The organism is Kitasatospora sp. NPDC022856 (genome assembly GCF_055561235.1).
In genome coordinates this window covers 55,747-171,089 of the sequence record NZ_JBVHHE010000011.1, presented here as the reverse complement: position 1 = coordinate 171,089, position 115,343 = coordinate 55,747, and the positions used below count along the sequence as shown (strand labels likewise).

95 protein-coding genes (1 of these 95 running past the window's edge) are annotated in these 115,343 nt (G+C 74.9%); 37 read left to right on the top strand and 58 right to left on the bottom strand.

Annotation, left to right across the window (positions count from 1 at the left end):
* Positions 1-3,145, top strand: partial view of a cobaltochelatase subunit CobN gene (cobN, locus tag ACZ34W_RS16275; protein WP_465604514.1) — the 3' portion only. It extends 470 nt beyond the left edge of the window; 3,145 of the gene's 3,615 nt are visible here — the last part of the coding sequence; its start codon lies beyond the left edge, outside the window; it ends in the stop codon at positions 3,143-3,145.
* 136 nt (positions 3,146-3,281) lie between these two features.
* The gene (gene lnt, locus ACZ34W_RS16270; RefSeq protein ID WP_465604511.1) at positions 3,282-4,844 is read left to right on the top strand and encodes an apolipoprotein N-acyltransferase; all 1,563 of its coding nucleotides are present in this window, start codon (positions 3,282-3,284) and stop codon (positions 4,842-4,844) included.
* Between the two features lie 123 nt (positions 4,845-4,967).
* Here the strand turns inward: lnt and ACZ34W_RS16265 are convergent, their stop codons facing one another.
* Together ACZ34W_RS16265 and ACZ34W_RS16260 are read right to left on the bottom strand one after the other, a co-directional pair.
* Positions 4,968-5,735 carry a VOC family protein gene (locus ACZ34W_RS16265; RefSeq protein WP_465604508.1) on the bottom strand — a complete coding sequence of 256 codons (768 nt, stop codon included), beginning with the start codon at positions 5,733-5,735 and terminating at the stop codon, positions 4,968-4,970.
* The gene (locus ACZ34W_RS16260) at positions 5,732-6,655 is read right to left on the bottom strand and encodes an NADP-dependent oxidoreductase (RefSeq protein ID WP_465604505.1); all 924 of its coding nucleotides are present in this window, start codon (positions 6,653-6,655) and stop codon (positions 5,732-5,734) included. The genes ACZ34W_RS16265 and ACZ34W_RS16260 overlap by 4 nt, the downstream gene beginning before the upstream one ends.
* Before the next feature lie 251 nt (positions 6,656-6,906).
* Between ACZ34W_RS16260 and ACZ34W_RS16255 the strand changes: the two genes are divergently transcribed.
* A complete protein-coding gene (locus tag ACZ34W_RS16255; RefSeq protein WP_465604502.1) occupies positions 6,907-8,151 on the top strand; it encodes an amidohydrolase in 1,245 nt (414 codons plus the stop codon).
* Positions 8,152-8,181: 30 nt separating this feature from the next.
* On the opposite strand, the gene ACZ34W_RS16250 is transcribed toward ACZ34W_RS16255, so the two are convergent.
* From ACZ34W_RS16250 to ACZ34W_RS16235, 4 genes are all read right to left on the bottom strand, one after another.
* On the bottom strand, positions 8,182-8,685 hold the full coding sequence (locus ACZ34W_RS16250) for a DinB family protein (protein ID WP_352292511.1): 504 nt from the start codon (positions 8,683-8,685) through the stop codon (positions 8,182-8,184).
* An 80-nt stretch (positions 8,686-8,765) separates the two neighbouring features.
* Positions 8,766-9,635, bottom strand: a complete 870-nt coding sequence (locus tag ACZ34W_RS16245; protein ID WP_465604708.1) for an AraC family transcriptional regulator — start codon at positions 9,633-9,635, stop codon at positions 8,766-8,768.
* Between the two features lie 331 nt (positions 9,636-9,966).
* The gene (locus ACZ34W_RS16240; protein ID WP_465604498.1) at positions 9,967-10,371 is read right to left on the bottom strand and encodes a hypothetical protein; all 405 of its coding nucleotides are present in this window, start codon (positions 10,369-10,371) and stop codon (positions 9,967-9,969) included.
* Between the two features lie 10 nt (positions 10,372-10,381).
* Complete coding sequence (locus ACZ34W_RS16235; RefSeq protein WP_465604495.1) at positions 10,382-13,951, bottom strand: CdiA C-terminal domain-containing protein; 3,570 nt, start codon at positions 13,949-13,951, stop codon at positions 10,382-10,384.
* Between the two features lie 454 nt (positions 13,952-14,405).
* Between ACZ34W_RS16235 and ACZ34W_RS16230 the strand changes: the two genes are divergently transcribed.
* The 5 genes from ACZ34W_RS16230 to ACZ34W_RS16210 all read left to right on the top strand — a co-directional run bounded on the left by ACZ34W_RS16230 (position 14,406) and on the right by ACZ34W_RS16210 (position 20,703).
* On the top strand, positions 14,406-14,912 hold the full coding sequence (locus tag ACZ34W_RS16230) for a hypothetical protein (protein WP_465604492.1): 507 nt from the start codon (positions 14,406-14,408) through the stop codon (positions 14,910-14,912).
* 262 nt (positions 14,913-15,174) lie between these two features.
* Complete coding sequence (locus tag ACZ34W_RS16225) at positions 15,175-16,734, top strand: trypsin-like serine protease (protein WP_465604489.1); 1,560 nt, start codon at positions 15,175-15,177, stop codon at positions 16,732-16,734.
* 98 nt (positions 16,735-16,832) lie between these two features.
* Positions 16,833-18,500: a trypsin-like serine protease gene (locus ACZ34W_RS16220; protein ID WP_465604486.1), complete on the top strand. Its 1,668-nt coding sequence runs from the start codon at positions 16,833-16,835 to the stop codon at positions 18,498-18,500.
* A 208-nt stretch (positions 18,501-18,708) separates the two neighbouring features.
* Positions 18,709-19,374 (top strand): GTP cyclohydrolase II, encoded by a 666-nt coding sequence (locus tag ACZ34W_RS16215; RefSeq protein ID WP_396488316.1) that lies wholly within the window; start codon positions 18,709-18,711, stop codon positions 19,372-19,374.
* Positions 19,375-19,485: 111 nt separating this feature from the next.
* Positions 19,486-20,703, top strand: a complete 1,218-nt coding sequence (locus ACZ34W_RS16210; protein WP_465604482.1) for an FAD-dependent oxidoreductase — start codon at positions 19,486-19,488, stop codon at positions 20,701-20,703.
* 57 nt (positions 20,704-20,760) lie between these two features.
* On the opposite strand, the gene ACZ34W_RS16205 is transcribed toward ACZ34W_RS16210, so the two are convergent.
* The 11 genes from ACZ34W_RS16205 to ACZ34W_RS16155 form a co-directional block, all read right to left on the bottom strand.
* On the bottom strand, positions 20,761-22,035 hold the full coding sequence (locus tag ACZ34W_RS16205) for a carboxylate--amine ligase (protein WP_465604478.1): 1,275 nt from the start codon (positions 22,033-22,035) through the stop codon (positions 20,761-20,763).
* A 14-nt stretch (positions 22,036-22,049) separates the two neighbouring features.
* Positions 22,050-23,330 carry a glycoside hydrolase family 16 protein gene (locus ACZ34W_RS16200; protein WP_465604475.1) on the bottom strand — a complete coding sequence of 427 codons (1,281 nt, stop codon included), beginning with the start codon at positions 23,328-23,330 and terminating at the stop codon, positions 22,050-22,052.
* Complete coding sequence (locus tag ACZ34W_RS16195; protein WP_465604473.1) at positions 23,330-25,435, bottom strand: glycosyltransferase; 2,106 nt, start codon at positions 25,433-25,435, stop codon at positions 23,330-23,332. Before ACZ34W_RS16195 ends, ACZ34W_RS16200 begins: the two co-directional genes overlap by 1 nt.
* Positions 25,428-26,240 carry a polysaccharide deacetylase family protein gene (locus tag ACZ34W_RS16190; RefSeq protein WP_329490678.1) on the bottom strand — a complete coding sequence of 271 codons (813 nt, stop codon included), beginning with the start codon at positions 26,238-26,240 and terminating at the stop codon, positions 25,428-25,430. The genes ACZ34W_RS16195 and ACZ34W_RS16190 overlap by 8 nt, the downstream gene beginning before the upstream one ends.
* Positions 26,237-27,268: a glycosyltransferase family 2 protein gene (locus ACZ34W_RS16185; RefSeq protein ID WP_465604469.1), complete on the bottom strand. Its 1,032-nt coding sequence runs from the start codon at positions 27,266-27,268 to the stop codon at positions 26,237-26,239. The genes ACZ34W_RS16190 and ACZ34W_RS16185 overlap by 4 nt, the downstream gene beginning before the upstream one ends.
* Positions 27,268-28,638 carry a lipopolysaccharide biosynthesis protein gene (locus ACZ34W_RS16180; protein WP_329490676.1) on the bottom strand — a complete coding sequence of 457 codons (1,371 nt, stop codon included), beginning with the start codon at positions 28,636-28,638 and terminating at the stop codon, positions 27,268-27,270. The genes ACZ34W_RS16185 and ACZ34W_RS16180 overlap by 1 nt, the downstream gene beginning before the upstream one ends.
* Positions 28,638-29,918, bottom strand: a complete 1,281-nt coding sequence (locus tag ACZ34W_RS16175) for a glycosyltransferase family 2 protein (protein ID WP_465604465.1) — start codon at positions 29,916-29,918, stop codon at positions 28,638-28,640. The genes ACZ34W_RS16180 and ACZ34W_RS16175 overlap by 1 nt, the downstream gene beginning before the upstream one ends.
* Entirely contained in the window at positions 29,915-31,237 is a 1,323-nt protein-coding gene (locus tag ACZ34W_RS16170; RefSeq protein ID WP_465604462.1) for a glycosyltransferase family 2 protein, read from the bottom strand. Before ACZ34W_RS16170 ends, ACZ34W_RS16175 begins: the two co-directional genes overlap by 4 nt.
* A complete protein-coding gene (locus ACZ34W_RS16165; RefSeq protein WP_465604459.1) occupies positions 31,234-32,106 on the bottom strand; it encodes a glycosyltransferase family 2 protein in 873 nt (290 codons plus the stop codon). The genes ACZ34W_RS16170 and ACZ34W_RS16165 overlap by 4 nt, the downstream gene beginning before the upstream one ends.
* 387 nt (positions 32,107-32,493) lie before the next feature.
* Positions 32,494-34,605 carry a putative bifunctional diguanylate cyclase/phosphodiesterase gene (locus tag ACZ34W_RS16160; protein ID WP_329490672.1) on the bottom strand — a complete coding sequence of 704 codons (2,112 nt, stop codon included), beginning with the start codon at positions 34,603-34,605 and terminating at the stop codon, positions 32,494-32,496.
* Positions 34,602-35,408, bottom strand: a complete 807-nt coding sequence (locus ACZ34W_RS16155; RefSeq protein WP_465604455.1) for an SAM-dependent methyltransferase — start codon at positions 35,406-35,408, stop codon at positions 34,602-34,604. Before ACZ34W_RS16155 ends, ACZ34W_RS16160 begins: the two co-directional genes overlap by 4 nt.
* Before the next feature lie 163 nt (positions 35,409-35,571).
* On the opposite strand from ACZ34W_RS16155, the gene ACZ34W_RS16150 reads away from it, so the two are divergent.
* A complete protein-coding gene (locus ACZ34W_RS16150) occupies positions 35,572-37,353 on the top strand; it encodes a glycoside hydrolase family 15 protein (RefSeq protein WP_329490670.1) in 1,782 nt (593 codons plus the stop codon).
* 82 nt (positions 37,354-37,435) lie between these two features.
* Positions 37,436-37,927, top strand: a complete 492-nt coding sequence (locus ACZ34W_RS16145; RefSeq protein ID WP_329490669.1) for an SRPBCC family protein — start codon at positions 37,436-37,438, stop codon at positions 37,925-37,927.
* A gap of 3 nt (positions 37,928-37,930) precedes the next feature.
* Here ACZ34W_RS16145 and ACZ34W_RS16140 read toward each other — a convergent pair whose 3' ends face one another.
* Positions 37,931-38,545, bottom strand: coding sequence for an antibiotic biosynthesis monooxygenase (locus ACZ34W_RS16140; RefSeq protein WP_465604450.1), 615 nt, complete (start codon positions 38,543-38,545; stop codon positions 37,931-37,933).
* A gap of 210 nt (positions 38,546-38,755) precedes the next feature.
* Here ACZ34W_RS16140 and ACZ34W_RS16135 point away from each other — a divergent pair, with 210 nt between their 5' ends.
* The 7 genes from ACZ34W_RS16135 (at position 38,756) to ACZ34W_RS16105 (ending at position 47,719) form a co-directional block, all read left to right on the top strand.
* Positions 38,756-39,964 carry an aminotransferase class I/II-fold pyridoxal phosphate-dependent enzyme gene (locus ACZ34W_RS16135; RefSeq protein WP_465604447.1) on the top strand — a complete coding sequence of 403 codons (1,209 nt, stop codon included), beginning with the start codon at positions 38,756-38,758 and terminating at the stop codon, positions 39,962-39,964.
* 219 nt (positions 39,965-40,183) lie between these two features.
* Complete coding sequence (gene egtA / locus ACZ34W_RS16130) at positions 40,184-41,437, top strand: ergothioneine biosynthesis glutamate--cysteine ligase EgtA (RefSeq protein ID WP_396488174.1); 1,254 nt, start codon at positions 40,184-40,186, stop codon at positions 41,435-41,437.
* Positions 41,434-42,852 (top strand): ergothioneine biosynthesis protein EgtB, encoded by a 1,419-nt coding sequence (gene egtB, locus ACZ34W_RS16125; protein WP_465604444.1) that lies wholly within the window; start codon positions 41,434-41,436, stop codon positions 42,850-42,852. The genes egtA and egtB overlap by 4 nt, the downstream gene beginning before the upstream one ends.
* A complete protein-coding gene (gene egtC, locus ACZ34W_RS16120) occupies positions 42,852-43,589 on the top strand; it encodes an ergothioneine biosynthesis protein EgtC (RefSeq protein ID WP_465604441.1) in 738 nt (245 codons plus the stop codon). The genes egtB and egtC overlap by 1 nt, the downstream gene beginning before the upstream one ends.
* 52 nt (positions 43,590-43,641) lie before the next feature.
* Positions 43,642-44,625: an L-histidine N(alpha)-methyltransferase gene (gene egtD / locus ACZ34W_RS16115; RefSeq protein WP_329490663.1), complete on the top strand. Its 984-nt coding sequence runs from the start codon at positions 43,642-43,644 to the stop codon at positions 44,623-44,625.
* Between the two features lie 118 nt (positions 44,626-44,743).
* The gene (locus ACZ34W_RS16110) at positions 44,744-46,174 is read left to right on the top strand and encodes a sugar porter family MFS transporter (protein WP_329490662.1); all 1,431 of its coding nucleotides are present in this window, start codon (positions 44,744-44,746) and stop codon (positions 46,172-46,174) included.
* A gap of 120 nt (positions 46,175-46,294) precedes the next feature.
* Positions 46,295-47,719, top strand: a complete 1,425-nt coding sequence (locus tag ACZ34W_RS16105; protein ID WP_465604437.1) for a nitric oxide synthase oxygenase — start codon at positions 46,295-46,297, stop codon at positions 47,717-47,719.
* Here the strand turns inward: ACZ34W_RS16105 and ACZ34W_RS16100 are convergent.
* Positions 47,662-48,369 carry a TetR/AcrR family transcriptional regulator gene (locus ACZ34W_RS16100; RefSeq protein WP_465604434.1) on the bottom strand — a complete coding sequence of 236 codons (708 nt, stop codon included), beginning with the start codon at positions 48,367-48,369 and terminating at the stop codon, positions 47,662-47,664. The two genes, ACZ34W_RS16105 and ACZ34W_RS16100, sit on opposite strands and share 58 nt — an antisense overlap.
* A 133-nt stretch (positions 48,370-48,502) precedes the next feature.
* Here ACZ34W_RS16100 and ACZ34W_RS16095 point away from each other — a divergent pair, with 133 nt between their 5' ends.
* The 4 genes from ACZ34W_RS16095 to ACZ34W_RS16080 all read left to right on the top strand — a co-directional run bounded on the left by ACZ34W_RS16095 (position 48,503) and on the right by ACZ34W_RS16080 (position 53,319).
* Positions 48,503-49,651: an acyl-CoA dehydrogenase family protein gene (locus ACZ34W_RS16095; protein WP_359809935.1), complete on the top strand. Its 1,149-nt coding sequence runs from the start codon at positions 48,503-48,505 to the stop codon at positions 49,649-49,651.
* 44 nt (positions 49,652-49,695) lie between these two features.
* The gene (locus ACZ34W_RS16090) at positions 49,696-50,883 is read left to right on the top strand and encodes a thiolase family protein (protein WP_329490659.1); all 1,188 of its coding nucleotides are present in this window, start codon (positions 49,696-49,698) and stop codon (positions 50,881-50,883) included.
* Positions 50,884-51,002: 119 nt separating this feature from the next.
* Positions 51,003-51,761 (top strand): 3-oxoacyl-ACP reductase FabG, encoded by a 759-nt coding sequence (fabG, locus tag ACZ34W_RS16085; protein WP_329490658.1) that lies wholly within the window; start codon positions 51,003-51,005, stop codon positions 51,759-51,761.
* A gap of 196 nt (positions 51,762-51,957) precedes the next feature.
* The gene (locus ACZ34W_RS16080; RefSeq protein WP_465604428.1) at positions 51,958-53,319 is read left to right on the top strand and encodes a S53 family peptidase; all 1,362 of its coding nucleotides are present in this window, start codon (positions 51,958-51,960) and stop codon (positions 53,317-53,319) included.
* A gap of 113 nt (positions 53,320-53,432) precedes the next feature.
* Here the strand turns inward: ACZ34W_RS16080 and ACZ34W_RS16075 are convergent, their stop codons facing one another.
* From ACZ34W_RS16075 to ACZ34W_RS16005, 15 genes are all read right to left on the bottom strand, one after another.
* Positions 53,433-55,676 (bottom strand): hypothetical protein, encoded by a 2,244-nt coding sequence (locus ACZ34W_RS16075; RefSeq protein ID WP_465604425.1) that lies wholly within the window; start codon positions 55,674-55,676, stop codon positions 53,433-53,435.
* Positions 55,677-56,110: 434 nt separating this feature from the next.
* A complete protein-coding gene (locus ACZ34W_RS16070; RefSeq protein WP_465604422.1) occupies positions 56,111-56,545 on the bottom strand; it encodes a VOC family protein in 435 nt (144 codons plus the stop codon).
* A gap of 171 nt (positions 56,546-56,716) precedes the next feature.
* Positions 56,717-60,541: a BTAD domain-containing putative transcriptional regulator gene (locus ACZ34W_RS16065; protein ID WP_465604419.1), complete on the bottom strand. Its 3,825-nt coding sequence runs from the start codon at positions 60,539-60,541 to the stop codon at positions 56,717-56,719.
* Entirely contained in the window at positions 60,541-60,924 is a 384-nt protein-coding gene (locus ACZ34W_RS16060) for a hypothetical protein (RefSeq protein ID WP_465604416.1), read from the bottom strand. The genes ACZ34W_RS16065 and ACZ34W_RS16060 overlap by 1 nt, the downstream gene beginning before the upstream one ends.
* A 280-nt stretch (positions 60,925-61,204) precedes the next feature.
* Positions 61,205-61,651, bottom strand: coding sequence for a TadE/TadG family type IV pilus assembly protein (locus ACZ34W_RS16055; protein ID WP_396487720.1), 447 nt, complete (start codon positions 61,649-61,651; stop codon positions 61,205-61,207).
* 56 nt (positions 61,652-61,707) lie between these two features.
* Positions 61,708-62,121 (bottom strand): TadE/TadG family type IV pilus assembly protein, encoded by a 414-nt coding sequence (locus tag ACZ34W_RS16050; RefSeq protein WP_329490651.1) that lies wholly within the window; start codon positions 62,119-62,121, stop codon positions 61,708-61,710.
* On the bottom strand, positions 62,118-62,402 hold the full coding sequence (locus ACZ34W_RS16045) for a hypothetical protein (protein ID WP_329490650.1): 285 nt from the start codon (positions 62,400-62,402) through the stop codon (positions 62,118-62,120). Before ACZ34W_RS16045 ends, ACZ34W_RS16050 begins: the two co-directional genes overlap by 4 nt.
* Positions 62,403-62,459: 57 nt before the next feature.
* A complete protein-coding gene (locus ACZ34W_RS16040; RefSeq protein WP_329490649.1) occupies positions 62,460-63,338 on the bottom strand; it encodes a hypothetical protein in 879 nt (292 codons plus the stop codon).
* Positions 63,335-64,324: a type II secretion system F family protein gene (locus ACZ34W_RS16035; protein WP_465604409.1), complete on the bottom strand. Its 990-nt coding sequence runs from the start codon at positions 64,322-64,324 to the stop codon at positions 63,335-63,337. Before ACZ34W_RS16035 ends, ACZ34W_RS16040 begins: the two co-directional genes overlap by 4 nt.
* Positions 64,321-65,931, bottom strand: a complete 1,611-nt coding sequence (locus tag ACZ34W_RS16030) for a CpaF family protein (protein WP_396487723.1) — start codon at positions 65,929-65,931, stop codon at positions 64,321-64,323. The genes ACZ34W_RS16035 and ACZ34W_RS16030 overlap by 4 nt, the downstream gene beginning before the upstream one ends.
* Complete coding sequence (locus ACZ34W_RS16025) at positions 65,921-67,249, bottom strand: CpaE-like family protein (RefSeq protein WP_465604406.1); 1,329 nt, start codon at positions 67,247-67,249, stop codon at positions 65,921-65,923. The genes ACZ34W_RS16030 and ACZ34W_RS16025 overlap by 11 nt, the downstream gene beginning before the upstream one ends.
* A 1-nt stretch (position 67,250) precedes the next feature.
* Positions 67,251-67,979 (bottom strand): SAF domain-containing protein, encoded by a 729-nt coding sequence (locus ACZ34W_RS16020; protein ID WP_465604403.1) that lies wholly within the window; start codon positions 67,977-67,979, stop codon positions 67,251-67,253.
* Between the two features lie 146 nt (positions 67,980-68,125).
* Entirely contained in the window at positions 68,126-68,989 is an 864-nt protein-coding gene (locus ACZ34W_RS16015) for a hypothetical protein (RefSeq protein ID WP_329490644.1), read from the bottom strand.
* A 71-nt stretch (positions 68,990-69,060) separates the two neighbouring features.
* Positions 69,061-69,540 carry a hypothetical protein gene (locus tag ACZ34W_RS16010; RefSeq protein WP_329490643.1) on the bottom strand — a complete coding sequence of 160 codons (480 nt, stop codon included), beginning with the start codon at positions 69,538-69,540 and terminating at the stop codon, positions 69,061-69,063.
* A 282-nt stretch (positions 69,541-69,822) separates the two neighbouring features.
* Entirely contained in the window at positions 69,823-70,674 is an 852-nt protein-coding gene (locus ACZ34W_RS16005) for a hypothetical protein (protein WP_329490642.1), read from the bottom strand.
* A gap of 259 nt (positions 70,675-70,933) precedes the next feature.
* Between ACZ34W_RS16005 and ACZ34W_RS16000 the strand changes: the two genes are divergently transcribed.
* The 3 genes from ACZ34W_RS16000 to ACZ34W_RS15990 all read left to right on the top strand — a co-directional run bounded on the left by ACZ34W_RS16000 (position 70,934) and on the right by ACZ34W_RS15990 (position 73,458).
* A complete protein-coding gene (locus ACZ34W_RS16000) occupies positions 70,934-71,365 on the top strand; it encodes a pyridoxamine 5'-phosphate oxidase family protein (RefSeq protein WP_329490641.1) in 432 nt (143 codons plus the stop codon).
* Positions 71,366-71,524: 159 nt separating this feature from the next.
* Positions 71,525-71,977, top strand: a complete 453-nt coding sequence (locus tag ACZ34W_RS15995; protein WP_329490640.1) for a MaoC family dehydratase — start codon at positions 71,525-71,527, stop codon at positions 71,975-71,977.
* A 287-nt stretch (positions 71,978-72,264) separates the two neighbouring features.
* On the top strand, positions 72,265-73,458 hold the full coding sequence (locus ACZ34W_RS15990; RefSeq protein ID WP_359809959.1) for an MBL fold metallo-hydrolase: 1,194 nt from the start codon (positions 72,265-72,267) through the stop codon (positions 73,456-73,458).
* Between the two features lie 51 nt (positions 73,459-73,509).
* On the opposite strand, the gene ACZ34W_RS15985 is transcribed toward ACZ34W_RS15990, so the two are convergent.
* The 3 genes from ACZ34W_RS15985 to ACZ34W_RS15975 all read right to left on the bottom strand — a co-directional run bounded on the left by ACZ34W_RS15985 (position 73,510) and on the right by ACZ34W_RS15975 (position 78,668).
* Positions 73,510-74,457 carry a DUF389 domain-containing protein gene (locus ACZ34W_RS15985; RefSeq protein WP_359809908.1) on the bottom strand — a complete coding sequence of 316 codons (948 nt, stop codon included), beginning with the start codon at positions 74,455-74,457 and terminating at the stop codon, positions 73,510-73,512.
* 129 nt (positions 74,458-74,586) lie between these two features.
* On the bottom strand, positions 74,587-77,286 hold the full coding sequence (locus tag ACZ34W_RS15980; protein WP_465604396.1) for a DUF7824 domain-containing protein: 2,700 nt from the start codon (positions 77,284-77,286) through the stop codon (positions 74,587-74,589).
* Positions 77,283-78,668, bottom strand: a complete 1,386-nt coding sequence (locus ACZ34W_RS15975; protein WP_465604393.1) for an SWIM zinc finger family protein — start codon at positions 78,666-78,668, stop codon at positions 77,283-77,285. Before ACZ34W_RS15975 ends, ACZ34W_RS15980 begins: the two co-directional genes overlap by 4 nt.
* Before the next feature lie 147 nt (positions 78,669-78,815).
* Here ACZ34W_RS15975 and ACZ34W_RS15970 point away from each other — a divergent pair, with 147 nt between their 5' ends.
* The gene (locus tag ACZ34W_RS15970; protein WP_359839249.1) at positions 78,816-79,727 is read left to right on the top strand and encodes an acyl-CoA thioesterase; all 912 of its coding nucleotides are present in this window, start codon (positions 78,816-78,818) and stop codon (positions 79,725-79,727) included.
* 108 nt (positions 79,728-79,835) lie between these two features.
* Entirely contained in the window at positions 79,836-80,486 is a 651-nt protein-coding gene (locus tag ACZ34W_RS15965; protein ID WP_359804333.1) for a TetR/AcrR family transcriptional regulator, read from the top strand.
* A gap of 6 nt (positions 80,487-80,492) precedes the next feature.
* Here the strand turns inward: ACZ34W_RS15965 and ACZ34W_RS15960 are convergent, their stop codons facing one another.
* Positions 80,493-81,878 carry a sulfite oxidase gene (locus ACZ34W_RS15960; protein WP_465604388.1) on the bottom strand — a complete coding sequence of 462 codons (1,386 nt, stop codon included), beginning with the start codon at positions 81,876-81,878 and terminating at the stop codon, positions 80,493-80,495.
* 391 nt (positions 81,879-82,269) lie between these two features.
* Here ACZ34W_RS15960 and ACZ34W_RS15955 point away from each other — a divergent pair, with 391 nt between their 5' ends.
* The 4 genes from ACZ34W_RS15955 (at position 82,270) to ACZ34W_RS15940 (ending at position 85,608) form a co-directional block, all read left to right on the top strand.
* The gene (locus tag ACZ34W_RS15955) at positions 82,270-83,061 is read left to right on the top strand and encodes an alpha/beta fold hydrolase (protein WP_465604385.1); all 792 of its coding nucleotides are present in this window, start codon (positions 82,270-82,272) and stop codon (positions 83,059-83,061) included.
* A gap of 60 nt (positions 83,062-83,121) precedes the next feature.
* A complete protein-coding gene (locus ACZ34W_RS15950) occupies positions 83,122-83,508 on the top strand; it encodes a MerR family transcriptional regulator (RefSeq protein WP_329490632.1) in 387 nt (128 codons plus the stop codon).
* A 162-nt stretch (positions 83,509-83,670) separates the two neighbouring features.
* On the top strand, positions 83,671-85,308 hold the full coding sequence (locus tag ACZ34W_RS15945) for a BCCT family transporter (RefSeq protein ID WP_465604382.1): 1,638 nt from the start codon (positions 83,671-83,673) through the stop codon (positions 85,306-85,308).
* 120 nt (positions 85,309-85,428) lie between these two features.
* Positions 85,429-85,608 (top strand): hypothetical protein, encoded by a 180-nt coding sequence (locus ACZ34W_RS15940; RefSeq protein ID WP_329490630.1) that lies wholly within the window; start codon positions 85,429-85,431, stop codon positions 85,606-85,608.
* 121 nt (positions 85,609-85,729) lie between these two features.
* Here the strand turns inward: ACZ34W_RS15940 and ACZ34W_RS15935 are convergent, their stop codons facing one another.
* Positions 85,730-87,421: a DUF2398 family protein gene (locus ACZ34W_RS15935; RefSeq protein WP_465604380.1), complete on the bottom strand. Its 1,692-nt coding sequence runs from the start codon at positions 87,419-87,421 to the stop codon at positions 85,730-85,732.
* A 225-nt stretch (positions 87,422-87,646) separates the two neighbouring features.
* On the opposite strand from ACZ34W_RS15935, the gene ACZ34W_RS15930 reads away from it, so the two are divergent.
* On the top strand, positions 87,647-88,411 hold the full coding sequence (locus ACZ34W_RS15930) for a lysoplasmalogenase (RefSeq protein ID WP_465604378.1): 765 nt from the start codon (positions 87,647-87,649) through the stop codon (positions 88,409-88,411).
* 79 nt (positions 88,412-88,490) lie between these two features.
* Here ACZ34W_RS15930 and ACZ34W_RS15925 read toward each other — a convergent pair whose 3' ends face one another.
* The 7 genes from ACZ34W_RS15925 to ACZ34W_RS15895 form a co-directional block, all read right to left on the bottom strand.
* Positions 88,491-89,105, bottom strand: a complete 615-nt coding sequence (locus tag ACZ34W_RS15925; protein WP_359804326.1) for a hypothetical protein — start codon at positions 89,103-89,105, stop codon at positions 88,491-88,493.
* A gap of 170 nt (positions 89,106-89,275) precedes the next feature.
* Complete coding sequence (locus ACZ34W_RS15920) at positions 89,276-90,079, bottom strand: exodeoxyribonuclease III (protein WP_329490626.1); 804 nt, start codon at positions 90,077-90,079, stop codon at positions 89,276-89,278.
* Between the two features lie 131 nt (positions 90,080-90,210).
* A complete protein-coding gene (gene ggt, locus ACZ34W_RS15915) occupies positions 90,211-91,998 on the bottom strand; it encodes a gamma-glutamyltransferase (RefSeq protein ID WP_465604376.1) in 1,788 nt (595 codons plus the stop codon).
* 94 nt (positions 91,999-92,092) lie between these two features.
* Positions 92,093-93,154: an ROK family glucokinase gene (locus ACZ34W_RS15910; protein ID WP_329492339.1), complete on the bottom strand. Its 1,062-nt coding sequence runs from the start codon at positions 93,152-93,154 to the stop codon at positions 92,093-92,095.
* A 41-nt stretch (positions 93,155-93,195) separates the two neighbouring features.
* On the bottom strand, positions 93,196-94,029 hold the full coding sequence (locus tag ACZ34W_RS15905) for an ATP-binding cassette domain-containing protein (RefSeq protein ID WP_329490624.1): 834 nt from the start codon (positions 94,027-94,029) through the stop codon (positions 93,196-93,198).
* On the bottom strand, positions 94,026-95,057 hold the full coding sequence (locus tag ACZ34W_RS15900) for an ABC transporter permease (protein WP_359804323.1): 1,032 nt from the start codon (positions 95,055-95,057) through the stop codon (positions 94,026-94,028). Before ACZ34W_RS15900 ends, ACZ34W_RS15905 begins: the two co-directional genes overlap by 4 nt.
* Positions 95,054-96,073: a substrate-binding domain-containing protein gene (locus tag ACZ34W_RS15895; RefSeq protein WP_329490622.1), complete on the bottom strand. Its 1,020-nt coding sequence runs from the start codon at positions 96,071-96,073 to the stop codon at positions 95,054-95,056. Before ACZ34W_RS15895 ends, ACZ34W_RS15900 begins: the two co-directional genes overlap by 4 nt.
* A 357-nt stretch (positions 96,074-96,430) precedes the next feature.
* On the opposite strand from ACZ34W_RS15895, the gene ACZ34W_RS15890 reads away from it, so the two are divergent.
* A complete protein-coding gene (locus tag ACZ34W_RS15890; protein ID WP_329490621.1) occupies positions 96,431-97,522 on the top strand; it encodes an alpha/beta hydrolase in 1,092 nt (363 codons plus the stop codon).
* Positions 97,523-97,586: 64 nt separating this feature from the next.
* On the opposite strand, the gene ACZ34W_RS15885 is transcribed toward ACZ34W_RS15890, so the two are convergent.
* Positions 97,587-99,179, bottom strand: a complete 1,593-nt coding sequence (locus tag ACZ34W_RS15885; RefSeq protein WP_329490619.1) for a PucR family transcriptional regulator — start codon at positions 99,177-99,179, stop codon at positions 97,587-97,589.
* Between the two features lie 424 nt (positions 99,180-99,603).
* On the opposite strand from ACZ34W_RS15885, the gene ACZ34W_RS15880 reads away from it, so the two are divergent.
* The 5 genes from ACZ34W_RS15880 to ACZ34W_RS15860 all read left to right on the top strand — a co-directional run bounded on the left by ACZ34W_RS15880 (position 99,604) and on the right by ACZ34W_RS15860 (position 106,414).
* Positions 99,604-100,491: an FAD binding domain-containing protein gene (locus tag ACZ34W_RS15880; protein WP_329490618.1), complete on the top strand. Its 888-nt coding sequence runs from the start codon at positions 99,604-99,606 to the stop codon at positions 100,489-100,491.
* The gene (locus ACZ34W_RS15875) at positions 100,488-100,973 is read left to right on the top strand and encodes a (2Fe-2S)-binding protein (protein WP_329490617.1); all 486 of its coding nucleotides are present in this window, start codon (positions 100,488-100,490) and stop codon (positions 100,971-100,973) included. The genes ACZ34W_RS15880 and ACZ34W_RS15875 overlap by 4 nt, the downstream gene beginning before the upstream one ends.
* A complete protein-coding gene (gene pucD, locus ACZ34W_RS15870; protein ID WP_465604371.1) occupies positions 100,970-103,342 on the top strand; it encodes a xanthine dehydrogenase subunit D in 2,373 nt (790 codons plus the stop codon). Before ACZ34W_RS15875 ends, pucD begins: the two co-directional genes overlap by 4 nt.
* Before the next feature lie 319 nt (positions 103,343-103,661).
* The gene (locus ACZ34W_RS15865) at positions 103,662-105,146 is read left to right on the top strand and encodes an NCS2 family permease (protein ID WP_329490615.1); all 1,485 of its coding nucleotides are present in this window, start codon (positions 103,662-103,664) and stop codon (positions 105,144-105,146) included.
* A gap of 83 nt (positions 105,147-105,229) precedes the next feature.
* Entirely contained in the window at positions 105,230-106,414 is a 1,185-nt protein-coding gene (locus ACZ34W_RS15860; protein ID WP_465604369.1) for an XdhC family protein, read from the top strand.
* Positions 106,415-106,438: 24 nt separating this feature from the next.
* On the opposite strand, the gene ACZ34W_RS15855 is transcribed toward ACZ34W_RS15860, so the two are convergent.
* The 11 genes from ACZ34W_RS15855 to ACZ34W_RS15805 all read right to left on the bottom strand — a co-directional run bounded on the left by ACZ34W_RS15855 (position 106,439) and on the right by ACZ34W_RS15805 (position 115,214).
* Entirely contained in the window at positions 106,439-106,732 is a 294-nt protein-coding gene (locus ACZ34W_RS15855) for an antibiotic biosynthesis monooxygenase family protein (protein ID WP_329490613.1), read from the bottom strand.
* 109 nt (positions 106,733-106,841) lie between these two features.
* Positions 106,842-107,462: a LysE family translocator gene (locus tag ACZ34W_RS15850; RefSeq protein ID WP_329490612.1), complete on the bottom strand. Its 621-nt coding sequence runs from the start codon at positions 107,460-107,462 to the stop codon at positions 106,842-106,844.
* A gap of 48 nt (positions 107,463-107,510) precedes the next feature.
* Positions 107,511-107,714 (bottom strand): cold-shock protein, encoded by a 204-nt coding sequence (locus ACZ34W_RS15845; protein ID WP_329490611.1) that lies wholly within the window; start codon positions 107,712-107,714, stop codon positions 107,511-107,513.
* A 98-nt stretch (positions 107,715-107,812) separates the two neighbouring features.
* Positions 107,813-108,727, bottom strand: a complete 915-nt coding sequence (locus ACZ34W_RS15840) for an SDR family oxidoreductase (protein ID WP_465604366.1) — start codon at positions 108,725-108,727, stop codon at positions 107,813-107,815.
* 177 nt (positions 108,728-108,904) lie between these two features.
* Complete coding sequence (locus tag ACZ34W_RS15835) at positions 108,905-109,321, bottom strand: PIN domain-containing protein (protein WP_465604364.1); 417 nt, start codon at positions 109,319-109,321, stop codon at positions 108,905-108,907.
* The gene (locus ACZ34W_RS15830) at positions 109,314-109,511 is read right to left on the bottom strand and encodes a type II toxin-antitoxin system VapB family antitoxin (protein ID WP_465604362.1); all 198 of its coding nucleotides are present in this window, start codon (positions 109,509-109,511) and stop codon (positions 109,314-109,316) included. The genes ACZ34W_RS15835 and ACZ34W_RS15830 overlap by 8 nt, the downstream gene beginning before the upstream one ends.
* Before the next feature lie 78 nt (positions 109,512-109,589).
* Complete coding sequence (locus tag ACZ34W_RS15825) at positions 109,590-111,311, bottom strand: SDR family oxidoreductase (protein ID WP_465604360.1); 1,722 nt, start codon at positions 111,309-111,311, stop codon at positions 109,590-109,592.
* Positions 111,308-112,192 carry a M24 family metallopeptidase gene (locus ACZ34W_RS15820; RefSeq protein ID WP_465604358.1) on the bottom strand — a complete coding sequence of 295 codons (885 nt, stop codon included), beginning with the start codon at positions 112,190-112,192 and terminating at the stop codon, positions 111,308-111,310. Before ACZ34W_RS15820 ends, ACZ34W_RS15825 begins: the two co-directional genes overlap by 4 nt.
* A gap of 14 nt (positions 112,193-112,206) precedes the next feature.
* A complete protein-coding gene (locus ACZ34W_RS15815) occupies positions 112,207-113,295 on the bottom strand; it encodes a PDR/VanB family oxidoreductase (RefSeq protein ID WP_359804312.1) in 1,089 nt (362 codons plus the stop codon).
* Between the two features lie 19 nt (positions 113,296-113,314).
* A complete protein-coding gene (locus tag ACZ34W_RS15810) occupies positions 113,315-114,229 on the bottom strand; it encodes a metal-dependent hydrolase (protein WP_329490604.1) in 915 nt (304 codons plus the stop codon).
* Positions 114,230-114,434: 205 nt separating this feature from the next.
* Positions 114,435-115,214, bottom strand: a complete 780-nt coding sequence (locus ACZ34W_RS15805) for an IclR family transcriptional regulator (RefSeq protein ID WP_465604355.1) — start codon at positions 115,212-115,214, stop codon at positions 114,435-114,437.
* Between the last annotated feature and the right edge of the window lie 129 nt (positions 115,215-115,343).

The following is a 115,343-nucleotide window of genomic DNA, read 5'->3' as shown; positions in this document are numbered from 1 at the left end:
CTACCGCGCCCACCACATGAGCGGGAACACCGCCTTCGTCGACACCCTCTGCCGGGCGATCGAGGACCAGGGCGCGCGCGCCAGGGCGTACTACTGCGCCTCGCTGCGCGGCGCCGAGCCGGAGCTGCTGGCCGCGCTGGGCGAGGCCGACGCGCTGGTCACCACCGTGCTGGCCGCCGGCGGCACCCGCCCGGCCGACGCGCAGGCCGGCGGCGACGAGGAGGCCTGGGACGCCGGCGCGCTGGCCGCGCTGGACCGCCCGATCCTCCAGGCGCTCTGCCTCACCTGGTCGCGCGCGCAGTGGGAGGCCAGCGACGACGGCCTCTCCCCGCTGGACACCGCCACCCAGATCGCCGTCCCGGAGTTCGACGGCCGGCTGATCAGCGTCCCGTTCTCCTTCAAGGAGCTGGACGAGGACGGCCTCACCGTCTACGCGGCCGACCCCGAGCGCGCCGCCCGGGTCGCCGGCACCGCCGTCCGGCACGCCCGGCTGCGGCACATCCCGGCCGCCGAGCGGCGGCTGGCGCTGGTGCTGTCCGCGTACCCGACCAAGCACGCCCGGGTCGGCAACGCCGTCGGCCTGGACACCCCGGCCAGCGCGATGCGCCTGCTGGCGCGGCTGCGCGCGGAGGGCATGGACCTCGGCTCGGACCTGCCGGGGCTGGACACCGTCCCCGAGAACATGCACGAGGGCGACGCGCTGATCCACGCGCTGATCGCGGCCGGCGGCTACGACCAGGACTGGCTCACCGAGGACCAGCTGGCCCGCAACCCGGTCCGCATCCCGGCCGCCGACTACCGCCGCTGGTACGCGACCCTCCCCGAGGCCCTGCGCACCCGCGTCGAGGAGCACTGGGGCCCGGCCCCCGGCGAGCTCTACGTCGACCGCTCGCAGAACCCGGACGGCGACATCGTGCTGGCCGCGGTCCGCTCCGGCAACCTGCTGGTGCTGATCCAGCCGCCGCGCGGCTTCGGCGAGAACCCGGTCGCGATCTACCACGACCCCGACCTCCCGCCCTCGCACCACTACCTGGCCGCGTACCGCTGGATCGCGGCCGCGCGGCAGGACGGCGGGTTCGGCGCCGACGCCGTGATCCACCTCGGCAAGCACGGCAACCTGGAGTGGCTGCCCGGCAAGACCGCCGCGCTCTCCGCCGAGTGCGGACCGGACGCCGTCCTCGGCGACCTCCCGCTGATCTACCCGTTCCTGGTCAACGACCCGGGCGAGGGCACCCAGGCCAAGCGCCGCGCCCACGCCACCCTGGTCGACCACCTCGTCCCGCCGATGGCCCGCGCCGACTCCTACGGCGACATCGCGCGGCTGGAGCAGCTGCTCGACGAGCACTCCAACATCGCCGCGATGGACCCGGCCAAGCTGCCCGCGATCCGGGCCCAGATCTGGACGCTGATCCAGGCCGCCAAGCTCGACCACGACCTCGGCCTGGACGAGCGCCCCGAGGACGACGGCTTCGACGACTTCCTGCTGCACGTCGACGGCTGGCTCTGCGAGATCAAGGACGCCCAGATCCGGGACGGCCTGCACGTCCTCGGCCAGGCGCCGACCGGCACCGACCGGGTCAACATCGTGCTCGCCATCCTGCGCGCCCGGCAGATCTGGGGCGGCGTCAGCGCCCTGCCCGGCCTGCGCGAGGCGCTCGGCCTGGACGAGGCCGCGCTGACGCTGGGCGCCACCGACGCGGCCGAGGCCCAGGCGCGCGCGCTGGTCGAGGCGATGGAGGCCGAGGACTGGGCGCCGGAGGCCGTCGAGAAGGTCGCCGCCGGACTGCCGGCCGCCGTCGCCGACGTGCTCGCCTTCGCCGCCACCCAGGTGGTGCCGCGCCTGGCGGCCACCACCGACGAGCTCGACGCCGTGCTGCACGCGCTCGGTGGCGGCTTCGTCCCGGCCGGGCCCTCGGGCTCGCCGCTGCGCGGCCTGGTCAACGTGCTGCCGACCGGCCGCAACTTCTACTCGGTCGACCCGAAGGCCGTGCCCAGCAAGCTCGCCTGGGAGACCGGCCAGGCGCTGGCGGCCTCCCTCGTCGAGCGCTACCGCGCCGACAACGACGGCGCCTGCCCGCCCTCGGTCGGGCTCTCGCTCTGGGGCACCAGCGCGATGCGCACCGCCGGCGACGACATCGCCGAGGCCTTCGCGCTGCTGGGCGTGCGCCCGGTCTGGGACGACGCCTCGCGCCGGGTCACCGGCCTGGAGGCGATCTCCCTGGAGGAGCTGGGCCGCCCGCGGATCGACGTCACCCTGCGCATCTCCGGCTTCTTCCGGGACGCCTTCCCGCACGTGGTCGCCCTGCTGGACGACGCGGTGCGCCTGGCCGCCGCCCAGGAGGAGGACGCCGCGGACAATTACGTCCGCGCCCACGTCCAGGCCGACCTCGCCGTGCACGGCGACGAGCGCAAGGCCACCGTCCGCGTCTTCGGCTCCCGCCCGGGCACCTACGGCGCAGGTCTGCTCCAGCTGATCGACAGCCGCGACTGGCGCACCGACGCCGACCTCGCCGAGGTGTACACGGTCTGGGGCGGCTACGCGTACGGTCGCGGCCTGGACGGGCGGCCGGCCCGCGAGGAGATGGAGACGGCGTACAAGCGGATCACCGTCGCCGCGAAGAACACCGACACCCGCGAGCACGACATCGCCGACTCGGACGACTACTTCCAGTACCACGGCGGCATGGTGGCCACCGTGCGGGCGCTCACCGGCAAGGCCCCGACCGCCTACATCGGCGACTCGACCCGCCCGGAGACCGTCCGCACCCGCACCCTGACCGAGGAGGCGGCCCGGGTGTTCCGCGCCCGGGTCGTCAACCCGCGGTGGATGGAGGCGATGCGCCGCCACGGCTACAAGGGCGCCTTCGAGATGGCGGCCACCGTCGACTACCTCTTCGGCTACGACGCCACCACCGGCGTGGTCGCCGACTGGATGTACGAGAAGCTGACCCAGGAGTACGTCCTCGACCCGGTGAACCGCGAGTTCCTGGCCGACGCCAACCCCTGGGCGCTGCACGGCATCAGCGAGCGCCTGCTGGAGGCGGCCGAGCGCGGTCTCTGGGAGCAGCCCGACCCGGAGCTGATCGAGCAGCTCCAGGCCGCCTTCCTGGAGACCGAGGGCGACCTGGAGGGCGACGAGGGCTGACGGGCGCCGACGAGGCCTGACGGGCGCTCGGAAGTCCCGGGCCGGTTTCTCCCGGGGCCTGTCCTGCCAGGGGCCTTCACCCATTCGGGTGACAGGACCCTGGCAGTGATCGCCGCTGAAGCGGACAATACGGGGCATGTCCCGCCGCCTCACGCTGCCCCGGCCCGCCCTCCGGGCGCCCACCCCTCCGGACCGTGCCGTCCGGGCCCACCGCTACCGCGTGCGGGGGGCCGCCCTGACCGCCGGGGCGCTGCCGGTGTTCGCCTTCCCGGCCCCCGGGCTGGCCGCGCTCGCCTGGGTCGCCCTGGTGCCCGGCCTGCTGCTGATGCAGCGGGCGCCGAGCGCCCGGGAGGCCGCCGTCCGGGGCTGGTGGTTCGGCGCGGGGTTCATCCTCACCGGGATGTACTGGCTGATCCCCTCCATCGGCCCGGCGCTGCCGCTGCTCGCGGTGGTCTTCGGCGTGCTCCAGGCCGGGGTCGGCCTCGCCGTCCACCGGCTGCTGCACCCGCCGCTGACCGCCCGGCGCGCGCTGACCGCCCTGGCCGTCGTCCCCGCGGTCTGGCTGACCACCGAGTACGCCCGCTCGTGGCACGCCCTCGGCGGCCCGTGGGCGCTGCTCGGCGCCACCCAGTGGCGGCACCCGGCCGTCCTGGCGCTGGCCTCGGCCGGCGGGATCTGGCTGGTCAGCGCGGCCGTGGTGGCCGTGAACACCGGTGTGCTGATCGTGCTGACCGCCACCGGGTGGCGGCCGCGCGCCCTGGCGGCGCTGGCCACCGTGCTGGTGCTGGCGGCCGGACCGCTGCTGTTCGCGCTGCGCGCCGCGCCCGCCGGCGCCGGAGCGGTCACCGTGGCCCTGGTCCAGCCCGGCATCGTCGAGGACCCGCAGGCCCGGTTCGAGGCGAGTGCCGCCGCCACCGCCGCCCTGGGCGGGCGGCCGGTCGACCTGATCGTCTGGGGCGAGAGCAGCACCACCGCCGACCTGGAGCGCGACCCGGCCGCCGCGGCCCGGCTGAGCCGGCTCTCCGCCGTTACCGGCGCCGAGATCCTGGCCGGGGAGGACGCCCGCAAGGCCGACGGGCGGATCTCCAAGGACGCGGTGCTGGTCTCCCCCGCCGGGACGGTCGACCGCTACCGCAAGATCCGGCTGGTGCCGTTCGGCGAGTACATCCCGCTGCGCCCGCTGCTGGGCTGGATCGCCGGCGTCAGCCGGGCGGCGGGCGAGAACCGGGCCCCGGGGAACGCGTTCCACGTCCTCCCCGCCACCGACCGCACGGGGGCGCCGCTACCGGTCGGGGCGCTGATCTGCTTCGAGTCGGCCTTCCCCGACATGTCCCGGACGGCCGCCCGGGACGGCGCCCGGGTGCTGGTCTACCAGTCCTCGACCTCGACCTTCCAGGACACCTGGGCGCCCGAGCAGCACGTCTCGCTGGCCGCCATCCGCGCCGCCGAGACCGGCCGGCCGGCCGTCCAGGCCTCGCTCACCGGGGTCTCGGCCGCGTTCGACGCGCAGGGCCGCGAGCTGGCCCGGTTCGGGACGGACCGCACCGGCGCGCTGACGGTGCGGCTGCCGCTCACCGCGCCGTCGACACTGACCTGGTACGACCGGATCGGTGACGTGGTGCCGGCCGCCGCCCTGCTGGTGACGGCGGGGGCGGTGCTGGCCGCCGGGCGCGGCCGGGTGCGCCGGGCGGCGCGGTAGCGGGGGCGGCGCTGACGCTGGGCGGCGCGGGGCGGTAGCGGGGCGGGGCGGTAGCGGGCGCGGCGCGGGGCGGGGCCTCGTTCCACGCCCGGCCGGCGCGGAAGGCCGACCGGGTGGGCGGGTTCAGCCCTCCGCGCCCGCCAGGTGCACCGCGAAGGCCGCGCCCTGCGGGTCGCGCAGCACGGCGACCCGGGGCCCGTCCGGCATCGAGGTGGGCGGCAGCAGGACGTCGGCGCCCAGGTTCCCGGCCCGGAAGGCGGTGACGTCCACGTCCGCGACCGCGAAGTAGGGCAGCCAGTGCGGCGGCACCTGCGGCGGGAACCGGTCGTCCATCGTCAGCATGCCGCCGAAGTCGGCGTCGGCCAGGCCCCACTGGGGGTAGACCTCGGACGGGCGGACCGTCCAGCCGAACACCGCCGGGTAGAACGACCGGGCGCCGTCCGGGTCCCGGGTGAGCAGTTCCACCCAGCCGAGCGCGCCCGGGTCGTTGAGCACCTCCAGGCCCGCCAGCGCGTGGCCCTGCCAGAGCCCGAACACCGCGCCGGACGGGTCGGCGGCGATCGCGAACCGGCCGAGACCGAGCGCCTCCGTCGGTCCGATGACGACGCTCCCGCCGGCCCCGGTGATCCGGGCGGCGGACGCGTCCGCGTCGTCGACCGCGAAGGAGACCGTCCAGGCCGTCGGCTGCCCCTCCCCGTAGAGCGGGGCGACGGCGGCGGCGATCCTGCCGTCCAGCTTCATGAAGGTGTAGTCGCCGGCCTCCGGCGGTGCGTCGAGGTCGGCGGCCCGCCAGCCGAACAGCTCGCCGTAGAACCGCTGGGCGCCCTCCGGGTCGGAGCTGCCGTGCTCCACCCAGCAGGGCCCGCCGACCGTCACCGTCCGCTGCTTCATCCCGCCTGCTCCCAGCCGATGTCGAGGATGAGTTTGCCGCGCGCGTGCCCGGACTCCACCAGCGCCAGTGCCTCGGCCGCGTGGGCCATCGGCTGCCGGCCGGTGAGGTGCACGTCGAGCTCGCCGGTCGCCGCCAGCGCGGCGAGGGCGGCGAGGCTCGCCGAGGTGGTGGCGCGGGTGACGAAACGCCCCCCGAGCTCCGCGACGGTGCCCGGATCGACGGTGGAGACCAGCTTCGAGCGGTCGGCCAGCGTCTCGGCCGCGGCCCGCAGGTCGGCCCCGCCGACCAGGTCGAGGATGCCGTCCACACCGTCCGGGGCGGCCGCCGCGATCCGCTCCGCCACGCCGTCGCCGTACCGCACCTGCACCGCGCCCAGCGACTCCACGTAGCCGCGGTTGGCGTCGCTCGCCGTGCCGACGACCCGGATGCCCCGGCTGCGGGCGATCTGCGCGGCCACGCTGCCCACGCCGCCCGCGACGCCGAGGATCAGCAGCGTCTGCCCGGCTCCCACGCCGACGTCCCGGAGCCCGTCGTCGGCCGTCGCGGCCGCCACCGGGAGGGTCGCCGCCTCGGCGAACCCGAGCGCGGCGGGCTTGACCGCGCTCATCGCCGCGAGCAGCAGGGTCTGCTCCGCGAAGGCGCCCGCCGCCGCGATCCCGAACACCTCGTCCCCGGGGGTGAACCCCGTGACGTCCGGGCCGATCCGCTCGACCACGCCCGCCGCCTCCTGGCCCAGCACGGCGGGCAGCTCGCGGTCCCGCCCGAGGAGTCCCCGGCGGATCTTCCAGTCCACCGGGTTCACCCCGGCCGCCCGGACGCTGACCGCCAGCTGGCCCGGGCCGGGCTCCAGCACCGGCCGGTCCAGGAACTCCTGAGTCTCCGGCCCGCCGTAGTCGACGAACCCGAACGCCTTGACCATCCTCGATCCACTCCTCCGCTGGCTCCCTCCCCCGCCCCAGCATGCGGCCCGCCCCGGCCCCGGTCCGCCGCTGCTGCGCCGAACGGGCGTGCGGGGCGTCGGCGGGAGCCCGTGTGCACGCCGATCGAGCGGTGCCGGGACCGGCCGCCGGGCGGCGCACCACCGTCACCATGCCGAGCGGGAGTTGACGCGTGGCACCGTCGTCGGGTTGGTTGGGGTCGCCGACCGACCCCGCCGAACCGGGAGGGCCCATGACCACCCCCACCAGCGCCCCCACCAGCGCCGACACCACCGCCACCGTCTTCCGCGACGTCCGGCCGCACGGCTCGGCCGCGCCCGTCGAGCTGATCGCCGTCGGCGGACTGCTGGTCGACCGGGTCCCCGAGGGCGCGCGGGTCGAGGTCGTGGAGGGCCGCGGACGGATCGCGCTGCCGACCCTGGTGGACGCGCACATCCACCCCGACAAGACCGCCTGGGGCGAACCCTGGTACAGCCGGCGCCCGGCGCGCGGCCTGCCGGAGTACGTCCGGGGCGACGTCGAGCTGTACGAGCACCAGCGCACCCCGCTCGCCGAGCGGGCCGAGCGGCTCCTCGCGCACGCGGTGACCCGGGGCACCCGGGCGGTGCGGGCCCATGTGGACGTGGCACCCGCGTACGGCCTGGCGGGCGTGGAGGGGCTGGTGGCCGCCCGGGAGCGACTGGGCGCGGCGCTGGACGTCCAGGTGGTGGCCTTCCCGCAGCACGGGGTGCGCCGGACGCCGGGCGCGGGGGCGCTGCTCGCGGAGGCGGCGGCGAGCGGGCTGATCGACGCGGTCGGCGGCATCGACCCGGCCGGGTTCGACGGAGCCGGGGGCGAGGGCTTCGCGGGCGAGGGGCCGTCGCAGCTCGACCAGGTCTTCGGCCTCGCCGAGCGGTACGGCCTCCCCCTCGACATCCATCTGCACGACACCGGCGAGCGCGGCCTCGCCCCGCTGCACGACATCGCCGCCCGGACGAAGGCCGCCGGGCTGCAGGGCAGGGTGGTGGTCAGCCACGCCTTCTGCGTGCCGGAGCTGTCCGGCGGCCCGCTCGACGCCCTGGCCGAGCTGCTGGCCGGGGCCGGCATCGGGCTCACCACCGTCGCGCCGTCCGCCCACCAGGTGCTGCCCTTCCGGAAGTTGGCGGCGCACGGCGTGCGGGTCGGGCTCGGCTCGGACGGCGTGCGGGACTCCTGGAGCCCGTTCGGCAACGCCGACATGCTGCACCGGGCCCACCTGCTCGGCTGGACCACCGACGCACGGACCGACGCGGAGCTCACCGAGTGCTTCGCCCTCGCGGCCGGCGGCGGCGCCGACCTGCTGGGCCTGCCCGCCGCCGACCTCGCCCCGGGTTCGCCGGCCGACTTCATGCTGCTGACGGGCGAGTGCCTGCCCCAGGTGGTGGTCGACCTGCCCGAGCGCGAACTGGTCGTCCGGGCCGGGCGGGTGGTGGCCCGGGACGGCCGCTTCCTGGGCTGACCCGGGGCCGGCGCTCCCGCTCCCGGGCCGTCAGCCCCGGTTGTGGTCCCCCGTCCGCCCGTCGATCAGCTCGCGCAGGATGTCCATGTGGCCCGCGTGCCGAGCGGTCTCGGTCGCCATGTGGATCAGCACCCAGCGCAGCGACACCTGGTCGCCGAACCAGGCCCGGCCCAGGTCGTCGAGCTCGAACTCCTCGATGACCTGGTCGGCACTGGCCCGGGCGCGGGCGTAGAAGGTCAGCAGATCGGCGGTGGACTCGTCCGGGCGCACCCGCAGGTCGGACTGCTCGTCCTCGGCGAGGTCGAACGGCAGCGGGCCGGTGTCCCGGCCGAACGTCCGGCAGAACCAGCCGAGTTCGACCCCGCCGAGGTGCTTGACCAGCCCCAGCAGCGTCGTCCCGGACGCCGTCATCGGCCGGCGCAGCTGCTCGTCGTCCAGCCCCTCCAGCTTCCACAGCACCGCGTCGCGGTGCCGGTCGAGCGCAACGAACAGACTCTCCTTCTCGGCCCCCTGGAAGGGCACACGCTTCGTCATGCGCGGACCCTAACAGGCGGCCGGGCCGACGGGACCGTCAACGTCCCATCGGCCCGGCCCAGTTCACCATGCGGCAGGGTTCACCGGGCGACCCGCTCCACGCCGGTCCACAGCTGAGCCTCGGCGACGCCGTCGGCCAGGAAGCGGGTGCGCAGGATCTCCGGCCCCGGCCGGGTCTCGTAGGGGTTGGACGGGAACCACTGGGTGTAGACGTCCCGCCACATCTCCTGGAGCGCCTGCGGGAACGCCCCGGTGACGGAGAAGACGGCCCAGGTCCCGGCCGGCACCTCCCGCACGTCCAGATCCTCCGGCACGACGACGTCCGCCCCCGCCACCACCGCGTGGTAGTAGTCGAGTTCGACGCCCTCCTCCCGGCTGTCCGAGAAGAACTCGGTGACCGAGACGACGCCGTCCGGCTCCTGGTCCGAGAGGGCCGTGATCCGGTCGACGACCTCCGGTGCGATCCCCCGGATGAACGCCGCGATGGCCGGATTCACCCCCTCGTGGACGAGCGGGACCCGGGCCCGCCGACCGACCACCCGGAACCCGGGCTTCTCCACGATGCGGTATTCCATACTGCTGCTCCCTTCGACGACGAGTCGGAAGGACATCCGGGGCTGGGACCGCAGCACCACGCCGCCGCGCCGGGCCTCACCCGGTCCGACGCCGTGCATCGCCCGGAACGCCCGGGCGAACGCCTCCCCCGAGGTGTAGCCGTACCGGACCGCCACGTCGAGCAGCGTCCGCTCACCGGCCAGCACCTCGGCCCCGGCCACGGTCAGCCGCCGCCGCCGCACGTACTCCGACAACGGCATCCCGGCCAGCGCGGAGAACATCCGCCGGAAGTGGTACTCCGACGTCCGCGCGATCCGCGCCAGCTCACCCACGTCGATCACCCCGTCCAGGTGCTCCTCGACGTACTCCATGGCCCGGTTGACCTGCTCCAGCACCCCGACCCCGTCCTTCCCTCTCACTGCCCACCACCGTAGGAACCCCCCACCCTCCCCCACCCGACAACCTGTGCCCGCTCCGGTCGGGTCCGGGAGCGGGCCGGCGGAGCCGAAGCAGGGTTCCACGCCGGTGACCAGGCTGCCGTAGCGCTCGACCGTGGAGCGGCTCGCGCCGGACCACGCCCGGCGCTCGGGCTCCGCAATCCGCTCGACGTGCGGGTACCGACCGGCTCGGTTCGGGCCCGGGACCCGCGGATCAAAACCTCCAGGGCAAGCAGAAGGGGCGGCGGGCATCTACCTGGATGCCCGCCGCCCCTTCCCGGACCGCGCCCTAGGGGCGGTTCACCGCCGGAGGCCAGACCTGTGATCCGGTGTTGCCGGGCGCCGCCGACTCGATGTACGACTGGAGCTCGTACACGAGGACGACCCAGTATCGCCTGGTGTCCGCGAGGTACCGCACGATCCTGCGCGCGACGGTCGACTGGCCCTCCAGATCCCCGTCGAGGTTCCGAACCACCATGACGGCCCGGTACCGCTCGAAGGGAACGCCCTGGTCTTCCTCGAACTCGTGCGAAAGTTCGAGTTCGACACGGGTCACGCGACCGACCGTCGTGACGTGGTCCATGTGCTCACTGTCAACGCGGTGCAGCTCGCTTCCGCAGGCAGCTCCGAGATCGGCGACGAGGTCGGCCGCCGGATCCAAGGGCTCGACGAAGATGTAGTGCCGGGAACTCACAAAGCGACTCCTAGGGCCAGGTGATGTCGAAACCATCGCCGACGACGCGGATGAAGTTCATCCTCCCGGGGCGGTTCCGCTTCAGGAAGTCCTCCATACCGGCACGGGCTCCGGCCTCGTCCAGGCCTGAGCCCCGAGCATCGATGACGGCGTCCATGGCCTGTCCCTTGGCCGAGTTGAGCTGGTTCTTGACGGTGTTGGGTCCAGCGCCGGGCTGCAGGCTCTTGAATTCCGTGGGAACTCCGTCGACGAGGGCGTCGTACATCCGCTCGCCCTCCTTGGTCGACTCCGGGATCGCCTTCACATGGCGGCCCTCGCCCGCGAGCTGATCGGCGATTCGGCGCTCTTTCGCGTCGAAGGTCTTCAGCGACTCGTCGATGGGACGGGAAGCCCCACGGCCAGCGCTCCCGCTCTCCTGGGCCTCCCGCAGGGCGGTCTTGATCCCGTTGCTGAACCGGTCAAGCCCGTCAGCGGCCGTGTAGGCACCCCCGACGATAATCGTGGTACCCATGACGATGGCCGGGGCACCGGCCACACAGCCGACCCCAGTCAAGCAGACGACACCACCGGCGAAGTCCTCGGTCGCACCGGCGCCGACCATTGCCCCGCCGAGAACGGTCTCCCCCGCCCCGATCCAGATGTCCTTGTTGAAGAACGGCTGAGCCATGTTCCAGGCCTTGTCCACGCCTCCGGAGAGCCAGGACGGGATCCAGCTGTCGTCCTTCTCGCCCTGCGGCTGGTTCTGCTGGTTCTGGGCCGCCGCCGTACGAAGGTGGTCCTGTTCCCGCAGCCAGTCGGCCATGTCCTGCCGCTGCAGTTCGGCGGTCCGGGCGAAAGCATCCCGGTAAGCCTGGTCCGCCACATCGCGATCCTTCTGAGCCGCGATCGCGGAGTCCCAGGCGTTCTTGGCGGCGGTGCGGGCCGCACCGGCCGACTCACCGGCCCAGTTCGCCGAGTACTGCGCGCTGGCGGCCGAGTTGATCGCCCGGCTGACTGCCGAAGCAGCGTCCGACTGGGCCTTGCGTGCGGTCTTCGCGGACTGCGCGGCACTCGTCGCGGACGCCTCGGCGGCCTTGACCGACTGGTTCGCCTGGTTGGAGTACGTCTGGGCCTCGGTGGCCGAAGCCTGGGCCTGTCGGTTGTACTCCGCCGCCTGCTCGGACGCGCCGCGCGCCGTGGCTGCCGCCTGTCCCGCCTCTGCGGCGTTCTGGCGGGCCGTGGCGGCGACGGCCGACGCCTCCGCGATCACCTGGCTTATCTGTGCGGCATGCGCCGCTGCCAGTTGGTCTTCACGGCCAGCCTGGAACTGACCGAACTGAATGAAGGAGTCAAGCGAGGCGGCCGGCCCCATGAGCGCGACCCGTGCCGCGGCCGCGACCTCCGGGGTACCGCTGTCGATGAGCTGGGCGGCACGGACACGCTCGTCCTGGTAGCGCGCCTCGTACTGCCCGGTGGCGACGAACTCTCGGTACTTGTCGGTGGACCCCGAGGCCAGCGCGGCCCTGCCGGCCTCCTGAACGACCGGGCCGCCCACGGAAATGATCTTCGCGATGAACACGCGCAGTTCCTGAACGGCGGCCTGGTACTGGCCACTCGTCAGGAAGTCCGTTACCTTGGCGGGGTCGTTCCCGTCCAGTGCCGTCCGCGCCGCGGCTGCGATCGCGTCGGAGCGGGTCGTGGCGGCGAGCCGCACGACGGCCTGGCGCTCGTCACTCTGACTGGCCGCCGTCCAGCCGGTGCGAGCGTACTCGACGACCTTGGTGTTGTCGCCGGCCAGAGCGATCCCCGCCGCAGTACGGGCCCAGGAGGCACCCGACTTGAGGGTCAGGACCGCGACCTGCCGGCCCTGGAGGGCGATCACCGCCTGGTCGGCCGCCGGATTGGCGGCTTCGACCGCCAGGGTCCGGGCCCGGGTCTCGACGTCCTTGACCTTCTGGGCAGTGGCGGCCAGCACGACCTTCTGCTGGTCCTCCTGCCACTTCAGGTCTTTCGCCTTCTCGACGGCGGCGTTGGTCCGGGCGGTCAGCCCCTCGGCCTCGATCTGCTGGGTGAGGTCGTGGGTGGACTTCGCCTTGGCCACGGCGGCGGTTGCCTCAACGGCGGACTGCTCTGCCCCGCTGGCGTAGTTGGTCGCCTGCTCCGCCGCATTCGCGGCCTCACCAGCGTGAGCGGCTGCGTTCTCCGCCGCTTGAGCGGCCGCGCGTGCGTGCGTGGCGGACGACCGGGCCGCGTCCCGGGCCTCATTGGCTGCGGTGACTGCCTTGGCCGCGAGGGCCTGGGCCGCGGTGGCGGCCCGGGTGGCCTCCTGGGCGTGGCGCCTGGTGGCGGCAGCCGCCTGGGATGCCGTCGAGGACTGCACACCAGCTTGCGCGGCGTAGCCGCCTGCCTGGTCAGCAGCGTCCGCGGCGGCGCCGGCATTCTGGCCGGCACTCAGCGCGTCCTTGGCCGCGGAGCCTGCGGCCACAGCGGCGTTACCAGCCTGCTCGGCGGCGTCGGCAGCGTCGTCCGCACCGTCGGCGGCGGTGCGCGCGTCCGTCGCCGCCTGACGGGCTGCCGCCGTCTTGCCGGCGTCGGTGGCCGCACCGGTTGCCGCCGCCTGTGCCCGCGTCGCCGCACGGGCGGCGCCCGCCGCCGCCGAAGCGGCCTGGGAGGCCGCGCTCGCCGCTACCCTGGCGGAGTTGTTCGCAGCACGAGCCGCGCCGATGGCCTGCTGGGCCGCGCTGGATGCCTGCTCGGCGGCCGAGGCGGCACGCTCGGCCCAAGAGGCCGCGTGTTGGGCGTCGTTCTTGGCGGCCTGGGTCTGGGCGGCGGCCTCCGCGGCCGCGTCCTTCGCCGATTCCGCAGCCTTGACCGCCCGAGCCGAGGCCTCCTTGGCTGCCTGGGTCTGGGCGGCGGCCTGAACACCAGCGGCCTTGGCTTGATCTGCCAGCTGCGCGACCGTCAGGGTCTCCTGATCGCGGTTGCGCGCGACGTGCTGGCCGACCTCCAGGAACTCGTGGATGTCGTCCGCCGTGCCGTTGAGTGCGATCCGACCCGCCGCGATGACCGAGGGCCCGCCGACGCTGAGGATCTGGGCCAGCTGGACCCGCTCGTCCTGGTCGCGCTGGTCGTACTGCCCTGCTTCCAGGAACAGCTTGATCGTCTCGGGACCGCCGTTCAGCGCCGCACGACCGGCGTCCTGGACCTCAGGACCACCGGTGCTGATGATCTGCGCGACCCGTACCCGCTGATCCTGGTAGAGCGGGGCTTTCCAACCATCCGTCAGGAACGCCTTCACCTGGTCCGGCGTCCCCCTGAGGGCCTGCCTGGCGGCATCCTGAAGCCCTGTACCCCCGATACCGGCGAGTTGGGCAACGGAGACCCGGTCATCCTGGAACTGTTCGCTCGGTGCCAGCGCCAGGAACTTCTGTACGTCAGCGTCACCACCTGTCAGGGCAACCTCGGCGGCAGCACGCAGGCCCGGACCACCGTTCATCCACAGCTGGACCACCCGACCCCGGTCGGTCTGCGGGAACGCGCCCGCGCCCGCCGCGGGCGGTGCGGCACCGTCCGCGAGCGCCTGTGGCGGCGAAACGATCATCCCCGCCAGGAGGGTAGTTGGGAGCAGGGACAGGGCCAGCGCGCGTATCGCACCGGACCCCCGACCCGCGCCACCCTTCGCACGAATTCCTCGCGTCAAGGTAACACCCGTCTTGTCGAAACGCGGCCCGTGCCGCGTGAGCCGAATCTCGACCCTGGGGAGGATCTTTAACACGCCTTCATGACCGTTAGCCAATCAGTTCGTGTCCACTGATCGACGGCACGGGAGGAGAGTGCGACATCCAGGGCAATTGCGATCATTCGCTGAGTATCGACGCGAACCAGGATGCGTTTGCGGGACCTCGCCAGCCGTGAGCGAACATGGGTGGTACCGACTTGACGGAACGACTGTTGGACCCACTATTTTGCGAACTTGACGCATGGGCCCGATGGGGCGTCATCCATGCGCGACAGCGGTTCGACTGCCGTCATCCGGCGGCGCGAAAGGAAGAATTGTGTCCGTCCGTCTCCGCCGAATCCTCTTGGCTTCGGCCTCCGGCGTCCTCCTGGCCGCCGTCGCCGCACCCGCCCTGGCGTCGGGTGCCGCACCCTCCCCCGCCCCGGCCGCAGCCGCCTCTGCCGACCCGGATCTGCCGCCGCCCGCGGTGGAGGACTTCACCTACCCCGGCGCCGCGGAGATTCTGCAGGAACGGAACATCAAGCTCATCAGGGGTAACGGCTACCTGCTGCTCGCCGACTGCAATCCCGCCGTTCAGCAGATCAAGGTCTATACCACCAACGGAGACGCCTGCTTCCAGGCCACCGGCCCCGGCGGGTTCTTGACGATGGAGATCCCGCGGGTATTCGCCCTGGAGGCCGGTGATCACCCCATCAGCGCCAACCTCACGGCCGCCGGCGCCACACAGAACGTGACGGTCGCCCAGGGCGGGTACAAGAGCGTCGGCGAGGGCACCATCGGCGGTTCTCGCTCCACACTGGTGGAACTGCGTATTACCGGCTGACCCGAGCGGCCTGCGCGATGCCGCAGAGTCCTGCGAAACCGGCCCAGTGACGTCTCGCAATGACATGCCACCACTGGTCCCGGCAACGCGACCCAATCATCGGGAACGGCGTCTGACGCCTCTCCGTACGATTCACCATCATGTCCGACTCCGCGATTACCCCGACATCCTCTCCTTCCAACTTGAGGCGACCCCAACCATGTCTCGCAAAGCCCCTTCTTCGTCGTCGTGGGCAATCGGCATAGCTGCTACCGCAGTTGCCGTGAGCACCTTCTCCGCCGCGCCCGCCGGGGCCGTCGTCGGTGACCCGGCGGCGGACGGCGCGTACGCCTACACCGCCAAGCTCGCCATCGGCGACAACGTCCGCGCCTGCACCGGCGCGCTCGTCGACCGCAACTGGATCATCACCGCCGCGTCCTGCTTCGCCGACGACCCCGCCCAGCCCCAGACCCTGACCGCCGGCGCACCGAAGTGGAAGACCACCGCCACCGTCGGCCGCACCGACCTCACCACCACCACCGGCGCCACCACCGAGATCGTCGAGCTCGTCCCCCGCCAGGACCGCGACCTCGTGATGGCCCGCCTCGCCACACCCGTCGACGGCATCACCCCGCTCACCCTCGCCACCACCGCGCCCACCGCCGGCGAGAACCTGCGCGTACCCGCCTACGGCCGCACCAAGACCGAATGGGTGCCCCTCAAGCTCCACAGCGGCGTCTTCACCGTCGGCGCCGTCACCGCGAACGCCGTCAGCACCACCGGCACCGCCGGCGCCTCGATCTGCCAGGGCGACACCGGCGCCCCCGCCGTCCGCGAGGTCAACGGCAGGACCGAACTCGCCGCCATCGCCTCCCGCTCCTGGCAGGGCGGCTGCTTCGGCAGCACCGAAACCCGCACCGGCGCCACCAACACCCGCGTCGACGACCTCACCGCCTGGGTGAAGGAGCTGCGGTTCCGCACCGCGGACGTGCAGGCGGGTACGCATGTGCAGATCGTCGGCTCCGACGATGCCCTGTCGGACTCGGTCGCGGACTACAACGCCGGCCGCTGGACCCGCACCTGGACCCCGATGGGCGACAGCCGGCTCCTCAAGGTCGACAGCGTCGCCATCGGTGACGTCGTCCACGTCTTCGCGGTCGCCGGCGACGGTCACGTCTACGGCCGTGACGGCCGGGTTGGCGGCACCTGGGGCAACTGGAACGAGGTCCCCGGCGGCGCCTCGGGCGTCAAGGACATCTCCGTCAGTGCCCGTGGCAACCTCGCCGACCTGATGATCATCGGCGGCGACGGCTCGCTGTACGCGACCACCGGGAACTACGACACCGGTGCCTGGAACCCGTACTGGGACAAGATCGGTGACAACCACCTGAAGGCCGTCACCAGCGCGTACTACAACAACTCCACCCACGTCTTCGTCATCAACGAGGACGACAAGGTGTACACCCGCGCCGCGGACTACGGCGTCGGCTGGAGCGACTGGGCCGAGCTGCCCGGCAGCCTGCCGAACGTGAAGTCGATCAGCGCCAGCACCCACGGCGCCACGATCGACCTGGCGATCGCCGGTGCCAACGCCTTCTACACCACCAGCGGTCACTACGACACCGGCTACTGGGACCCGCAGTGGGCCAAGATCAGTGACAACCGCCTGAAGGCCGTCACCAGCAGCACCTCCAACAACGTCGTCCACGTCTACGCCGTGAACGAGGACGACAAGGTGTACGGCATCGACGCCGACTACAACGCCGGCCGCTGGACCAGCTGGGGCGAGGTTCCCGGCGGCGCGGGCGGCGTCAAGGCCATCACCGCCACCAGCACCAACTGACCTCGCGTCACCTCGCATGACCCGGTGGGGTGAGTGATCGGACCGATCACTCACCCCACCGCTCCTACCTGCTCCATTCCGATCCCAGGGGGGCCTCCATGCCCAGCACCACCTCCGCCCGTACCCGCCATACGGGGGCGCTCGCCGCCGCGACCGCCGTCGTCGGCGCGCTGGCCACCTTCTCCGCCGCGCCTGCCGGCGCCGTCGTCGGTGACCCGGCGTCGGACGGCGCGTACGCCTACACCGCCAAGCTCGCCATCGGCGACAACGTCCGCGCCTGCACCGGCGCGCTCGTCGACCGCAACTGGATCATCACCGCCGCGTCCTGCTTCGCCGACGACCCCGCCCAGCCCCAGACCCTGACCACCGGCGCACCGAAGTGGAAGACCACCGCCACCGTCGGCCGCACCGACCTCACCACCACCACCGGCGCCGCCACCGAGATCGTCGAGCTCGTCCCCCGCCAGGACCGCGACCTCGTGATGGCCCGCCTCGCCACACCCGTCGACGGCATCACCCCGCTCACCCTCGCCACCACCGCGCCCACCGCCGGCGAGAACCTGCGCGTACCCGCCTACGGCCGCACCAAGACCGAGTGGGTGCCCCTCAAGCTCCACAGCGGCGTCTTCAACGTCGGCGCCGTCACCGCGAACGCCGTCAGCACCACCGGCACCGCCGGCGCCTCGATCTGCCAGGGCGACACCGGCGCCCCCGCCGTCCGCGAGGTCAACGGCAGGACCGAACTCGCCGCCATCGCCTCCCGCTCCTGGCAGGGCGGCTGCTTCGGCAGCACCGAAACCCGCACCGGCGCCACCAACACCCGCGTCGACGACCTCACCGCCTGGGTCCAGCAGGTGCGCGGCACCTCGGTCGGCTGGAAGACCCAGGCCCTGGTCAAGGGCGGCACCGGCCTCTTCCAGGCCGCCCGCCTCTACGACGGCTCCTGGACCCCGTTCGAGGACGTCCAGGCCAAGGCCGGGGACATCGGCGGCGTGCGCGCCGTCGCCACCGCCGGCATCAACGGCGACACCCACGTCGTCGCCCTCGGCGGCGACGGCCACCTGCACCACACCATCCGCCACCTCGACGGCACCTGGGCCGGTTTCGGCGACCTCAACACCAACGTCGGCGACCTCGGCAACATCACCCAGGTCGCCATCGCCTCCACCGGCGCCAACCTGGAGGTCGTCGTCCTCGCCGACGGCCAGCTCTTCCACAGCGTCCGCACCAGCGGCGGGTACTGGACCGGCTTCGGCAAGGTCTTCGAGGCCGCCGGGCCCCTGAGCAGCGTCACCACCCTCGCCACGGCCGGAGTCGGCGGGGACCTCCAGGTCGCCGCCGTCGCGGGCGGGCAGGTCTACCACACCATCCGCTCCGGCTCCACCGGCAGCTGGAGCGCCTGGGGCGCGGTCGCCGGCGCCGCCGGCGCCACCGCCCCGGTCACCTCGCTCGCGATGGCCCGCCAGGGCGACGACATGAACCTCGTCGTCGTCACCGACACCGGCGCCCAGCTCCACACCATCCGCTACGCCAACGCCTCCTGGCAGCCCTTCGGCTCCGTCAGCAGCGTCATCGGGCAGGTCACGGCCACCTCGGTCAGCGCCGCCCCGGTCGACACCGGCGCCCAGTTCGCCATCACCACCGGCGACAACCGCGTCCTGACCACCACCCGCCTCGCGGACGGCAACTGGACCGCCCCCCAGGCCCTGAACCTCCAGGGCGTGAACGGCGACCACACCGGCACCGCCATCACCGGCACCCTGTAGCACGCCACGACGGAGGGGGCGGGCGGCCGCACGGGCCGCCCGCCCCCTCCGTCGTGACCGGTGGGAACAGGCGAGCCCCACGGGGTGTTGCGAGCCTGCGCCGTCCCACTCCACCCCGGTGCGGGCGGCTCGGAACACAGTTGTTCAAATTGGAACTACCGAGTACCGTCGGGGTCCGACCATCACCCCGGTAACGGAGGCCCCGCCCATGCCGCAGCCTGCCCCGACGCAGCCTGGCACCGCTCCGACGCAGCCCGGCACCGCCACGGTGCGCTCCCGGGTGCGCATCCCGCTCACCTTCCCGGACGGGTACCGCGCGGACGCCGAGGTGTTCACCTTCCACGGCCTGGCCGACGGCGCGGAGCACCTGGCACTCGCCTTCGGCAGCACCCCGGAGGGCGGGACGCCGCTGGTGCGGCTGCACTCGGAGTGCCTGACCGGCGACGTCTTCGGCTCGGACCGCTGCGACTGCGGGCCCCAGCTGCGCGAGTCGGTGGAGCGGATCGCCGAGGCCGGCGGCTACCTGCTGTACCTGCGGCAGGAGGGCCGGGGCATCGGGCTGTACAACAAGCTGGACGCCTACGCCCTCCAGGACGCCGGGCTCGACACCTATGACGCCAACACCGCGCTGGGCCTGCCCGAGGACGGGCGCGACTACACCGCCGCCGCCCAGATGCTGGCGGCGCTCGGCACCACCGGCATCGACCTGCTGAGCAACAACCCGGACAAGGCGGACCAGCTCGCCGGCCTCGGCATCACGGTCGAGCGCCGGGTACCGACCGGGGTGCACCTGTCGGCCAGCAACGTCCGCTACCTCCGCGCCAAGGTGGAGCGGACCGGCCACTCGATCGAGCTGTCCCGGCTGGTCGGCTGAGCCGGCGCAGGTCCGCACGCCCGGGCGGGCCCGGTTCGTCCACGCACCTGATGCCTCCGACCGGCCGGAGGGGCATTCTGGAGGGACGTCCGAGTACTCCGGGAGGCGTCCGTGCCGACGCATCGCCGACTGCCGATCGCCGTCGTGGGGGCCGGGCCGTACGGGCTCGCGACGGCCGCCCACCTGGCGGCGCGGGGCAGCGACCTGCGGGTGTTCGGGGAGCCGATGGCGGGGTGGCGCGACCACATGCCCGCCGGGATGTTCCTGAAGTCCACCCCGCGTGCCTCGAACATCTCCGCGCCCGCCCCCGGGCACCGGCTGGCCGACCACCGGACGGCCCTGGGCGTGGCGCCGGTCGGCGACCGCTATCCCGTGCCGATCGCGGAGTTCATCGCCTACGGCGAATGGTTCCAGCAGCGGTGCGTGCCCGGGGTCGAGCGCTGCTCGGTACTCGGCATCGGCTACGACCACGGTGTCCTCCGGCTGCGGCTGGACACCGGTGAGGAGCTCCGGAGCCGGGCCGTGGTACTCGCCACCGGGCTGCGGGCCTTCGCCCACGTCCCCGGCGAACTGGCCGCGCTGCGGGAGGCGGGCCTCGCCTCGCACACCTCGGACCACGCGGACCTGGGCCGCTTCGCGGGGCGCCGGGTCGCGGTGGTGGGCGCCGGGCAGTCGGCGCTGGAGAGCGCCGCCCTGCTGGCCGAGGCCGGGGCGCGGCCCACGCTGGTGGCCCGGACGGCCCGGCTGCGGTTCGGGACCGCGCCCGGGGCGGACCTGCCGGGTGAGCGGCCGGCGGCCGTGCGCGCCCGGTACCCGGGCACCGAACTCGGGCCCGGCTGGAACCTCCTCGGCTACTGCCGCGCCCCCTGGGCCTTCCGTCATCTCCCCGACGACGTCCGGGCCGGCCGGGTGCGGACGGTGCTCGGCCCGGCCGGTGCCTGGTGGCTGCGCGAACGGGTCGAGGACGCGGGCGTGCCGGTGCTCACCGGGTGTTCGGTGGAGTCCGCGCGGGAGCGGGCGGGCGCCGTCCGGCTGCGGCTGCGCGGCCTCACCGGCGCCCTGGAGGTCGACCACGTGCTGGCGGCCACCGGCTACCGGGTGGACGTCGAACGCCTGGACCTGCTCGACCCGGGCCTGCGGCGGGCGGTGCGGCGCACGGCGGACGGGGCGCCCCGGCTGACCGGCGGCTTCGAATCCTCGGTGCCGGGGCTGTACTTCACCGGGCTGGCCGCGGCGAACTCCTTCGGCCCGCTGCTGCGCTTCGTCTGCGGTACGGACTTCGCGGCCCGCCGGATCACGGCCGCCGTCACCGGCGGCGCACCGGACTGACCGGCCGTCAACGCCCGCCCCCGCGCGCCCACTCGCCGCCGCCCTCACGGCGCCCCGTCACGCCCCCCGCGCTCCCCCGCCCCGGGCCGCGGCCACCAGGCGGCGGGCGGCGTACCGCGCGGCCCGGCCGCCGAACCGGGCGGCGACGGCCACGGCCGGCAGCGGATCGTCCGCGCAGAGCCAGGCCCGCTCGGTGCCCCGGCGCGGCCACGGGTCGGCGGGCGGGCGGTGCTCGTGCCACGCGGCGGACCCGAGGGAGAGCAGGTCGAGCTGGCCGACCCCGTAGCCGCGCCGCAGCTGCGGCCCGGGCGGCACCGGCCGCCCGGTGAGCGACAGGTGCAGCGCCCGCACCACGTCGACGCCCGCGGTGGTCTCGAAGAGCCGGAACTGCGCGCCCGTCCGCGGGTTGAAGTCCACCAGCTTGTACCGGCCGTCCCGCAGGTCGAGCCGCCAGTCGAGGTCGGCGATCCCGCAGTAGCCGAGCCGCCGGCAGAGCCGGACGGCCAGCTCGGCCAGCTCGGGGTTGGCGACGGCCCCGGCCCGGGTGGTGACGCCCGCCCCGGGGGGCCAGGACCGCAGTTTGACACCCGTGAAGACGGCCAGTGGCTCGCCGCCGGGGCCACAGGTCAGATGGGTGATCCAGTCCCGCGCCTGCTCGGCGGGCAGGTACTCCTGGACGAGCACCGCGAGCGGCGGCCCGTCGCAGGAGGCCCCGGGCGGGCAGTGGGACAGCAGCTCCGCCTCGCTCCGGACGACGGTCGTGTGGCCGACCACCGGGCGCTCCAGCCGGGTGAAGGAGGCGAGGTTCTTCAGCACCAGCGGATACCCGAACTCGGCCGCGGCGGCCAGCAGTCCGGCCCGGTCGACGGGCGTCCGGGCGGCCGGGGTGGGGGTGCCGGTACCGCGGCAGAGGTCGTGCAGGCCGCCCTTGTCGGCGAGCCGCCGGGGCAGACCGGGCGGCACCGGCGGCAGCAGCAGGTCCTCGGCCAGCTCGCTCGCGTGCTCGGCGAGCAGCACGGCGGCCTCGTCGTCGGTGGCCACCGCCACGGCCCGCCGCCCGCTTCGCCGCCGCACCTCGCGGGCCACCCCCCGCAGGGCGGCCGCCAGTTCGGCGGGCGGCTCCCGGCCGGTGCTCGGCCTGACCAGCGCTCCGGTCAGGTAGCGGGAGAGCGCGGTGGGCGTCAGCCGGTCCTCGACCATCGCGTAGACCGGGACGCCGAGCCGGCCGAGCGAGCGCACCGCGCCGACGGCGCTGTGCGACAGCGGGTAGTGACCGACCTTCACCAGCAGTGCGGGGACGGCGCGGTCGACGCCCAGCGGGCCTCCTGCCATGACGCTCCCACCTCTCAGTGCTGCCACACCTGGACCCACCGCGCCTGCAGGGCCGCCGAGTCCGTCCCGGCGGGTGGCGACTCCAGGTACCCGACGGCGAGGTTGATCACGATCTCCATCGCCACGGTCGGGATCCGCGAGGGGTCGGTGACCTGGAACCAGGCCTTGCCGTCGACGTACCAGGTCACCGCGGCGGGCTCCCAGTCGACGCCGAAGACGTGGTAGCCGGCGGAGAAGTCGGCGGGGCCCCAGTTCTGGCCTACGTGCTGGTCGGAGCCGTCCGCGCCGCGCCAGTGCAGGTTCATGTGGACGTACTGGTCGGTGTTGGGGAACTCGGCGATGTCCACCTCCGGCGGGGTGCCCCTGGTCGCGGCCGGGATCAGCCAGAAGGCGGGGAAGAAACCGTGCGGGTTGGCCGGGACCTTGATCGAGGCCGCGAAGTAGCCGTAGGTGAAGGTGTGGCGCGGTTCGGCGTTCCAGGAGTCGCGGCCGGTGCTGACCATGCCGGAGACCCACGGGTACGTCCGGCCGTCGCTGCCCTTCACCGTCCGGGGCTGCGCGGTCAGGGTGAGGCGGCCGCCGCCGGCCTTGACCTGGCCCGGCTGGTACCACTGGTCCTCGCCGTTGCCGGCGTTGGTGCAGCCACCGTCGTTCCAGTCGTAGCAGGTGGTCCAGTTCGCCGTGTCGAGCGAGGAGCCGGTGAACTCGTCGTCGAACACCAGCCGCCAGGTGCCGGGCGCCGGGGGCCGGTTCGCGGCGGCGCCCGCCGGCAGCCCGGTGCCCGACCCCGTCGACCCGGAGCCGCCGGCCGTCCCGGGGGTGCCGGAACAGGCGGCGGCCGACACCAGCAGGGCGGCCGCCGCTAACCCGCCGGCCGGCCGGCGGGCCCGGCCCGGTCGCCACCGTCCGTGCCTCGGCCGCGCCCCGGCCGGCCGGCCCCGCCGGGTGCGGTGCGGCACCAGGGCGAGCACCGTGGTGACGGCCGCCAGGGCGGCGAGCGCGGCGCCCACCGAGAAGACGTGGTAGCCCAGCAGCGCGACGGCGGTCAGCGCGGCCGTCGCGGTGCTCAGCGCCACCGCGAGCGAGGCGGCGGCGAGCCGGTCGGGCCCGCCGGCCGTCCGGGCGACGGTGGGCCGGGCCAGCAGGACCGCCGCCCCCGGGCCGATCACCAGGAAGCCGCCGGTCAGCGCGACGCGCAGCGGACTGCCCGCCGCCAGCACGGTGGACGCCAGCGCGGCCCAGCCGAGCAGGGCGAACGCCAGCCGGGCGGCGGTGCGGGGAGGCGGCCTCATCATCACTGCCCACTCTCCGCGAACGGGCTCTCGACGGCGACCTGGGCGGAGTGCCGGTAGACGGTGGCGTCACCGTCGGTGAACACCACCCGCAGCGTCGGGGAGGCGGAGGCCGCCGCGCGGACCCGGTCGACGGTGTCGGCGGGCAGGATGCCGGTCAGCGTGCACTCGGCGGTCTGGGCCTTGGTCAGCACGAGGTACGAGGGGCCGGTGACGGCGGGGTCGGCGAGTGCGGCCTCGACGGCCGAGGCCGGGTCGGCGACCAGCTGCCGGCGGTCGTCGGGCGTGCCCACCGAGAGCGCCGTCCGGCTGAGCTCGTCGTAGCGCTCCTCGGAGCCGGGCAGGTCTGCGGTGACCGAGACGATCCGCGACCCCGGCGGCGCGGTGTGCGCGACGTAGCGCAGTGCGGCGACCTCGCCGGGGCTGAAGGTGTTCATGGCCTCCTTGCTGTAGTAGCCGAAGACCAGGCCGCCCAGCAGGGCGAGCAGTGCCACCAGGGTCAGCCCCCGGCGCACGGCGGGCAGCGCCCGGCGCGGGCGTCGGGCCCGGTCGCCGGCGGGGGTGCCCGCCGGGGCGGCAGGGCCGGCCGGAGCACGGGAGGACGGGATCAGCACGGTCGCGGCGAGCAGAGCGGCCGCGGGCAGCGCGAACAGGTAGGCGCGGAAGATCATCTCGCCGCCGTAGCTGTTGGCGAGCAGCAGCGGGACAGGCGCGATCAGGAGCAACGGCAGGGTGGTGCGGCGCACCCAGCGGTGGTGCACCACCGCCGTCACCGCGAGCAGCAGGACGGCGGCGGTCAGGCCCCGGTCGACCCAGGAGGCGAACACCTGTCCGGGGGCGGGCTGGGCGAGCCGCTGGAGGCCGGGCAGCGCGTTGTTGTCGGGCGAGGCCAGCGCGGCGACCAGGTTGCCGATGTTCTTGGCCAGGTAGGGCCGCGCGACCGTGGCGTCCCAGGCGAGGGTGATGCCGACGGCACCGACCAGGGCGGGCAGCACCACCCGGCGGTTGCGCCGCGGGAGGGCGAGCATCAGCAGGGCGCTGATCAGCATCAGCGGGGTGAGCTGGTGCGAGCAGGCGATGGCGGCCGTCAGGACGAGCACCAGGGCGAACGGCAGCGGGCGCCACCCGCCCCGGGGCGGGATGTCGGTCACCCAGGTCATCGCCCGGGCGCCGGTGCCCGGCCCGCTCCGCGCGCCGGCCGGGCCTCCCTCACCCGCCGTGGATCCCCCACCCGCCGTGGATCCCTCACCCGCCGTGGATCCCCCACCCGCCGTGGCGTCCCGGCCGGCGGACGCTCCCCCGCCGGGCGGTCCCTGCGCGACGCGGGTGGCCGCCAGCCGGCGCAGCACCAGCGCGAGCACCGCGAGGAACAGCAGGTAGGAGAAGGCCTGCGGGGAGAAGTAGTCCTGGCCGATCCAGGAGGTGCTGTAGTAGATCCAGATGCCGCCCCAGACCAGCCGCCGGTCCCGGGTGACGGTACGGAAGATCAGCAGCAGCGGGCCGAGCAGCAGGACGTTGGTGAGCACCGGGAACCAGGCCGCGTACCCGAGCGCGGAGTGCAGGCCGGTGGCGCGCAGCAGCAGCACGTTGAGCTGGAAGAAGCCGGGCCACTGGTTGTAGATGTCCAGCTCGCCGGCGTTCGGCACGGAGCCGTCGTGGCGCAGCATGGCGTCCACGACCATCACGTGCTTCCAGGCCCACGCGTACCGCAGTTCCGGGTAGAGCAGGGTGGGCGTGGCGTGGAGGAAGGCGATCAGGGCGAGGACGTACCCGGCCGCCCAGCGCTGGCGGATCCGCCGGTCGCGCAGGACGGCCACGAAGCCGGCCACCAGCAGGGCCAGGCCGGTCCAGTACAGGGCCGGCAGCACCTGGATCAGGCCGAGGTCGCCCATGCCGCCGAGCCGCACCCGGGGCAGCGCGAGCAGCCACAGGGCGAGCGCCGCCGGCAGGGCCAGGCGGGCGAAGACGCCGAGCGGCCCGGCCTCCCGGCAGCCGGCGCGCAGCGCGCGCAGCGGCCCCGCGCGCAGGCGCCCGAACGGGCGCGCGCCGTCGGGCTCCGGGGGCGGGCCGCCGGTGGGGAGCTGGGCGGGGGCCAGTTGGTCAACCATTGGACGGCCTTCCGACCGGACTGCCGACCGCGGTGCGCAGACGGCGGTAGTTGCGCCAGAGCCGCGTGTAGAGGCTCTCCGGGACGGGTCCGACCCGGGCTCCGCGCCCGGCGATCCAGCCGTCGAAGACGTGGTCGGGAGTGTCGCTGCGGACCATCAGCCGGCAGATCCGCAGCACGGAGTCGGAAGCGGAGCTGAACTTGTTCTCCACCGCTGTCGCCGACGTCCAGCCCGCCTCGCGGACCTTGCGCCGCACGGCCGGGCTGGAGTACCCGTGCGGGTAGGCGAACGCGACGACCTCGTGGCCGAGGGCGTCCTCCAGGCGCCGCTTGCACTCGACGATCTCGTCGGTGCAGCGCCGCCCGTACACGGTGTCCAGCTGGGCGTGGGTGACGGAGTGGCCGCCGATCTCGACGCCCATCGCGTCCAGGGTGCTGATCTGCCGCCAGTTCAGCATGTCGGCCGGCGGGAAGAGGCTGCCGGTGGGCGGGCCGCCCGGCGGGTGGACGGCGCCGACGGTGACGTAGAGGGTGGCCGGCAGGCCGCGCTCGGCGAGCAGCGGGGCCACCGTCCAGTAGAAGTCGGCGAACCCGTCGTCGAAGGTGAGGACGGCGGCGCGGGGCGGCAGCGGCGGGCCGCCGAGGATCGCCGAGACCAGCCGGCGCAGCGGCACCACGGGCCGCCCGCTGTCGACGATCCGGTCGATCTGGCGGCGGAAGGCCGCGGGGGTCACGGTGTACGGAGCGATCCACGGCGGCGGGTCGTCCGAGACCGAGTGGTACAGGAACACCGGGACCTCCTTCATGGCCGGCTCCTGGTGGACACGGCCGCGACGCCGGGCCGGGCGGCGGGGGCCGCACCGGTCTCCCCGGCGTCCGCGGTGGCCGCGGTGTCCGCCCGGCCGAGCCGGCCGACGGTGTACCCGGCCGCCGCCAGGCAGGCGCCGGCGCCGAGCGCCCCGGCGGCCCGCAGCCGTCGCCGGCCCAGCGCGCGGAGGATCGCGGCGGGCAGCGTGCGGCGCACGTAGCGGCGCTCGGTGGACAGCGCCGACCGGCTGCCCGCGTAACGGGCGACGACGGCCTTGGAGCGGCCCTCCGCGTAGCAGCGGGAGCTGAAGTAGCGCCAGGTGGTGCGGGCCGGCGGGACGTGCTGGCGGACGACGGCGGTGGGCTCGTAGCGCAGCTCGGTGCCGGGGTGCCGGGCGGTGAGCCGCAGGCAGAGCTCGGTCTCCTCGCAGCCGAACGGGCTGGTGCCGATCCGGCCGAGGTCGCCGCGGAAGCCGCCGGCGGCGACCACCGCGGCCCGGCGGAAGGACATGTTGGCGCCGATGAAGTTGCGCACCGTGCCCGTGCTCCCGGCGGCCCCCGGGTAGGAGCAGCCGACCACCCAGTCGTACTCGGGCGGGAACCAGCCGGGGCGGCCGGTCTCCCACCAGGAGTCGACCCGGCCGCCGACGCCGAGCACCCGCGGGTCGCGGAAGCCGGCCAGCAGCCGTTCGGTCCAGTCGGGTTCGGCCACCGCGTCGTCGTCCAGGAAGGCGACCAACTCGCCGCGGGCGAGCGTGACCCCGGTGTTGCGGGCGCCGGAGACGCCCGGGCGTTCGGGGCTCTCGACCAGCCGCAGGCCGGGGCGGGCGGCCAGCCGGGCCGTCAGGGCGGGGCAGTGGTCGACCACCACGACGGTCTCGTCGGGCTGCCGGCGCTGGGCGCGGATCGAGTCGAGGGCGGCGCACAGGTCGTCCCAGCGGTCGAGGGTGTAACTGCAGACGACCACGGACAGGGTGGGGCCGGGGCCCGGTGCGGTGACCGGTCCGGCGTTCGGCACGGTGTTCATCACGATCTCCGATCGGACGACGGCAGCCAGCGCGGGAGGGCGACCAGCAGCGGGAGGGCGAGGACCGTCGCGGCGAGCAGCCACGCCAGCCCGACCCCGGTGAGGCCGAACACGGGCAGCAGTCCGGCGACGAGCGCGATCACGAGGACGGCGTAGACGAGTTGGAGCCCGATCATCCAGCCCAGGGCGCGGCGCACCCGGGCGACGTCGGTGGCCAGGCTCAGCACGACGGTGGGCAGGGCGGAGAGGGCCATCAGCCGCAGCACGGTGGTGCCGTGCTCGGCGTAGCCGGGCCCGAACAGGCGCAGCATCCAGGGGGCGAAGGCCACGATCACGGCCACCGCCGCGAGGACGAGCAGTCCGGTGTGCCACATCATCCGGCGGGCGTGTTCGGCGAGCCGTTCGGGTGCCCGGGCGGCCTCGACCACCAGCGAGCTGCCCATGCTGTAGGCGGCCATGTAGAGGCTGTCGGCGATCACCCAGGCGAGCGAGTAGTAGGCGTTCTGCTCCGCGCCGAGCACGGCCAGCACCATGAGCGGTACGACGCTGCAGGCGGCGATGCCGGAGATGTTGCCCAGGTAGTCCGCGACGGCGTAGCCGGCCACCCGCGGCGGGGCGGACGCGGTGGCACCGGCCGCCCGCTGGTGGGCCGGGATCGCCCGGCGGAAGAGCACGACGTTGGTGAGCAGGACGGTGATGAGCAGCGCCGCCGCCCAGGAGACCAGGATCCCGGTGCCGACCGCGAGGACCGCGCAGACGGCCAGCGCGCCCGCCTTCGCCAGGGCGAACAGCGCGTTCTCGCCGAGCACCCAGCCGGTGCGCCGCAGTCCGGTCAGCGCGCCGTCCTGGAGGACGAAGAGCGAGTAGCCGGCCGTGACCACCACGAAGGCGACCGCCACCACCGGCTGCCGCAGGTAGCCGAGGCTCGGGGAGATCCACGGGATCAGCAGCAGGAAGAGCACCGCGGCGAACGCGCTGGCGGCGATGCTCGCGGCGTAGCAGCGGGCCACCAGCCGCCGGGTGTGCTGCCCGGCGCCGGGGAGGAAGCGCACCAGGACGCTGCTGAGGTTGAACCGGCCGACCGCGGAGAGCAGCCCGGCGGCGGAGACGGCGGCGTAGCTGAGGCCGACCGTCTCGGCGCTGTACCAGCGGGTGGCGAACAGCCAGAAGATCGCGCCGAGCGCGGCCGCCACCATCGAACTCGCCAGCAGGATGTGGCCGTTGCGCAGCAGCGGCTCCCCGGCCAGCCGGGCCCGGCCGGCCCGGGCGCGGGCTCGCAGCAGGTCGCGGTAGGAGCACTGGCAGGGCAGCGGGCGCGGGCAGGAGCAGGGCCGGGCGGGCGCGGGCGAACGCGTGCTGAGCGACTGCATCACGACCAGTCCTCCGCCCGGAACCGGCGGTCCTGCCGCCGGCTGACCAGATAGCTGAACGGTCCGCGCAGCAGGCCGCGCAGTTCGAGCCGGCCGAGCCGGGCCAGTCCCGGATCGCCGTCGCGCCCGCCCCGGCGGGGGCCGGCCGGGGCGGGCGCGACGGCCCGGCGCAGGGCGTACCGGGTGCCGGCCGGGAGGCGGCGCAGCAGCTCGGCCAGCAGGCCGGGGCGCTGCGAGACGGCGGCGGTCAGATAGGCGCCGAGGCCGGTGCCGAAGCCCTGGATCTGGGCCTCCAGCTCGGCCATGGTGCGCCGGTGCCGGTGCCAGACGACGGCGTCCGGCCGGTACGCGAGGGTGTGACCGGCGACCAGGACGCGCAGGAAGGCGAGCAGGTCCTCGCCGCCGCGGGTCGGCGTACCGGCGCCGGTCGCCGGGTCGAAGCCGCCGAGGTCGCGGATCACGGTGGTGCGGAAGGCCATGTTGGCGCCGGTGCCGAAGCGGCCGGCGGCGAAGGGGAAGAGCGGGTCGCGGCCGGCCGTGCGCGTCGACCAGTCCCGGGGGGCGAAGCCCTTGCCGAAGCCGCAGTACCGCTCGAAGACGGCCTGGGCCTCGGTGTCGAGTTCGGCGGGCACCACGAGACCGGTGACGCAGGAGACCCGGGGGTCGGCCCGGAAGGCCCCGGCGAGGGCGCTCACCCAGCCGGGGTCGGCCAGCGCGTCGTCGTCGGTGAAGGCCACGTACTCGCCCCGGGCGGCGGACAGGCCGCGGTTGCGGGCCCGGGCCAGGCCCGGCACCGGCTCGCGCAGGTACCGCAGCCGGTCCGGCCCGAGCGTGCGGATCAGCCGTTCGGTGGCGTCGTCCTCGGGGGCGTTGTCGACCACCAGGAACTCGGTGGCCGGGTAGTCGGTGCGCAGCAGCGCGCTCAGGCTGTCGCCGAGCAGGGTGGGCCGCCCGCGGGTGCAGACGATGACGCTGACCAGGGGTGCGCGGGCGCCGGGGGGCGGCGGGGCGGGGGCCGCCGGCCCGGTGTCCAGGTGGCGTTCGGCCGCCTCGACGAGCCGGCGGCGCAGCCGCCCGGCGTCCGGGCCCGCGCTACCGTCGGGACCCGGCCGGTCGGCGTCGACGGCGACCAGGCCGAGCGGTCGGCCGGCCCGGCGGACCAGGGCCACCACGGGCCCCTGCGGGCGGACCGGGGCCGTGAAGCCGGGCCGCCACGGCCCACCGGGCCGGTCGAGATCGAGTTCCACCACCTGGGCGGGCGCCCGCAGGACGGTGGTCATGACGCACCTCCGGTGCGCAGGCTCCGCTGGCGCCACACGCTGATCAGATAGCCGAACGGCCCGACCAGCAGCCCGCGGAACTCGCGGCGCCCCAGCCGCAGCAGCGCGGCCTCGCCCTCGGCCGGGCCGCAGCGGGCCCGGTGCCGGCGCACCCGCTGCCAGCGGCGCAGACCGGAGGGGACGCGCCGGACGAGCGTGGTGAGCAGCCCGGGCCGGTGGGCGACGGCGGCGGTCAGGTAGGCGCCGAAGCCGACGCCGAAGTTGAAGACCTGCCGGGTCAGCGCGTCGCCGGTGCGCGGGTGGCGGTGCCAGACGATGGCGTCCGGCTGGTAGGCGACGGTGTGGCCGGCGTCGAGCATCTGGAAGAAGGCCAGCAGTTCCTCGCCGCCGCGGGCGGGCGTACCGGCGCCGGTCGCCGGGTCGAAGCCGCCGAGGTCGCGCAGCAGGGCGGTCCGGAAGGCCATGTTCGCCCCGGAGCCGAACCGGCCGACCGAGAACCGCATCAGCGGGTCGTCCGGGCGGTCGCGCAGCGACCAGTCGCGGGCCGCGAAGCCGCGGGAGTAGCCGCCGTACTGTTCGAGGGCGGCCTGGGCCGGGGTGTCGAGTTCGGCGGGCAGCACGAGGCCGGTGACGCAGCCGATCCGGTCGTCCGCGCCGAACGCCCCGGCCAGCGCGCCGACCCAGCCGGTGTCGATGATCAGGTCGTCGTCGGCGAACGCCACCACCTCGCCGTGCACCGCGGCCAGGCCGCGGTTGCGGGCCCGGGCCAGGCCCGGCACCGGCTCGCGCAGGTACCGGACGCGGTCCCGGTACCGCGTGGCGACGAGGCGTTCGGTGGCGTCGCTCCGCGGGGCGTTGTCGACCACCAGGACCTCCACGTGCGGATAGCCGGTCCGCAGGAGCGAGTCGAGGCAGCTCCGCAGCTGCTCGGTCCGGTCGCGCGTGCAGACCACCACGCTGACCGTGACCGGGCCCGCGGGCACCCGGGCGCGGCCGACCCGACCGGGACGCGCCGCGGGTGTCGCGGTGGACAGGGCGGGAACCGGGAGTTCCCGGTGGGCGACGTCGACCAGCGCCCGGCGCAGCGCGGCACTGTCGCCCGCTGTTCCGGTGGCCGTGACCAAGCCGAGCGGGTGTCCGTGCAGCCGCACCAACGCCAACACGCGGCCGACCGGGTCGACGGTGCCGAGACCACCGGGCGAGCGCAGCTCGCTCGGATCGTCCAGGTCAAGGTCGACGACGCGGACGGGGGTGTAGAGCGAGTCGCGGGCGGCGGAGCGCGGGCAGGCAGCTGCGGTGCGCCGGTCGGAGCCATTCATCGTTGCTCCCCCGCGGAGGCTGCCGCCGAGGACCGGGCGCCGGGACGCTCGGTGATCAGGGTCCTCAGCACCCGGCGGCCGTCGGAGACGGCGTGCAGGTGGGATCGACCGCTGCGGCGGGGGAGTTCCAGGCTCGGCACCTCGGCCATCCGCAGTCCGGAGCGCAGCGCGTGCGCGATCATCTCGGCCTCGATCTCGAAGCCGGAGGAGCGCAGGTCGAGCGCGTCCAGGAAGGAGCGGCGGAAGGCGCAGTAGCCGTAGCACAAGTCGGTGAGGCTCGCGTCGTAGAGGCGGTTGACCACGGCGAGCAGCGCGCGGTTCCCGAAGGAGCGGACCTTGGTGAGGTCCAGCGAGCCGCCGCCGGCGATGCACCGGGAGCCCTTGACGAAGTCGAAGCCGTGGTCGAGGAAGTGGAGGAAGTGCGGGATCTCGCCGGGCCACATCGAGCCGTCGGCGTCCATCATGACGATGTACTCGCCACTGGCGGCGGCGAAGCCGGTGCGCAGCGCGTTGCCCTTGCCGGGCCCGCTCTGCTGGACGCTGCGGACGGTCGGCAGGCAGTGCCGGGCCATCGGGACGGTGGCGTCGTCGGAGGAGCCGTCCACCAGGATGACCTCGTCCACGCAGCGCGGGATCTGCTCGAACACCCAGGGGATGTTGCGGGCCTCGTTCTGGGCGGGGACGACCAGGGTGACGCTGTGCCGACTGGCGACGCCGTCCCCGGCCCGGCGCATCGGCCGCCGGGCCGTGGCCCGGTCCTCGGCGCGGCGCATCGGCCGTCGGGGGGCGGCCCGGTCCTCGGCCCGGCGCTGCGGCCGGCCGTCGTGGTCCGGGGACGGAACGACGTGGGGGGGCAGGGTGCTGCTCATCGGGGGCGGCCTCTCGGAGGGAGGAGGCGGCGGGCGGCGCCGGGCACGGCGCGGCCCCTGTGACGGGGCGGGCCCGGTGCGCGACACGGGGTGCGCGGGGCGGGGCCCCGGAGGGAAGTCCCCGGGGGGACTGCCGAAACGGTGGGGAGCGGCTGAGGGCGGCCCGGTCGGGGGGTGCGCCGCCGGCTCCCGGGCGCCGAAGCGCCGGTCTGTCGAACTGGCCGAATGTGCTTCCCGCACCGGAGTGCGGGATGTGCCAGGGCCTCATCGTGCCCAGGTGACCGCCGTCACGTCAAGTAGTTTGTCCGGATTTTGCCTGATTCGTCGGGCCGAGGTGCTCGCCTGGTTCGTCCGGCGGTGCCGGCGGCACCCGCCCGGGCCGGCCGGTCAGCCGACCGGCCGGCCGCCCGGCTCCTCGGCGATCCGGCGGGCGATCTCGGCCGGTCGCACCGGCCGCCCGAAGTGCCAGCCCTGCGCCCAGTCGCAGCCGATGCCGCGCAGCCGCTCGGCGTCCCGGAGGGTCTCCACGCCTTCGGCCGTGACCGTCAGGCCCAGCGCGTGCGACATCGACACCAGGCCGCTGACGATCCGCCAGCCGGTGGCCGCGTCCTTGGCCGGGTCGTGCAGGTCGCCGACGAAGGAGCCGGCGATCTTCAGCCCGGAGACCGGCAGGTCACGCAGGTAGGCGAGGTTGGACCAGCCGGTGCCGAAGTCGTCCACGGCGAGCGAGACGCCCTGGTCGACCAGCCCGTGCAGGGTGCGCAGCGCCTCGTCCTCCGGGCCGACCACGGTGGACTCGGTGATCTCCAGCTGGAGCCGGGCCGGGTCCAGCCCGGTGGAGTCGAGGATCCGGCCGAGATCGGTCACCAGTGCGGCGCTACGGGCCTGACGGACCGCCAGGTTGACGTTCAGCTGGGGCGCGTCGTCGCCGAACCGCTTGATCCAGTCGGCCGCCTGGCCGCAGGCCTGCTCCAGCACCCAGCGGCCGAGCGGCATGATCAGGCCGGTCTCCTCGGCGGTGGTGACGAACTCGTCCGGGCCCAGCACGCCCAGCTGCGGGTGGCGCCAGCGCACCAGCGCCTCGACGGCGGCGAGCCGGCCGTCGGCCAGCGCGTACAGGGGCTGGTAGTCGATGAAGAACTCGCCGCGGTCGAGGGCGGCCGGCATCCGGACCGAGACCGCGTAGCGGCTGACCGCGCGGGCGTTCTCCTTGGGGTCGAAGAGCGTCCAGCGGCCGCGGCCGGCCTCCTTCGCCCGGTACAGCGTCAGATCGGCGGCGCGGACCGCGGCGCCCGGCGTGGTGGTCGAGATGCGCCGCTCCAGCACGCCCACGCTGGCCCCGACGGCGAGCTTGTGATCGCCGATCAGGACCGGCCCGGCGAGCGCCTTCAGCACCGTCTTGGCGGCGGCGACGGCCTCCTGCTCGCCGCGGCAGTTCTCCAGCAGGACGACGAACTCGTCGCCGCCGAGGCGGGCCACCAGGTGGCCGAGCGGGGTGAGGGCGGCCTTCAGCCGGGCGGCGACGGCGGCCAGCAGCTGGTCACCGGTGTCGTGGCCGAGGCTGTCGTTGACCACTTTGAAGCCGTCGAGGTCGACGTAGCAGAGGCCGAACCGGGCGCCCGGGTCCGGCTCCTCGAAGAGCTTCTCCAGCCGCTCGAAGAAGGCGGCCCGGTTGGGCAGTCCGGTCAGCGGGTCGTGGGTGGCCTGGTGGCGCAGCCGCTCCTGGAGCCGGTAGCGGTCGGTGATGTCCTCCAGCATGGCCACCTGGTACTGCGGCCGGCCGTCGTCGTCCCGGATCAGCGAGACCGTGAGGTGGGTCCAGACCACCTCGCCGTCGTGCCGGTAGTACGGCTTGTCGACCTGGAAGTAGTCCCGCTTGCCGCTGATCAGCTCCTCGTACGCCTCCCAGACGCCGGGGGTGTCCTCGGGGTGCACGAGGTCGCCGACCCGGCGGCCCCGCATGTCCTCCGGCGCGGCCCCGAACAGCTCCTGGAGCGCCTTGTTCACCGCGAGGATGTTGCCCTCGGTGTCGCCGATGCCGATGCCGATCGCCGCGCTCTCGAACAGCGCGCGGAACCGCGCCTCGGAGGCGCGCAGCGCCCGCTCGGCCTCCCGCCGGGCGCTGTCGGCGGCGGTCCGGATGGCCTCCTGCTCGCGCAGGGTCCGCTCGCGCAGGGCGGCCGCCCAGCCGGCCGCGAAGGCCCCGCAGAGCGCGGGCCCGCGGTCGTCGGCCGCGGGGTGCTCCTGGAGCAGTTCGAGGGCCCGGGCCAGCACCACCGGGTCGGTGAAGTGGGCGTCGACGAGTTCGGCGCCCGCCCGGGCGGCCAGCCCAGGGTCGAACGGCTCGCCCAGCTGGGCGCGGTGGAGCAGCGCGGCGGTCCGGGAGACCAGCCTGCCGAGCAGGCCGGGGTGGACCGCCGTGCCGTGGTCGCCGGAGAGCAGCCGCGCCCAGTCCTCGTGGAACCGATCGGCGCTGCCGGGTGCCGGCGCTTCGTTCACCGGCGGAACCCCACGCCCGCCATCCCGGTCATCCGCTCGGGGTGCCGGCCGACCGCCTCCGGCTGCTCGGGGCGCCACTCGGGGAGGTAGACCACACCGGGCTCGACCAGCTCGAACCCCGCGAACATCGCGGTGATCTGCTCGCGGGTGCGCATGGTCAGCGGGGTGGGCGTCATCCGGTACAGCTTCTGGTGGTCCTCGGCCTGGTCGGGCCGGCCCTCCAGGGAGGCGTGCGAGAGGATCAGCGCGCTGCCCGGCGGGAGCGCCTCGCGCAGCACCTCCAGCAGCTTCCACGGATCCTCGGAGTCGCTGACGAAGTGCATGACGGCGACCAGCAGCACGGCCACCGGCTCACCCGGCGCGAGCAGCGCGGTCACCTCGGGGCGGCCCAGCAGGTCGTCGACGTCCCGGACGTCGGCCTGGACGACGGAGCAGCCCTCGTCCTCCGCCAGCAGCAGCCGACTGTGCGCGACGGCGACCGGGTCGCGGTCGATGTACACCACCTCGGCCTCGGGGCGGATCGCCCGGGCGATCTCGTGCACGGTGCCGAAGGTCGGGATGCCGGAGCCGATGTCCAGGAACCGGGTGATGCCCTGCTCGGCGGCGAACTGCACGCCGCGGCGCAGGAAGGCCCGGTTGGAGCGCATGATCTGCGGCAGCTCCGGCCAGAGCGCGATCGCCTGGCGGGCCATCTCCCGGTCCACCTCGAAGTTGTGCGAACCGCCGAGGTAGTAGTCGTAGACCCGGGCGGCGTTCGGTTTGTCCAGGTCCGTACCTTCCGGTACCCAGTTCGGTCGCCGCATCCTCGGGACTCCTTCATTCCGGTTCCGGTGAACCAGTCGCCCCGTGGGACTGCTGGTTCTGATGAGACTACAAGCACACAAGATCCTCCTCTGCACGCCGAACGCGTGCAAGCGGAATCGCCCCGTCCTGCCGAGGACGCGCCCCGGCCGGAGAATGGACCCGATGGCCGGACGGATCGAGGACTACGCCCTGATCGGCGACCTGCAGACCGCCGCGCTGGTCGGGCGGGACGGGTCGGTCGACTGGCTCTGCCTGCCCCGGTTCGACTCCCCCAGCTGCTTCGCCGGGCTGCTCGGCGACCGGCAGCACGGCGCCTGGCGGCTCGCCCCGGCCGGCGGCGCGCGGTGCTCCGCGCGCCGCTACCGGGGCGACAGCCTCGTCCTGGAGAGCGACTGGCACACCGCCGACGGCACCGTCCGGGTGACCGACTTCATGCCCCAGCGCGGCCGGGGCGGCCAGCGCTCCCCGCAGCTGATCCGGATCGTGGAGGGCGTCGAGGGCAGCGTCCCGGTCCGCGGCGAGCTGCGGCTGCGGTTCAACTACGGCCGGATCGAGCCGTGGGTGCGCCGCACCGGCCGGCACCGGGTCGCCGTCGCCGGGCCCGACTCCGCCTGGCTGCGGGTGCCGCCCGAGGTCCACACCTACGGAGTGGACGGCGTCACCGTCTCCGACTTCACCGTCACCGCCGGCAGCCGGGTGCCCTTCGTCCTCACCTGGCAGCCCTCCCACCTGCCCACCTCCCCGCGCACCGACCCGGAGGAGGCCCTGCTCGCCACGCTGCGCGACTGGCAGCACTGGGCGGCCGGCTGCCGCTACCGGGGCGAGTGGCGGGAGGCCGTGCTGCGCTCGCTGCTCACCCTCAAGGCACTCGCCTACGCGCCCACCGGCGGGATCGTCGCCGCGCCCACCGCCGCACTGCCCGAGCGGATCGGCGGCACCCGCAACTGGGACTACCGCTTCTGCTGGCTGCGCGACTCCTCGATGACGCTCTCGGCGCTGCTCCGCGGCGGCTTCCGCGACGAGGCCGCCGCCTGGCGCCGCTGGCTGCTGCGCGCCATCGCCGGCGACCCGGGCGACCTGCAGACCGTCTACGGCGTCGCCGGGGAGCGCGTCCTCGGCGAGATCTCCGCCGACTGGCTGCCCGGCTACGAGGGCTCCCGGCCGGTCCGGTTCGGCAACGCCGCCGTCGACCAGCTCCAACTCGACGTCTACGGCGAGGTGGTGGACACCCTGCACCTGGCGCTGCTGGCCGGCCTGCCGATGGAGCGGCACGTCTGGACGCTGTTACGGACCCTGATGGCCTACCTGGAGCAGCACTGGCGCGAACCCGACGAGGGCCTCTGGGAGGTGCGCGGCGAGCGGCGCCACTTCGTCCACTCCAAGGTGATGTCCTGGGTCGCCGCCGACCGCGCGGTGCGGATGGCCGAGGCCACCGGGCTGCCCGCGCCCGTGGCCCGCTGGCGGGCGATGCGCGACGCCGTGCACGCCGACGTCTGCGAGCACGGCTACGACCGGCGGCGCGGCGTCTTCGTCCAGCACTACGGCGGGCAGGGCTTGGACGCGGCCACGCTGTTCGTCGTCAAGTGCGGCTTCCTGCCGCCGGACGACCCGCGCGTGGTCCGCACCGTGGACGCCGTCCGGGACGGCCTGGACCACGGCGGCCTCGTCCTGCGCTACCGGACGCACCGGCACACCGACGGCCTGCCCGGCGGCGAGGGCGCCTTCCTGGCCTGCTCGTTCTGGCTCGCCGACGCGCTCGTCGCCACCGGGCGGCGGGCCGAGGCCCGCGACCTGTTCGCCCGGGTGGTCGGGCTCGCCAACGACCTCGGCCTGCTCTCCGAGCAGTGGGACCCGCGCGCCCGCCGCCAACTCGGCAACACCCCGCAGGCGTTCACCCACGTCGCCCTGGTCAACACCGCCTTCGAACTGTCCGAGCCCGCCTAGGGCTCCCCCGGCCCCGGGGTCGGTGGAGCCGGTCAGCGGAGGTCCGCCCCCGGGGCCTGGCCGGAGGCCCTAGAGTTCGGCCGTGGACCTCAACCACTACCGGTTCCGCGACGTGTGGCGGCTGGCCGCGCCGCCGGCCGCGGTGTACGCCGCGCTGGAGGACGTCCCGGGCTACCCGCTCTGGTGGCCCGAGATCCGCGCGGTGCGGCGGTTCGGCCCGGACGACGGCGAGGCGGTGGTGCGGGCGCTGCTGCCGTACCGGCTGGTGATCGGGCTGACCGTGGTGCGGCGCGACCCGGTGGCCGGCGTCCTGGAGGTCGCGATGCGGGGCGACCTGGTCGGCTGGTCCCGCTGGACGGTCGGGGCGGACGGCACCGGCGCCCGCGCCCTGTTCGAGGAGGACGCCCGGCCCGGGCACCCGCTGCTCCGGCGCCTCGCCGTGCCGCTGCACCCGGTGTTCCGCGCCAACCACGCCGTCATGATGCGCCGCGGCCGCCGCGGCCTGGCCGCCCACCTGGCCCGCCGGGACCCGGGCGACCGGCCGGGCGGCACACCGGCCGACCGCCCGGCGTGACATCTAGACCCGGTCGGTGCGACCGAACAGCCAGCCGCGCAGCAGCCGGGTGACCACCGGCAGGGCCGCGTACGTCATCAGCGCGCTGATCAGCGGCGCGGTGACCAGGGCGCGAACCGCCACCGGCAGGCCGGCCAGGTGCGGGGTGAGCAGCAGCCCGGAGGTGACGGTGAGCGGCGCGATCGCCGCCGTGGAGGCGACCGCCATCCGCCAGCGCACCGGCGGGCGGCCCTTCGCCGCCGACCGGGTGGTGGCGAACCAGCCCTCCATCCCGAGGATCTCGTGCCGGTGCACCTCGTGGTGGTGCCCGTCCGCCGCGGCGAAGCAGGCCGCCCGGGCCGGCGAGGCCTGCCAGGAGCGGAACGCCCCGCCGTCACGGAAGTGCAGCAGCAGGTGCCAGGGGTCGTCCGGCCCGGCCGGGCGCAGCAGTCCCGTGCCGAGGTTGCCCTCGTGCCCGGCGGCCGCGGCGAGGATCCCCTTCGCCCACCGCTCGAACGCCTCCTCGTGACCGGGCTCGACCCGCCGGGCCACGAACAGCGAGACCTCGTCGTCCGGCCCGCCCCGGTCCGCCGCGGGCGCCGCCCGGCCCGCCCGTCCTCGCAGTCCCACCAGTCCCATCGGTCCCGCCCTTTCCGGGTGTCCCCGTGCGTCCCCGGTCGCAGCCGTCCCGCAGCGTACGGCCCCGCCGGGCGGCCGCGCCCCTGCCGACCGCTCCTCGGGACGCGGGTCGGTGCCGGCGGCGGCCCGCCCGCGCCCTGGTGACCCGGCCCGCCCGGGCGGTTAGCGTGGCCCGGGACCGACCCCACCGCCGCCCGGGAGGCGCCCGCCATGACGACCCCGTCGGACGACCCCGGCCACGCCCCGGGCCACGCCCCCGACCGGCTCTTCGGGCGGGCCTTCGACCGGACCGGCACCGGGAGCGGCAAGTGGGCCCGGACGGCCGGCGCGGCCGGCGTGATCGCGATGGGGCTGGCCGACATGGACCTGCCCGGCCCGCCGGCCGTCGCGGCGGCGCTGGGCCGGCGCGCGCGGCACCCGGCGTACGGGTACACGGTGTGCGACCCGGCCGGCCGGGAGCTGGTGGCCCGCTGGTACCGGGACCGGCACGGGGTGGAGATCGACCCGGCGTGGGTACTGCTGCTGCCGTTCGGACCGCGCACCGCCGTCCGGCTGCTGCTGGAGGCGGTGCGACCGACCGGGCCGGTGCTGTTCCCGGCGCCGGAGTGGGGCGGCTTCGCCCAGGTCTGCCGGGCCGCCGGAGTGGCCCATCGGGAGCTGCCGCTGGCCCGGGACGCCGCCGGCTACCGGCTGCCGCTGGACGCCTTCGCCGGGCACCGGGCCGGGGCGGTGCTGCTGAGCAGCCCGCACAACCCGTCCGGCCGGGTCTGGACCGCCGAGGAGGTCCGCGCCCTGGCCGAGGCGGCGGCCCGGGGCGGCGGGGTGCTGCTCTCGGACGAGGTGCACGGCGACCTCACCCACCCGGGCCACCGCCACCCGGTGGCCGTCGCGGTCGCGGGCCCCTACCGGGATCGGACCGTCACCCTCAACTCGGTCGGCAAGACCTTCAACACCTCCGGCATCCCCAGCTGCTTCGCGCTCGTGCCGGACGCGGCGCTGCGCGAGCGGCTCACCGGGGTGATGGCCGGGTACGGCCTGTGGGAGGGCGGGCTGCTGGAGCAGGTGGTGCAGGAGGCGGCGCTGCGCGACGGCGGCCCGTGGCTGGACGCGCTGCTGGACCACCTGGCCGCCGCCCGGGACCGGCTGACCGGCGTGCTCGGAGAGGCCGTCCGCTCCGCGCCGGAGGCCTCCTACCTGCTCTGGCTGGACGCCGCCGCGCTCGGCCTGCCGCCCGTTGGCGCCCGGGCGGCGCTGCTGGAGCGGTGCGGCCTGGAGGCCTCCGACGGCGGCGACTTCGGCCCCGGCGGCGAGGGCTCGCTGCGGCTGAACTACGCCCTGCCGGAGCCCGCGCTGGCGGCTGCCGTGGGTCGGCTGGAACGGCTCCGAAATCCCGGCATCACCCGATTGCACCGCCTCTGACCTGCGACGACATCTCTTCACGAGATGTTTGCGGAGCGCCCCGGCATGGTCCGTAGCAGACTGGGCAGGGTAGACCGGGCCGCAATCGTGATCCCGAGGATGGTGAGTCCGGTGATACCCGTTCGCCCGACCAGCCCGACCAGCCCGACCGACCGCCAGGGCACCGATCCGCCCACCGGGAGCGTCACCCCGCTCACCGAGTCGACGGCGCGCCGCCACATGGCCGGCGTCTGCTTCAAGATCGGGCCGCCCCGGCTGGTCGGCGTGGAGGTCGAGTGGTTCGTCCACGACGACCGATGTCCGACCGGCCCCGTGCTACCGGAGCGGCTGCACGCCGCACTGGAGTCACTGCCACTGGGCGGCGCCGACGGGACGGTCCTGCCGTCCGGTGCCCGCCTCACCCTCGAACCCGGTGGACAGGTCGAGCTCAGCTCCCCGCCCGCCGACGGCATCGTCGCCTGCGTCGACGACACCCGCCGTGATCTCGCCACCCTGCGGGCCGCCTTCGCGGCCCAGGGTCTGCGGCTCACCGGCACCGGTACCGACCCCCTGGCCCGTCCCCGCACGATGGTGCTGGACCACCCCCGCTATCTCGCGATGGAACGGTTCTTCGACTCCGCCGGACCCTGGGGCCGGATCATGATGACCGGCACCGCCTCCGTGCAGGTCTGCCTGGACGCGGGGGCCGCCGACGGCCCGCACGCGCTCGACCGGCGCTGGCGCCTGACCCACCAGCTCGGTCCGGTCCTGGTCGCCGCCTTCGCCAACTCCCCCCTGCTGGACGGGAAGCCCACCGGGCACCGGTCCACCCGGCAGATCGTCTGGTCCCGGATGGATCCCACCCGCACGCTCGCCCCGGCGCCCGACCACGGCGATCCGCGCGAGGCCTGGACCAGGTACGTGCTGGACGCCGAGGTGCTCTGCATCCGCCGCCCCGAGGGCCTGCCGTGGACGGCGCCGGCCGGCCTGACCTTCCTCGACTGGCTGCGCGGCGGCGGCGAACGCCCGCCGACCCTCGCCGACCTGGACTACCACCGCACCACGCTGTTCCCGCCGGTCCGCCCGCACGGCCACCTGGAGCTGCGGATGATCGACGCCCAGCCGGGCGACGGCTGGATCGTCCCCGCGGCCCTGGTGACCGCGCTGCTGGACGACCCGAAGGCCGCCGACGCGGCGCTGGCCGCGCTGGAGCCGCTGGAGAGCGCCACCGGGCCGCTCCCGCCGCGCAGCGACGCGTGGCGCCGGGCCGCCACCCTGGCGGTCGCCGATCCCGCGCTGCGCCGCGCCACCCTCGCCTGCTTCGCCGCCGCCGACGCCGCGCTGGGCCGCCTGCCCGGCGCCGAGCGACTGCGCACCGCCGTCGCCGAGTTCGCCGAGCGCTACCCCGCGCGCGGCCGCTGCCCGGCCGACGACCAGCTGGACGCCCTGCGCTCCGGCACCCGACGCACTCCCCCGGAGGAGGCCGCACCATGATCGACGACGCCCGCCCGACCGGCTCCCGCACCGCCGGGGCGACCGGCCCCGGGTCTCCGCCCGCGGCCTCCCCCACCCCGCCGGCCGGCCCGTCCCCCGAGGGCCTGCCCCCGGCGGCCCTGCGCGAGGCGATCGCCACCGAGCTGCTGGCCGCCCGGACCCGCACCGCCGCGCTGACCGACTGCGTCGAGGACCACGACCTCACCGCCCAGCACTCCCCGCTGATGTCCCCGCTGGTCTGGGACCTCGCGCACATCGGCAACCAGGAGGAGCTCTGGCTGCTGCGCAACATCGGCGGCCGGGAGCCGATGCGCCCCGAGATCGACCCGCTCTACGACGCCTTCGAGCACCCGCGCGCCGAACGCCCCAGCCTGCCGCTGCTGCCGCCGGCCGAGGCGCGCGCCTACGCGCACGAAGTCCGCGGCCGGGTGTTCGACCTGCTGGAGGCCAGCCCGCTGGAGGGCGCTCCGCTGCTCGACGCCGGCTTCGCCTTCGGCATGATCGCCCAGCACGAGCAGCAGCACGACGAGACCATGCTGGTCACCCACCAGCTGCGCCGCGGCGAGCCCGCGCTGGCCGCTCCCCCGCCGCCGCCCGCACCGGCGGACGCGGCGGCGCTGCCCGCCGACGTGCTCGTCCCCGCGGGCCCGTTCACCATGGGGACGGACACCGAGCCGTGGGCGCTGGACAACGAGCGCCCGGCGCACCGGATCGACCTGCCGGCCTTCCGGCTGGACACCACGCCGGTCACCAACGGCGCCTATCTGCGGTTCATCGCCGACGGCGGCTACGACGACCCGCGCTGGTGGACGGCCGAGGGCTGGGAGCACCGGCAGCGGGCCGGGCTGACCGCCCCGCTGTTCTGGCACCGCGAGGGCGCCCAGTGGCTGCGCCGCCGTTTCGGCACGGTCGAGCCCGTCCCCGAGGACGAGCCGGTGCTGCACGTCAGCTGGTACGAGGCGGACGCCTACGCCCGCTGGGCGGGGCGGCGGCTGCCGACCGAGGCGGAGTGGGAGAAGGCCGCCCGGCACGACCCGGCCACCGACCGCTCCCGCCGCTACCCGTGGGGCGACGGCCCGCCCGCCCCGGAGCACGCCAACCTCGGCCAGCGCCATCTGCGCCCGGCCCCGGCCGGCAGCTACCCGGCCGGCGAGTCCCCCTACGGCGTACGGCAGTTGATGGGCGACGTGTGGGAGTGGACGGCCAGTGACCTCCACCCCTACCCCGGCTTCCGGGCCTGGCCCTACCGGGAGTACTCGGAGGTCTTCTTCGGACCCGAGTACAAGGTGCTGCGCGGCGGCTGCTTCGCGGTCGCGCCGGTGGCCTGCCGCGGCACGTTCCGCAACTGGGACTACCCGGTCCGGCGGCAGATCTTCGCCGGGTTCCGCACCGCGGCCGACGTGGCGGCCGGCTGATGTGCCGCCACCTCGCCTACCTCGGCGCACCGGTGACGCCCGGGGAGCTGCTGGTGGAGCCGCCGTTCGGGCTCTACCGGCAGTCCTGGGCCCCCCGGGCGCAGCAGTACGGCACGGTCAACGCCGACGGCTTCGGCCTCGGCTGGTACGCGGACGGCGACCCGACCCCGGCCCGCTACCGGCGGGCGGGGCCGATCTGGGCGGACGCCTCCTTCGCCGACCTCGCCCGGGTGATCCGCACCCGGGCGCTGGTGGCGGCCGTCCGCTCGGCCACCGAGGGCTGCGCGGCGGGCGAGGACGCGGCCGCGCCGTTCGCCGCCGGGCCCTGGCTGTTCAGCCACAACGGCGCGGTGGCCGGCTGGCCGGACAAGCTGGACGCGGCGGCCGGGCGGCTCTCCCCGGCCGAGCTGCTGGAGCTGCCGGCCCGGACGGACTCGGCGCTGCTCTGGGGCCTCGCGCTGCACCGGCTGCGCGCGGGCGCGGGCCTCGGCGAGGCCCTGGCCGGCGCCGTCGCGGACGTGACCGCGCACACCACCGGCCGGCTCAACCTGCTGCTGACCGACGGCCGGGCGATCGCCGCCACCGCCTGGGGCGACACGCTGCACCACCGGAGCCTGCCGGGTGCGGGCGTCGTGGTGGCCTCCGAGCCCTACGACGACCACCCGGACTGGACCGTCGTCCCGGACCGCTCGCTGCTGCTGGCCGGCCCGGACGGCGTCGTGGTCCGCCCGCTCTGAAATCTCCCTCGCTCCTCTCACCTTCACTTTTTGAACAGAGGATCCATCTGTCATGAGCATCTTTGATCTCACCCGACTGCTGCCCGCCGACCACTTCAGCACCGCGCTGCGGCACGACGTGCGCGAGGGGCTGACCGCCGATCCCAAGTGGCTGCCGCCGAAGTGGTTCTACGACGCCCGGGGCAGCGAGCTGTTCGAGGAGATCACCAGGCTGCCCGAGTACTACCCGACCCGCGCCGAACGGGCCATCCTCACCGACCGGGCCGGCGAGATCGCCGCCGCCACCCGGGCCCGCACGCTGGTGGAGCTGGGCTCGGGCTCCTCGGAGAAGACCAGGCTGCTGCTGAACGCGCTGCGCGACCTCGGCACGCTGGACAGCTACGTCCCGGTGGACGTCAGCGAGAGCGCCCTGACCGGTGCGGGCGAGGCGCTGGCCCTGGACTTCCCCGGGCTGTCCGTGCACGCGGTGCTCGCCGACTTCACCGCCCGGCTCGGCCTGCCGCCGGAGGGCGGGCCGCGCCTGGTCGCCTTCCTCGGCGGCACCCTCGGCAACCTGCTCCCCGCCGAGCGGGCGGTCTTCCTGCGCCGGCTGCGGGCCGCGCTCGACCCCGGTGACTTCCTGCTGCTCGGCACCGACCTGGTCAAGGACCCGCAGGTGCTGGTGGCCGCCTACGACGACGCGGCGGGGGTGACGGCGGAGTTCAACCGGAACGTGCTCAACGTGCTGAACCGGGAGCTGTCCGCCGACTTCGACCCGACCGCGTTCGAGCACGTGGCGCTCTGGGACCGGGAGCGGGAGTGGATCGAGATGCGGCTGCGCTCGCTGCAGGAGCAGACCGTGAAGATCCCCGCGCTGGACCTGCCGATCCACTTCGAGAAGGGCGAGGAGCTGCGCACCGAGGTGTCGGCCAAGTTCCGCCGGGAGCGGGTGGCCGAGGAGCTGGCGGCGGCCGGCCTGCGGCTGAGCCACTGGTGGACGGACGAGGAGGGCCGGTTCGGGCTGTCCCTGGCCTCGCCGGTGGCCGAACAGGTTTGACAGTTCACTTTACTAATAGGCAAGGGGACTTGTCGGGCATCCCACATACAACACTTGAACATTGACGGGTTACGATCGCGGCTACCAAGCTCAGCGTTGAGTATCAGGAGTCAAGATCGTGAGCGTCACCCAGCAGCCCTCGGAGCCCGTGGCGGCGGAGGTTCGATCCTCCGACCGCCTCGGCTTCGTCGTGTTCATCACCGCCGCCGCGGCCCTCGGCGGGTTCCTGTTCGGCTACGACAGCTCCGTGATCAACGGCGCCGTCTCCGGCATCCAGGAGAAGTTCGGCGTCGGGGACGGCGTCACCGGTCTGATCGTCTCGTCCGCGCTGCTGGGCTCGGCGGTGGGCGCCGCGCTGGCCGGCCGCTTCGCCGACCGGTACGGCCGGATCAAGGTGATGAAGGCGGGCGCGCTGCTCTTCGCGGTGAGCGCGGTCGGCTCGATGCTGCCGTTCGCCGCCTGGGACCTCGCCGGCTGGCGGGTCCTCGGCGGCGCGGCCATCGGCATCGCCTCGGTGATCGCCCCGACCTACATCGCCGAGGTCGCGCCGACCCGCTACCGGGGCCGGCTGGCCTCCTTCCAGCAGGCCGCGATCGTCCTCGGCATCGCGATCTCGCAGCTGGTCAACTGGGTCCTGGCGGACGCCGCCGGCGGCGACACCCGCGGCCGGCTCCTCGGCCTGGAGGCCTGGCAGTGGATGCTCGGCATCTGCGTCGTGCCGGCCGCCGTCTACTTCGTGCTCGCCTCGATGATCCCCGAGTCCCCGCGCTACCTGATCTCGGCCGGCCGGCTGGACGAGGCCCGCACGGTGCTCACCGAGGTCGAGGGCGAGGGCTCCGACACCGACGCGCGGATCGCCGAGATCCAGGGCCTGATCGCCTCCGACCACCGGCCGCGCTTCGGCGACCTGCTCGGCGGCCGGTTCGGCCTGCTGCCGATCGTCTGGGTCGGCATCGGCCTCTCGGTCTTCCAGCAGCTGGTCGGCATCAACGTGATCTTCTACTACTCGTCGATCCTCTGGCAGTCCGTCGGCATCGACCAGAGCAACTCGCTGCTGATCAGCTTCATCGGCTCGGTCATCAACATCCTCGGCACCGTGGTCGCGATCCTGCTGGTGGACCGGATCGGCCGCAAGCCGCTGGCCCTGATCGGCTCGGCCGGGATGGCCGTCGCGCTGGCCGCCTGCGGCTGGGCGTTCTCCTCGGCCACCGGCACCGGCGACGACGTCGCCCTGCCCGACCTCCAGGGCACCGTCGCGCTGATCTCCGCCAACGCCTTCGTGCTCTTCTTCGCGATGTCCTGGGGCGTGGTGGTCTGGGTGATGCTCGGCGAGATGTTCCCCAACCGGATCCGGGCCGCCGCGCTCTCCGTCGCCGCCTCGGCGCAGTGGATCGCCAACTGGGCGATCACCGTGTCGTTCCCCTCGCTCTCGCGCTGGAACCTGTCGGCGACCTACCTGGTCTACGCGGGCTTCGCGGCCCTGTCGCTGGTCTTCGTGGCGAAGTACATGAAGGAGACCAAGGGCGTCCGCCTGGAGGACATGGGCTGATCCGACTGTCGGACCTTCGGCCCCCGCACCCTAGCGCCCTCGGCGCGGGTGCGGGGGCCGAATCGTTCACTCTCTGCGGCGGGGCGCCTACCTCCGGTACTCCTGTTCGGCAGGAGGGATGTGTCCTTGATCTTCAACCGGCTTCGCACCCGCAGCACCCGCCCGACCCGTCGCCCCGCACCGGCTCCGACGCCGGCCGCGGTGCCGGCCCCGAGTGGCGGCTGCCCGTTCGCCCACGCCCACCCGGCCGCCGAGCAGCCGCACGGGCCCGAACCCCTGCCCACCACCGTGCACGGCACCGGCGTCCGGTACCTCGTCGACCCGGGGCGCGCCGAGGCCGGGCGGCCCACCGTGGCCGACCGCCCCACCGGCACCGATCCGTTCGCCGGTCTCCGCACCGATCCGCTCGCAGAGCCGTTCGGCGAGGCGTTCACCGGACCCGTGGCCGAGCCGTTCAGCGAGCCCTTCACCGACCCCGACGCGGCCGCCGACTTCGTCCGCCAGTTCCACCGCGAGCAGCCCGGCACCGGCGACCCGACCGGGCGGGTGCTGGCGGTCCTGGACGAGATCGACCGCACCGGCACCTACCAGCACACCCCTGCCGAACTCGCCTACGGCGCCCGGCTCGCCTGGCGCAACGCGGCCCGCTGCATCGGCCGGCTGTACTGGCGCAGCCTGGTGGTGCGCGACCTGCGGCACCTGGCCTCGGCCGACGACATCGCCACCGAGTGCTTCGAGCACCTGCGGGTGGCCTCCAACGGCGGCCGGATCCGCCCGGTGATCTCGGTGTTCGCCCCCGACCGGCCCGGCCGCCCGGCCGCCCGCATCCTCAACCAGCAGCTGGTCCGCTACGCCGGCCGGCCCACCGGGCACGGCTTCGTCGGGGACCCGGCGGGCGCGCGGCTGGCGGCCCGCGCCCGGGACCTCGGCTGGAAGTGCGGCGAGGAGCGCTTCGAGGTCCTGCCGCTACTGGTGCAGGAGCGGCCCGGCGCCCGCCCCGAGTGGTACGAACTGCCGGACGACACCACCCCCGAGGTCGAGCTCAGCCACCCCGACCACCCGTGGTTCGCCGAGCTCGGCCTGCGCTGGTACACGGTGCCCGCGATCAGCGACATGACGCTGGAGATCGGCGGCGTGCGCTACCCCACCGCCCCGTTCAACGGCTGGTACATGGGCACCGAGATCGGCGCCCGCAACCTCGCCGACGCCGACCGGTACGACATGCTGGCGACCGTCGCCGACCGGCTCGGCCTGGACACCTCCAGCGACCGCACGCTCTGGCGCGACCGCGCGCTGGTGGAGCTCAACGTCGCGGTGCTGCACTCGTTCCAGGAGGCCGGGGTGACGATCGCCGACCACCACACCGAGTCGGAGCGGTTCCTGAAGCACATCGCCCAGGAGAAGCGGCTCGGGCGGCCCACCCCTGCCGACTGGAGCTGGATCGTGCCGCCGGTCTCCGGCGGGCTGACCCCGGTCTACCACCGCTACTACGACCCGGTGGACCCGTCACTGCGCCCCGCCTTCGTGGCGCGCCAGCCCTGGTGAGGCCGCGGCGCCGCCCCGTCGACCGTCCGCTCGTACCGGAGCAGCAGCCCGTCGAGCAGCGCTTCGAGACCGGTCTCGAAGGCGCCCTCGTCGATCGCGCCCCGGTGTTCGGCCAGCCGGTGGGCCTGGCCGAGGTGCGGGTAGTCGGCGGCGTCGTACAGCCCGGCGTCCTCGGGGAAGCCCGCCGCGAAGGAGGCCAGCGCCGAGCCGGTGACGAAGTACCGCATCAGCGCGCCGATCCGGGTGGCCTGCCCGCGCGGCCAGCCGGCCTCGACCAGGCAGCCGAAGACGGCGTCGGCCAGCCGCAGCGCGTTCGGGCGGCGGCCGGGGCCCTGGGCCAGCACCGGGACGATGTTGGGGTGCGCGGCCAGCGCGGCGCGGTAGGAGCGGGCCCAGTCGCGCAGCGCCCGCGGCCACGGCGCGCCGGCGGTGAACATCGACAGGTCGACCTCCCCCATCACGCTGTCCACCACCGCGTCCAGCAGCTCGTCCTTGGTCGCGACGTGGTTGTAGAGCGACGGCCCGCTGACCGACAGCTCGGTGGCCAGGCGGCGGGTGGAGAGGGCGTCCAGCCCCTCGGCGTCGATCAGCCGCAGCGCGGTGGCGACGATGAGCTCGCGGCTGAGCAGGGGTGTGCGCGGGCGGGCCATCGTCGCGGTTCCTCCGGTCGAGTGGGGTGAGGACCGATTCTGGCAGGCGCCTCTTCCCAGCGCGGCCCGGTCGGGGCTACAGTCCCGGTAAAACTTGCACCGCTAGTTTACCGGAGCCCGACGAGGTGGCGCGATGAATCTGGAGCTGACCGAGGAGCAGGCCGCCCTCCGGGACCTCGCGGCGGCCTTCACCGACCGCGAGATCGTCCCGCACGCGGCCGCCTGGGACCGGGCCGAGTCCGTCGACCGCGCGGTGATCGGCAAGCTCGCCGGCATCGGCCTGCTCGGCCTCACCATCCCCGAGGAGTACGGCGGCAGCGGCGGCGACCACCTCGCGTACTGCCTGGCCCTGGAGGAGCTGGGCCGGGGCGACTCCGCCGTGCGCGGCATCGTCTCGGTCTCGCTCGGCCTGGTCGCCAAGTCGGTGAACGGCTACGGCACCGAGGAGCAGAAGCGGCACTGGCTGCCCCGGCTCACCTCCGGCGAGTCGCTCGGCTGCTTCGCCCTCACCGAACCCGGCACCGGCTCGGACGCCGCCAACCTGACCACCCGGGCGGTCCGGGACGGCGACGACTGGCTGATCAGCGGCGCCAAGATGTTCATCACGAACGGGACGTGGGCCGATGTCGCGCTGGTCTTCGCCCGCACGGGCGGACCGGGCCACCGGGGCATCACCGCCTTCCTCGTCCCCACCGACCTGCCCGGCTTCACCCGCACCGAGATCCACGGCAAGCTCGGCCTGCGCGGCCAGGCCACCGCCGAACTCGCCTTCGACGCCGTCCGCGTCCCCGACGGGGCCCGGCTGGGCGAGCTCGGCAAGGGCTTCACGGTGGCGATGGCCGCCCTGGCCAAGGGCCGGATGTCGGTGGCGGCCGGCTGCGTCGGCATCGCCCGGGCCTGCCTGGAGGCCGCCGTCCACTACGCCGGCGAGCGCGAGCAGTTCGGCCGGCCGATCGCCTCGCACCAGCTGGTCCAGGAGCTGCTCGCCGGCATCGCCGTGGACGTCGAGGCCGCCCGGCTGCTCACCTGGAAGGTCGCCGACCACATCGAGCGCGGCCTGCCGTTCGCCACCGAGTCCTCCGTCGCCAAGCTCTACGCGAGCGAGGCCGCCGTCCGGGCCGCCAACAACGCGCTCCAGGTCTTCGGTGGCTACGGGTTCATCGACGAGTACCCGGTCGGCAAGTACCTGCGCGACGCGCGGGTGATGACCCTCTACGAGGGCACCAGCCAGATCCACAAGCTGCTCATCGGGCGTTCGCTCACCGGCGTCAACGCCTTCTGACCGCCACTCACCGGACAACCCCACCGGATAAGGAGCCCGACGACGTGCGTCCTGTCTACTTCGCCGCAGCCCGCCGCACACCCATCGGCCGGCTGCGCGGAGCGCTCGCCACGGTCCGCCCGGACGACCTCTCGGCCACCGTGCTGCGCGCCCTGCTCGCCGATGTCCCCACCCTCGACCCTGCCCGGATCGACGACGTCTACTGGGGCGCCGCGAACCAGGCCGGCGAGGACAACCGCAACGCCGCCCGGATGGCCGTGCTGCTCGCCGGCCTGCCCGACAGCGTCCCCGGCGCCACCGTCAACCGGCTCTGCGCCTCCGGCCTGGAGGCCGTCACCCAGGCCGCCCGGGCGATCGGCTCGGGCGAGGCCGACGTGGTGCTGGCCGGCGGCTGCGAGTCGATGACCCGCGCCCCCTTCGTCCTCCCCCGGCCCGACGAGGCGCTGCCGCACCGGATCGAGACCTTCGACACCCGGCTCGGCTGGCGGCTCACCAACCCGCGGATGGCCGAGCTGCACGGCGTGCTCTCGATGGGCGAGACCGCCGAGGAGGTCGCCGCCCGCCACGGCATCACCCGGGAGCGCCAGGACGCCTTCGCGCTCCGCAGCCACCGGCTGGCCGCCGCCGCCCGCAAGGACGGCCACTTCGACGCCGAGCTGGTCCCGGTCGAGCGGCCGGACGGCGTGACCGTCCACCAGGACGAGAGCATCCGGGAGGACACCGGCCCGGAGAAGCTCGCCCGGCTGAAGCCGGCCTTCCGCCCGGGCGGCACGGTGACGGCGGGCAACGCCTCGCCGATGAACGACGGGGCGGCCGGCCTGGTGCTGGTCAGCGAGGAGGTCCTGGGCGAGCTGGGCCTGCGGCCGCTAGGCCGGTACGTGGCCGGCGCCTCGGCCGGGGTGCACCCGGACGTGATGGGCATCGGCCCGGTGCCCGCCACCCGCAAGGCGCTCGGCCGGGTCGGCTGGTCCGTCGCCGACCTGGAGGAGGCCGAGCTCAACGAGGCCTTCGCCGCGCAGGTGCTCGCCAGCGTCGACCAGTTGGGCCTCGACCCCGAGCTGGTCAACCCGACCGGCGGGGCGATCGCGCTCGGCCACCCGCTGGGCGGCTCCGGCGCGCGGATCCTCACCACCCTGCTGCACCGGATGCGCCGCAACGGCACCCGGCGCGGGCTGGCCACCATGTGTGTCGGAGTCGGCCAGGGCACCGCCGTCCTGGTCGAATCCCCCTGAGCGCCGGCCGTCGTCCCGTCCCCCGAATCGAGGCCGACCGCGAGGCCGACCTCGCGGTCGCAGGCGCAGTCGCAGTCGCAGTTCCCCTCGCAGTCGAAGTCGAAGTCGAAGGAGTTGTCGTGACCCGTTTCGCAGGAAAGGTCGCCGTCGTCACCGGTGCGGCCCAGGGCATCGGTGCGGCCACCGCGCGGCTGCTGGCCGAGGAGGGGGCCGCCGTCGCGGTGGTCGACCTGACCGCCGAGCGGGCCGCCGGCACGGTCGAGGAGATCACCGCCAAGGGCGGCACCGCGCGGGCGTACGGCTGCGACGTGGCCGACTACGACGCGGTGGAGGCGGTCTTCGCCGAGGTCGCCGGGGACTTCGGCGGGGTGCACATCCTGGTGAACAACGCCGGGATCACCCGGGACAACCTCTTCTTCAAGATGACCAGGCCCGACTGGGACGCGGTGCTGACGGTCAATCTGACCAGCGCCTACAACTGCAGCCACGTGGCGCAGAAGTACATGACCGCCCAGAAGTACGGCAAGATCGTCTCGCTCAGCTCGCGCTCGGCGCTCGGCAACCGGGGCCAGGCCAACTACGCCGCCGCCAAGGCGGGCATCCAGGGCCTGACCGCCACGCTGGCGATCGAGCTGGGTCCGTTCAACATCAACGTCAACGCCGTCGCCCCCGGCTACATCGCCACCGCGATGACCGCCGCCACCGCCGAGCGGGTCGGCGCGACGGCCGAGGACCACCAGGCGGAGGTCTCCGCCCGGACGCCGCTGCGGCGGGTCGGCCGGCCGGAGGAGATCGCCTCGGTGGTCGCCTTCCTCGCCAGCGAGGACGCCTCCTACGTCAGCGGGCAGACGCTGTACGTCAACGGTGGGGCACGCTGAGATTTTCTGACGTTTCGTCAGATAGCCGTCCCGGGTGGTGGGTTACCTTCACCTGGGACGGCCTTTACCCTTTCCGGTGGCCTGCGCGAGCATGCCGACGGGTACGGAATGACTATGGCATGATCATGCTGCTGTCGATGGGATGGCCGGACCGACCCGACCGGTCCAGGTCGGGCCCTGCGTCCCAAGGAGTCCCATGGGCAGCCCCGCCACCCTCCGCCGTGCCCTGGCCCTGCTCGTCGTCGGGGCCACCGCCCTGACGGCCGGCACGCTCGGCGTCCCGGCCGTCCACCCGGCGGCCGCCGCCGGCCTCGCGGGCGTCCACGTCCGCCCCGCCTCGACGGGCCACCTCAGCGCCGTCGGCCGGGACGCGCCCCTGCCCACCTCCCAGTGCGTCAGCCAGATCGGCATCCACTGCTACTCCCCGCTCCAGTACCGGACCGCCTACAACCTCGACCCGCTGTACCGCGAGGGCATCACCGGCAAGGGCCGCACGATCGTCATCGTCGACTCCTTCGGCTCCCCGACCATCCAGCACGACCTGGAGGTCTTCGACAAGCAGTGGGGCATCCCGGACACCCAGGTCGAGGTGGTCAAGTGGGGCGACGTCCCGGTCTTCGACCCGACCAACCCCGATCACACCGGCTGGGCCGGCGAGAGCACCCTCGACGTCGAGTACGCCCACGCCGTCGCCCCCGGCGCGCACATCATCCTGGTCGAGACCGGCGTCTCCGAGACCGAGGGGACGACCGGGCTGCCCGAGATGATGGACGCCGAGAAGGCCCTCATCAGGTCCGGCCGCGCCGATGTGATCTCGCAGAGCTTCGGCGCCACCGAGAACACCTTCCCCGGCTTCGACAAGGGCGACTTCAGCTCGCTCACCGGCCTGCGGTACGCCTTCCAGGAGGCCGCCGCACACGACGTGACCGTACTCGCCGCCTCCGGCGACACCGGCGCCACCGACTACCAGGCCAACGGCGAGGACCTCTACCCGGGCAGGGTCAACTCCTGGCCCTCCGCCGACCCGCTGGTCACCTCCGTCGGCGGCACCCGGCTCAGCCTGGACGACGCGGGCCGGCGGACCGCCCCCGACCAGGTCTGGCACGACAACTGGGGTGCGGGCGGCGGCGGGACCTCCGCCGTCTTCGCACGCCCCTGGTACCAGGCCGGCGTCGCCCGCGTCACCGGCAACCACCGCGGTACGCCCGACCTCAGCATGAGCGCGGCGGTCGACGGCGCGGCCTGGACGTACGAGTCCTACGACCCGGCGACGGCCGGCTGGCACATCACCGGCGGCACCAGCGAGTCGACCCCGATCTTCTCCGGCGTCGTCGCGCTCGCCGACCAGCTCGCCGGGCACCGGCTCGGTCAGCTCAACGGGCGGCTCTACGGGCTCGCCCTGCTCCCGCAGCAGTGGAGCGGCCTGGTCGACGTGACGGCGGGCGACAACTCCTGGGACACGGTGACGGGTTACCGGGCCGCCAAGGGCTACGACCTCGCCAGCGGGCTCGGCACCATCGACGCCGCCAGGTTCGTGCACGCCCTCGCGGGCCGGTAGCGCCGGTCCGGGCGCCGGGAGCCTGGAGCCGCGTGCGGCGGAGCGGGCGGCCGGGTGGGCCGCCCGCTCCGCCGTGCCGGGGCACCGGTGCGGCGGTGCGTCTGGGCGCCGGCTCAGGCGGGGTCGGGGCGGGGGGCGGCGAGCTGGGCCAGGTGGCGTTCGGCGGCGCGCAGCTTGCGCCCGTCGGGGCCCGGGAGGTGGGCCCGCATCTCGATGATCTCGGGGGCGATCCGGATCGCCTCCGCGCGGTCCGCGATCGCCCGCCAGCAGGCCTCGGCGTTGGTGGCCGCCTGCTGGGTCTCCGGGTAGTCCGGACCCTGGGAGCGCAGCAGCGTCAGGGCCACCTCGCGGTAGATGTCCGCCGCCTCGACCGACTTCCCGGCCAGCCGGCAGACGTGCGCGCGGACCTGCCGCACCTGGAGCACGGGCGCGGAGACGGCGCCGTGCTCGGCGATCGCCTCCAGTTCCAGGGCGAAGGCGAGGTCGGTGGCGGCGGCGTGGTCCCCGGCGTCGGCGCTGCGGACGATGCGGCCGATCACCTCGCGGTAGTCGTCGCGGGGGCGGGGCGCCTCGGGGGCGGGGGCTTCGGGGGCGGGGGCGGGAGCCGGTTCGGGCTCGGGCGCAGCGGCGGGCTCCGGCTCAGGAGCGGGCTCCGGCTCGGGCGCGGCGTCCTTCGGCTGCGCCTCCGCGAGCCCGTCCACCGGCGGCTCCTCGGCCGGCCCGCGGTCCGCGGGCACCGCGTCGGCGGGCACCGCGTCGGCGGGCACCGCGTCGGCGGGCACCGCGTCGGCGGGTGCAACGTCAACGGGTGCCGCCTGCGCGGCCGCCTCGTCCGCCGGGCGCGCGTCCGTGGACGGCGCCTTGCCCAGGGTCACGCCCGACGTCACCGGCGGGCGCCAGGCGTAGGCCTTCAGCAGGTCGACCGGCCGCGCCGGGGGCGGGGGTGTCGGCGGCACGCCGGGCTTCAGCAGGTTCACCGGCCCGTCGGACGGCGCCACCGCGGCAGGTCTCAGCGGCACGGGCGCGGGTGCCGAGCCGGCCGCGGGTGCCGAGCCGGGTGCCGGGAAGACCGGTGCGGCGGCCTTGTCGAGGGTCACGGCGGGCCGGGCGGCCGGGGCGGCGTCGCGCTGGACCGGCGGACGGGGCAGCAGCGCGGCGGGGCGCGGGCCCTCGTACGGAACGGCCTCCGGCAGCACACCGTCCGTCCGCCGGGCGGTGTTGCGGAAGAACGGCCGGTTCGGCGCGTGGGTGGCGAGGATGACGACGTCCGGGCGCAGCACCGAGTACACCTGCTGGCGCAGCTGTTCGGGCGCGAGGACGGCCTCGGCACCCGGGCGTCCCCCGTGCAGGGCCTCGATCAGCGCGCGGGTGAAGGTGCCGATCTGCTCCGGGTCCGGGCTGACCACCGCCCAGAGCGGAAGGCCGTCGGCGAGCGGCGAGACGGTGCCCTGGAGGTAGGGCCAGGCGTTCTGATCGGCGCTCAGGTCGGCGATCACGAGTGTCTGCCAGTCGGCGGGCCGGTGACGCAGCTCGGCGGCGACGGACTGCCAGGCGATGCCGTCCTGGCGGACGCTCCCCGACTTCGAGTCCCGCAGGGTGAGGTGGAGTTGGCCGCCGCGCTTGTCGGCGAGCAGGTGGCCGCCGAGGTGGACGAGCAGCGGACCGGGGTGCCGGGCGGCGGCGCGCAGGTGGGCGAGCACGGTGTGCGGGTCGCTGGCGCCGGGGAGGTGGACGGCGTCCACCGCGTCGGCCGCGAGGAGCACCTGGGGCGAGACGGCGGCGAGCATCGCGGAGAGGACGGGCGCCTGGGCGGGTCCGCCGCGCCCCCAGGTCCGGCGGCCGGCGTTGCCGTAGCCGCCCTCGACCACCAGGATCCGCCCGCGCGGCGCGGACCCGAGACCGCCCGGTCCGGCGCCGAAGCCGTGGGCGGGGGCCGTGCCGTGGGCGGGGGCCGTGCCCTGCGCCGGGGTGGTGCCGTGCGCGGGAGTCGTGCCGTGTGCCGGGGTGCCGCCCGGGACGGTGAACGGCAGCGGGGTGGCGGTGGACGGTGCGGCGGGCGCCGCCGCGGCGGGCGGCGGGGCGACGACGGACATCCCGGTCATGGTCCAGCCGGTGGGCGGCGCCATCGGCGCGGCCGGGGCCGGGACGGGCGGCTCGTACAGGGCCGGAGCCGGGACGGACACCGGCGCGGCGGTCTGCACGGCGGCCGGGACGGCCGCGGGCGGCTCGTAGAGGGCCGCGGGACCGGGCGGGTGCTCCTCGTACGGATTGCGCGGCGGCCACGGCGGTACGGCATCCCCGGGGCCCTGGTCCGCACCGGGACCGGGGCCTCCTGGGACAGCTGTCGACTCCGCCATCTCTGGTCACCGCCCCGCCCCGCCGCTGAGCGGCGTCTGCTGCCCTTGCCCCGTGGCGCCTGCGACCACGTCCGTCAGCGCCACCCTACGAGATCCCGGCACACCCGAGCCAGGCCGGGTGGGCGATCACCGCCCCGCCGCCGGGGCCCGCCGCGTCGCCGCTGCTCAGCCGCCGCGCCCGGGCGTCCGCCGAGCGGGCCCGCACGCGCGTACGCGCCCGAACGGCCGTGGGCGGACGGCACGGTCGGCGCTCCGCCCGCCGCGCGGGCGGCCCTGCGCCCCGGGGCTTCTGACGGCCGGTGACCGGAGGGCCGCCGCCCCTGACGCGAACCGCCGCCGGTCGGCGGGCCTGCCCTTCCGACCCCGTGATCCGACCCCATCGTGCAACGGGCCGCCCCGGTGACGGGGCGTCCGCCCCGGCGAAGCCGCGGACCTCAGGCCGGGCCCGCGGCGACGCAGAACTCGTTGCCCTCCGGGTCGGCCATCACCACGTGGTGCCCGTCGAACTCCGCGAGGACGCTCCCGCCCGCCCGCACCAGCCGCCCGGCCTCCGCCCGGATCCGGGCCCACCGCTCCTCGGGGCTGCCGTGCCCCGGGACCCGGACGTCGACGTGGAGCCGGTTCTTCGCGGTCTTGGGCTCGGGGACCTTGAGCAGGGTGAGCCGGGGGCCGACCCCGTCGGGGTCGCAGAGCCAGGCCCCGTCGTCCTCGGACTCGTCCTCCGACAGGTCGAACTGCGCGAGCCACTCCGCCCTGGTCGCGAAGGGGGCGGGCGGCGGCTCGTCGACGTAGCCCAGCGCCGTCTTCCAGAAGGCGGCGAGGAGCTGAGCGTCCGCGCAATCGAGGGTCAGGTCGATTCTGGCTGCCATGACAGGACCGTACCGCCCGCCACCGACACCCGCAGGCGCACCGACCCGCGCCCGTCACCGACCACCGGCCACCGGCCACCGGCCGTCAGGGGATCACGGGACCGGGCGCCCCGGCGGCACCGCTGCCCCGGGCGGCACGGCTGTTCCGTGCCGCCCGGGGCAGCAGCGGACTCAGGCCCCCGAGAGCAGGTCCCGCAGCAGGGCGACGGTGTCGGCGTCGAGGTCCCGGCCGGTGCGCCGGCTCAGTGCGTCCAGCCGGTTGACGGCGCGCAGGAGCTGGTCCCGGGCGCCGGCGGAGGCGTAGGCGTAGAAGAGGTCGCGGTGCAGGAGTTCGACGTCCGGGGCGACGGCGAGGCCGCGGAAGACGGCGGCCTCGGCGCTGCGGTGGTCGCCGTACTGGAGGCGGCGGGCGGCGAGTTCGTGGGCGGTGTCGACGATCGCCGCGATCATGTCCTGCCGCTCGGCCTCGGCCCAGCCGTAGGCGGCGGGCGGGGCCTCCGCGAACGGCGCCCCCCGGACCAGGGCGAGCGCGTGGGCGAGCGCCGCGTCCGCGGTGGCACTGGTGCTGCGCATGCCGCGCCGGTACAGGCCGCGGAACTCGTCCCAGTCGCAGGTGACGGTCGGGGCGAAGGCGTAGCCGTCGGTGGTGTCGGTGGGCAGGAAGGCCCGGCCCTCCGCCGAGGAGCCGAACCAGGCCGCCAGATCGGCGAGTTTGCCGGGCAGCGGGCTCTTCGCGTCGGCGACGGTGGGGTGGGTGTCCAGGTGGGCCGCGCCCGGGTGGAGGTCGTGGTCGAGCGCGGCGTGGTCGGCGCCGGAGCGCAGCGCCAGGTAGGCGGCGAGCTCGGTGAGCCGGGGCAGGTTCGCAGGCTCGACCGTGCCGGCGGCGCCGGCCACGTCCACCGGGCCGAGCAGCCGGATCCGCGGGGCGGTGCGGACGGCGTGCGCCTCCGGGGAGCGGAGGATGGCGAGCAGGTCGTCGCTGTCGCTGCGCACCGGGGTGGTGCGCGCCACCGGGGCGGGCTCCGGCTCGACGTCGGGCTCCGGGGCCGGCTCCGCGGCGGGCTCCGGGGTCGGCTCCGGGCGGCCCGGGACCCTGGGGGCGCCGCCGCTGGGCGCCGGCGCGGGTTCGTGCGTCGGGACCGGCTCCGGTACCGGCGCGGGCTCCGCGGCCGGCTCCGGCCCGGGAGCCGCCGGCGGCACCGGCTGGACCGGGACGACCACCTCGACGGCCCGGGTCTCGGCCGCGGCCGGCAGCCGGAGGTTCTGGGTGGTGTCGTCGGCGTCCCCCTCGGGGGCCTCGCCCTCATCGGCGACCGCCGGGGTGGGCGGCAGCGCGGGCGGCGCCGCCGACAAGGCGGCCGGGCTGCTCGCCTGCCGGCCGAGACCGTTGACGAGGAAGCGGGACCCCGGTCCACCGGCGGCGGCGGGCGCGGCCGGGTCGGTGCCGGCGAACGGGCTGGCACCGGTGCCGATCACCCGGGCGAGCAGCCGCGGACCGGCCGCTTCGGTGCCGTCGGACCGGGCGGCGGAAGCGCTGTCGAAGCCGCCGCCGAGCGACCCGCCGAGGGCACCGTCACCGAACGGTGCCGAGGCCCCGACCGCCGCCAGTACCGGTACGGGCGCCGGGAGTTCGGCCGGTTCGAGGTCGATGCCGGGGCCGTCGAGCGTCCAGGCGGGGGCGGGGTGCTGGGTGGTGTCGTCAGCGGCCCGGAGCAGCTCGGAGACCTGCTCGTACTGCCCGTCGCTGAGGCGCTGGAGTTCCACCGTGACGTGCAGGCCGGGAATGGTGGCCTGGCCGGTGGCGGGCAGCGTCCAGCGGGCGACCGGGCCGGTGCCGCGCTCGGGCGCGCGGGTGACCACGGCGACGCAGGTCCGCGGCCGGGCGTCGAGCAGGCGGCCGAGCTCGGCAGGGACGTCGCCGCCGGGCTGCTGGGCGCAGAGCACGATCTCCGGCACCCACGACTCGTCGGCCAGGCCGCGGCTGCGGGCGTCCCGCGGGCTGGCGGCCTCGGCGGCGACGAGCGTGGCGCGGGCCTTGGCGGTGCGCGGGCCGAGCGCGCCGAGCGCCGCCTCCAGCGTGGCGTGCCGGTGGATCCGCTCGGCGGCCGGCCCGCTGATCGGCAACTCCTCGGCGAGGTCGACCAGGTGCAGGTGGAGACGGTCGGCGAGCGGGCTGTGGGCCAGCTCGATGGCCAGGGTGCGCAGCACGTCCCGGGCGTCGTCCGGGTGGCCGGAGAGGTGGAGCAGCCGCACGGTCTCCAGGTCGGCGAGGACGACCGAGCCGTCCGGCGCGCCGCCGAGGGTGACCAGGGCCGGGTAGGGCGAGGCGGTCTTGCGCGCCTGGGAGGGCGAGAGGAGTTCGCCGGAGTCGTCCGCGCACCACCAGACGTTGGGGGCGTGGGCGGCCCGGAACGGCGCGATCGGGGCCGCCGGCCCGGAGAGGTGCAGTTCGACCGTGTGGCCGGGGGTGATCCGGGCCGCGACGATGGCGGGCAGGCGCTTGCCGCCGCGCACGGTGTTGCGCGCCATGGTGCGCAGGGCGCGGTCGAGCAGGTCCAGGCCGCGGTCGTCCTGGCGGACCTTCAGTTCGGCCTCGAACGCGGCGGCGGGGGCGGCCGGGAGCGCGATGCGGTGGCGCGGCCGGCGGGCGCGCAGCTGCGTGCCGCGCTTGTGGGCGACGGTGCCGACCATCATCGCGGCGAGCAGCACGCCGACGGTGGAGGCGGTGAGGGCGACGGTGTAGTCGTCGCCCTGGGCCTGTTCGGCGTGCGCGGCCGGGGCCTGGGCGTCGGCGGGCACCGGCGCCGGGGTGGAGGGCGCCGGCGGGGCCGGGGCCTGTGGGGCCGGAGCCTGCGAGGCGGGGGCCTGCGGAGCCGGGGCGGGCGCCTGGTCGGCCGGCGCGGGAGCCGGGGCCGGCGCCGGCGCCGGAGCACCGGGCAGGGTCAGCACCATCCCCGGCACGACCACGTCCGGATCGGTCAGCCGTTCGCCGTCCGGCGCCTGGGCGCCCTGGTTGGCCTCGAACAGCTTCGGCCAGGCCTCGGCGTCCCCCAACTCCCGCTCGGCGATGGCCGACAGGCTGTCACCGGCCGCCACCGTGACGGTGCCGCGGCCGCTCCCGGCGCTCCCGTCCGTGCCCGTCTGCGGCACGCTCGGCGCCGGCGGCACGGGCGCTGGCGCCGGGGCGGGCGCCTTGGCCTCGTCGGCCTTGGCGTCGCCGGGCATCAGCAGCTCCCAGCCGGGCTGGATGGGCCGCTCGGCGTCGAAGCGCAGACCCGAATCCCCCATCGTCCGGCCGTCGTTGAGCTTGGCGATCTCCACCCACCGCTCCCCCGAGCCCAGTTGGCGCTCGGCGATGGACCAGAGGCTGTCGGCCGGCCGGCTGTCCCGGACGGTGTAGGTGGGCTGCTGGTCGGCGGCGGGGGCGAGCGCGGGCGCGGCCTGGGCCGCGGGCAGCGCGGCCCGCTGCACACCGGCCGCCGGCTGGATCTGCGCGACGGCCGGCGCCCGGTCAGGCACCGCGGCGAAGGCCGAACCGGCCACCGGCAGCAGCGCGATCACCGAGCCGACCAGGCCGGCCGCCATCCGCTGGCTCCAGCCGAAGGCCGGGATCCGCCGGGCGATCCGCCCGCGCAGCTGGGCCGGGACCTCCAGCAGGACGGAGAGCGCGAAGCAGGCCCAGCCCAGCCAGCCGACCACGACGAGCAGCCAGAGGAAGAGCCGCCCGTCGTCGGGACTGGTCAGCAGCTGTCCGACGCCGTCCGGCGCCACCTCGCCCATCGCGGCGACCGCCCCGGTGCCGTAGACCAGCAGCGCGGGTACGCCGACCAGCAGGACGAGCAGGGTGACCAGCGCGGCGAGGGCGCCGAGCAGCGCGCCGCCCCGCCCTCGGCGCGGTGGCAGCGGTGCCGGCCGGTGGCGGGCTCCCGCCGCGGCGGGCACGCCCCGGGCCGGGCGTCCGGCGCGGGCTTGGTCCTTGGCACGTGGCGCGACCATCAGTCGGTCTCCGCTTTCTCGACTCCGTGGACGAGGGTGGCACTGCCCCTGCCCGTGACCTTCTGTTTGCCGAGCTCGCCCAACAGGGCCGGCTTGTAGTCGGCCTGCACCGTGACGGTCACGGACGAACCGTCGTCCGAGAACGCCACGTCGTGGACGGCGAGGTGGTACAGGGCGAGGTAGCTGTTGGCGGCGTCCTTGACGTAGTCCTGCTTGACCTTGTACCCCTCGCCCCGGAGCACGGCGGCCTCGTCGAGCTGCTGGCCGCCCACCCGGGCGGCCTCCTGGGCGTAGCCGTCGGTGCGCTCGGCGACGCGCAGCCGGCCGCCGGCGTCCACGACGAGCGCGATGACCAGGACCAGGAACGCCGCACAGATCGCCACGAAGATCGCGATCGCGCCGCGGTCCGACCGGTCCCGACCGCGCCGGCCCCCGGTCCGCCGTAGGACGGCCTGGCCGCCCCACCGTTCCCCCCCGGGTCTGCGCACCGTCACGCCCCCTCCCGCACCTTCGTCTCCCTGGCGGTCCCACCGGGGACCGCTCCGCCTCGTCCTGCCGTCCCCCGGGAGCTCTCCGCTTGCGTCTCCCCCGCGCGGGCCGTCTCCAATCCCCGCCCGGAGCCCTCGTCGGCACCGGCCGTCCGCCCCACCGCCATCGGCCGGCTCACCCGGCCCGGTAGTGGTCGACCACCGAGACGAACCGGCCCACCAGCCGTTTCGTCCCGGGCATGCCCGGCCCGGCCAGGAGATCGCTCAGACCCACGTCGCACCGGACCGTCACCTCGACCGTCGCCAGCGTCACCCCGTGGCTGGTCAGCTCGCCGTGCCTGACCGCGGTGTCGCTGTCCCGGCAGCTGACGCCCTGCTGCCGCAGGGTCTCGGCGGCGGTCTTCCGGACCAGTTCGTCCATTCCGTCCACGCTGCGCGCCAGTGAGGCCGTCCGGGCCGCCGAGCGGGCGGCCGCCTCCACCGTGCCGGCCGCGGTCTGCACCCGCCCGGCGGCGATGGCGACCAGCACCAGCGCGACGACGCCGGGGGCGACGATCGCGGCCTCGATCGCCACCCCGCCGCGGTCCCGCCCGCGCGCCGACCGGGCCGGGCGCAGGCTCACGAGCCCGTGCCCCCACCGGACGGGCCACGGGGGTCGGACCGGGCGCGGGGCCCGCCTCACGGCGCGGCCGCCGGCGGGACGAAGCGCTCGCGCGGCGCCTCGGCGTGCTGCGTGATGGTCGGCGGGGTGATGCCGGGGATCAGGACCGGTGGCGTGAGCTCCACCGTGACCCGGATCAGCTCCGGCGTACTCCCGTCGGTCCGCACCCGGTAGCCGGGGCCGTCCTGCCTTCGCAGGAAGTCCTCGGCCTGCCGCCTGGCCGCGGCGTCCTTCACCTCGTCGCTCCGGTTCCCCTGTACGCGGCCGGCGTCCACGCCCTCCCGGGCGGCGGTGAGCGCGAGTTGGCGGTTGTACCACCAGATCGAGCCCTGGACGACGAGCAGCACGAGCAGCAGGACGACCGGGAAGACGATGGCCAGGCTCAGGCTTATCGCTCCGCGGTCGCGACGGCGACGGGGTCGGTGCCTCACGGGGTGGCCGCACCGCCCCCGCCGGGCAGGTTCGGGTCCTGCTCGACCTTCTTCACGACCTTGTCCTTCAACGCGTACAGCGCCACCGCGACCGCTCCGGCGACGAACACCAGCGCGATGATGGCGAGCGCGAGTTCGATGCTGATCGCGCCGCGGTCGCCGCGCGCCCGGGCGGCCTTCAGCCGGCCGACCCGGAACTGGAAGAGCAGCAGGGCGAACTGCACGGGCAGCAGGGTGGGCCGGATCAGTCGGCCTGCCAGGGATTTGAGCTGGTCGGACATCGGAGGACTCCCGGGGGTTGGGTGTGGTGACAGGCGCTCACCGGCACCAGGACGGTGTCAGGCGAGCATCTGGTGGAGCGCGGGGAAGACGATCAGGGCGGTCATCAGCAGGGTCAGCGCCGCCCCGGGCGCGACCATCCGTTCACTGTCGGCGTTGGCCCGCGCGAGGTCCTCGGCGAGCAACTCGCCCCGCAGGCCCTTGGCCCGGGCACGCAGGGTGTCGTACACGGCGGCGCCGTCGGTACCGGAGAGCCGCATGATGTCGGCGACGTCCTGCAACGGCGTCAGCCCGAGTTCGGCGGCGAGCGCGTCCAGCCCCGCCCAGGGCGGCAGCCGGTCGGTCGCGGCGCGGTCCAGGGCGTCCCGGATCCGGCGGAAGACGGGGCCGCGGCCGACCGCGGCGGCCCGGCGCAGCGCCTCGGCGGGCCCGAGGTCGGCGGCCCGCTCCAGCGCGACCAGCTCCAGGTAGGCGGCGATGCCGTGCAGGTACTCCGTCCGCGCCTCCTTGGCCTCGCCGCGCACGATGGCGTCCGGGACGAACCAGAGCAGCCCGCCGAGCAACGGCCCGACCAGCAGCGGCAGCGCGAACGGCAGGCCCATGTCCAGCAGCACCGCCATCGCCGACAGGTAGGCCGGCAGGACGAGGCCGATCACGGCGAACAGCAGCTTGTGCGCCATGAACCGGGCCGGGGCCCGGCCGATCAGCGACAGCTCGCGCTGCGGGACGCGCACCCCGCGCAGCCCGATCGAGCGCTCGCCGATCCGGTCGAACCAGCGCGGCCGCTCGTCCGGGTCCGGCGCCCGGTCGGCGGGCGTGCGGTGCAGCCGGTCCAGGGCCTGGCTCAGGTCGGGCGGCGCGGGCCGGAGTTCGGAGATCAGCAGGGCGACGCCGCCGGCCGCGACCGCGCCGGCCAGCACGGACCAGGGGGAGATCACCGGACCTCCCCGAGGAGTCGCCGGTCGTCCCCGGTCTCCTGCGGCTCGCCCTCGGCCGGCGCCTCGGCGGCGCGCCGCCGGCCCCCGCCGCGGCCGCGCCGTTCGGGCTCCAGCAGACGCGGCACCGGCGGGTGCGCGGCGAGCGCGCGCATCCAGGCGATGATCGCCACGAAGAGCGCGGCGACCACCGCGAGCACGATCTGGCCCAGCACGGTGCTGTAGGGCCGGGTGTAGTCGGTGTTGAACGAGCCGATCACGACGACCAGCACGATGATCCCGACCAGCCAGCGGATGGTGGTGCGGTGCTTGGCCCGGTCGGCCTCGATCGTGCGGCGCTGACGGACCTCCTCGCGGACCGACTCGGCCATGTCCGAGAGCGCCCTGGCCAGGCCGGGGCCGCTGTCCCCGGCGCGCAGCAGCAGGGCGGCGAGCACCTTGTCGGCGGTGGCGTCGGCGAGGCTGTCGGCGAAGGCGCGCAGCGCCTCCTCCGGCCGCCAGCGGGCCTGCAGCCGGGCGGCCAGCTCGCCGACCTCCTGCTCCAGGGCGGCGGGCGCGGTGCGGCGGCTGGTGACGATGGCCTGGTTGAGGCCGACGCCGAGCAGCAGCACGTCGGCGATGCGCTGGGTCCACTCGGAGAGCGCCTCCAGCCGTTCGATGCGGTGGGTGTCCGAGCGGGTGGTGTCGAAGAGCCAGGGCAGGCCGAACACGGCCAGCGGCACCAGCAGCGCGGTGAGCGGGATGCCGGTGAAGAGCCAGCCCAGCGGCGCGGCGACGAGCGCGACCGGCAGCTGGATCCGGCGCAGCCGCGCCGTCCGGGCGGAGGCGGTGCCGGGCGCGCCGTACCAGAGGACGTGGCCCCGGGAGGCCAGCGGGCTCCGGCCGTCCTCGTCCGGGTCGCCGGTCTCCTCGCTGCCGAGCGCCCAGAACACCAGGGTCACCAGGCCGGCCGTGACCAGCAGGCCGCAGAGGACGAAGAGCAGGGTCATCGCGCCCCACCGCCGATCCGCAGTTGCAGCGGCTGGCCCCAGCTCCCGTAACGGGAGCCGAGCAGCGCGGCGTCGAAACCGGCCCGGCGCAGGTCGTCCAGGCAGTTCGGCGGGGTGTGCGGGACGGCGCGGGGCTCACCGAGCTCGGGGCGCGGGCCGAACACGGTGTTCAGCGCGGGCCGGCCGCTCTCGCCGAGGCCGGCCACCTCCAGGACGTGCGAGACGAAGCGGTGGCGGCGGCCGCCGACGGCCGTCTCGTCGACCATCGCGACGTGCACGATGAGGTCCACCGCGTTGGCGGTGAGCCGGTAGGCGAGCGTGTCGGTCATGTGCGAGCCGTACTCCAGGCAGAGTTCGGCGATGCGGTCGACCACCATGTGCGGGCCGCGGGCGTGCAGGGTGCACATCGAGCCGCCCTCGCCGTTGGTCATGACGCGCAGCATCGGGACGACCTCGCCGGAGCGGACCTCGCCGACGATGATCCGGGAGAGCGTCATCCGCAGCGCGGCGGGGATGAGGTCGCCGATGCTCAACTCGCCCGCCAGCCGGCCCTCGACACGCTCGCCGTTGCCCTCCCGGGCCTCCATCGGGACGACCTGGCGCAGGTGGCCGAGGGTGTGCAGCCAGAGCTCGAACTCCGACTCCAGGGTGCCGATCCGCTCGTCCGGCGGGATCTCGGCGGCCATCGCGCGCAGCAGGCTGGTCTTGCCGACGCCCTGGGTGCCGGTGATCATCACGTTCTTCCGGGCCCGGATCGCCGCGGCCAGGAAGGCGGCCAGGGTGGTGTCCAGGGTGCCGAGTTGGACCATCTCGGACAGCGTCGCCGAGGCCACCCGGTGGCGGCGGATCGCCACGTACGGGCGCGGGGTCACCTCGGTGAGCGCCTGGAGGCGCATCCCGCCCTCCAGCCGGAGCGCGAGGGTCGGGCTGGAGGTGGAGAGGCTGCGCTCGCCGCCGCCGTGCTGGCGGGCGAGGTCCTGGAGCAGTTCGATCAGCTCGGCGTCGCTGTCGGCCACCGGCGGCACCTGGCGCAGGGGTTGGTGGACCCGGGAGACCCAGACGTCGTCGCAGCCGTTGATCAGGATGTTCTCGATGTCCGGGTCGTCGAGGTAGGGCTGGAGCCGCCCGGCCCGGAACAGCAGGTCGAAGACGGCTTCGGCGAGCGAGCGGTCCTGCTCGCGGGTCGGCGGGATGCCGTGGGTCTGCGCGTAGGCGTCGGACCAGCGGGCGACCGCCTCCTCGATCAGGGCTCGCCCGCGCTGGCGGCGGGTGGCGCGGTCCGGCTCGACGCCGGAGGTCGCGGTCAACCGGGCGATCTGCTGGTGCAGTTCGGCCGCCACCTGGCGCTTCAGCTCGCGCGCCACCTGCGGGTCGACGGCCGGCCGGGTGCCGGCGCCGCGCAGGTCGAGCGCGGGCAGCGGGGCGGGCACGGCGGTCGGGGTCGCACCGGCCTGGTAGCCGTCCGGGTACGGCGCGGCGGCCGGCCCGACCGGGCCGGGGGTGACGTGGCCGGGCCGGGGCGCCGACGGGGGCTCCGGCTGGGGAGCCGTCCAGGGCAGTGCGGCCGGGTCGGCCGCCGGACGCTGGTGCAGGGGGCTACCGCGCACGGAGCACCTCCCCGTAGCTGACGTGGGACTCCGGACCGGCGGACGGGTGCCGGGGCCCCTGGGCCAACGGCGGCTGGGGCTGCGGTGGTTGAGGCTGCGACTGCGGTTGAGGCTGTGGCTGTGGCTGCTGCGACGACTGGGGCCCGTACGAGGCCTGCCCGTACGGCTGCTGCCCGTACGGCTCGGCCGCGCCGAACTGCGGCTGCCCGTGGGCCTCCTGGTCGTACTGCTCCGCCCCGCCGTACTGCTGCTGCCCGTACGGCTGCTGGCCGTACTGCTCCGCTCCGCCGTAAGCCCCCGGGGCGTCGGACCGCGGCGACGGCCCCTGCTGCGGCGGCTGGACGTGCGCCGGGAACGGCGCGGGCGCGGCCGGCTGCGGCGCCAGCCCGGCGAGCGGGGCCACCGGCCCGGTGGTGATGACCGGAGCCTGCGGCACCGGCCCGTACGGCTGGGGCGCCGACGGGTACCCGGGGGCCGCGCCCTCCCCGTCCGGCACGGGCGCCGGACCGACCTGGGCGGGCGCCGCCGAGGGCGCCAGCCGCTGCCTGCGGCGGCGCACCAGTCGCTGCACTTCGTCGGCCGCCGACCGGGCGGTCCGCATCAGCTCCGAGCGGATGAACCGCCGGTCGGTGATGTCCCCGCCGTCCGAGAGCACCCGCGCGGTGCGGGCCGCGTACGGCAGCAGTCCGAGCACCGGAAGGCCGTACTCGCGCGAGACCTCCGTGCCGGAGTAGGGGCCCTCGGTGACCAGCAGCAGCCCGAGCGCGTCGGCCCCGGTGCCGGCGGCCGTGAGGTCCTCGGCGAGCGCGGACAGCCGTGGCCGGGCCGCGCTGAGCCCGCGCAGGGTGGTCCGCACGGTCACCGCGACCACGTCCGCCCGGCGGGCCAGCACGGCGCTGGTCCCGGTGGCGCCGGAGCGCCCGAGGTCCAGGATGACGTCGTAGCCCTGCGGTTCCAGCCCGTGCAGCACCTCCATCAGCGGCTCCCAGGTGTAGGCGAGCCCGGGTGCCTGGGTCGGGTCGGTCAGGCCGGGCAGCAGCAGCCGTTCGGCGTTGCCCTCGGGCGAGAGGTCGATCAGCTGCTCCCAGAGCGTCTGGGCGAGCAGGCCGCGCCGGTCCGCGACCGCCAGGTTGCGCAGCCCGTAGACCGCCTCGACCCGGCCCTCCAGGGCGCCGGCCAGCACGGCTCCGCCGTCCGGGTCGCACTCCACCAGGACGATCCGGCGCCCCGGCGGAAGCGGCCAGGCCAGCAGCAGCGCCAGGGCCGTCGTGGTCGCGCCCGGAGCTCCCGGGCCGCCCACCACCGCGATCACCGCCATCTCAGCCCCCACCCGCCCCGGAGGGCGTCGCGGAGCCGGACGGCGCGGCGGAGGCCGTCGGCGCGCCCGTGCCCGAAGCCCCCGAGGGCGCCCCGGACGGCGCGGCCGCGCCGCGCGGCGCCAGCACCACCTGGATCCGCCCGCTGGCGACCCAGGAGGCCAGCCGGGGCGCGTCGGCCGCCGCCACCGCCACGTCCACCACCTGGCTGCCGTCGGTGTCCACCCGGCCGACCGTGACGACGAGCGCGGACAGCGAGTCCGGCCGGCCGCTGTCGGGCGTGTAGACGACGACGACCGACACGCCGGGGGTCAGCCGGGCCGCCGGCAGCTGGGTGCGCTTGGCCGACACGCCGACCAGCAGCTGGCCCGGCTGGACGGTCAGGGCCTGCGCGAGGTCCGCCGTCAGCAGCAGCGCGCCGCGCCTGAGGTCGGTGCTGGCCCGCATCCCGACCGCCTTGCCGCGTTCCGCGGCCGCCAGCGGTTTCAGCGCCGGATCGGTCGCGATCCGCGCGACCACCAGGTCCGCGTCGGTCACCACCTGTCCGAACGGCACGTCACGGGCCAGTGCCAGGACGGCGACCCGCTGGCCGGTGCTGTTGTAGAGCACCGCGCCGCCCAGCCCGCCGGCGGCTATCAGCGCCACCGCCATCGCCAGCACGGCCGGGCGCCGGCGTCGTGCCCGCAGGTTCCGCCCGGGGGCGTGCGGCGCCCCGCGCCCCTGCTCCGGCACCGCCACGGACACCGCCGCGGCCCCGGCCGTACTGGCCCCGGGCGTCGCAAATGTACGGTTCTCCACCGGGTTCCGGCCTTCCCACGTCGTTCGGACATTGCTGCGTGCGCGCCGGTGCGGCGGGGGTCGCCCCCGCCGCACCCGCGTCAGTTGAGGACCTGCACCTCGCCCACCCGCAGCTCCAGCGGAGCGAAGGTGAGCGGGACCTTGATCGGATCGACCTTCTGGGTGCTGCCGGTGACGGTCACCACGCCGACCCAGTTGGCCTGGATGCTCCCGACGAAGGTGCCGCGCGGCTTGCCGCCCGAGCCGGTGGTGAACTCGTGGCCGCAGGTGGGCGACTTGGCGGCGCCGTACTTGGCCTCGTAGGGTGTGCCGGCCGCGGCGCCCGGCTTGTCACAGGTCTCCTTCCGGCCGTCCCCGAGGTCCCAGACCACCGAGTCCAGCCGCGGGGTGACGGTGACCGTGATCCCGCCGCCGCTCACCGACTTGGCCGCCGGCGCCTTGGCGTTCTCCAGCCAGAGCCAGACCGGCACCCCGACCACGGCCGTGTCCTTGGGCGCCACGCCCGGCTCGGGGAACGGCAGGACGATGGTGTCCATGATCCTGCGCGCCTCCGCCACCGGATTGAGCGGCGGCGGCCCGGCGGGCGCCTGGGCGAAGAACCTGGGCGCGGGCGCGCCGATGCCGCCGTCGGTGAAGCGGCAGGTCACCGCGTAGACCGTGCCCTCGGAGGGCTGGTGCCCCTCCCAGGCCTCGGAGCCGGCCGGCGGCTGCGGGGAGACCTCGCGGTAGTAGCAGCCGGTCGAGCCGCTGAACCAGCCCAGCTCCGGGTCGTGGCAGGGCCAGTCCTGGCCGTTCCAGCGGCAGATCTGCGGGCCGCCGGTGCTCCCGCCGCCCGTCCCGCCGCCGCCCGGGGAGGGCGTGCCGCCGGGGATGGTGCCGCCCTCGCAGATGACGTTGACGGCGCAGTGCGTGACGTCCCCGCCGATCGGTGGTTCGTCCGCCATCGCAGGCGCGGCCGGGGATAACAGCAATCCCGCGACCAACAGCGTGCGGATCACGAATCGCCGTACCGGTTTCAGCATGTTCGGTCCACCTCCCGCTTGAACTCGTAGATCAGCCAGCGCGTCTGGAACTGTCGCAGGGAAACGGTCGCGATGTACCGGGTGAGCCGCCGCGGTGGATCCTTTACCGCGCGGGTGGTCGCATCGGCCTGGTGCCAGTCGGTCACATCGAGGCAGTCCTCGATGACGGCGGCCTGCGGGTCCGCCTTCAGATCGACGCTCTTCACCACGGGTGAATTCCGCGGGGCGCCGATCATCACCAGTTTGGCGTCATGGAGCTGACGGAGATTGACGAGGGCGTCGGCCAGTGCCTTCCCGGACGAGTACGTCTCCAACTGGGAGCCGTCCGAATCGGCCCGGGCGAAGTCCGCCGCCTGGGTCTGCCACCAGTCCTGATAGGTGCTCAGCGCCAGGCGCCCCGCCGCGCCTTCGGGCCCTTCGGTCGGCGCGATCCCGACGTTTGCCGAACCACCCGAAGGAGTTACCGGGTTCACTCCCGCAACACTTGGCGCAGCCGTCCCGAGACGATCGACGGAACCGGCGCCACCACCACTCCCACAGGCGGTCAGAAGCATCGCCAAAACCAGCCCAGCGACCCCAACCGCCCCAGGGCGCAATACATTTCCGCGCCGCCGCATCGCCCCACCTCGTCGCGACCGACCCCGTCCGTGGTCTGTGGTCGCCAGAAGAATTCCGCTGCCCCGCCGGTGTTGCCGCGAGAGCATCGATTCTTCGCCAAGCCACCCCTTCACGGCAACACCCCGGGCCACCTGACCTTACGTGGAAGGTGGATCCGTCGGGGCACTTTCACGCCACAGGACGGCCAACAGTTCTTCGGAAAGCGACAATCCGGCCAATGCGCCCCGCACCGCGGCCCGATTGCGCATCAGGAGGCGCCCGCCCGGCGGCGGTACGAGCAGGCGCGCGCCCGGCGCACCGGCCGGATCACCGCCGTCGAGCAGACCGGCGACGGCCGGCTGGAGGTCGAGCGGGGCGACGGCGGCCGGTGCGCCGGGGAGCCCCTGCCGGAGCACCCCGGTCAGGGCCCGGCTGAACGACCCCTCGCCGCCCGGCAGTACGGCGTCCCGCCCGCGTCTGCCGGGGGTGTAGCGGCCGATCCGGCCCCAGAGCGGAACCCGCGAGTAGCTGAGCAGCTCGCCGACGCCGTCCTCGCCGCCACCGCGTTCGAGGGCCGACCAGGTGTCCCGGTCCACGACGGCGTCGACCAGCAGCAGCGCCTCCTCCTGGTCGCCGTGGACCATCGCGCTGACCACCCAGTCCCAGGCGAGCCCGCGCCGGTACGCGTTGTCGGCGGTGCTGCCACCGGTGACCAGGGCCAGCCGCCGCCCGCGCGGATCCGCCACCAACTGGCCGACCAGGCAGACCAGCAGCCACCGGCCCGGCCGCGCGGCCGCCTCCCGCACCGTCGTGAGCATGGTGTTGGCGTCCGCGCCCGGCTCCACCACGGCCACCCGGCAGCCCGCCGATCCGGCGTCGAAGCACATCCCGGGCAGCACGTCGGCGAGCAGCCGGGCGCCGTCCGCCGCGAGCGCCGAACCGCCGAAGCCGCGGTCCGGCCCGCCGTCCGCCCCGATCACCACAAGGTCGACCCCACTGACCACCCGCACCGCCCCCTCCTCGCCGGCCCCGGCAACCCGGGACCGCCCGCCGCGCCCGTGTACCGCCGCGGCCCCTGTCCTGCCCTGTCCTGCGTGCGCCGCCGGGCCCGCCCGGCCCCGGTCGCCTGGTGCCGCCCGTGCCGGCGGCACGTTCCACCCGCCGCCGGACAAGCTACCGCCCCGGGCCGCGGCGGCGGGGCTCCCGGCCCGGCCGCTCCGGGACCATGGGCCCTATCGGCCGCACACCGGCGGGGGCACGATCGGACCCATGGACCGTGACGACCGGGTGGAGACCCTGTGCGAGGCCGAGTGCCTTCGGCTGCTCAGCACCGTGCCCGTCGGACGCGTGGTGTACACCGAGCACGCGCTGCCGGCCGTGCTGCCGGTCTCCTTCGACGTCACGCCGGACGGGCGGCTGCTGCTGGCGGTGCGCCGGAGCAGCACCACCGCGCGCGGGCTGGACGGCACCGTCGTCGCCTTCCAGGCCGACCGGCTGGACGCGGTCACGCGGACCGGCTGGAGCGTCCTGGTGCACGGCCGGGCGGACGTGGTGCGCGACCCGGAGCTGGTCCGCCGGGCACTGCGCAGCGGGCTGCGCCCCTGGGTCGGCGATCCCGACCCGATGTTCGTCGCACTGGTGCCCGAGCTCGTGGGCGGCCGCCGACTGCTGCCCGCCGGCCGCACGGTGCAGCGGTCCTAGGGGTGTGCTCGTCCGACCGGCCCCGAAGCTCGCCGGACCGGTGACCGGCCCGCCGTGGACGGCGGAGCGCCCGCCGGGGACGGCCCCCTGACAGGTGACCGGCGAGTAGGCATACTCTCCCGGAGTTCCCCCACCTCCGCCTGCCACCTGGAGCGCACCGTGACGACCTTCGCCTCCCTCGCCGACCTGACCGCCGCCGTCGGCACCGAACTCGGCACCAGCCGGTGGCACACCGTCGAGCAGGAGCGGATCGACCTGTTCGCCCAGGCCACCGGCGACCACCAGTGGATCCACGTCGACCCGGAGCGGGCGAAGGAGAGCCGGTTCGGCTCGACCATCGCGCACGGGTACCTCACGCTCTCGATGATCCCGGTGCTGGCCAAGGAGTGCTACAGCGTGGAGGGCGTCCGGATGGCGCTGAACTACGGCTCCGAGAAGGTGCGCTTCCCGGCTCCGGTGCCGGTCGGCACCGCGCTGCGGGCCACCGCCGAGCTGGTCTCCGCGACCGAGGTGCCCGGCGGCGTCCAGGCGGTCGTCCGGTTCACCATCACCAGCGCGGAGAGCGAGAAGCCGCACTGCGTCGCCGAGACGATCACCCGCTTCTACGCCTGAGCCCGGGGGCCGGGCCGGGCCCTCCCGCGCGTGCCGTTCGGCCCGGCGTACGCCGAACGGCACGCGTGGGGCCGTCCACCGGGTCCGGACCGCCCACTGCGAGTAACCTCCGACGAGATGGTCGTCGTACCGCTTCGGTCTCACCGCCGTGGGTACGCGCCCCGGCATGCCCGGTAGCCGCAGCCGCCCTTGGAGGTGCCGTGCCCCGCCCCGTCCCGTGGTTCTCCCGCGTCGCCGCTCTGGCCTCGCAGTTCTCCGTCCCCTCAGCGACCACGACGGCCCCGGGCCTGGCCGGACTCCCCCGCGCGGCCTGGCAGCGGGTCCGGACGGACGCCTTCGGGGCCGACCCGCGGGGCGAGCGGCTGGCCCGGATCCACCGCTCCCCGCAGTTCGCGGACGGCGCGTTCCGCAACCCGCTGCCGACCCGCCGACTGGTCTACGAGCGCAGCCCGCTGGAGATCACCCGCGCCCAGCTCACCGCCGACAAGACCCGCCGGGTGCCGACCGCCGCCGTGCCGCTGCACCGGCTGCTCCCGGTCGACCTGGCCCGGCCCCCCGCGTCCGGGCTGCGGCTCAGCTGGCTCGGCCACGCCACCGTGCTGGCCGAGATCGGCGGCCGCCGGGTGCTCTTCGACCCGGTCTGGGGCGAGCGCTGCTCACCGTTCGGCTGGACCGGTCCCAAGCGGCTGCACCCCGTCCCGCTGCCGCTCGCCGAACTCGGCCCGGTGGACGTCGTGGTGGTCTCCCACGACCACTACGACCACCTGGAGATGGCCGCCGTCCGTGCGCTGTCCGCCACCGGCGCGGTCTTCGCCGTCCCGCTCGGGGTCGGCGCGCACCTGGAGCACTGGGGCGTGCCGGCCGACCGGATCGTCGAGCTGGACTGGTGGGAGTCGGCCGAGGTGGCGGGCCTGACGCTGACCGCCACCCCGGCCCGGCACTACTGCAGCCGCGGCCCGCGCACCAGCGCGCTGTTCCTCTGGGCGTCCTGGGTGGTGTCCGGCGGCGGGCACCGACTCTTCCACAGCGGCGACACCGGCTACTTCCCCGGGTTCGCCGAGATCGGCCGCCGGTTCGGGCCCTTCGACGCGACGATGATGCAGGTCGGCGCGTACAGCGACTTCTGGCCCGAGGTGCACATGACGCCCGAGGAGGGCGTCCGGGCCCATCTCGACCTCGGCGGCGAGCTGCTGCTGCCGATCCACTGGTGCACCTTCAACCTGGCGCCGCACCCCTGGGAGGAGCCCGCCGAACGGGTGGTCGCCGCCGCCCAGGCGCTCGGTGCCCGGCTGGCTGTGCCGCGCCCCGGCAAACCCTTCGAGCCGGCGGACCCGCCCGCCCCGCGGCTCTGGTGGCGGGCGGTCGCGGCGCTGCCCCGCGACGACCGCGAACTGCTCGTCCCGGACGGCCTGGCCGGGGCGGCGGGCCACCCCCCGGTCCGCCCCCAGGGCGCCGCGGAGGACGACGGCGTACCCGTCTGAGCCGCGGCGGCCCGGCGTGCCGTCAGCCCGCCGCGCCGTCAGCCGCCGCCGTCAGCTCGCCGCCTCCTGCTTCGCCCGGCGGCGGATCACCCGCCAGGCACCCTGCTGCACCAGCAGCGTCAGCACCCCCGCCACCACGATGCCCAGCATGTTCACCAGCAGCTGCCAGCTGGAGCCCCAGAACTGGTTCAGGTCGCCGTAGCCGAGCGCGACCGCCGCGTTGGCGGCCGCCGGCACGGTGGTCACCGAGATCGCCACCCCGACCAGCATCCCGGCCTTCGCCGAGGTCAGCGAGAGCAGACCGGCGACCCCCGCGAGCAGGGCGACCACGAAGGAGGTCGCGTCCGGCTGCCAGATGAACGAGGTGTTCGGCCGCGCACCGTCGAAAGCCGCCTGGCTGAACAGCCCGAGGGCGTCCATCAGCAGGGAGAACAGGACGGTCAGCGCCATCGCGACCGCGAAGCCGGCCACCAGCGCGTTCAGCGACCGCAGGGCGGGCCGGGCCCGCCGCTGGACCAGCGCGACGCAGAACCCGGCCAGCGGCCCGAACTCCGGCCCGACGGCCATCGCGCCGACCACCAGGATCGCGCTGTCCAGCACGGCCCCGCACGCGGCCAGCATGGTCGCGACGGTGAGGAAGGCCAGGTAGACGGCGGTGAGGGTGGACTCCTCGTGGGTGATCTCGGAGACCGCCTCCCAGACCAGCGCGTCCGCCCCCTCTCCCGGCGCGAGCCGCTCGGCCTCGTCGGCGGCGGCCGAGAGGGTCAGCGCGACCTCCTCGGCGCTGATCGCCCCGCGCTCGGAGAGCCCGGTCTCCCGCAGCGCCCCGAGCACCTCGTCCGCCGACTCGCGCGCCACGTCGCAGAGCACCACGTCCCCGGCGGGCCGGACGGCGGCGTCCGGCAGGACCACCACGTGGGTCACGCCGACGAAGCCGTCCAGGCTGTCGAGGACGGCTTTCCGCAGGTCGTGGGGGACGATCAGGCGCAGGTGCAGCACGGGGGCTCCGGGCAGTGGTCTCGGCGAGGAACGGACCGGCTCACCCTAGGGCCTGCCGCCCGGGCCCCTGCCGCGCGGGCCCCGGCGGCCCGGGGCGGGCGGCCGGGGCTCCACGGGTCACCCGGGGCGTCACCCCGCCAGGATGTCGCGCAGGGCGCGGGCCTCCTTCACCAGTCGGGCGGTACCGGGCCGGGCCGCCGCCTCCGTCACCTCGGGGATCGGGCCCCGGGCCGAGCTGCGCCGGGCGCAGTCGGCGGCCAGCGCGACCAGCTCACCGGTGCCCCGGCCCGCGGCGCCCGCCAGCACGGCCGGCAGCGCGGGCGCCAGGACCGACCAGACCGTGCCGTACGCGCCGGTGTCGGCGGCCGCGGTCAGCGCCTGGGCCAGCCGGTTGGGCTTCACCGTGCCCTCGGTGACCAGCTCCCCCAGCTCACGGCCGAGCAGCCCGCCGTCGAGGCACCCGCGGGCGGCGAGGACGAGCAGGGCGTCCACCGCGGCCGTGCGGTCCTCGGGGAAGCGGGCGCCCAACCCGTACGCCAGCGCCAGGTGGAGCGCGAGACCGGCCGGTCCGCCGGCCTCGGCGAGGACGGGCAGCAGCCCGGCGGCGCCGCGCTGCTCCCGGTCGGCGCCGTCGGCGAACCCGTCGAGCCAGCGGGCGGCCAGCTCCTCCCGGTGGTGCGGCAGGACGGCGGCCCAGTGCGCGGTCGGCCGCCAGAGCCACTCGTCCTGGGCCGACGCCCGCACCACGCTGGGCTCGGTGGCCGCCAGCAGCGCCCGGAACTCGGCGCCCAGCCGCTCGCCGGCCGGCCCCCGCGGGCCCGCCCCGACGCCGGGCTGGGCGACGCAGATCCGCTTGACGCCCTCCCACTGGTGCTCCCGCCGGCGCTCCCAGAAGAACGACCGGGCGCCGGCGTCTCGGGCGGGCGGCGCGAACCGCACCCGTTCGGAGGGCTGGCCCGGCAGACCGCCCTCGCGCAGCCAGCGGGCCGTCCAGCGCCCGGCCGGCGAGGTCAGCCGGTCGGCGGCGGCCAGCACGGCCTCGTCCGCGGTCACGGTGAGCCGCAGCAGCGCCGCGTGCAGATCGGCCTCCCCCGGCTCGACCCCGGCCTCCTGGTAGCGGCCCAGCCGGTCGACCAGGGCCCGCGCCGACAGCGCGCCGGTGGTGTCGGTCGGGGTGGCGAGCAGCAGCGGCGGCCGGTCGGCCATGACCCGCTCCGCCGCCTCGGTCAGCCGGACGGCGAACACGTTGCCGTACACCGTGTTGTGCCCGCCGCGCAGCGGCACCGAGTTCTTGTCCCGGAAGACGGCGCCGCGCAGGCGCGGGTCCGCCGCACCGGCGATCACGGCCGCGACGTACAGCACGTCCTCCGGCCCGCAGTCGTGCCAGCGGCCGAACCCGGTCCACGGGTGCACCCTCAGCACCGGCGCCAGCGCCTCGGCGAGCGCCGCGCGGTCCAGGTGCGCGTGCCGGACGAGGCCGTCCAGGGTGCGCTCGAAGTCCGCGACCTCGGGCTGCGCGGCGGCCAGCAGCACGGACAGCTCCTCGGCGACCTCGGCGGCCGTCGCGATCGGCTCGCCCAGCGGCCTCGGCACCGGAGCGGGCGGGAGCAGCTCGCTCCAGCCGGTGTCCGGGTCGTCGCCGCCGACCGGCGCGCCCAACAGCTCGCCCGCGCGGGCGTGGTGGGCCGGGTTCAGCCCCTCGGCGGCGAGGCGCAGGTCGGGCAGCACCGCCTCGCCCGCCGCCCGGAGGTGGCGGGCGACCACGGCGAGGGCCCGCTCCTGGAGGGCGGAGTCGGGCTGGCCGAAGGCCTCGGCGGCCGCCAGCACCACCGGGCCGGCGCGCTCGGGCGAGCGCTTCGCGGCCTTGTCCAGCCAGCCCAGTTGGGCGCGCACCAGCTTCTTCTCGGTCCGGAACAGCACCACCGCCGAGGCCTCCGCCAGCACCTCGGGCTCGACCAGCCCGGCGGCGTCCAGCTCGGACAGCACCTGCTGGGCGTGGCCGGCGATCACCGAGAGCGTGTCCAGCATGGCCACCAGACTCCGGACCTGCTTCGCGTACTCGTCCGGGCTCGGCGCGAGCGCCGCCAGGACGCCCAGGAAGGCCCGCTGGTCACCCGGCTTGCCGCCGCGCACCAGCCGGGCCAGGCAGCGGTCGATCAGCTCGGCGCGGTCCACCCGGCCCTCGGCCGCCAGCGCGGTGAGGGCGGCGGGCCAGGAGTCCCCGGGCCGCTCGGTGCGCCGGTGCTCGAACCGCCAGCCGACGTCGGCGAGCTCGAACACCCGGGGCGCCAGCAGCGGGGTGAAGGCGTCCTCGCGGAGGTGCTCCAGCAGCGTCCGGCTGCGGTCCCGGCGGCCGTCGTCGGCCCCGACCCGGTCGAGCCACTCGCCGGTGAAGGCCTCGGTGGCCGGCACCGGGCAGCCGGTCCGCCGGACGGTCCGCTCGATCAGCGGGTAGAGGTCCCAGCTCCAGCCGGAGCCGCGGCGGGCCGCCAGCCGGTTGACCACCTCGATCTGCCACTCGACCGGCTGGGCCTCGACGACCGTGCCGAGCGCCGGGTGGCGGGCGCAGGAGCGGCCGGCGAAGTCCCGCCCGCCGATCCAGGCGGCGGCGCCGGCCGGCCCGGCGTGGCAGCCTGCGCCGGCCACCAGCACCGCCCCGGCCCGCGCGGTCGCCGCGGTCGACCACTCGCCGCGGAGCTCCTTGCGCAGCTCCTTGAGGGCCGGCAGACAGGCCCTCCGCTCGGCCGGGCCGAGCGCCGCGACCAGCGCCGGCACCTGCGGGGTCCGCCCTTCGCGAACCGCCCGCAGCAACTCCTCGACGCCGCTCACGCGCCCGCCTCCCGCCCGCTCGCGACCCGCTCCCGCACCACGGCGACCGCGAGCGCGTGCTTGCACGGACCGCGCCCGCCCCGGTACTTGGCCCACCAGAGGCAGGTGCAGCTCACCCGGCCCGCCTCGTCCGTGCGCACCCGCTGGTGGTGGTCGTCCACGGTGACCTCGGCGAGCGCGCCGCCCGGCTCCAGCCGTACCGCGCCCGCCGCGACCAGCGCGTGCGCGGCCCGCAGCCGCGGGTTCCGCGCCTCGGCCCGGCCGGCGTCGTACGGCAGCTGGCGGTGGAAGTAGGCGGCCTCGGCGGTGTCGTAGCCGATCTGCCCGGCGGTGCCGAGCCTGGTGAGGGCGGCCCGGACCCGGGCCGGGGTGAGCCCGGACTGCTCGGCGAGTTCGGCGACGTCGATCCGCGGCTCCCAGGCCAGCAGCACCGCGACCAGCTCGGCGTCCTGCTCGGCGGCGCCGGTGGCCAGCGCGCCGAGCACGCCGCCCTCCCCGGAGAAGCCGCGTGAGGCGTCCGGCGAGAGGGTGAGGGTGAGGCGCATGCCGGGCAGCACCACCTCCCAGGCGGAGGCCGCCGGGGCGTCGCCCGCGACCGGGCCGTACACCCGCAGGGCCAGCGCGTGCCGCAGCACCCGCTGGAGCGCCACCAGCCGCTCCGGGCCGGGCAGGAAGACCGCGCCGGGGACGGGCCGGGTGGTCGGGCGCAGCGTCCGGCCGGCCGGGACGACCCAGCCGGCGGCGGACCGGGCCCGCCCGCCGCCGCGCGGCAGCGAGCGCAGGAAGCGGACCGCCTCGGCGGCGGGCAGCTCGGCGCGCAGGTCGAAGGCGGCGGCCGTCACCTGGGTCTCGGCGAAGCCGCGCACCCAGCGCTCGGGCAGCGGGACCTTCTTCTCGACGACCGGTCCGTCGAAGGTGGTGACCTCCAGTGCGTCGGGCCCCACCGCGAGGTGCAGCGGCTCGGCCGGACCGATCCGGGTGAGCGCCTCCCGCAGCGGGTTGTTGACGTCGACGTTGGTGGTGCCGTGGCCGATGTCGTCGCCGTCGAGCCCGGCCCGGAGCACGTCGAGTCGGGCGTAGACGCCGCAGCAGCCGGAGAAGGACTCGAAGCGCAGCCGGTCGCCGTTGGCGGTGACCACCGGGTCGAGCGAGGCGCGCAGCAGCGGCTGGTAGTAGCGGGCGGCGGCCACGTCGGCGACCGCGAGCAGCGCGGCGGCGGCCGGGGCCGGGTCGGCCAGGAAGCCCGCGAAGAAGCGCGGGTTGGCGACCGCGCCGAGCGGCGTGGTGCCGCCGGAGGTCTCCAGGGCGAGGCGTGGGCCGTCGGCCCCGTCGAGAACGGCGGACGGGCGCAGATAGGCGTACGCGTGTGCGGCTTGCGTCATGCGGAGCACGCTAGGAGGGGCGACTGACAATCCGTCGGAGAGCGCCCGGGCCGAGGCCGGTACTGGAACAGGTTCTATCAGGCTGCCTCCGGTCCCCGGGTTACCCCGGTCACACCGCCGGACGGCGGCTTCTGCCACTATGTCCCCGTGACCGACCTGACCGAGAAGGAGAGACCGGCCGCCGACACCGCCGGCTCGTTCGCCGAGCTGCTGCGGATCGAGCGGCTGGACGAGAACACGTTCCGGGGGTGCTGCCACGCCGGCGCCCCGATGCGCGCCTTCGGCGGCCAGGTCGCCGCGCAGGCGCTGACCGCCGCCGGGCACACCATCGGCGACGACCGGGACGTGCACTCGCTGCACAGCTACTTCCTGCTCCCCGGCGACCCGTCCCGGCCGATCCGCTACGAGGTCGACCGGGTCCGCCAGGGGATGTCCTACGCCACCCGCCGGGTGACCGCCGTCCAGGGCGGCGAAGCGATCTTCACGCTCTCCGCCTCCTTCAAGCGGCCCGAGCCCGCCGCCGACCGCCACCGGGAGATGCCGGCGCTGCCCGGCCCGGAGGAGTTGCCGGACGCGCTGGCGGGCTGGGACGCCGAGGCCCGCGCCGCGCTGACCCGCACGGGCGGCTTCGGCTCGCTGGACCTGCGGTTCGTCCCGCCGGACGCACCCGGCGTGCCGCCGGCCGTCCCGGGCATGCCGCAGCAGTTCGTCTGGCTGCGCACCGCCTCCCCGCTCCCCGCCGGGGACCGGCTGCTGCACGTCTGCGCGCTGACCTACCTCTCGGACCTCACGCTGGCCTCGACGGCCGGGCTGCACGTCCAGCCGAACTTCTTCCAGCGCACCGAGCCGCCCCGGCTGATCATGGCCTCGCTGGACCACGCGATGTGGTTCCACCGCCCGTTCCGGGCCGACGAGTGGCTGCTGTTCGCCCAGCGCAGCCCCTCCTCCTCGGACGGCCGGGGGCTGTCGCTCGGCGAGTTCTACGACCGGGACGGCCGGCTGGTCGCCTCCGCCGTCCAGGAGGCCCTGATCCGCGACCGGGCACCCCGGGCGCACTGACCCCGGTTCCGCGCCGCCGTCCGCCGGCCGCCGGTGGACGGCGGACGAACGCGGGGCGACCGGTCGGCGTCATACTCCTGAGCGGTTCCGAGCCGTATCATGGTGCGGGTGACCAAGGTTGACCTGTCACCACGACCGGTGGAGGCGATGTCTCCACGTCAGCTCGAACGCCGCGAGTCCCTGATCGCGGCCGCGCTCGCCCTGGTGAACGAGATCGGTGTCGAGCGGCTGCAGATGAAACAGGTCTGCGAGCGGTCCGGAGTCGCCCTCGGGACGGCGTACCGCTACTTCTCCTCCAAGGACCACCTGCTGGCCGCGGCCATCGCCGAATGGCACCGGCTGCTGCTGGCCGACCTGGTGGCGGAGCTGCGCGGACCGCGGGCCGGGCTGGGGGCCACCGACCGGGTGGTGCGCTTCGTGCGCGGAGGCATGCGCGCCTACCAGCGCCAGCCCGAACTGGCCCGGCTCAGGGTGGCCGTCGCCGCCTCCACCGACCCCTTCGCCAGCGAGGCGCTGCAGGGCATGGCCCGGGCCGACAGCACCGCGCTCCAGGCGGTGATGGCCGAGGTGCCGGCCGCCGCGAGCGACCTGGTGCGGCACATCGTCGGCCACGCCTGGCAGGGCGAGCTGACCGCCTGGGTGACCGGCCGCACCACGCTCGGCGACGCCCGGCGGCGGCTGGAGGACGTGGTGCGGCTGGTGCTGACCCCGTACGAGACGCCGTACGAGGCGCCGTACGAGGCCAGCCCCACCGGCTGAGCGGCGTCAGGCGACCGTCACCGGGTGGACCACCACCGCGTCGAACAGGTAGCCCTCGCGGTTGAACACGGACGTCGCGGGCTGGGTGTTGCCGCGGCGGTCGGTCGCGCGCGCCCGCAGCTCGTACGGGCCGGTCCGGTCCGGGCGCCAGTCGAGGCTCCAGCGCGTCCAGTTGTCGGCGCGCGGCTCGTCCCGCAGCTCGGCGCGGTGCCAGCGCCGGCCGCCGTCGGTGCTCACCTCGACCCGGCGGACCGGCGCCGCGCCCGACCAGGAGCGTCCGTACAGGCGGTGCTCGCGGCCCGCCGCCAGCACCGCGTCACGGGCGAGTTCGAAGGCGCTCTTCACCACCTGGGTGGTGACCGGCGCACTTCCGCCGGCCGGGTAGTCAGGACCGAACATCCGGTAGAAGTCGGTGTTCCAGGGCGAGTACAGCGGCTGGTCGGCGACCTCGATCGAGCCGACCCACTTGATCGAGGCGATCCCGATCCAGCCCGGCACCACCAGCCGCAGGGGCGCACCGTGGTCGGGCGTCAGCGGTTCGCCGTTCATCTCGTAGGCGAGCAGCACGTCGTCCAGCGCCTTCGCGACCGGCAGCGGGCGGCGCACCCGGCCGAAGTCGACGCCACCGCTCACGTACGCCGGGTCGAGGCCGCTGGGCAGCACGTCCACCGCGTCCCGGGTCAGCCCGGCCCGGTGCAGCACCTCGGCCAGCCGCACGCCGCGCCACTGGGCGGAGCCGACCCCGCCGAGCGTCCAGGGGGTGCCGGGCACGGGCTGGTTCTGCTGGGTGGCGTAGAAGCTGCGGCCGTTGCCGGCGCACTCGATCAGGGCGCTGATCCTGGTCGAGGGCAGGGCGCGCAGGTCCGCCAGGCCGAACTCGACCGGCCGCCCGGCGTCCGGACCGCCGCGCAGGCCGCTGCCGAAGAGCCGCAGCCGCCAGCTGCCGGCGTCGATGACCGGGGTACTGGTGTGGTTGCGGACGAAGAACCGCTCCACCGGGACGTGCCGGCCGATCGCGCCCTCCGCGTCGCGCAGCGCGTCCCAGCGCATCTCGGCGTTGGTCCCGCGCGGGAGGAACCACTCGGCGGGCAGCGGCTTCACGATGCCGGGCACGGGGGACACCGTACCCGCGAGGGCCGTGGACGGCTCGGCAAGCGCTCCCGGCGCGGCGGTCGCGGTCCGCGCCCGGGCGCGGTCCGGGACGACCAGCCCGCCGGCGGCGGGTGCGGCGAGCACCCCGGCGGCGGTGAGCATCCGCAGCAGGGTCCGGCGCTCGACGCCGTCGGCGCGGGCCTCGCCGGCCGACCACTGCCGGCGGCGGAGCCGGTCGTAGGCGGCCTCGCCGGGGATCGGGCTCGCGGGGGTGGTCCGAAGGGGGTTCGCGGTGGGCACGGGCACACTTCCGTTCGGTTGCGGCGGACGGTCGGGCGGGCCGCGCGGCCGGGCGGGCGGGGACGGGGCGCCGACGGCGCGGGTCCGCTCCGGCCCGGCGCGGGGCGCGCGGGCGGGGCTCAGCGACAGCGGTCGGTGCGTCTGGCGCGGCGGGCGACGGCCCGGCGGGCAGCGGCGCTCCGGACCGGGGCGGCGGTCCGCCCGGTCGGTCTCGCGGCGCTCGGGCCTCCGGTCACGCCCGGATCATACGATCGCGAACCGTGTCGCGTCCGCCGATCCCGCCGATCGACGCCGCGCGGACGGTCCGGCCCGCACCGGACTTGACCTTCACACCGGTGTGAACTCCTAGCGTGCCGGTCACCGAGCCATCCAGGTGAACAGGAGCCCCGCCATGACCGAGCCGTCCCCCGCCACCCCGCCCGCGCTGGCCCGGATCGTCCGGGGCTCCGGCCCGGGCCTGCTGCTGGCGCACGGCGCCGGCGGCAGCGCCCGGGACAACTGGGGGCCGCTGCTGGACGACCTCGCCGCCCACCGCACCGTCGTCGCACCCGACTTCCCCGGCTCCGGCGACACCCCGTTCGAGCCGGCCGGGCCCTCGCTCGACGAGCTGGCGGACCGGCTGGTCGCCGCCGCCGTCGAGGAGGGCCTGGAGAGCTTCGACCTGGCCGGGTACTCGCTCGGGGCCGCCGTCGCCGTCCGCGCCGCCACCCGGCACCCGGCCCGGGTCCGCTCGCTGCTGCTGCTCGCCGGGGTGGCCGGCGGCGACCACCGGCTCCGGATCACCGCCGAGCTGGCGGCCGGCCTGGCCGACCACCCGGAGCTGCTGGCCCGTTTCGTGCTCGCGGTCGCCTTCGGCGAGACCTGGGTCGACGCGCTCACCGCCGAGCAGCTCGCGGACCTGCGCGCCGCGCTGCTCACCCCCGTCCCGGCCGGCTACCGCCAGCAGTTCGGCCTGGCGGGCCGGGTCGACGTGCGCGGCGACCTGGCCCGGGTCACCGTGCCGACGCTGGTGATCAGCACCACCGAGGACATGCTGGTCGCGCCGAGCCAGCACCGCGCCCTGGCCGAGGGCATCCCGGGCGCCCGGCTGGTCGAACTCGCCAGTGGCCACCTCCCGGTGGTCGAGCGCCTGCCCGAACTGCGCGCGCTGCTGCTGGACTTCGTGACCGGTCGGCCGGCGTAGCGACGGCCCCGCCGCGTCCGGGCCGGGAACAGCCCGGCCCGGACGGGCGTTCGCCCGGTCATGCGCATCGGAGAACTCGCCCGCCTGACCGGGGTGTCCACCCGCCTGCTGCGGTACTACGGGGAGCAGGGGCTACTCGAACCGGACCGGTCGGCCGCCGGCTACCGCGAGTACCGCGAGGGCGACCAGATCCGGGTGCGGCAGATCCGCGGCCTGCTCGCGGCGGGCCTGTCCACCCGGGTGATCGCCGAGATCCTGCCGTGCGCGAGCGGCCCCGTCCCGGCCCTGGAGGCCTGCCCCGACCTGCTCGCCACCCTCCGCGGCGAGCTGGCCGAACTCGACACCCGGATCGCCGAGCTGACCCGCAGCCGGCAGGCCCTGGCCGGGTACCTGGACACCGCCGCCCCGACCACCGGGCCCTCCGCCCGCGCGTACGCGGCCGCCTGACGGCCCGCGGCCCGGCGCGCCGACCCTCGCCCTGAGGCCCGTCCGGTCGCCTCTCCCCGGCGTGCCCTCCCCCCGGCGCCCCCGAGGACTGGACATAGTACGACATGTATCCATTTTCCGATCGTGTCGCCGACCGTCCAGTACGCCAGGAGAGGGACCTTCATGAGCAGCCAGCCACCAGGCCCGGACGAACCCGCCGCGACCCTCCCCGTCGACCGGACGGTGTTCGGCGTCAGTGCCGTGCTGGTGCTGGGGGTGGTCGCCTGGGGCGTCCTCGCCGAGGACTCGCTCGGCCGGACGTCCGACACCGCGCTCGGCTGGGTACTGCACAACTTCGGCTGGCTGTTCGTGGTCGCCGCCGACGTCTTCCTGGTACTCACCGTCCTGCTCGCGTTCAGCCGCTTCGGCCGGATCCGGCTCGGCCGTGACGACGACGAGCCGGAGTTCTCCACCCTCGCCTGGGTCGCGATGATGTTCAGCGCCGGCATGGGCATCGGCCTCATGTTCTACGGCGTCGGCGAACCGCTCCAGCTCTACGCCGCGCCGCAGCCCGGCTCCGACCTGGAGCCGCAGAGCCCGGCCGCCGCCCAGCAGGCGCTGGAGTTCTCGCTCTTCCACTGGACCCTGCACCCCTGGGCGATCTACGCGGTCGGCGGCCTGGCGCTCGCCTACACCACCTTCCGCAAGGGCCGGGGCAACCGGATCTCCGCCGCCTTCGTCCCGCTGATCGGCGAACGCGGCGCGAACGGCTGGCCCGGCCGGGCGATCGACCTGCTGGCGGTGTTCGCGACCGTCTTCGGCTCGGCGACCAGCCTCGGCCTGGGCGCCCTCCAGGTGGCGGACGGCCTCGGCTTCATCTCCTCCGTCGAGAACACCGAACGCACCCAGCTGGTCATCATCGGCTCGCTGACCGCCGCCTTCGTCCTCTCCGCCTTCTCCGGCGTGCACAAGGGCGTCAAGTGGCTCTCCACCTCGAACGTCGTGCTGGCCTCGCTGATCATGCTCTTCGTCTTCGTGTTCGGCCCGTCGGTCTTCGTCCTGGACGCGATCCCGTCCACCGTCGGCGGCTACCTCTCCGACCTGGTCGCCATGTCGACCCAGACCGGCGCCTTCACCGACGAGAGCTGGCTCGGCTCCTGGACGATCTTCTACTGGGCCTGGTGGCTCTCCTGGGCGCCGTTCGTCGGCACCTTCATCGCCCGCATCTCGCGCGGCCGGACCATCCGGCAGTTCCTCACCGGCGTGCTGCTGGTCCCCAGTGGGGCGACGGTCGTCTGGTTCTGCGTGATGGGCGGGACGGCGATCCGGCTGAACTCCACCGGCGAGGCCGACCTGGTGGCCACCATCCCCCAGGGCGCCGAGGCCTCGCTGTTCGAGATGCTGCGCTCGCTCCCGCTCGGCTCGGTGACCAGCGTCATCGCGGTCCTGCTGGTGATGACCTTCTTCATCACCAGTGCCGACTCCGCCTCGCTCGTGCTCGGCTCGCTCTCCAGCCGGGGCTCGCTGCACCCGCGCACCTGGCTGGTGGTGGTCTGGGGCGTGCTGATGGGCGGGGTCGCCGCCGCGCTGCTGCTGGCCGGCGGGCTCACCGCGCTGCAGAACGCCACCATCCTGGTCGCGCTGCCGTTCGTGGTGGTGATGCTGCTGCTCTGCGTCGCCCTGGTGAAGGAGCTGCGCGAGGATCCGGCGGCCGGGCCCTCGCGGTTCCACGCCGCGCACGGCCTGCGGGACGCCGTCCGGGTGGCCGTCGGCGAGGCGATGGCCGACGCCCGGCGGGGGCCGCGACCGCCGTCCCGGTGACCGCCCCGGATCCGCCCCGCTCCGGGGCGGGGCGGATCCGGCACGAACCGACGCTTGGCCCCCATCCGGACTTCACCCGCGCGTACCGCTCGTTCACGCCGCCCTGGAACGCTCCCTGTCATGAACGCCAACCCTCCGGCGACCCTCCAGGATCCGCGCTTCCCGCTCCCGCAGCGCCACCGCCGCTTCCTGGCCTGTGCCGCCGTTCTCGCCTCCGTCGCCCTCGGCACGCTCGGTGTGGGAGCCACCGTCGAAGCCGCCCAGCACGGCCCGCTCACGGCGGCCACCGCCCGACGATGACCCGCTGATCCCGCCGCCCTCCCCGCCCGACCCCAGGCACCGCCGTCCGGCCCACCGGCCACGGACGCGGTGCTTCTGTCGTCCCCGGCGCGCGGCCCGCTCGACGGCGGGCCGGTGGCGCTCAGGCCCGCTGCTCCGCCCGGGGGCCGGCCGGGGCCGCCACCGGGGTCTCCCGGCGGGAGTGCCGGCCCGTCCCCGGGGCCGGCCGCAGATCGGGCGCCGGAGCGAAGCGGGCGGCGGGGGCGCGCAGCAGCCAGCCCGGCGGCCGGGTGCCGCGCGGCGTGGGGGTGATCAGGCCCATCCGGTGCAGCAGGTCGAGGGCGTCGCGGCGCAGCGCGGTGCGGTCGGCGAGGTAGTCGCGCCGCCAGCCGGCCGGCAGCCCGTACTCGTCGGCGATGTCCCCGAGGACGCCGTCTATCAGCGCGTCCGGGATCGGGACGTCCGCGCCGGTGGCCTCGCCGGGGAGCGGCCGGACCTCCTCGACCAGGCGCTCGACCAGCAGCAGGGCGGCCTGGGCGAGGGTGCCGGCCCCGGGCAGGGCGAGGTCGGTGAGTTCGTCGGCGGGGTCGAGCAGGGCGACCCCCTCGGCCCGCAGTTCGGCCTCCAGGCCGAGGAACTCGGCGAGCGCCGCCGGGCCGGTCCGGCGGTGGAGGTCGAGCCAGTCGCGCTGGTCCGCGGGCAGGTCGGCGGCGAGCACGGCGGGGGTCTCGGCGAGGCGGCGGCGCACGGCGGTGCCGGGCTCGGCCCCGGCGGCGCGGCGGATCAGGTCGGCGGCGTCGTCGGCGAGGGCGGGCGGGCCCGCGGGTACGGCGCGGGCCAGCTCCCGGTCGACCGTCAGGACGACGCCGTCCGCGCTCCGGTCGGCGGGTATCTCGCCGAGCACCTGCCAGTCGGCCAGTGCGGCGAGCGCCATCGCGAGGTCGGCGGGCGTGGCGGCCGGACCGGGCGCGGCGTCCCGCATCGCCGCCAGCAGGGGACCGAGCGGGAGCCGTTCGGGGGCGTCCACCAGCAGGGACAGCGCGAGGGCGAGCTGGGCGTAGCCGCCGGGGGTGAACGGCGCGCCGGTGCCGGGGTGTTCGAGCCGGCGGGCGGCGCCGGGGCCGAGCCCGGCCTTGTAGAGGCGGGCGTGCCAGGGGCCGACCACCAGGCGGTAGCCGAGCAGGGTGTCGAACTGGCCGGTCAGCCAGTCGCGGTGACGCCGGATCAGCGGAAACCCGTCGGCGTGCGGCCCGGAGGCGGTGACCAGCGGGTGGGCGAGCAGCAGCCGGGCGGCGATCCGGCGCTCGGCGGCGGCGGAACGGTCCTGCGCGCCGGCGGCCGAGCGGGCCGGCTCGGGCTTGCGGTGCTTTCCGGGCAGACCCGGCTTGGCTCCTGAGCGGACGACGGGCAGCGCCCCCTCGTCCCGCCGGGCCCGGCGCTGGCGGCGCGCCGGCCGCGGCTCGCGCACCCGCAGCGCGGCGGGGGCGTGCGCGGTGGGACCGTGCCACCAGCTGACGGCGTCACCGGCCGCCGCCTCCGGACCGGTCACCGGCTCGGCCGGGACGCCGAAGTGGCGGGCCGGGTAGAGGCCGAAGGTGGCGACGCAGAGGTCGTCGGCGGTCCCGGGATCGGCCTCGGCGAACCAGTGCGCCAGCCGGAGCAGCCCCGGATCGGGCGAGAGGACAGCCCCTCCGGTCTCCTGCGGAGCGTCAGGACCGGCTTCGCGTACGGCGACGACGGCGACGGTGGTGCCCTGCCCCGCCCCGCCCGTGCGCCCGTCCGACGTGCCGCCGGCCACCCGCGTGGTGCCGGCCGCGTACTCCTGCTGCTCCATGTCGTGGACCAGACTAGACGGTGGGCGCGGCCGCCGGTGGCCCCAACCGGAGCTCGCGGCGAATTGGTCCGCGCGTACCCCGCCGGAGCGGCCCCGGCCGTCGGCGCGCGCTGGCCTACGCCCGGGTAGTACTCGCGGGTAACCCGGCCTTCCCCGGGCGGACCCGGTCGCCTAGGGTGCGGACGAACGGGCCGCCCGCCCCCACCCACCGGAGGACACCGCCGCATGAGCATCCGCACCACCACCCGCGCCGCCCTCGGCGGGCGCCTGCGCTCCGCCACCGGGCTGCTCACCGGCTTCGCCGCCACCTCGGCGGCCCACCTGGGCGCGCTGCTCACCGACACGCCCGCCCTGCGGCACGCCACCAAGCCGGCGCTGATGCCGCTGCTGGCCGCGCACAGCGTCACGGCCGCCACCGCGGCCGGGCGGGAGGCGCCGAAACTGCTGGCGCCCGCGCTGCTGCTCAGCGGCGGCGGGGACGTCCTGCTCCAGCTCGGCGACGACACCGCGTTCCTGGCCGGGATGGGCTCCTTCGCGGCGGCACACGTCTGCTACGTGACGATGTTCGTCCGGCAGGGGGCGCTGACGGACCGGCGGCGTGCGCTGATCGTCACGGCCGCGTACGCGACGGCCTGGGCCGTGATGGTGGGCCGGCTCTGGCCGGACCTCGGCGGCCTCCGGACGCCGGTGGCCGGGTACAGCCTGCTGCTCGCCTCGACCGCCGTCACCTCGGCCGGGCTGGGGTGGCGCACCGGCCTCGGCGGGGCGCTCTTCCTGCTCTCCGACACCCTGATCGCCACCAAGCTCGCGAAGTGGCGCGAGCTGCCCGGGCACCAGTTCTGGATCATGGCGACGTACCTCCTGGCCCAGTACCTGCTGGCCTCCGGCCTCCTGCGGGCCGCGGAGACACCGGAGACCCCGCGGGCTCCCCGGGCGTCCACGGCGGCCGGGGTCACCGGGGGCTCCGCGGCCCGGGCCGCGACGGCCTGAGACGGGCCGGTGCCGCCGGACCGTTCGGTCCGGCGGCACCGGGGGGCGGGCCCGAGGGCCCCGGGTGCGGGGCGCGCCTTCAGGCGGACCCGGCGCCGCCGCGTCGCCGCAACAGCCAGAATCCGCCGATACCACCGACCACCAGCGCCGCGCCGCCCGCCAGCTCGGCGGGGTCGGCCGCGACCGAGCCGCCGAGACCGGTCTGCACGGCGCCGTGCGGAGCGACCTGCTGGCTGCCCGCGCCGGACTGGCCGAGCGAGCCGGCCCACTCCCCGGCCGCCTTGCCCCACTCGCCGAGGCTCTGGCCGGGCGAGGAGGAGGCTCCGGAGGACGCGGCGACGGTGGTCACCGTGACGCTGGTCGAGAAGGCGGCGCCGTCGGGGCAGGTGCCGTCGACCTTGCTGTCGCCGCCGGCCTTGCCCGCCAGCCGCGCGGAGCCGGTGTGCCGGCCGTCCGATCCCAGGGTGAGGGTGGCCGGGCCGCCCTCGAAGGCCTGGGAGCTCGCGGTGATGGTCTTGGCGTCGGGCTTGTCGGACTTCTCGCAGGAGACCGTGACCGTCACGGTCTGGCCCGGTGCGGCCTGGGACGGGCTGACCGTGGCGGCGCCGTCCTTGGCCAGCGCGAGGGGGGCCGTCAGGCCGGTCAGCACCGTCGCGCCGATCAGGGCGGCGGCGGCCGTACGCGTGGGGCGCATACCGGAACCTCCGGGATTCTCGGGCGCGGCCGGGGACTCCGAAGTCCACGTGATCGAACAACCACACCCAGTCATTCACCGACGGTAGGCACACACCCGGCGCCCGGCCACCGCTCTGGCCCGTTCGGGCGAGCCGCCGCTACGGGGCGTGACGCCGGGCCCGGCCGGGCTCAGAGGTCCAGGTCGACCACGACCGGGGCGTGGTCCGACGTCCCCTTGCCCTTGCGGGCCTCGCGGTCCACATAGCTGTCCGTGACGGCGTCGGCGAAGGGCTTGTTGGCGTAGGTGAGGTCGATCCGCATGCCCCGGTTCTTCGGGAAGGCCAGCTGGCGGTAGTCCCAGTAGGTGTACGGGCGGTCGTACTTCAGCGGGCGGGGCACGACGTCCTGCAGACCGGCCTCGCCCAGGGCGGCGAGGGCGGCGCGCTCGGCGGGGGTGACGTGCGTCAGGCCCTCGAAGGCCGCCACGTCGAAGACGTCCTCGTCGGTCGGGGCGATGTTGAAGTCCCCGAGGACGGCGAAGGGGCGCTCCCCCGCGGCGTCCTCCAGCGAGGCCAGGCGCAGGGCCTCCAGCCACTCCAGCTTGTAGCGGTAGTGGGCGTGGTCCACCTCGCGGCCGTTGGGCACGTAGACCGACCAGACCCGGACCGGGCCGCAGGTGGCGGCGATGGCCCGCGGCTCGGTGTCGGGCAGCAGGGCGCCGTCGGCGAGGAAGCCGGGCTGGCCGGGGAGGTCGCGCACCACGTCCTCCAGACCGATCCGGGAGACGATGGCCACGCCGTTCCACCGGCCGGTGCCGTACGCGGCGGTCTCGTAACCGAGCTCGCGGACCGGCTCGTAGGGGAAGGCGTCGGTGGAGCACTTGAGCTCCTGGAGGCAGAGCACGTCCGGCTTGGCGCTCTCCAGCCATTCCAGCAGCTTGGGCAGCCGCGCGGTGACGGAGTTGATGTTCCAGGTGGCGATGCGGACGGTCACGGCGGGCGGCCTTCCCGGTGGTACGGACGAGGGTGGGCGCCCGGCAGGACGCCCACCCCGAATCTACCGCCCGGCACCGACAGGCCCGTGGGCCCGCGGGCCCAGGGGCCACCGCCGTCAGGCGTCGGGCGTCAGGGCGCGGGGCGCACCACCGCCGCCGCGCCGCCGCCGCGCCGCACCGGCTCGGCGGCCGCCACCCAGCGGCCGTCCGGCAGGCGCTCGACGCCGGTCGCGGCGCCGATCTCGGGCGTGCTGGTGAACACGTGGCCGAGCGCCTCCAGCCGGGCCCGCTCGGGCAGGTCCAGGAAGGCCGGCTCGGCTTGGGTGGCGGCCGTGTTGCGCTGGCTGGCCCGCGGCGCGGCGATCGCCTGCTCCAGGCCGAGGCCCCGGTCCAGGCGTCCGAGCAGGACCTGGAGGGTGGTGGTGATGATGGTCGCGCCGCCGGGCGAGCCGGCCGCCAGCACCGGCTCGCCGTCGCGCAGCACGATGGTCGGCGAGAGCGAGGAGCGCGGGCGCTTGCCCGGCCCGGCGAGGTTCGGGTCCGGCACCCCGGGGGTCAGCGGGGTGAAGTTGAAGTCGGTCAGCTCGTTGTTGAGCAGGAAGCCCCGGCCGGGGACGGTGATGCCGCTGCCGCCGGTCTGCTCCAGGGTGAGGGTGTAGGAGACGACGTTGCCCCAGCGGTCGGCCACGGTCAGGTGACTGGTGCTCAGGCCCTCGTAGGGCTCGGGCTGGGCCGCGCCGGTGTTCGCGCAGTCGGCCGGGTGGCGCGGGTCGCCGGGGGCGAGCGGGCTGGTGAGCGCCCGGTCGGGGCTGATCAGGCAGGCCCGCGAGGCGACGTACCGGGGGGAGAGCAGCTCCTTGGCCGGGACGTCGGAGAAGGCCGGGTCGCCGACCCAGCGGTTGCGGTCGGCGAAGGAGATCCGGGAGGCCTCCAGGAAGTGGTGGTAGTACTGCGTGTCGTCGTACCGGCCGACGTCGCCGTCCTCCAGGATGCCGAGCGCCTCGCCGACGGTGGTGCCGCCGGAGCTGGACGGGGCGATCGAGTAGAGGTCGTAGTCGCGGTAGGCCACGTGGGTGGGCTGCTGGCGGCGCACCTGGTACGCGGCCAGGTCGGCGGCGTCCACCTTGCCGGGGCGGGCGTTGCGCCCGGAGGCCGGGTCCACCGGCGGGTGCTGGATGGTCCGGACGATGTCGGCGCCGAGGTCGCCCCGGTAGAGCGCCGCGGTGCCCTGCTCGCCCAGCTGGCGGTAGGTGGCGGCGAGCTCGGGGTTGCGGAACGTGGAGCCGACCGCGGGGAGCTTGCCGCCGGGCAGGAAGAGCTTCGCGGTGGCGGGGAAGTCCTTGAACCGGTCCTGGTTGAGCGCGGTCTGGTCCTGGAAGGTCTGGTCGACGGTGAAGCCCTGCTCGGCGATCCGCCGGGCCGGCTTCAGCGCGTCGGCGAAGGAGCGCTTGCCCCACTGCCGCACGGCCGTCTCCCAGGTCGCCGGGGAGCCGGGCACGCCGACCGACAGCCCGCTGGTGACGGCGTCCGCGAAGGCCAGCGGCTTGCCGTCCTCCAGGAAGAGCGAAGCGTCGGCCGTCCGGGAGGCCGTCTCGCGGCCGTCGAGGGTGGACACCCGGCCGCTGTCGTGGTCGTAGTAGACGAAGTACCCGCCGCCGCCGATGCCGGCCGAGTACGGCTCGGTGACACCGAGCGCCGCCGCGACGGCGACGGCGGCGTCCACCGCGTTGCCGCCCTTGCGCAGCACCTCGATGCCGGCCGCCGTGGCGTCGGCGTCCACGCTGGCCACCGCGCCGCCCCAGCCCACCGCCTCGGGCACCTTCGGCGGCGGGGCTGCCGCCCCGGCCGGCCCGGCGGCGGAACAGACCAGGGCGGTGGCAAGCAGGAGCGGCGGGGCGATTCGGGCCAGAGCTCTCATCCGGAGGCCTCCTGAGTCGACGTCAACTCCGTTCTTTCACAGGAGGCATGGCCCGGACAACAGGGCGCCGCGACTACCGGCGGGTAGTCCGGCGCTACAGCACGCTGCGCTCCACCCGGCGCCGCTTGATGGTGCGGAAGCGACGGGCGACCTGGCGGGCGAGGTCGGCGGCGCCGACCAGGCCCGCCTCGTTGCCCAGCGCCGCGTGCGCGATGGTCGCCTCCGGCCGGAAGCCGCGCCCGGTGAGGGTGCGGCGGAAGGCGTCCCGGGCCGGGGTGAGGAGGAGGTCGCCGGCCTCGGAGACGCCGCCGCCGACCACGAAGCGGCCCGGGTCCAGGGCGGCCGCGAGGTTGGCGATGCCGACCCCGAGCCAGGTGCCGACCTCGTAGAGCAGCTCGACGGCGGTCGCGTCACCGGCCCGGGCGGCCTCGGTGACCAGCGGGCCGGTGATGCCCTCGACCGCGCCGCCGGCCCTGGCCAGCAGCAGCTGGACCACCGGCGACTCCTCGGCGACCAGCTCGCGCGCGTCGCGCACCAGGGCGTTCCCGGAGGAGTACTGCTCCCAGCAGCCCCGGTTGCCGCACGGGCAGCGGTGGCCGCCGGGCACCACCTGCATGTGCCCGAACTCCCCCGCCAGCCCGTACTTGCCCCGGTCGACGTAGCCGTCGCGGACCACCGCGCCGCCGATGCCGGTGCCGAGGGTGAGCATCACCATGAGGTCCTCGCCGCGCCCGGCGCCGAACCGCCATTCGGCCCAGGCCGCCGCGTTGGCGTCGTTCTCGACGATCACCGGGAACCGCAGCCGCTCGCTGAGCGCCTGCTGGAGCGGTTCGTTGCGCCAGTTCAGGTGCGGGGCGAAGAGCACCCGGGAGCGCTCGGCGTCCACCCAGCCGGCCGCGCCGATGCCCACCGCGTGGACGTCGTGGCGGTCGGCGAGTTCGAGCACCAGCTCGACGATGACGTCCTCGACGACCCGGGGGCTCTTGCTCTTGTCGGGGGTGTCGGTGCGCAGCTTCTCCAGCACCTTGCCCTCGCCGTCCACCACGCCCGCGACCACCTTGGTGCCGCCGATGTCGACGCCGATGGTGGGCAGCCGCAGGAGGCCGGCGGGCAGGGCCCGGCGGCGGCGCTCGGCCCGCGGCCCGAGGCCGAGCAGGCTGGGCAGGACCGGTGGCCGGGAGGCGGCGTTGGGGGTGGTCACGGCTGCGGACGCTCCTCACGGGGATCACGGGAGTCACGGGGTTCAGGGGTGTCGGTGCCCGGGCGGGCCAGCTCGTGCGAGAGCTCCTCCAGGTCGGAGCCGCCGGCCATCTCGGTGGTGAGCTCCTCCAGGCCGATCTCCGCCCGCGGGTGGCTGCCGGCCATCCGGCCCCGCTTGAGCAGGGTGAAGTGGTCGCCGACCAGGTAGGCGTGGTGCGGGTTGTGGGTGATCAGCACCACCCCGAGGCCGGCGTCGCGGGCGGCGGTGACGTACTTGAGCACCACCCCCGACTGCTTGACGCCGAGCGCGGCGGTGGGCTCGTCCAGGATCAGCGCCTCGGCGCCGAAGTGGACGGCCCGGGCGATCGCCACGCACTGGCGCTGGCCGCCGGAGAGGGTGCCGATCGGGCGGTCGACGTCGTGCAGGTCGATGCCCATCCGGGCGAGCGCCTCCCGGGTGGTGGCGCGCATCCCGTCGGCGTCCAGGCGCAGTCCGCCCCAGCGCCGCAGGCCCCGTTCGGAGCCGAGGAAGAAGTTCCGCCAGACGGGCATCAGCGGGACGACCGCGAGGTCCTGGTAGACGGTGGCGATGCCGCGGTCCAGCGCCTCGCGCGGGGAGCCGAAGCGGACCTCCTCGCCGCCGACGGTGAAACGGCCCTCGTCGTGCCGGTGCAGCCCGGCGATGATCTTGATCAGGGTGGACTTGCCGGCGCCGTTGTCGCCGAGCACGCAGCTGATCTCGCCGGCCCGCAGCGTGAGCGAGACGTCCTGGAGCGCCCGGACGGAGCCGTAGGTCTTGCCGACGCCTTCGAGGCGGAGCAGCTCGGTCATCGCGGTCCCCGTTCGGCGCGGCGCTTGACGAAGGTGTTCAACAGGGCGGCGAGCAGCAGCATCGCACCCAGGAAGAACTTGAACCAGTCGGGGTTCCACTGGGCGTAGATGATGCCCTTGCTCGCCATGCCGAAGATCAGCGCGCCGAGCGCCGAGCCGACCACCGAGCCGTAACCGCCGGTGATCAGGCAGCCGCCGATGACGGCCGCCACGATGTAGATCAGCTCGTTGCCGACGCCCTCGCCCGACTGCACGGTGTCGAAGGAGAACAGCAGGTGCTGGCCGAGCACCCAGGCGCCGAAGCCGACGCCGAGGTAGAGCACCGTCTTCGTCCGGGCGACGGGCACGCCGACCGCCCGGGCCGCGGCCGCGTCGCCGCCGACCGCGAAGATCCAGTTGCCGAAGCGGGTCCGCAGCAGCACCCAGCTGCCGACCAGCAGCAGGCCGAGCCACCACCAGACGGTGGCCTTGATCGTCAGCCCGCCGACGGTGACCTCGGAGGCGAACAGCCAACGGCAGGCGCCGAAGCCCTCCATGTCGGAGATCGGCTTGGTCGAGACGGTGCCGGAGACCAGCTTGGTGACGCCGAGGTTGGCGCCGGTGAGCATCAGGAAGGTGCCCAGGGTGACGATGAAACTGGGCAGCTTCGTCCGGCTGAGCATCCAGCCGTTGAAGCCGCCGACCGCCAGCGTCACCAGCAGCGAGACCAGCACGCCGACCCAGGTCACCGCGGTGAGCTGGTAGGACACCATCGACGAGGTCAGCGCGGCGGTGGTGACCAGCACGCCGGCCGACAGGTCGAACTCGCCGCCGATCATCAGCAGCGAGACCGGGACGGCCATGATCCCGATGGTGGAGGCCGCGTACAGCACGGTGCCCAGCGAGGAGACCCGCAGGAACGGTTCGGCGACCGCGGCGAAGACCAGGAAGACCGCGGCGGCGGCGATCAGCGCCCCCAGTTCGGGGCGGGCGAGCACCCGCCGCAGCGCCGCCGGGCGGTCCTGGACGAGGAGGTCGGTGGTGCTCAACGCGTCCCCCTCGCGACGTACTCGGCGAGGGCGTCGGCGTCGTCGCGGGTGAGGATCTGCGGCCCGGTCAGCACGGGCTTGCCGCCGCCGAGCATGTCCAGGTTGGAGCGGTAGAGCCAGAGCAGGTCGACGCCCTCGTAGCCCTGGAGGTAGGGCTGCTGGTCGACGGCGAAGCCGACCGAGCCGGACTTGAGGCCGGCCACCACCTGGGTGCCCAGGTCGAAGGTGTCGAGCTCGACGGGGCGGCGGGCGTCCTGGATCGCCTGCAGTCCGGTGGCGGCCATCGGCCCGGAGAGGGTCAGCACGGTGTCGATGGCCGGGTCGGCCTGCAGCTTGGCGGAGACGGCGGCCCGGGCGTCGGGCATGTTGACGCCGTCCACGTAGAGCACCTGGAAGGCCCCGCCGGCCTTGGACTGGGCGCCGGAGCAGCGCTGCTCCTGGCCGACGTTGCCCTGCTCGTGGATCACGCAGAGGACGTTCTTGCGGCCCCGGCCGGCGAGCTCGGTGCCGGCCGCCTGGCCGGCGGTGGACTCGTCCTGGCCGATGTGGGTCAGCGCGCCGAACCGGGCGGAGTACTCCTGGCCGGAGTTCACGGTGATCACCGGGATGCCGGCCGCCTTGGCCTTGCCGAGCACGTCACCGAGCGCGTCGCCCTTGGCGAGGGTGACCAGCAGGCCGTCGACCTTCTGGTCGATGGCGGCCTGGACCAGCTGGACCTGGTTCTGGGTCTGGGCGTCGTTGGAGTACAGGAAGGTGATGTTGTCCTTGGCGGCGGCCTGCTCGGCGCCCTTGCGCACGGTGTCCCAGAAGGCGTCGCCGGCGCCGGCGTGGGTCACCATGGCGATCTTCCAGCGCGGGGTGGTGACGGCACTGCCACCGGCGGCCGCGGCCTGGCTGCGGGCGTGCTCGGCGCGGAGGCCTCCGGTACTGCTGCAGCCGGCCACGGCGGCCAGCACGGCGAGGACGGCGCAGGCGGGCCGGAACCGGCGGAAGGGGCGAAAGCGGGTTGTGCTCATCCCCATAGTCTCGCTGCCCGCCGCGCGCGGCATCGCACCGCCTCGCCCGCCGCCCGGATCCGCCCGGGCGGTATCGTGCCCCCGGTGGCGTTCCTGGGAGTCCGCTGGGCGCAGCGTCCGGGTGCGGGCCGTCAGGGTGGCAGACTGGTGCGGGCCCCGCGGGGGAAGCAGCACCGAAACGTGATGTTCCTCTCAGGTTCCTTACAGATTCGGACGGCAACCGATCCCGCGTTCCCGACCGTCTGATGCCATTGGAGCGCGTTCCGGGCGAGTGGGGCCCCGGACGGCTTTGAACCCGGATACGAGAATTTGATGCAACTGACAGGCACGCCATTCCTCATCTGCACGATCGTCCTCGTGCCGATCTCCATCGCGGCGGCCCTGCTGCTCTGGGGAAAGGTGCGCGGGCCGAGGCCGGTGCAGGTCCTGTCCAGGCTTGCCATGATCGTCTTTTGCCAGATCACCGCCGTGACGACGGTCTTCGTCATGGTCAACAACGCCAACCTGATCTACGGCAACTGGGACGACCTGCTGGGCACCGGCAACCACGTCCGGGCCGTGCCCTCCGTCCCCCCGGCCGAGGCGGGCGCCGGCGGGGCCCAGGCCGGCGGCGACGCCGCCAAGCAGCCGCCCAAGGTCCACCAGCAGTTCCGCAGCGTGGACGACCCCAAGGTGCCGAACGACGTCCAGAAGACCGACCTCAAGGGCCAGCTGTCCGGCGTGGACGGCGAGGTGCTGGTCTGGCTGCCGCCGCAGTACCACGACCCGGCGTTCAAGGACAAGAAGTTCCCGGTCGTCGAGCTGATCCCGGGCTTCCCCGGCTCCTCCTCCACCTGGTACGGCACGCTCAAGGTCTCCGAGCAGCTCAAGCCGCTGATGCAGGAGGGCAAGGTGGCGCCGTTCATCCTCGTCTCGCCGCGCACCCTGCTGCTGGGCAACAGCACCGACGCCGGCTGCACCGACGTGCCCGGCAAGGTCAACGCGGACACCTGGCTGACCCGCGACGTCCCCCAGATGGTGCTGGACAACTTCCGCGCCGAGCCGTCGGCCGACCGCTGGGCGGTGGCCGGCTACTCGGCCGGTGCCCACTGCGCCGCCAAGCTCTCGCTGGCCCACCCCAACCGCTACCGGGCCGGCATCAGCCTCTCGGGCTACAACGACCCGGCGGTCGAGAAGTCCTCGCTGGTCGGCAAGGACGCCCAGCTGCGCGAGGCGAACAACCCGGTCACCATCGTGAAGACCGCCGCCCAGCCGCCGAAGGTCGCCCTGTACATCAGCGGCAACAAGGGCGACGGCTACGAGGACGGCCAGGCGATCGCGGCCGTCGCGAAGGCGCCGACCACCGTCCAGGTCCAGGAGACCACCGGGCCGCACTCCAGCGACGTCTGGAAGAACATGGTGCCGGGCGTCTTCCAGTGGCTCACCTCGATCATCCCCGTGCAGCCTTAGTCACGCGGAAGGGGTCCGCCCCGCACACCGACGGTGTGCGGGGCGGACCCCTTCCCGTGCGGGCTCAGGCCAGTTCGAGGGCCAGGTAGAAGTCCACCCGGTCCTCCAGCCGGGAGAGGTCACGGCCGGTCAGCTCCTCGATCCGGCCGATCCGGTAGCGCAGCGTGTTGACGTGCACGTGCAGCTGGGCGGCGCAGCGGGTCCACGAGCCGTCCGAGCGCAGGAACGCCTCCAGGGTGCGGACCAGGTCCGCCTGGTGCTCGATGTCGTAGGCGATCACCTTGTCCAGCAGCCGGCCGCGGAAGGCCCGGCGGACCTCGTCGGGCACCGCGGCCAGCAGCAGCACGTGCGAGGCCAGCTCCTCCGGGCCGGCCACGCAGACCCGGCCGACCCGGGCGGCGGCGATCCGGCGGGCGTGCCGGGCCTCCTCCAGGGCGCCGCGCAGGCCGCCCGCCTCGGAGGCGGGGGCCGACACGCCGAGGGTGATCCGGCCCTCTGAGCCGAGGCCCGCCTCCAGCGGGGCGAGCAGCTCCCGCAGGGTGTCGGCGGGCACCGCGCTGTCCAGCGCGGGCAGCACCACCACCGCGCCGGTGCCCGCCCCGGCGACCAGGGCGCGGTCGGTGGTGCCGTTGAGAGCTTCCTCCAGGATCAGCCGCACCGCGCCCTCGGGCAGGCCGGTGCCCTCGGCGCTGAGCACCAGCCAGGAGCCGTCCGGCGACTGCGGCTTGGGCTCGGGGTTCTCGTACCGGGCGGCCATCGCCGAGGAGGCGTACAGGGTGCGGCTGATCTCGCCCGGGTCGGCGTCGCGCTGGAGCAGCGTCAGCACCTCGTCGGCGAGGCGGCGGCGCAGCCGGCGGCCCTCGTCGCGGCGGTGCCGCTCGGCGGCGACCAGCCGGGCGAGGTTCTCGGCGAGCTGCTGGCGCTTGGTGGTCCATTCGGTGACGTCGCCGGCCACCGCGAGCACCCAGTCGGCGAGCGGCGCCTGGACGTCGTCGAGGGCCGGGGCGGGCAGCAGCGAGTAGGAGCCGTTGGCCAGCCGGGCCCGGTGCGGGGGGCGGCGGCGCTGGCGCTGGGCGCCGAGGTGGGCGCGGACCAGCTGGTCGCGGTCCTCGGCGGAGAGCCGGTCGGCCGGGCCGGCGATCACCGCTCCGGTGGGCGTGAGCACCCAGCAGTCGAGGTCGAGGTCGCCGCCGAGGAGGTCGAGGACGGCGTCCAGTCCGCCGCCGCCGGCCGCGGAGACCAGCAGCCGGTGGCGGTCGACCAGGGCGGCCAGGTCGGCGGCGCGGTCGGCGGAGACCTGTCGGCCGATGAACTCGGTGACGGTGCCGAAAGCGATGTCGTCGGGTACCGCCAACAGGGGCATCCGGTGCCGGCGACACGCGTCGACGAGGTCCTCGGGGACGGGGCCGACCTCGGCCTCGCCGGCCGCGAGGGCGACCGCGCCACCGGCCACGATGGTCCGCACGAAGCGTTCGGAGTCGGCCGGCCCGGTGCGCCAGAGCATGCCGGTGAGCACCAGCTCGCCGCCGTGCAGGTAGCGGCCCGGGTCGTGCAGGTCCGTGGTCATCACGCCGCTGACCTGCCGGTCGAGCTCTTCCTCGGCCGCGAGCAGGCGCAGTCTCGGGGCTCCGGGGGCGAGCAGGTCGCGGACACGCATCCGGGACTCCTTACGGGCTTGGGGTGGGGGTGAGGGGGCCCGAGCGCGCGGTCCGGGGGTCACAGTGTGCCCGAACATCCGTGCTCGGTGTTACGTCCCAACGGACGCCCGGATCACGGGGTCATAGCTTGGGAATCACGGCCGGATTACGGTCGTAGGCAGCACCCGGAAATCAGCTGGGCTGCGAGATTCTCGTCCTTAGAGGAACGTACAGGATGCCGGGCGGGACCACAGCCGGGGCTTCATGCCATCGGTGACTGCCAGTGGGCCCCGTCACAGAGGTTCACTGGCCACACGCCGCCGGACACACCCCGGTGACCAGGACCCGACGCGGAGGCGACGAAGCGGACAGCGCGGTCCGAACACCGAGTTCCGGGCACTGTGCCCACCCGTCCGGCCGGCAACGACTTGAGGAGACACCCGCATGGAGTTCCTTCGGCCCGCTACCTGGGACGAGGCACTCGCGGCGAAGGCTGAGTACCCGACCGCGCTGCCCATCTCGGGCGGTACGGACGTCATGGTCGAGATGAACTTCGACGTGCACCGGCCATCCGCGATTCTCGACCTGAACCGCATCACCGAGCTCACCGAATGGTCGAACGACGGCGACGTCGTCCGGCTCGGCGCCTCCGTCCCCTACTCCCGGATCATCGACGAGCTGTCCGGTCCGCTGCCCGGCCTCGCGCTGGCGGCCCACACCGTCGGCTCGCCGCAGATCCGAAACCGCGGCGGCGTCGGCGGCAACCTCGGCGGTGCCTCCCCGGCCGGCGACGCGCACCCCGCGCTGCTGGCCGCCGGCCGCGACGTGTTCGTCGAGGCGGACTCCGTGCGCGGCACCCGGATGATCCCGATCGACGAGTTCTACGTCGGCGTCAAGCGCAACAGCCTGGCGGCCGACGAGCTGATCAGGGCCGTGCACATCCCCGTCGCGGACGGCCCTCAGCAGTTCTCCAAGATCGGCACCCGCAACGCCATGGTGATCGCGGTCTGCGCCTTCGGCTTCGCGCTGCACCCGAAGAACGGCACCGTCGGCACCGGGATCGGCTCGGCCGCCCCCACGCCGCGCCGCGCCGTCGAGGCCGAGGAGTACCTGCGGGGCGTGCTCGCCGAGCGCGGCCTGTGGGAGTCCGGCGAGCTGCTGGGCGCCGAGGTGATCCAGCGGTTCGGCGAGCTGGTGAAGGCCGCCGCCTCGCCCATCGACGACGTCCGCGGCACCGCCGACTACCGGCGGCACTCGCTGGCCGTGATGGCGCGCCGCACGCTCACCTGGACGTGGAACGACTACAGCAAGCAGATCAGGAGCGCGGCATGAGGGTCACTTTCACCGCCAACGGCAAGCCGGTCGAGGCCGACGACGTCTGGGAGGGCGAGAGCCTGCTCTACGTGCTGCGCGAGCGGGTCGGCCTCCCGGGCTCGAAGAACGCCTGCGAGCAGGGCGAGTGCGGCTCCTGCACGGTCTACCTGGACGGCGTCCCGGTCTGTTCGTGTCTGGTCGCGGCCGGCCAGGTGCAGGACCGCGAGGTCCGCACCGTCGAGGGCCTGAGCGACGAGCAGGGCGAGCTGGGCCTGGTCCAGCAGGCCTTCGTCGACGCCGGCGCCGTCCAGTGCGGCTTCTGCACGCCCGGCCTGCTGGTGCAGACCGACGCGCTGCTGGCGAAGGACGCCCAGCCGAGTGACAACGACATCCGTGAGGCGCTGTCGGGCAACCTCTGCCGCTGCACCGGCTACGAGAAGATCATGGACGCGGTGCGGCTGGCTTCCGCCCGCACGTGCGAGAGGGCGACGTCGGAATGAGTACCCGCACCATCCAGGGTCAGAAGAACCTGCAGAACATCAACCAGGCCAGCAAGGACGGCATCGGCGGCTCGCCGCTGCGCCCGGACGGCAACCTGAAGGTCAAGGGCGAGTTCGCCTACTCGTCCGACCTGTGGCACGAGGACATGCTCTGGGGTATGGCGCTGCGCTCGCCGCACCCCCGGGCGAACATCCTCTCGGTGGACATCGCCGACGCGCTGAAGGTCCCCGGCGTGTACGCCGTCCTCACGCACGAGGACATCCCCGGCACCAAGTACTACGGCCTGGAGATCCAGGACCAGCCGGCCCTGGCGATCGACAAGGTCCGCTACCACGGTGAGGCCATCGCGCTGGTCGCGGCCGACCACCCGGAGACGGCCCGCCGCGCGGTGAAGAAGATCAAGGTCGAGTACGAGGTGCTCACCCCGATCACCACCGAGGAGCAGTGCCTCGACCCGGAGACCCACGGCTACGTGCACGAGCCGCACGAGTTCAAGTCGCACGGCTACGGCAACATCTGCCACGAGCAGAAGCTGGTCTCCGGCCTCGGCGTGACCGACGAGGTGCGGGCGCTGGCGGACGTCATCGTCAAGGGCAGCTACGAGGTCGGCATGCAGGACCAGGCCTTCCTCGGGCCGGAGTCCGGCCTGGCCGTCCCGGCCGAGGACGGCGGCATCGACCTCTACATCGCCACCCAGTGGCTGCACGTGGACCGCCAGCAGATGGCCCCCGTGCTGGCCCTGCCGGAGGAGAAGGTCCGCCTCACGCTGGCCGGTGTCGGCGGCGCCTTCGGCGGCCGCGAGGACATCTCGATGCAGATCCACGCCTGCCTGCTCGCCCAGCACACCGGCAAGCCGGTCAAGATCGTCTACGCCCGTGACGAGTCCTTCTACGGCCACGTGCACCGCCACCCGGCGAGGATGACCTACGAGCACGGCGCCACCCGGGACGGCAAGCTGGTCTTCGCCGACTGCCGGATCGTGCTGGACGGCGGCGCGTACGCCTCCGCCTCGCCGGCCGTGGTCGGCAACGCGGCCTCGCTCGGCCACGGGCCGTACGTGATCCCGAACGTCAAGATGCACGCCATCGCGCTGTACAGCAACAACCCGTCCTGCGGGGCGATGCGCGGCTTCGGCGCGGTCCAGGCCGCGTTCGGCTACGAGACCCAGATGGACCGGCTCGCCGCCGAGCTGGGCATGGACCCGGTCGAGCTGCGCCAGCTGAACGCGATGTCGGAGGGCGACTTCATGCCCACCGGACAGCAGATCGACTCGCCCGCCCCGGTGGCCGAACTCCTGCGCCGGGTCAAGGACATGCCGCTCCCGCCGCCGCTGGACACCGAGCACCTGGACGTCCGCCAGCTGCCCGGCGCGCTCTCCAACACCTCGCACGGCGAGGGCATCGTGCGCGGCGTCGGCTACTCGGTCGGCATCAAGAACGTCGGCTTCTCCGAGGGCTTCGACGACTACTCCACCGCCCGGGTGCGCCTGGAGGTGATCGGCGGCGAGCCGGTCGCCATGGTGCACACCGCGATGGCCGAGGTCGGCCAGGGCGGCGTCACCGTGCACGCCCAGATCGCGCGCACCGAGCTGGGCGTCGAGCAGGTCACCATCCACCCGGCCAACACCGAGGTCGGCTCGGCCGGTTCGACCTCGGCCTCCCGGCAGACCTACATGACGGGCGGTGCGGTGAAGCTCGCCGCCGAGGCCGTCAAGCAGGCGCTGATCGAGAAGGGCCGCCGGCGCTACGGCTGGACCCAGCACGACCTGACGCTGACCGGCGGCAAGGTGGTCTCGCCGTCGACGGGCGCCCTGGTCTCCATGGTCGACCTGCTCGGCGACGAGGCGATCGACCTCACCCGCGAGCACCACCACCGCCCGACCGTCCCGTTCGACAAGGAGACCGGGCAGGGCTTCGGCCACGTCCAGTACACCTTCTGCGCCAACCGCGCGGTGGTCGACGTGGACGTCGAGCTGGGCCTGGTCAAGGTGGTCGAGCTGACCGCCGTCCAGGACGTCGGCAAGGCGCTCAACCCGCTCTCGGTGGTGGGCCAGATCCAGGGCGGCTGCACCCAGGCGCTCGGCCTGGCCGTGATGGAGGAGATCATCGTCAAGGACGGGAAGGTCCGCAACGCGTCCTTCACCGACTACCTGATCCCCACCATCCTGGACACCCCGCCGATCCCGGTGGAGATCCTCGAACTCCCCGACCCGCACGCCCCGTACGGGCTGCGCGGGGTGGGCGAGGCCCCGACCGTCTCCGCGACGCCGTCGATCGTGGCCGCCATCCGCAACGCCACCGGTCTGGCGCTCAACCGGATCCCCGTCCGGCCCGAGCACCTGACCACCGAGGCCCCCGGGCCGAAGTAGCCACCGGGTCTCCCCCACACCTCCCCGGGGCGGCGACCGTCTTCCCCGCCGCCCCGGGGCAGTTCCACCCCGAAGTACGGGCACCACACATGCACCAGCCGAAGCAAAGCGAACGCATCCTCCCGCTGCCTCTCCCACGCCGGGGTTCTGCAGCGGTGCGCACCACCCACCCCCGGCCGACGGCCGGTGGAACGCACTGCACCGCAGCACTGCCACAGAGTGCGCCCAGTGAGTCGAATCGTCCCCCTGTGCCAACTTCGTTGACTGGCTGTCAGGTCGGCTCGCCCACCCCAACCCCCTTTGACACTTGGGAGTGGACATGACCAGGATCCCCACGGAGCCCGGCACCACTGAAGACAGACCCACCGAGGACGACACCCCCACGTCGGCCCCGGTCGCACCGCCGAAGAACGCCATGGACGCGTACTTCAAGATCACGGCCCGGGGATCGACCTTCGGCAACGAGATCCGCGGTGGCCTCACCACCTTCATGGCGATGGCCTACATCGTCCTGCTCAACCCGATCATCCTGAGCGGCGCCGACGTCAACGGCCTCAAGCTGGACCACGCCCAGCTCACGACCGCCACCGCGCTCGCCGCCGCCGTCACCACGATCCTGATGGGCGTGGTCGGCAACGTCCCCCTCGCGGTCGCCGCCGGCCTCTCCGTCTCCGGCGTGATATCCGCCCTGGTGGTACCGCACACCACCTGGCCCCAGGCGATGGGCCTCTGCGTCGTCTACGGCCTGCTGATCGTCCTGCTGGTGGTCTCCGGACTGCGCGAGAAGATCATGAACGGCATCCCCCTGCCGCTCAAGCACGCCATCACCATCGGCATCGGCCTCTTCGTCTCGCTGATCGGCCTGGTCAAGGCCGGCTTCGTGCACACCGGCGGTCCCACCCCGCTCGCGCTCGGCCCCTTCGGCGAACTCGCCGGCTGGCCCGTGCTGGTCTTCTGCCTCACGGTGCTGACGATCTTCGTCCTGCTGGCCCGCAACGTGCGCGGCGCGATCCTGATCGGCATCGCCGGCGGCACCGTGGTGGCCTTCGTCATCAACGCGGTCGCCGACCTCCCGGCGAAGACCTGGGTCAGCTCCGCCCCGGTGTGGCCGAGCGGCGGCCCGGTCTCCGCACCCGACTTCGGCCTCTTCGGTCACATCGACGTCTTCGGGGCCTTCGGCAGCCACGGCCTCGGCGCGATCAGCGCCTCGGTCGCCGTCTTCACCCTGGTCCTGGCCGGCTTCTTCGACGCGATGGCCACCATCATCGGCGTCGGCACCGAGGCGGGCCTTGCCGACAAGCAGGGCCGGATGCCCGGCCTGTCCAAGGCGCTGTTCATCGACGGCGCCGGCGGTGCCATCGGCGGTGTCGCGGGCTCCTCCGGCCAGACCGTGTTCGTCGAGTCGGCCACCGGCGTGGGCGACGGCGCCCGGACCGGCCTCGCCTCGACCGTCACCGGCGGCGTGTTCGCCCTCATGCTGTTCTTCTCGCCGCTCGCCGCGATCGTCCCCACCGAGGTCGCCTCCGCGGCCCTGGTCGTCATCGGCTCGATGATGATGAGCCAGGCCCGGCACATCGACTGGTCGGACCGCGAGGTCGCCATCCCGGCCTTCCTCACCTGCACCCTGATGCCGTTCACCTACAGCATCACCGCCGGTGTCGCCGCGGGCGTCATCTCGTACACCGTCATCAAGGCCGGCACCGGCAAGTGGCGCGAGCCCGGCCCGCTGATGTGGATCCTCACCGGCGTGTTCGTGGTCTACTTCGCGCTCACTCCGATCAAGTCCTGGCTGGGCGTCCACTAGCAGCACCGCCGCCGTACGGGAATCGTTTCCCGTACGGCGGCACCTCCCGTTCCGTCTTCCGAGGTGTTAAGGAGCTCCCCGACATGCACGACATCGCCGAGCAGCTGCAGGCCTGGCACGCGTCCGGGCGTTCCTTCGCCGTGGCCACGGTGGTCGGGGTCTCCGGCAGCGCGCCGCGCGACCCGGGTGCCGCGCTCGCCGTCGACGCGGCCGGCGAGGCGATCGGCAGCGTCTCCGGCGGCTGCGTCGAGGGAGCCGTCTACGAGCTCTGCCAGGCCGCCATCGAGTCCGGCCGGCCGGTGCTGGAACGCTTCGGCTACAGCGACGAGGACGCCTTCGCGGTCAGCCTGACCTGCGGCGGCGTGCTGGACGTCTTCGTCCAGCCGGTCGTCCCCGGCACCGACCCCGCACTCGACGCCGGCATCACCTACCTCGCCTCCGGCACCCCGGTCGCCCTGGCCCGGGTGATCGACGGCCCCGGCGCGCTGGTCGGCGCCACCGTCGCCGTCACCGCCGACACCCACCACGGGGCCCTCTCCCCCGCGCCCACCACCGTGGCCCCGCTGGAGCGCGCCGTGGTCGCCGAGGCCCGCGCCATGCTGGACGCCGGGCGCACCGGCCGACTGGTCCTCGGCCTCGACGGACGCCCCTGCGACGACCGGGAGCAGGGCACCGTCACCTTCTTCGTCGAGTCCTACGTCCCCGCGCCGCGGATGATCGTCTTCGGGGCGATCGACTTCGCCGCCGCCGTGGTGCGGATCGGCAAGTTCCTCGGCTACCACGTCACCGTCTGCGACGCCCGGCCGGTCTTCGCCACCGAGCGGCGCTTCCCCGACGCCGACCAGGTGGTGGTCGACTGGCCGCACCGCTACCTGGACTCCCAGCTGGACCGGATCGACGGGCGGACGGTGCTCTGCGTCCTCACGCACGACGCCAAGTTCGACATCCCGCTGCTGGAGCGCGCGCTGCGGCTGCCGGTCGGCTACATCGGCGCGATGGGCTCGCGCCGCACCCACCGGGACCGCGACACCCGGCTGCGCGAGGTCGGCCTGACCGACGCCGAGATCGGCCGGCTGCGCTCGCCGATCGGCCTGGACCTCGGTGCCCGGACCCCCGAGGAGACCGCCGTCTCGGTCGCCGCCGAGATCGTCGCCCACCGGCGCGGCGGCAGCTGCCTGCCGTTGAGCCGCGGCGAGGGGCCGATCCACCACGACCTGGCGCGGGCGGCCGGTCCGGCCACCGGGGACGCGCGGTCCCACGCGGCCTGACCGCGGCGCGCCCCGGCCCCGCCGTCACCGCACGACGTCGTGGACCTCGCGGATCAGCGGCGGTGCGGCCGGGATGCCGACCTCCTGGAGGATCGGCAGGAGCACCGCCGAGAAGTGCTCGAAGGCCTCCCGGGACTCCCACACTTCGGTGACGTGCCAGCCGCCGCCCGGCGTCGGACCGGACACGTGCAGGACCAGCCCGCGCACCGGCCAGTCCGAGGGCGCGTTCAGCCCGGTGCCGCCGGTCAGCCGGTCCACCGCCTCCTCGTACTGGTCCCGGGTGGTACCGGGGAATTCGAACATCACGATGATGGCCATGCGCTGCTCCCGTCGGATGGGCTCCGTCGCCTCCCATGCAGCCCCGCCCCCGCCCGCCCGGCCATCCGGCGCCACCACCCGGGTGACGTGGGGCAGCGCGCCGGGCGGGCTACTCCGAGAGCGCCAGCCGCACCCCGAAGCCCACCACCACCGCACCCGTCACCCGGTCCAGCAGCCGGCGCGCGGCGGGCCGGCTCAGCCAGCCGCGCACCGCCCTGGCGAAGCCCACCAGCACGGCCGACCAGAGCAGGCCCTCCACGACGTGGACGCAGGTCAGGGCCACCCCGGCGGCGAAGTGCGGGGCCCCCGCGGGGATGAACTGCGGCAGCACGGCGACGTAGAAGACGCCGACCTTGGGATTGAGCAGATTGGTGAGCGTGCCGCGCCGCCACCCGGACCGGACCCCGCCGCCGGTCGGCAGCCGCTCCGGTTCGGCCCCGCCGCCCCGGTTGCGCAGCAGGCCGATCCCCATCCAGACCAGGTACGCGGCCCCGGTCCAGCGCAGGACCTCGTACGCCAGGTGGGAGGCGGTCAGCAGGGCGGTCACCCCGGCCGAGGTGAGGGTGCCCCAGATCAGGGTCCCGGTCTGGATGCCGAGCACCACGCCCCAGGCCTGCCGGCGCTCCCCCAGGGCGGAGGTGCGCAGCACCAGCGCGGTGTCGATCCCGGGCGTGAGCGTGAGCAGTCCCACCACGAGGGCGAAGGACCACAGGGCGGTCGTCATCTCCATGGGCCTTGATCGTAGGGCCTCGGCCGGCCGGGGCGGGCCGACCGCGGGTCAGAGCGGGCGCACCCGCTCGGCCACCCAGCGCCCCTCCTGCTCCATCGGCTGGTACTCCACCCGCCGCCCCTCGGTGAGGACGCGGTCGCCCTCGGCCAGGATCGAGTCGAAGTAGACGTAGAGGGCGGGGCCGTCCTCGTCGGGGGTGATCAGGCCGTAGCCGTGGTCGGCGTGGTAGGACTGCACGGTGCCGGTGGCCATGGGGGTTCCCTCGCTTCCGCTGGGTGATGGAACTCCTGGGTACCAAATGCCCGGCCCGGAGCGGCCACGGCGCGCCCGGCCGCGCCCCGCGGCCTCGCTCAGCGGTAGCCGGCCGGGTCCAGCGGGCCGTCCGCCGACTCCTGGTCGACCAGGTAGCGCCAGGCGTCCGGGCGGCTGCCGTCCAGGTCGGTGAAGCCGTACTCCTTCGCCAGGGCGCCGCTGGAGAGCGAGCTGCCGTTGAAGCGCGCCACCCCGGGGTCGCAGGCCAGCGCCACCACGGCGCGGCCGACGTAGCCGGGCGACTCCGAGACGCCGAAGCCGGGCTGCTTCGCGGTCGCGTCGCGCCAGTTCTCCTCGGTGACGCCGAAGTGCTCCAGCATCATCTCGGAGCGCAGCCAGCCGGGGGTCAGCGCGACCGCCGTCGCCCCGCGCGGGGCCAGCTCGTGGCCCAGCGCGAAGGCCATCCGCAGCACCGAGGACTTGGCGAGGTCGTAGCAGAGCGAGTTCCGGTAACGGGTGGCGTTGTAGTCGGCGGTGCCGTCGGTCATCTCCACCACCAGACCGCCCGGGCGGCTCAGCAGCAGCGGCAGCAGGTGGTGGTTGGTGATCACGTGCGTCTCGACGGCCAGGCGCAGCAGGCGCAGCCCGTTGTCCAGGTCGTGCTCCCAGACCGGGCTCTCCCACTCGAAGAGGTTCTCGCCGCCCCAGATGTCGTTGACCAGGACGTCGAGCCCGCCCTGCTCGGCCTCGATCCGCCGCGCCACGGCCTCGACCTCGGCGGGGACGAGGTGGTCCGCGCGGACCGCGATCCCGCGGCCGCCGGCCGCGGTGACCAGTGCCGCCGTCTCCTCCAGGGTCTCCGCCCGCCCGTACTCCGAGCGGTGCCCGCCGGCACTGCGCCCGGTCGCGTAGACCGTCGCCCCGGCGGCCCCCAGCTGCACCGCGATCCCCCGCCCGGCCCCCCGGGTCGCCCCGGCGACCAGGGCGACCTTGCCCGTGAGCGGCTGCGCCATGTCCCGTCCTTCGCTCGTGCTTCCTCCGACACCATGGATGCTGCCCCGGGAATCCGGGACTTACCGCGCCGTGCCGTCGGGCGGCGGCATCATGTCTTCGCCGCCGGCCCGTCGATGCGGCCACCCGCGACGACGTACGAGCGCACGCGGCAGGCTCCCGGCGCCGCGGGGGGCGGGTCAGTCGGCCGTACCCGGCGGAACGACCCAGCGGGTGGACTGACCGGTCACGGCGGCGATCATGTCGTAGTCACCGTCGTAGTGCAGGACGGTCGCGCCGTGACGCTCGGCCGTGGCGGCGATGACGAGGTCCGCGACCGACAGGGCCCGCCAGTTGCCGGCGGCCGTCGGTCGTGCCCGCACCTCGATCGCCCGGTCCCAGACCTCGTCCGGCGTCGGAAGCCAGTCGAAGCCGCGCATTCCTTCGCGAATGCGCTCGGCATCGGCCTTCGAGCGGGCGCTGTGCATGACCTCCAGCTCGACGGCCCCGCAGACGGCGAGGAGTCCGGCGTTGTGCAGCGGCTCGATCGCGGCGCGTACGGCAGGTTTCGGGTACCGGGCGAAGGCCGACTTGTCGATCAGGAAGCGCTCACTCACCCGGGTGCGCGTGGCCGGTGAGGTCGGGCAGTCCGCCCTCGGAGAGCCAGGTGAAGAAGGACTCGCGCTTGCGGCGCTTGATCGCGTCCTCCAGGGCCGCGTTGACCGTGGCGACCTTGGTGGTCGTCCCGAAGATCTCCGCGGCCTCGGCGAGGAGCGTGTCGTCGACGTCTATCACGGTGCGAGCCATGGCGGGCTTCCCGAGCGAGCTGGGCCTGTGATATCGATTTCCGGCCTACCCGATATCACAGGCCCACCGGCCGGTCCCTCAGGTCACGTTGAGGCGGGCCGCCAGGCGCAGCAGGCCCGGGGAGAGGCGGCTGAGGAAGCGGGCGGCCTTGGCCTCGGGGGTGACCGGGACGACCGGCTTGCCGGTGCGGACGGCGTGCAGGATCGCGGTGGCGACCTTCTCCGGCGGGAAGCCCCGGCGGGCGTAGAGCTTCGCGGCGCGGGCCTGCTTGGCCGCCTGCTGGTCGGCGCTGGTGGCGGAGAAGGTGGAGGTGCGGGTGATGTTGGTGTTGACGATGCCGGGGCAGATGGTCGAGACGCCGATGCCGTGCCCGGCCATTTCGGCGCGCAGGCAGTCGGAGAGCATGAACACGGCCGCCTTGCTGGTGGCGTAGGCGGTGAGCGCCTTGGACGGCAGGTAGGCGGCGGCCGAGGCGAGGTTGACGATGTGCCCGCCCCGGCCGCGGTCGGCCATCAGCGAGCCGAAGGCGCGGCAGCCGTGGATCACGCCCCAGAGGTTGACGTCCAGGACGCGCTGCCACTCCTTCTCGGTGGTCTCCAGGAACGTCCCGGAGTGGCCGATGCCCGCGTTGTTGACCACCACGTCGGGGACGCCGTGCGCGGCGGCGACCGCCTCGGCGAAGGCGTCGACGGCGGCGCCGTCGCTGACGTCGACCCGGTAGGCGTGCGCCTGGGGGCCGAGCAGGGAGGCGAGTTCGGCGGTCCGCCGGGCGGCGTCGTGGTCGAGGTCGCAGACCACCACCCGGGCGCCCTCCTCGGCGAAGGCGAGCGCGGTGGCCCGGCCGATGCCGCTGCCGCCGCCGGTGATGACGACCAGCGGGCCGTCGCCGGCCGGGTCGGGGGCCTGTCCGGCGTCGACACCGGCGGTGAACTCGCGGACCATCCCGGCCACGGCGGTTCCCTTCTCCAGGAGGGCGGACCAGTGGGTGGCGTGCAGGGAGCGGCGGGTCAGCCTGGGCACCCAGCGCTCCAGCCCCTCGGAGAGGTACTCGCCGACGTAGTGGTCCCGGGTGAGGGTGATCAGCTGGACCGGCACCTCGGTGGGCCGCTCGCGCGGATTGCGCAGGGTGGGGCGCATGTTGGCCCGGTAGAGCTCGATGCCGCGCACCGCGTCCCGCCGCAGGGTGGGCTGCGGGTGGCCGGGCCGCGGGGTGACGGCCTCCAGGTCGCGCAGCACCCGGGGCCAGGCGCGGGCCAGGCCGAGCCGCCAGATGCCGGGGGCGAGGTAGGGCAGGTGGAAGGCCGTGATGTACCAGGAGTGCACGCCCTGCGCGAGCAGTTGCCGCAGGTGGCGCGGGGTGGGGCGGCGGTAGCGCTCGCGCATCCAGTGGCCGATGTGGTCCAGGCAGGGGCCGGACATCGTGGTGTAGGAGGCGAGCCGCCGCTCGGCGCCGGGCGAGGTGACGGCCTCCCAGGACTGCAGCGAGCCCCAGTCGTGGGCGACCACGTGCACCGGGCGGTCCGGGCTGACCGCGTCGGCGACCGCGAAGAGGTCGGCGGCCAGGTGCTCCAGCCGGTAGCCCTCGCGCGAGTCGGGCGCTCCGGACTCGCCGGCGCCGCGCACGTCGTAGCGGACCACGTGGTGGTCGCGGGCGAGGTCGGCGGCGATGTCGTCCCAGACCACGTGGGTGTCCGGGTAGCCGTGCACCAGCAGGACGGTGGGCGCGTCGGGGTCGCCGTCCTCGAAGACGGCGAGCGGCAGCCCGCCGGAGTGGACGGTGCGGCGGCGGGTGGTGGTCATCGGGTCGCCTCCTGGGCGGTCGCCTCGGCGTGGGCAGCGGTCCAGCGCCGCACGTGCGGCAGGTCGTCGTCGAGCCAGTACGCGTCGTCCTCGGTGACCACCAGCAGCTCCTCGAACTTGATGCCCACCGCGCGGAACCCGATGTGCGGCTCCACCGCCCACAGGCCCGGGGTCGGCGCGTGCCGGGAGGACCGGCCGTCCGCCCAGAGCGGGGAGCGGCCCTGGAGGCGCTCGCCGATCAGCTCGCGGCCGAGCGTCTGGAGTGTACGCACCCCGAAGCCGAGGACGTTCACCCCGGCCGGGCCGCGGCTGGTGGTCCGGGTGACCTGGTGGCCGATCACCCGGCCCGGGTAGACCCGGTGGCGGTTGTCGTAGCCGTGCGCGGCGATCTGCGCGTCCACCGCCGCGTACACCTCGTCGAGCGGGCGGCGGGCGCGGACCTCGGTGAGGATCAGCTCGCGGTAGACCCGGAGGTCGGCGGCCAGCCGGTCCCAGACCGGGTTCTCGCCGACCTTGCCGCCGTAGCCGATGTCGGCGGTGTAGCCGTCCACGATCGGCGCGCAGTCCAGGACGTACGGCATGCCGTCCTCCAGCCGGCGGTCGCCGGCGAAGAACTGCAGCGGGGTGCGGAAGTGCCGGAAGGCGGTGCGGTCGCCGAACCAGGCGAAGGGGACGTGGAAGAAGTCCTGCACGCCGGCGGCGACCAGGTACCGGCGCAGCTCGGCGGTGGCCTGCCGCTCGGTCACCCCCGGTTCGATCCGGGCGGCGACCTGTTCGGCGCAGTGGTAGGCGAGTTGCTGGACCTCGCGGAAGCGGTCCAGGTCGTGGTCGGTGAACGGGAAGGCCGGGGTGCGGGGGACGGCCGGGGGGCGAAGCAGCACGGCGGGCTCCAGTGCTAGAGGTCCAGGACGAGGGTCTCGCCCCCGGCGGCCCGGGAGACGCAGGGCAGCAGGGCGCCGGCGGCGCGCTGCTCGGGGGTGAGGCGGCGGTCGCGGTGGTCCGCGGCGCCGGCCACCAGCCGGACCTCGCAGGTGCCGCAGAAGCCCTGGTGGCAGGAGTACGGCAGGTCCGGACGGGCCTCGCGGAGCACGTCCAGGGCGGACCGGTCGGCGGGGACGTCCAGCACCGGGCCGTCCGTGCCGAGCTGCACGGCGAACGGCTCGCCGCCGGTGACCGGGGCGGCGCCGAACCGCTCGAAGTGCAGGGCCCGGGCCGGCGATCCGTCCAGCGCGCGCTGGACGGCGGTCAGCATGGGGGCCGGGCCGCAGCAGTAGACGGCGGCGCCGCGCGGGGCGTGGGCCAGCAGCTCGGCGCCGGTGGGCACCCCGCCGTGCTCGTCGTCGGTGCGCAGGTGGACCCGGCCCGGGTCGAGGCCGCGCAGCAGCTCCGCGTAGGGGAGGGTGTCGGCGCTGCGGCCGACGTGGACGAGGTGCCAGTCCAGGCCGTGCCGCCGGGCCTCGTGGACCATCGGCAGCAGCGGGGTGATCCCGATGCCGCCGGCCAGCAGCAGGACGGCCGGCTCGGCGCAGAAGGCGAAGCCGTTGCGCGGGCGGCGGGCGGTCAGCCGGGTGCCGGGGTGCAGCTCGCGGTGGATCTCCTCCGACCCGCCGCCTCCCCCGGGCAGCCGGCGGACCGCGATCCGGTAGGCCCGCCGGTCGCCCGGGTCGCCGCAGAGCGAGTAGTGCCGCTCGCGGCCCGAGGGCAGCGCGAGGCGCAGGTGCGCGCCGGGCTGCCAGGGCGGGAGCGCCCCGCCGGAGGGGTCGCCGAGCAGCAGCTCGACGACGTCGGTGGCGATCGTCCGACGGGCGGTCACCACCAGCTGCAGCGCCGGGGTGGGGCGGCCGAACGGGCGCCGGGGGCTGCGGCGCAGCAGCGGGCCGCCCAGCGCGGGGGTGTAGCGGTCGCCGAAGGCGGTCAGGCCTCGCATGAACCGGTCCGCGCGGGGGCGGCCGTAGAGGTCCGGGGGCGGGTTGTGCAGGTCCATCCGGGCGACTCTCCTGGCGTCAGTGGGCGGCGGCGCGGGCGGCCGGGGAGGTGGCGAGGTAGCCGAGGGCCTGGCTTGAGGAGCCCTCCTGGGTGGGGTGGTAGCCGGGCCGCAGGTAGCGCAGGCCGGAGCGGAGCGAGCGGACCGGGTCGGGCAGCAGGCCGCGCCGGGCGAGCCGCCGGGCCTCCCGCCAGCTGGGCCGGATCCGGCCGTCCAGGGTGGGGTCGGCGGCCAGCAGGAAGCGGGCGCCGCGCACCCAGAGGTGGACCAGCAGCGGCCCGGAGACGGCCATGCCGCGGATCCGGCGGGCGTAGCCGGGGTCGAGGTGGACCATCAGGTCGTAGGCGACGCTGCGGTGCTCGACCTCCTCGGCGCCGTGCCAGCGCAGCAGGTCCAGCATCGTCGGGTCGGCCTTCGCCCGGTCCAGGCCGGGGGAGTTGAGCGCCCAGTCGCCGAGGAAGGCGGTGAAGTGCTCGATCGCGGCGACGAAGGCGACCCGCTCGACGATGTTCTCGCGCCGCCGGACGGGCGGGAGGCCTGGCTTGTCCCCGAGGACGCGCTGGAACAGCCAGGTGACCTGGCGGACGTAGGGACGCGGGTCGAGGCCCTGGCCGAGCAGGTGGTCCAGCACCTCCTGGTGGGCCTCGGCGTGGATGGCCTCCTGGCCGATGAAGCCCAGCACCTCCTCGCGCAGCCGGTCGTCCCGGATCAGCGGCAGCGCCTCCTTGAACACCTTGACGAACCAGCGCTCGCCCTCCGGGAGCAGCAGGTGCAGGACGTTGATGACGTGGGTGGCCATCGGCTCGTCGGGGATCCAGTGCAGCGGAAGCCCGGACCAGTCGAAGCGGACGTCCCGGGGCTCCAGGACGAGGCTGTCGTGGACCCGGGCGGCCGGGGCGGCGACGGCGGGAACGGGTGTGGTGGTGCGGGGCATGGAGGCCCTCCTGACCTGGGGGCGGGGCGGCTCGGCTCGCGCGGCACCAGGCAACTTACTCGCGGGTAGCGCCTGCTACAAGGGTTTCGGCAGCCCTTATCGACATCGAGTCTAATAGGTGATGTGCACCGGACGGCGGGCCGGGAAACACGCGAGCCCCGCCGGGATCCGGCGGGGCTCGTGGACGGGGGGCGGCCCCGAAGGGTCAGACCGCCATCGCGAGCATCAGCGGCGCGGCCCGGGCGGCCAGCAGCTCGGCGGCCGCCTTGAGCCGGTGCACGTTGTCGAGCGGCATCGAGGTGGCCAGGCAGCCGACCGTGCTCCCCGCCGTCACCGGCACGACGGCGCAGACGGTGCCGAGCGCGTACTCCTGGATGTCCAGCACCGGCACGGTGGCCGGCTGGCGCTCCAGCCGGTGCATCAACTGGTCGGCGTCGACGACCGTCCGCGAGGTGAGCCGGGCCACCGGGTGGCGGGACAGGTGGTCCCGGCGGGCGTCGTGGTCGAGCTGGCTGAGCAGGCACTTGCCGATCGCGCTGGCGTGCGCGGTGGCCCGGAAGTCCACCCACTCCTGCACCGCCGGGGCGTGCTCGGCGGCCGCCACCGCCTCGACCGACAGCTCGCCGTCGTGGTACCGGGTGAAGTACACCGCCGCGCCCAACTCGTCGCGCAGCTCTGCGAGTTTGCGGTCCAGCCGGGCCCGGACCAGCTGCTCCCGGTTGTACTGCCCGAGCAGCGCGAAGGTGCCGCCGAGCACCCAACCGCCGTCCTGGCACTGGAGGTAGCCCTCGATCTCCAGGATCTCGGCCAGCTGGCGGACGGTCGGCAGGGCCAGGGACGTCTCCCGGGCGAGGGAGACCAGGGTGGCACCGCCGGGGTGCCGGTCGACGGCCTCCAGCAGTCTGAGGGCGTGCTGCAGGGAGGTGAACGGACCGGGCACGCCCTCGTCCAGCATGGCGTGGCGACCCGGGGCTGGTGTCGACATGTCGTCCCCTTCCGATGTCCCCCAGGGAGTTACCCGCGGGTGTTCTCCAGCCTAACCACCCGGGGACGTCGGCCGGTGCCGCTCCGCGGATATTCGTGCAGGTACGGTAAAGAACTTGACCGGCGCCGG

Bases quoted from the DNA above. Each gene is read 5' to 3' on its own strand.
- ACZ34W_RS16035 (WP_465604409.1), bottom strand. From the start codon at position 64,324: ATGACCCTGCTCTTCGTCCTCTGCGGCCTGCTGGTCACGGCCGGCCTG.
- ACZ34W_RS15955 (WP_465604385.1), top strand. From the start codon at position 82,270: ATGACCGAGCCGTCCCCCGCCACCCCGCCCGCGCTGGCCCGGATCGTC.
- ACZ34W_RS15815 (WP_359804312.1), bottom strand. From the start codon at position 113,295: ATGGACCTGCACAACCCGCCCCCGGACCTCTACGGCCGCCCCCGCGCG.
- ACZ34W_RS15865 (WP_329490615.1), top strand. From the start codon at position 103,662: ATGACCAGGATCCCCACGGAGCCCGGCACCACTGAAGACAGACCCACC.
- ACZ34W_RS15830 (WP_465604362.1), bottom strand. From the start codon at position 109,511: ATGGCTCGCACCGTGATAGACGTCGACGACACGCTCCTCGCCGAGGCC.
- ACZ34W_RS16260 (WP_465604505.1), bottom strand. From the start codon at position 6,655: ATGGTCAAGGCGTTCGGGTTCGTCGACTACGGCGGGCCGGAGACTCAG.
- ACZ34W_RS16015 (WP_329490644.1), bottom strand. From the start codon at position 68,989: ATGGCGGACGAACCACCGATCGGCGGGGACGTCACGCACTGCGCCGTC.
- ACZ34W_RS15935 (WP_465604380.1), bottom strand. From the start codon at position 87,421: ATGGAGCAGCAGGAGTACGCGGCCGGCACCACGCGGGTGGCCGGCGGC.
- ACZ34W_RS15810 (WP_329490604.1), bottom strand. From the start codon at position 114,229: ATGCCCCGCACCACCACACCCGTTCCCGCCGTCGCCGCCCCGGCCGCC.
- ACZ34W_RS16150 (WP_329490670.1), top strand. From the start codon at position 35,572: ATGGCCGGACGGATCGAGGACTACGCCCTGATCGGCGACCTGCAGACC.
- ACZ34W_RS15840 (WP_465604366.1), bottom strand. From the start codon at position 108,727: ATGGCGCAGCCGCTCACGGGCAAGGTCGCCCTGGTCGCCGGGGCGACC.
- ggt (WP_465604376.1), bottom strand. From the start codon at position 91,998: ATGAGAGCTCTGGCCCGAATCGCCCCGCCGCTCCTGCTTGCCACCGCC.
- ACZ34W_RS16065 (WP_465604419.1), bottom strand. From the start codon at position 60,541: ATGGTCGCGCCACGTGCCAAGGACCAAGCCCGCGCCGGACGCCCGGCC.
- ACZ34W_RS15945 (WP_465604382.1), top strand. From the start codon at position 83,671: ATGAGCAGCCAGCCACCAGGCCCGGACGAACCCGCCGCGACCCTCCCC.
- ACZ34W_RS15850 (WP_329490612.1), bottom strand. From the start codon at position 107,462: ATGGAGATGACGACCGCCCTGTGGTCCTTCGCCCTCGTGGTGGGACTG.
- ACZ34W_RS15825 (WP_465604360.1), bottom strand. From the start codon at position 111,311: ATGACCACCACCCGCCGCCGCACCGTCCACTCCGGCGGGCTGCCGCTC.
- ACZ34W_RS16000 (WP_329490641.1), top strand. From the start codon at position 70,934: ATGGACCGTGACGACCGGGTGGAGACCCTGTGCGAGGCCGAGTGCCTT.
- ACZ34W_RS15805 (WP_465604355.1), bottom strand. From the start codon at position 115,214: ATGTCGACACCAGCCCCGGGTCGCCACGCCATGCTGGACGAGGGCGTG.
- ACZ34W_RS15975 (WP_465604393.1), bottom strand. From the start codon at position 78,668: ATGACGCAAGCCGCACACGCGTACGCCTATCTGCGCCCGTCCGCCGTT.
- ACZ34W_RS16215 (WP_396488316.1), top strand. From the start codon at position 18,709: ATGCCGCAGCCTGCCCCGACGCAGCCTGGCACCGCTCCGACGCAGCCC.
- ACZ34W_RS16025 (WP_465604406.1), bottom strand. From the start codon at position 67,249: ATGGCGGTGATCGCGGTGGTGGGCGGCCCGGGAGCTCCGGGCGCGACC.
- ACZ34W_RS15885 (WP_329490619.1), bottom strand. From the start codon at position 99,179: ATGCGTGTCCGCGACCTGCTCGCCCCCGGAGCCCCGAGACTGCGCCTG.
- ACZ34W_RS16190 (WP_329490678.1), bottom strand. From the start codon at position 26,240: ATGAAGGAGGTCCCGGTGTTCCTGTACCACTCGGTCTCGGACGACCCG.
- ACZ34W_RS16045 (WP_329490650.1), bottom strand. From the start codon at position 62,402: ATGTCCGACCAGCTCAAATCCCTGGCAGGCCGACTGATCCGGCCCACC.
- ACZ34W_RS16220 (WP_465604486.1), top strand. From the start codon at position 16,833: ATGCCCAGCACCACCTCCGCCCGTACCCGCCATACGGGGGCGCTCGCC.
- ACZ34W_RS15880 (WP_329490618.1), top strand. From the start codon at position 99,604: ATGGAGTTCCTTCGGCCCGCTACCTGGGACGAGGCACTCGCGGCGAAG.
- ACZ34W_RS15940 (WP_329490630.1), top strand. From the start codon at position 85,429: ATGAACGCCAACCCTCCGGCGACCCTCCAGGATCCGCGCTTCCCGCTC.
- ACZ34W_RS16155 (WP_465604455.1), bottom strand. From the start codon at position 35,408: ATGCGGCGACCGAACTGGGTACCGGAAGGTACGGACCTGGACAAACCG.
- ACZ34W_RS16075 (WP_465604425.1), bottom strand. From the start codon at position 55,676: ATGGCGGAGTCGACAGCTGTCCCAGGAGGCCCCGGTCCCGGTGCGGAC.
- ACZ34W_RS16195 (WP_465604473.1), bottom strand. From the start codon at position 25,435: ATGGTTGACCAACTGGCCCCCGCCCAGCTCCCCACCGGCGGCCCGCCC.
- ACZ34W_RS16235 (WP_465604495.1), bottom strand. From the start codon at position 13,951: ATGATCGTTTCGCCGCCACAGGCGCTCGCGGACGGTGCCGCACCGCCC.
- ACZ34W_RS16100 (WP_465604434.1), bottom strand. From the start codon at position 48,369: ATGGCCCGCCCGCGCACACCCCTGCTCAGCCGCGAGCTCATCGTCGCC.
- ACZ34W_RS15950 (WP_329490632.1), top strand. From the start codon at position 83,122: ATGCGCATCGGAGAACTCGCCCGCCTGACCGGGGTGTCCACCCGCCTG.
- ACZ34W_RS15845 (WP_329490611.1), bottom strand. From the start codon at position 107,714: ATGGCCACCGGCACCGTGCAGTCCTACCACGCCGACCACGGCTACGGC.
- ACZ34W_RS16175 (WP_465604465.1), bottom strand. From the start codon at position 29,918: ATGACCACCGTCCTGCGGGCGCCCGCCCAGGTGGTGGAACTCGATCTC.
- egtD (WP_329490663.1), top strand. From the start codon at position 43,642: ATGAGCATCTTTGATCTCACCCGACTGCTGCCCGCCGACCACTTCAGC.
- ACZ34W_RS16170 (WP_465604462.1), bottom strand. From the start codon at position 31,237: ATGAATGGCTCCGACCGGCGCACCGCAGCTGCCTGCCCGCGCTCCGCC.
- ACZ34W_RS15930 (WP_465604378.1), top strand. From the start codon at position 87,647: ATGAGCATCCGCACCACCACCCGCGCCGCCCTCGGCGGGCGCCTGCGC.
- egtC (WP_465604441.1), top strand. From the start codon at position 42,852: ATGTGCCGCCACCTCGCCTACCTCGGCGCACCGGTGACGCCCGGGGAG.
- ACZ34W_RS16250 (WP_352292511.1), bottom strand. From the start codon at position 8,685: ATGACGAAGCGTGTGCCCTTCCAGGGGGCCGAGAAGGAGAGTCTGTTC.
- lnt (WP_465604511.1), top strand. From the start codon at position 3,282: ATGTCCCGCCGCCTCACGCTGCCCCGGCCCGCCCTCCGGGCGCCCACC.
- ACZ34W_RS15855 (WP_329490613.1), bottom strand. From the start codon at position 106,732: ATGGCCATCATCGTGATGTTCGAATTCCCCGGTACCACCCGGGACCAG.
- ACZ34W_RS16140 (WP_465604450.1), bottom strand. From the start codon at position 38,545: ATGGGACTGGTGGGACTGCGAGGACGGGCGGGCCGGGCGGCGCCCGCG.
- ACZ34W_RS15895 (WP_329490622.1), bottom strand. From the start codon at position 96,073: ATGAGCACAACCCGCTTTCGCCCCTTCCGCCGGTTCCGGCCCGCCTGC.
- ACZ34W_RS16165 (WP_465604459.1), bottom strand. From the start codon at position 32,106: ATGAGCAGCACCCTGCCCCCCCACGTCGTTCCGTCCCCGGACCACGAC.
- ACZ34W_RS16255 (WP_465604502.1), top strand. From the start codon at position 6,907: ATGACCACCCCCACCAGCGCCCCCACCAGCGCCGACACCACCGCCACC.
- ACZ34W_RS16135 (WP_465604447.1), top strand. From the start codon at position 38,756: ATGACGACCCCGTCGGACGACCCCGGCCACGCCCCGGGCCACGCCCCC.
- ACZ34W_RS16200 (WP_465604475.1), bottom strand. From the start codon at position 23,330: ATGATGAGGCCGCCTCCCCGCACCGCCGCCCGGCTGGCGTTCGCCCTG.
- egtB (WP_465604444.1), top strand. From the start codon at position 41,434: ATGATCGACGACGCCCGCCCGACCGGCTCCCGCACCGCCGGGGCGACC.
- ACZ34W_RS15875 (WP_329490617.1), top strand. From the start codon at position 100,488: ATGAGGGTCACTTTCACCGCCAACGGCAAGCCGGTCGAGGCCGACGAC.
- ACZ34W_RS16080 (WP_465604428.1), top strand. From the start codon at position 51,958: ATGGGCAGCCCCGCCACCCTCCGCCGTGCCCTGGCCCTGCTCGTCGTC.
- pucD (WP_465604371.1), top strand. From the start codon at position 100,970: ATGAGTACCCGCACCATCCAGGGTCAGAAGAACCTGCAGAACATCAAC.
- ACZ34W_RS15925 (WP_359804326.1), bottom strand. From the start codon at position 89,105: ATGCGCCCCACGCGTACGGCCGCCGCCGCCCTGATCGGCGCGACGGTG.
- ACZ34W_RS16095 (WP_359809935.1), top strand. From the start codon at position 48,503: ATGAATCTGGAGCTGACCGAGGAGCAGGCCGCCCTCCGGGACCTCGCG.
- ACZ34W_RS15905 (WP_329490624.1), bottom strand. From the start codon at position 94,029: ATGACCGAGCTGCTCCGCCTCGAAGGCGTCGGCAAGACCTACGGCTCC.
- ACZ34W_RS16265 (WP_465604508.1), bottom strand. From the start codon at position 5,735: ATGAAGCAGCGGACGGTGACGGTCGGCGGGCCCTGCTGGGTGGAGCAC.
- ACZ34W_RS16180 (WP_329490676.1), bottom strand. From the start codon at position 28,638: ATGCAGTCGCTCAGCACGCGTTCGCCCGCGCCCGCCCGGCCCTGCTCC.
- ACZ34W_RS16185 (WP_465604469.1), bottom strand. From the start codon at position 27,268: ATGAACACCGTGCCGAACGCCGGACCGGTCACCGCACCGGGCCCCGGC.
- ACZ34W_RS16070 (WP_465604422.1), bottom strand. From the start codon at position 56,545: ATGGCAGCCAGAATCGACCTGACCCTCGATTGCGCGGACGCTCAGCTC.
- ACZ34W_RS15860 (WP_465604369.1), top strand. From the start codon at position 105,230: ATGCACGACATCGCCGAGCAGCTGCAGGCCTGGCACGCGTCCGGGCGT.
- egtA (WP_396488174.1), top strand. From the start codon at position 40,184: ATGGCCGGCGTCTGCTTCAAGATCGGGCCGCCCCGGCTGGTCGGCGTG.
- ACZ34W_RS16205 (WP_465604478.1), bottom strand. From the start codon at position 22,035: ATGGCAGGAGGCCCGCTGGGCGTCGACCGCGCCGTCCCCGCACTGCTG.